The organism is Marinifilum flexuosum, assembly GCF_003610555.1.
Taxonomy (GTDB): Bacteria; Bacteroidota; Bacteroidia; order Bacteroidales; family Marinifilaceae; genus Marinifilum; species Marinifilum flexuosum.
On record NZ_RAPQ01000010.1, the window covers coordinates 230,685 to 346,027 of the forward strand.

91 protein-coding genes, 2 tRNA genes and 3 rRNA genes (2 of these 96 cut by a window edge) are annotated in these 115,343 nt (G+C 36.2%); 34 read left to right on the plus strand and 62 right to left on the minus strand.

Annotated features, from left to right (window positions below):
- The 3 genes from bcp to BXY64_RS14240 all read left to right on the plus strand — a co-directional run.
- A protein-coding gene (bcp, locus tag BXY64_RS14230; RefSeq protein ID WP_120240670.1) for a thioredoxin-dependent thiol peroxidase crosses the window boundary here: on the plus strand, positions 1 to 277 show its 3' portion. It extends 191 nt beyond the left edge of the window; 277 of the gene's 468 nt are visible here — the last part of the coding sequence; the start codon falls outside the window, past its left edge; its stop codon occupies positions 275 to 277.
- A gap of 54 nt (positions 278 to 331) precedes the next feature.
- Positions 332 to 1,348 (plus strand): recombinase RecA, encoded by a 1,017-nt coding sequence (gene recA, locus BXY64_RS14235; RefSeq protein ID WP_120240671.1) that lies wholly within the window; start codon positions 332 to 334, stop codon positions 1,346 to 1,348.
- Between the two features lie 300 nt (positions 1,349 to 1,648).
- Complete coding sequence (locus tag BXY64_RS14240; protein ID WP_120240672.1) at positions 1,649 to 3,742, plus strand: S9 family peptidase; 2,094 nt, start codon at positions 1,649 to 1,651, stop codon at positions 3,740 to 3,742.
- Positions 3,743 to 4,117: 375 nt separating this feature from the next.
- Here BXY64_RS14240 and BXY64_RS14245 read toward each other — a convergent pair whose 3' ends face one another.
- Both BXY64_RS14245 and BXY64_RS14250 read right to left on the minus strand, forming a co-directional pair.
- Positions 4,118 to 4,558 carry a DUF4844 domain-containing protein gene (locus BXY64_RS14245; RefSeq protein WP_120241025.1) on the minus strand — a complete coding sequence of 147 codons (441 nt, stop codon included), beginning with the start codon at positions 4,556 to 4,558 and terminating at the stop codon, positions 4,118 to 4,120.
- A gap of 159 nt (positions 4,559 to 4,717) precedes the next feature.
- A complete protein-coding gene (locus BXY64_RS14250; protein WP_120240673.1) occupies positions 4,718 to 5,461 on the minus strand; it encodes a DUF6261 family protein in 744 nt (247 codons plus the stop codon).
- Between the two features lie 262 nt (positions 5,462 to 5,723).
- On the opposite strand from BXY64_RS14250, the gene BXY64_RS14255 reads away from it, so the two are divergent.
- Positions 5,724 to 6,626, plus strand: coding sequence for a DMT family transporter (locus tag BXY64_RS14255; RefSeq protein ID WP_120240674.1), 903 nt, complete (start codon positions 5,724 to 5,726; stop codon positions 6,624 to 6,626).
- 247 nt (positions 6,627 to 6,873) lie between these two features.
- On the opposite strand, the gene BXY64_RS14260 is transcribed toward BXY64_RS14255, so the two are convergent.
- The 5 genes from BXY64_RS14260 to BXY64_RS14280 form a co-directional block, all read right to left on the minus strand.
- Positions 6,874 to 8,127, minus strand: a complete 1,254-nt coding sequence (locus BXY64_RS14260) for a cation:proton antiporter (RefSeq protein WP_120240675.1) — start codon at positions 8,125 to 8,127, stop codon at positions 6,874 to 6,876.
- Between the two features lie 663 nt (positions 8,128 to 8,790).
- Positions 8,791 to 11,910, minus strand: a complete 3,120-nt coding sequence (locus tag BXY64_RS14265) for an ATP-binding cassette domain-containing protein (RefSeq protein WP_120240676.1) — start codon at positions 11,908 to 11,910, stop codon at positions 8,791 to 8,793.
- 153 nt (positions 11,911 to 12,063) lie between these two features.
- Positions 12,064 to 12,891: a hypothetical protein gene (locus BXY64_RS14270; protein ID WP_120240677.1), complete on the minus strand. Its 828-nt coding sequence runs from the start codon at positions 12,889 to 12,891 to the stop codon at positions 12,064 to 12,066.
- 225 nt (positions 12,892 to 13,116) lie between these two features.
- Positions 13,117 to 13,821: a LytR/AlgR family response regulator transcription factor gene (locus tag BXY64_RS14275; RefSeq protein WP_211334507.1), complete on the minus strand. Its 705-nt coding sequence runs from the start codon at positions 13,819 to 13,821 to the stop codon at positions 13,117 to 13,119.
- Between the two features lie 36 nt (positions 13,822 to 13,857).
- Positions 13,858 to 14,934, minus strand: a complete 1,077-nt coding sequence (locus tag BXY64_RS14280; protein ID WP_120240678.1) for a sensor histidine kinase — start codon at positions 14,932 to 14,934, stop codon at positions 13,858 to 13,860.
- 243 nt (positions 14,935 to 15,177) lie between these two features.
- Between BXY64_RS14280 and BXY64_RS14285 the strand changes: the two genes are divergently transcribed.
- A complete protein-coding gene (locus BXY64_RS14285) occupies positions 15,178 to 15,762 on the plus strand; it encodes a cysteine hydrolase family protein (RefSeq protein ID WP_170150671.1) in 585 nt (194 codons plus the stop codon).
- A gap of 1 nt (position 15,763) precedes the next feature.
- Here the strand turns inward: BXY64_RS14285 and miaA are convergent, their stop codons facing one another.
- Positions 15,764 to 16,678: a tRNA (adenosine(37)-N6)-dimethylallyltransferase MiaA gene (gene miaA, locus BXY64_RS14290; protein ID WP_120241027.1), complete on the minus strand. Its 915-nt coding sequence runs from the start codon at positions 16,676 to 16,678 to the stop codon at positions 15,764 to 15,766.
- Positions 16,679 to 16,889: 211 nt separating this feature from the next.
- Here miaA and BXY64_RS14295 point away from each other — a divergent pair, with 211 nt between their 5' ends.
- The 3 genes from BXY64_RS14295 to smpB all read left to right on the plus strand — a co-directional run bounded on the left by BXY64_RS14295 (position 16,890) and on the right by smpB (position 18,629).
- Entirely contained in the window at positions 16,890 to 17,465 is a 576-nt protein-coding gene (locus BXY64_RS14295) for a Yip1 family protein (protein WP_120240680.1), read from the plus strand.
- 93 nt (positions 17,466 to 17,558) lie between these two features.
- Positions 17,559 to 18,149, plus strand: a complete 591-nt coding sequence (locus tag BXY64_RS14300) for a hypothetical protein (protein ID WP_120240681.1) — start codon at positions 17,559 to 17,561, stop codon at positions 18,147 to 18,149.
- Between the two features lie 33 nt (positions 18,150 to 18,182).
- The gene (gene smpB, locus BXY64_RS14305; RefSeq protein ID WP_110363129.1) at positions 18,183 to 18,629 is read left to right on the plus strand and encodes an SsrA-binding protein; all 447 of its coding nucleotides are present in this window, start codon (positions 18,183 to 18,185) and stop codon (positions 18,627 to 18,629) included.
- A 295-nt stretch (positions 18,630 to 18,924) separates the two neighbouring features.
- Here smpB and BXY64_RS14310 read toward each other — a convergent pair whose 3' ends face one another.
- The 3 genes from BXY64_RS14310 to BXY64_RS14320 all read right to left on the minus strand — a co-directional run bounded on the left by BXY64_RS14310 (position 18,925) and on the right by BXY64_RS14320 (position 24,627).
- Complete coding sequence (locus BXY64_RS14310) at positions 18,925 to 20,592, minus strand: nucleoside kinase (protein WP_120240682.1); 1,668 nt, start codon at positions 20,590 to 20,592, stop codon at positions 18,925 to 18,927.
- A gap of 150 nt (positions 20,593 to 20,742) precedes the next feature.
- Entirely contained in the window at positions 20,743 to 23,604 is a 2,862-nt protein-coding gene (gene uvrA / locus BXY64_RS14315) for an excinuclease ABC subunit UvrA (RefSeq protein ID WP_120240683.1), read from the minus strand.
- A gap of 30 nt (positions 23,605 to 23,634) precedes the next feature.
- Entirely contained in the window at positions 23,635 to 24,627 is a 993-nt protein-coding gene (locus BXY64_RS14320; RefSeq protein ID WP_245996670.1) for a lytic transglycosylase domain-containing protein, read from the minus strand.
- Positions 24,628 to 24,915: 288 nt separating this feature from the next.
- On the opposite strand from BXY64_RS14320, the gene BXY64_RS14325 reads away from it, so the two are divergent.
- A complete protein-coding gene (locus tag BXY64_RS14325; RefSeq protein WP_120240684.1) occupies positions 24,916 to 25,659 on the plus strand; it encodes a hypothetical protein in 744 nt (247 codons plus the stop codon).
- 277 nt (positions 25,660 to 25,936) lie between these two features.
- Here BXY64_RS14325 and BXY64_RS14330 read toward each other — a convergent pair whose 3' ends face one another.
- Entirely contained in the window at positions 25,937 to 27,040 is a 1,104-nt protein-coding gene (locus tag BXY64_RS14330) for a pyridoxal phosphate-dependent aminotransferase (RefSeq protein ID WP_120240685.1), read from the minus strand.
- A 115-nt stretch (positions 27,041 to 27,155) separates the two neighbouring features.
- On the opposite strand from BXY64_RS14330, the gene BXY64_RS14335 reads away from it, so the two are divergent.
- On the plus strand, positions 27,156 to 28,337 hold the full coding sequence (locus BXY64_RS14335; RefSeq protein WP_120240686.1) for a MalY/PatB family protein: 1,182 nt from the start codon (positions 27,156 to 27,158) through the stop codon (positions 28,335 to 28,337).
- Positions 28,338 to 28,577: 240 nt separating this feature from the next.
- Positions 28,578 to 29,450, plus strand: a complete 873-nt coding sequence (locus BXY64_RS14340; RefSeq protein WP_120240687.1) for a DMT family transporter — start codon at positions 28,578 to 28,580, stop codon at positions 29,448 to 29,450.
- Here the strand turns inward: BXY64_RS14340 and BXY64_RS14345 are convergent, their stop codons facing one another.
- On the minus strand, positions 29,451 to 30,803 hold the full coding sequence (locus BXY64_RS14345) for a carboxypeptidase-like regulatory domain-containing protein (RefSeq protein ID WP_120240688.1): 1,353 nt from the start codon (positions 30,801 to 30,803) through the stop codon (positions 29,451 to 29,453).
- Entirely contained in the window at positions 30,793 to 31,383 is a 591-nt protein-coding gene (locus BXY64_RS14350) for an RNA polymerase sigma factor (RefSeq protein WP_120240689.1), read from the minus strand. Before BXY64_RS14350 ends, BXY64_RS14345 begins: the two co-directional genes overlap by 11 nt.
- 141 nt (positions 31,384 to 31,524) lie before the next feature.
- On the opposite strand from BXY64_RS14350, the gene BXY64_RS14355 reads away from it, so the two are divergent.
- Positions 31,525 to 33,375, plus strand: coding sequence for a vWA domain-containing protein (locus BXY64_RS14355; protein WP_120241029.1), 1,851 nt, complete (start codon positions 31,525 to 31,527; stop codon positions 33,373 to 33,375).
- A gap of 51 nt (positions 33,376 to 33,426) precedes the next feature.
- Complete coding sequence (locus tag BXY64_RS14360) at positions 33,427 to 34,044, plus strand: DEAD/DEAH box helicase (RefSeq protein ID WP_120240690.1); 618 nt, start codon at positions 33,427 to 33,429, stop codon at positions 34,042 to 34,044.
- A gap of 52 nt (positions 34,045 to 34,096) precedes the next feature.
- Here BXY64_RS14360 and BXY64_RS14365 read toward each other — a convergent pair whose 3' ends face one another.
- Positions 34,097 to 34,576 carry a Dps family protein gene (locus BXY64_RS14365; RefSeq protein WP_120240691.1) on the minus strand — a complete coding sequence of 160 codons (480 nt, stop codon included), beginning with the start codon at positions 34,574 to 34,576 and terminating at the stop codon, positions 34,097 to 34,099.
- A gap of 276 nt (positions 34,577 to 34,852) precedes the next feature.
- Between BXY64_RS14365 and BXY64_RS14370 the strand changes: the two genes are divergently transcribed.
- Positions 34,853 to 35,311: a hypothetical protein gene (locus BXY64_RS14370; RefSeq protein ID WP_120240692.1), complete on the plus strand. Its 459-nt coding sequence runs from the start codon at positions 34,853 to 34,855 to the stop codon at positions 35,309 to 35,311.
- A 385-nt stretch (positions 35,312 to 35,696) separates the two neighbouring features.
- Here the strand turns inward: BXY64_RS14370 and BXY64_RS14375 are convergent, their stop codons facing one another.
- The 8 genes from BXY64_RS14375 to BXY64_RS14410 form a co-directional block, all read right to left on the minus strand.
- Positions 35,697 to 37,085, minus strand: coding sequence for a C1 family peptidase (locus BXY64_RS14375; protein WP_120240693.1), 1,389 nt, complete (start codon positions 37,083 to 37,085; stop codon positions 35,697 to 35,699).
- Positions 37,086 to 37,279: 194 nt separating this feature from the next.
- Entirely contained in the window at positions 37,280 to 38,674 is a 1,395-nt protein-coding gene (lpdA, locus tag BXY64_RS14380; protein WP_120240694.1) for a dihydrolipoyl dehydrogenase, read from the minus strand.
- Positions 38,675 to 38,769: 95 nt separating this feature from the next.
- Positions 38,770 to 39,618 (minus strand): metal ABC transporter permease, encoded by an 849-nt coding sequence (locus BXY64_RS14385; RefSeq protein ID WP_120240695.1) that lies wholly within the window; start codon positions 39,616 to 39,618, stop codon positions 38,770 to 38,772.
- A gap of 4 nt (positions 39,619 to 39,622) precedes the next feature.
- A complete protein-coding gene (locus tag BXY64_RS14390) occupies positions 39,623 to 40,351 on the minus strand; it encodes a metal ABC transporter ATP-binding protein (RefSeq protein ID WP_120240696.1) in 729 nt (242 codons plus the stop codon).
- Between the two features lie 13 nt (positions 40,352 to 40,364).
- The gene (locus BXY64_RS14395) at positions 40,365 to 41,237 is read right to left on the minus strand and encodes a metal ABC transporter solute-binding protein, Zn/Mn family (RefSeq protein ID WP_120240697.1); all 873 of its coding nucleotides are present in this window, start codon (positions 41,235 to 41,237) and stop codon (positions 40,365 to 40,367) included.
- 210 nt (positions 41,238 to 41,447) lie between these two features.
- A complete protein-coding gene (locus tag BXY64_RS14400; RefSeq protein WP_120240698.1) occupies positions 41,448 to 42,542 on the minus strand; it encodes a TlpA disulfide reductase family protein in 1,095 nt (364 codons plus the stop codon).
- 92 nt (positions 42,543 to 42,634) lie between these two features.
- A complete protein-coding gene (meaB, locus tag BXY64_RS14405) occupies positions 42,635 to 43,765 on the minus strand; it encodes a methylmalonyl Co-A mutase-associated GTPase MeaB (protein WP_120240699.1) in 1,131 nt (376 codons plus the stop codon).
- Between the two features lie 160 nt (positions 43,766 to 43,925).
- Complete coding sequence (locus tag BXY64_RS14410; protein WP_120240700.1) at positions 43,926 to 45,023, minus strand: DUF1573 domain-containing protein; 1,098 nt, start codon at positions 45,021 to 45,023, stop codon at positions 43,926 to 43,928.
- Positions 45,024 to 45,331: 308 nt separating this feature from the next.
- Here BXY64_RS14410 and BXY64_RS14415 point away from each other — a divergent pair, with 308 nt between their 5' ends.
- A complete protein-coding gene (locus BXY64_RS14415) occupies positions 45,332 to 46,513 on the plus strand; it encodes a M20 metallopeptidase family protein (RefSeq protein WP_120240701.1) in 1,182 nt (393 codons plus the stop codon).
- A gap of 189 nt (positions 46,514 to 46,702) precedes the next feature.
- Positions 46,703 to 46,873: a DUF362 domain-containing protein gene (locus BXY64_RS14420; protein WP_083464674.1), complete on the plus strand. Its 171-nt coding sequence runs from the start codon at positions 46,703 to 46,705 to the stop codon at positions 46,871 to 46,873.
- Positions 46,874 to 46,946: 73 nt separating this feature from the next.
- Here the strand turns inward: BXY64_RS14420 and BXY64_RS14425 are convergent, their stop codons facing one another.
- The 3 genes from BXY64_RS14425 to gldB are packed head-to-tail and all read right to left on the minus strand — an operon-like array spanning position 46,947 to position 49,300.
- Positions 46,947 to 47,495, minus strand: coding sequence for a 5-formyltetrahydrofolate cyclo-ligase (locus BXY64_RS14425; RefSeq protein WP_120240702.1), 549 nt, complete (start codon positions 47,493 to 47,495; stop codon positions 46,947 to 46,949).
- Positions 47,496 to 47,504: 9 nt separating this feature from the next.
- On the minus strand, positions 47,505 to 48,278 hold the full coding sequence (locus BXY64_RS14430) for a nitrilase-related carbon-nitrogen hydrolase (RefSeq protein WP_120240703.1): 774 nt from the start codon (positions 48,276 to 48,278) through the stop codon (positions 47,505 to 47,507).
- A 23-nt stretch (positions 48,279 to 48,301) separates the two neighbouring features.
- Positions 48,302 to 49,300: a gliding motility lipoprotein GldB gene (gene gldB, locus BXY64_RS14435; RefSeq protein ID WP_120240704.1), complete on the minus strand. Its 999-nt coding sequence runs from the start codon at positions 49,298 to 49,300 to the stop codon at positions 48,302 to 48,304.
- Positions 49,301 to 49,495: 195 nt separating this feature from the next.
- On the opposite strand from gldB, the gene BXY64_RS14440 reads away from it, so the two are divergent.
- Together BXY64_RS14440 and BXY64_RS14445 are read left to right on the plus strand one after the other, a co-directional pair.
- Positions 49,496 to 51,145, plus strand: coding sequence for an NAD+ synthase (locus tag BXY64_RS14440; protein WP_120240705.1), 1,650 nt, complete (start codon positions 49,496 to 49,498; stop codon positions 51,143 to 51,145).
- Positions 51,146 to 51,300: 155 nt separating this feature from the next.
- Positions 51,301 to 52,017 carry a Crp/Fnr family transcriptional regulator gene (locus tag BXY64_RS14445; protein WP_110363179.1) on the plus strand — a complete coding sequence of 239 codons (717 nt, stop codon included), beginning with the start codon at positions 51,301 to 51,303 and terminating at the stop codon, positions 52,015 to 52,017.
- An 865-nt stretch (positions 52,018 to 52,882) separates the two neighbouring features.
- On the opposite strand, the gene BXY64_RS14450 is transcribed toward BXY64_RS14445, so the two are convergent.
- Together BXY64_RS14450 and BXY64_RS14455 are read right to left on the minus strand one after the other, a co-directional pair.
- Positions 52,883 to 55,354, minus strand: a complete 2,472-nt coding sequence (locus BXY64_RS14450; RefSeq protein ID WP_120240706.1) for a bifunctional UDP-N-acetylmuramoyl-tripeptide:D-alanyl-D-alanine ligase/alanine racemase — start codon at positions 55,352 to 55,354, stop codon at positions 52,883 to 52,885.
- 40 nt (positions 55,355 to 55,394) lie between these two features.
- Positions 55,395 to 55,985, minus strand: a complete 591-nt coding sequence (locus BXY64_RS14455; protein ID WP_120240707.1) for a thymidine kinase — start codon at positions 55,983 to 55,985, stop codon at positions 55,395 to 55,397.
- Between the two features lie 227 nt (positions 55,986 to 56,212).
- On the opposite strand from BXY64_RS14455, the gene BXY64_RS14460 reads away from it, so the two are divergent.
- Both BXY64_RS14460 and rsmI read left to right on the plus strand, forming a co-directional pair.
- Positions 56,213 to 56,899 (plus strand): hypothetical protein, encoded by a 687-nt coding sequence (locus BXY64_RS14460; RefSeq protein WP_120240708.1) that lies wholly within the window; start codon positions 56,213 to 56,215, stop codon positions 56,897 to 56,899.
- Between the two features lie 3 nt (positions 56,900 to 56,902).
- Positions 56,903 to 57,616 carry a 16S rRNA (cytidine(1402)-2'-O)-methyltransferase gene (rsmI, locus tag BXY64_RS14465; RefSeq protein WP_120240709.1) on the plus strand — a complete coding sequence of 238 codons (714 nt, stop codon included), beginning with the start codon at positions 56,903 to 56,905 and terminating at the stop codon, positions 57,614 to 57,616.
- Positions 57,617 to 57,763: 147 nt separating this feature from the next.
- Here rsmI and BXY64_RS14470 read toward each other — a convergent pair whose 3' ends face one another.
- The 12 genes from BXY64_RS14470 to BXY64_RS14525 all read right to left on the minus strand — a co-directional run bounded on the left by BXY64_RS14470 (position 57,764) and on the right by BXY64_RS14525 (position 76,079).
- Entirely contained in the window at positions 57,764 to 58,828 is a 1,065-nt protein-coding gene (locus BXY64_RS14470; protein WP_120240710.1) for a PorP/SprF family type IX secretion system membrane protein, read from the minus strand.
- A gap of 208 nt (positions 58,829 to 59,036) precedes the next feature.
- Positions 59,037 to 61,613, minus strand: a complete 2,577-nt coding sequence (locus tag BXY64_RS14475; protein ID WP_120240711.1) for a T9SS type B sorting domain-containing protein — start codon at positions 61,611 to 61,613, stop codon at positions 59,037 to 59,039.
- A 13-nt stretch (positions 61,614 to 61,626) separates the two neighbouring features.
- Complete coding sequence (locus tag BXY64_RS14480; protein ID WP_120240712.1) at positions 61,627 to 62,385, minus strand: hypothetical protein; 759 nt, start codon at positions 62,383 to 62,385, stop codon at positions 61,627 to 61,629.
- A 21-nt stretch (positions 62,386 to 62,406) separates the two neighbouring features.
- Positions 62,407 to 63,201 (minus strand): hypothetical protein, encoded by a 795-nt coding sequence (locus tag BXY64_RS14485; protein ID WP_120240713.1) that lies wholly within the window; start codon positions 63,199 to 63,201, stop codon positions 62,407 to 62,409.
- 20 nt (positions 63,202 to 63,221) lie between these two features.
- Positions 63,222 to 63,947, minus strand: coding sequence for a hypothetical protein (locus BXY64_RS14490; RefSeq protein WP_147376000.1), 726 nt, complete (start codon positions 63,945 to 63,947; stop codon positions 63,222 to 63,224).
- A 100-nt stretch (positions 63,948 to 64,047) separates the two neighbouring features.
- The gene (locus tag BXY64_RS14495; RefSeq protein ID WP_147376001.1) at positions 64,048 to 65,076 is read right to left on the minus strand and encodes a hypothetical protein; all 1,029 of its coding nucleotides are present in this window, start codon (positions 65,074 to 65,076) and stop codon (positions 64,048 to 64,050) included.
- A 36-nt stretch (positions 65,077 to 65,112) separates the two neighbouring features.
- On the minus strand, positions 65,113 to 66,012 hold the full coding sequence (locus tag BXY64_RS14500; RefSeq protein WP_147376002.1) for a hypothetical protein: 900 nt from the start codon (positions 66,010 to 66,012) through the stop codon (positions 65,113 to 65,115).
- Positions 66,013 to 66,033: 21 nt separating this feature from the next.
- Positions 66,034 to 66,741 (minus strand): hypothetical protein, encoded by a 708-nt coding sequence (locus tag BXY64_RS14505; RefSeq protein ID WP_120240717.1) that lies wholly within the window; start codon positions 66,739 to 66,741, stop codon positions 66,034 to 66,036.
- Between the two features lie 27 nt (positions 66,742 to 66,768).
- Positions 66,769 to 70,551, minus strand: coding sequence for an HYR domain-containing protein (locus BXY64_RS14510; RefSeq protein WP_147376003.1), 3,783 nt, complete (start codon positions 70,549 to 70,551; stop codon positions 66,769 to 66,771).
- Positions 70,552 to 71,331: 780 nt separating this feature from the next.
- Positions 71,332 to 71,820: a hypothetical protein gene (locus tag BXY64_RS14515; protein WP_110363211.1), complete on the minus strand. Its 489-nt coding sequence runs from the start codon at positions 71,818 to 71,820 to the stop codon at positions 71,332 to 71,334.
- Positions 71,821 to 72,132: 312 nt separating this feature from the next.
- Positions 72,133 to 73,047 carry a hypothetical protein gene (locus BXY64_RS14520; protein WP_120240719.1) on the minus strand — a complete coding sequence of 305 codons (915 nt, stop codon included), beginning with the start codon at positions 73,045 to 73,047 and terminating at the stop codon, positions 72,133 to 72,135.
- A gap of 134 nt (positions 73,048 to 73,181) precedes the next feature.
- Positions 73,182 to 76,079 carry an Ig-like domain-containing protein gene (locus BXY64_RS14525; protein WP_120240720.1) on the minus strand — a complete coding sequence of 966 codons (2,898 nt, stop codon included), beginning with the start codon at positions 76,077 to 76,079 and terminating at the stop codon, positions 73,182 to 73,184.
- A 132-nt stretch (positions 76,080 to 76,211) separates the two neighbouring features.
- Between BXY64_RS14525 and BXY64_RS14530 the strand changes: the two genes are divergently transcribed.
- The gene (locus BXY64_RS14530; protein ID WP_120240721.1) at positions 76,212 to 76,907 is read left to right on the plus strand and encodes a YjjG family noncanonical pyrimidine nucleotidase; all 696 of its coding nucleotides are present in this window, start codon (positions 76,212 to 76,214) and stop codon (positions 76,905 to 76,907) included.
- Positions 76,908 to 77,329: 422 nt separating this feature from the next.
- On the opposite strand, the gene BXY64_RS14535 is transcribed toward BXY64_RS14530, so the two are convergent.
- From BXY64_RS14535 to dnaB, 3 genes are all read right to left on the minus strand, one after another.
- Positions 77,330 to 77,710 carry a GxxExxY protein gene (locus BXY64_RS14535; RefSeq protein ID WP_120240722.1) on the minus strand — a complete coding sequence of 127 codons (381 nt, stop codon included), beginning with the start codon at positions 77,708 to 77,710 and terminating at the stop codon, positions 77,330 to 77,332.
- Positions 77,711 to 77,832: 122 nt separating this feature from the next.
- On the minus strand, positions 77,833 to 79,101 hold the full coding sequence (locus BXY64_RS14540) for an asparagine synthetase B (protein ID WP_120240723.1): 1,269 nt from the start codon (positions 79,099 to 79,101) through the stop codon (positions 77,833 to 77,835).
- A gap of 307 nt (positions 79,102 to 79,408) precedes the next feature.
- Entirely contained in the window at positions 79,409 to 80,944 is a 1,536-nt protein-coding gene (gene dnaB, locus BXY64_RS14545; protein WP_120240724.1) for a replicative DNA helicase, read from the minus strand.
- Positions 80,945 to 81,126: 182 nt separating this feature from the next.
- Here dnaB and ispE point away from each other — a divergent pair, with 182 nt between their 5' ends.
- Positions 81,127 to 81,942 (plus strand): 4-(cytidine 5'-diphospho)-2-C-methyl-D-erythritol kinase, encoded by an 816-nt coding sequence (ispE, locus tag BXY64_RS14550; protein ID WP_120240725.1) that lies wholly within the window; start codon positions 81,127 to 81,129, stop codon positions 81,940 to 81,942.
- A 57-nt stretch (positions 81,943 to 81,999) separates the two neighbouring features.
- Here ispE and BXY64_RS14555 read toward each other — a convergent pair whose 3' ends face one another.
- The 4 genes from BXY64_RS14555 to tgt form a co-directional block, all read right to left on the minus strand.
- A complete protein-coding gene (locus BXY64_RS14555; protein ID WP_120240726.1) occupies positions 82,000 to 82,308 on the minus strand; it encodes a biotin/lipoyl-containing protein in 309 nt (102 codons plus the stop codon).
- Positions 82,309 to 82,320: 12 nt separating this feature from the next.
- Positions 82,321 to 83,865, minus strand: coding sequence for an acyl-CoA carboxylase subunit beta (locus BXY64_RS14560; RefSeq protein ID WP_120240727.1), 1,545 nt, complete (start codon positions 83,863 to 83,865; stop codon positions 82,321 to 82,323).
- Positions 83,866 to 84,065: 200 nt separating this feature from the next.
- Complete coding sequence (locus tag BXY64_RS14565) at positions 84,066 to 85,142, minus strand: LptF/LptG family permease (protein WP_120240728.1); 1,077 nt, start codon at positions 85,140 to 85,142, stop codon at positions 84,066 to 84,068.
- Positions 85,143 to 85,261: 119 nt separating this feature from the next.
- Entirely contained in the window at positions 85,262 to 86,392 is a 1,131-nt protein-coding gene (gene tgt, locus BXY64_RS14570; protein ID WP_120240729.1) for a tRNA guanosine(34) transglycosylase Tgt, read from the minus strand.
- Between the two features lie 207 nt (positions 86,393 to 86,599).
- Between tgt and BXY64_RS14575 the strand changes: the two genes are divergently transcribed.
- The 7 genes from BXY64_RS14575 (at position 86,600) to BXY64_RS14605 (ending at position 92,463) form a co-directional block, all read left to right on the plus strand.
- Entirely contained in the window at positions 86,600 to 87,724 is a 1,125-nt protein-coding gene (locus BXY64_RS14575; protein ID WP_170150672.1) for a glycosyltransferase, read from the plus strand.
- A complete protein-coding gene (locus BXY64_RS14580; RefSeq protein ID WP_120240731.1) occupies positions 87,724 to 88,338 on the plus strand; it encodes an RNA polymerase sigma factor in 615 nt (204 codons plus the stop codon). Before BXY64_RS14575 ends, BXY64_RS14580 begins: the two co-directional genes overlap by 1 nt.
- Positions 88,339 to 88,403: 65 nt before the next feature.
- The gene (gene rsmG, locus BXY64_RS14585; protein ID WP_120240732.1) at positions 88,404 to 89,024 is read left to right on the plus strand and encodes a 16S rRNA (guanine(527)-N(7))-methyltransferase RsmG; all 621 of its coding nucleotides are present in this window, start codon (positions 88,404 to 88,406) and stop codon (positions 89,022 to 89,024) included.
- 103 nt (positions 89,025 to 89,127) lie between these two features.
- Positions 89,128 to 89,286 (plus strand): 50S ribosomal protein L34, encoded by a 159-nt coding sequence (rpmH, locus tag BXY64_RS14590; RefSeq protein ID WP_110363239.1) that lies wholly within the window; start codon positions 89,128 to 89,130, stop codon positions 89,284 to 89,286.
- A gap of 288 nt (positions 89,287 to 89,574) precedes the next feature.
- Positions 89,575 to 90,402 (plus strand): PASTA domain-containing protein, encoded by an 828-nt coding sequence (locus BXY64_RS14595; protein WP_120240733.1) that lies wholly within the window; start codon positions 89,575 to 89,577, stop codon positions 90,400 to 90,402.
- A 15-nt stretch (positions 90,403 to 90,417) separates the two neighbouring features.
- On the plus strand, positions 90,418 to 91,473 hold the full coding sequence (locus tag BXY64_RS14600; RefSeq protein WP_120240734.1) for an RluA family pseudouridine synthase: 1,056 nt from the start codon (positions 90,418 to 90,420) through the stop codon (positions 91,471 to 91,473).
- Between the two features lie 18 nt (positions 91,474 to 91,491).
- Entirely contained in the window at positions 91,492 to 92,463 is a 972-nt protein-coding gene (locus BXY64_RS14605; RefSeq protein WP_120240735.1) for a D-alanine--D-alanine ligase, read from the plus strand.
- Positions 92,464 to 92,854: 391 nt separating this feature from the next.
- Here BXY64_RS14605 and gcvP read toward each other — a convergent pair whose 3' ends face one another.
- From gcvP to thpR, 3 genes are all read right to left on the minus strand, one after another.
- The gene (gene gcvP, locus BXY64_RS14610; RefSeq protein ID WP_120240736.1) at positions 92,855 to 95,743 is read right to left on the minus strand and encodes an aminomethyl-transferring glycine dehydrogenase; all 2,889 of its coding nucleotides are present in this window, start codon (positions 95,741 to 95,743) and stop codon (positions 92,855 to 92,857) included.
- Between the two features lie 299 nt (positions 95,744 to 96,042).
- A complete protein-coding gene (locus tag BXY64_RS14615; RefSeq protein ID WP_120240737.1) occupies positions 96,043 to 96,690 on the minus strand; it encodes an MBL fold metallo-hydrolase in 648 nt (215 codons plus the stop codon).
- Between the two features lie 69 nt (positions 96,691 to 96,759).
- The gene (gene thpR, locus BXY64_RS14620) at positions 96,760 to 97,338 is read right to left on the minus strand and encodes an RNA 2',3'-cyclic phosphodiesterase (RefSeq protein ID WP_170150673.1); all 579 of its coding nucleotides are present in this window, start codon (positions 97,336 to 97,338) and stop codon (positions 96,760 to 96,762) included.
- 86 nt (positions 97,339 to 97,424) lie between these two features.
- Here thpR and elbB point away from each other — a divergent pair, with 86 nt between their 5' ends.
- Both elbB and BXY64_RS14630 read left to right on the plus strand, forming a co-directional pair.
- Positions 97,425 to 98,078 carry an isoprenoid biosynthesis glyoxalase ElbB gene (gene elbB / locus BXY64_RS14625; protein WP_120240739.1) on the plus strand — a complete coding sequence of 218 codons (654 nt, stop codon included), beginning with the start codon at positions 97,425 to 97,427 and terminating at the stop codon, positions 98,076 to 98,078.
- A gap of 82 nt (positions 98,079 to 98,160) precedes the next feature.
- On the plus strand, positions 98,161 to 98,706 hold the full coding sequence (locus BXY64_RS14630) for a hypothetical protein (RefSeq protein WP_120240740.1): 546 nt from the start codon (positions 98,161 to 98,163) through the stop codon (positions 98,704 to 98,706).
- 358 nt (positions 98,707 to 99,064) lie between these two features.
- Here the strand turns inward: BXY64_RS14630 and BXY64_RS14640 are convergent, their stop codons facing one another.
- Positions 99,065 to 99,742, minus strand: a complete 678-nt coding sequence (locus tag BXY64_RS14640; protein WP_120240742.1) for a DUF4294 domain-containing protein — start codon at positions 99,740 to 99,742, stop codon at positions 99,065 to 99,067.
- 54 nt (positions 99,743 to 99,796) lie between these two features.
- Here BXY64_RS14640 and ggt point away from each other — a divergent pair, with 54 nt between their 5' ends.
- The 3 genes from ggt to BXY64_RS14655 all read left to right on the plus strand — a co-directional run bounded on the left by ggt (position 99,797) and on the right by BXY64_RS14655 (position 103,612).
- A complete protein-coding gene (gene ggt, locus BXY64_RS14645; protein ID WP_120240743.1) occupies positions 99,797 to 101,485 on the plus strand; it encodes a gamma-glutamyltransferase in 1,689 nt (562 codons plus the stop codon).
- A gap of 213 nt (positions 101,486 to 101,698) precedes the next feature.
- Positions 101,699 to 102,988 carry an arginine deiminase gene (locus BXY64_RS14650; protein ID WP_120240744.1) on the plus strand — a complete coding sequence of 430 codons (1,290 nt, stop codon included), beginning with the start codon at positions 101,699 to 101,701 and terminating at the stop codon, positions 102,986 to 102,988.
- 87 nt (positions 102,989 to 103,075) lie between these two features.
- Entirely contained in the window at positions 103,076 to 103,612 is a 537-nt protein-coding gene (locus BXY64_RS14655) for an RNA methyltransferase (protein ID WP_120240745.1), read from the plus strand.
- A 1-nt stretch (position 103,613) separates the two neighbouring features.
- On the opposite strand, the gene BXY64_RS14660 is transcribed toward BXY64_RS14655, so the two are convergent.
- The 11 genes from BXY64_RS14660 to BXY64_RS14710 all read right to left on the minus strand — a co-directional run.
- Positions 103,614 to 104,405, minus strand: a complete 792-nt coding sequence (locus BXY64_RS14660) for a hypothetical protein (RefSeq protein WP_120240746.1) — start codon at positions 104,403 to 104,405, stop codon at positions 103,614 to 103,616.
- Positions 104,406 to 104,534: 129 nt separating this feature from the next.
- Positions 104,535 to 106,259 (minus strand): tetratricopeptide repeat protein, encoded by a 1,725-nt coding sequence (locus tag BXY64_RS14665; protein ID WP_120240747.1) that lies wholly within the window; start codon positions 106,257 to 106,259, stop codon positions 104,535 to 104,537.
- Between the two features lie 115 nt (positions 106,260 to 106,374).
- A complete protein-coding gene (locus tag BXY64_RS14670; protein ID WP_120240748.1) occupies positions 106,375 to 107,010 on the minus strand; it encodes a deoxynucleoside kinase in 636 nt (211 codons plus the stop codon).
- A 155-nt stretch (positions 107,011 to 107,165) separates the two neighbouring features.
- Entirely contained in the window at positions 107,166 to 107,654 is a 489-nt protein-coding gene (locus tag BXY64_RS14675; RefSeq protein ID WP_120240749.1) for a hypothetical protein, read from the minus strand.
- A gap of 96 nt (positions 107,655 to 107,750) precedes the next feature.
- Positions 107,751 to 109,895 (minus strand): polyribonucleotide nucleotidyltransferase, encoded by a 2,145-nt coding sequence (pnp, locus tag BXY64_RS14680; RefSeq protein WP_120240750.1) that lies wholly within the window; start codon positions 109,893 to 109,895, stop codon positions 107,751 to 107,753.
- Between the two features lie 99 nt (positions 109,896 to 109,994).
- A complete protein-coding gene (gene rpsO, locus BXY64_RS14685) occupies positions 109,995 to 110,264 on the minus strand; it encodes a 30S ribosomal protein S15 (protein WP_110363274.1) in 270 nt (89 codons plus the stop codon).
- Between the two features lie 340 nt (positions 110,265 to 110,604).
- Positions 110,605 to 110,715 (minus strand): 5S ribosomal RNA (gene rrf / locus BXY64_RS14690).
- A gap of 94 nt (positions 110,716 to 110,809) precedes the next feature.
- Positions 110,810 to 113,680 (minus strand): 23S ribosomal RNA (locus tag BXY64_RS14695).
- Positions 113,681 to 113,800: 120 nt separating this feature from the next.
- Positions 113,801 to 113,874, minus strand: a tRNA-Ala gene (locus BXY64_RS14700).
- 13 nt (positions 113,875 to 113,887) lie between these two features.
- Positions 113,888 to 113,961: transfer RNA gene (locus tag BXY64_RS14705), tRNA-Ile, on the minus strand.
- 147 nt (positions 113,962 to 114,108) lie between these two features.
- Positions 114,109 to 115,343 (minus strand): 16S ribosomal RNA (locus tag BXY64_RS14710); it runs 289 nt beyond the window's last position.
- Together the 16S, 23S and 5S rRNA genes with 2 tRNA genes alongside form the textbook arrangement of a ribosomal RNA operon.

Sequence of the window (115,343 nt, forward strand, 5' to 3'; positions counted from 1 at the left end):
TTTTGAAGTTGTTGGTGTTAGCCCCGACAAAATTGCATCACATCAAAAATTCATTGCAAAACACAATTTGGCATTTAATTTAATTGCTGATACCGAAAAAGAAATTTTGGAAGCATATGGTGCCTGGGGGATGAAAAAACTTTACGGAAGAGAATACATGGGAGTAATTAGAACTACTTTTGTGATTTCTGAAGAAGGTGTAATCGAAAAAATCTTTAAGAAAGTAAAGACCAAAGACCACACCAATCAGATTCTTTCTGAAATGAACCTACAATAGCTTGAAGCTTGAGACTTGAAGCTTTAAAATAGAAAATATTAAAAAACACATATTATGAGCAAAGACATTGCAGAAATTAACAAGGAAAAGCTGAAAGCCCTTCAGCTAACCATGGAAAAAATTGACAAGACCTATGGAAAAGGTGCTATCATGAAAATGGGTGATGAAGCCATTGAGGATGTACCTGCTATTTCGTCTGGTTCAATTTCTTTGAATATGGCATTAGGAATTGGTGGATTTCCTAAAGGTAGAATCGTTGAAATTTACGGACCTGAATCATCAGGTAAAACCACTCTGGCAATTCATGCAATTGCTGAAGCTCAAAAAGCTGGTGGTATTTGTGCAATTATCGATGCTGAACACGCTTTCGATCGTTTTTATGCTGAAAAATTAGGTGTAGATACTGAAAATCTATTGATTTCTCAACCAGACAATGGTGAACAAGCTCTTGAAATTGCTGATCAGTTAATCCGCTCATCAGCTATTGACCTGGTAGTAGTTGACTCGGTTGCTGCTTTAACACCAAAAGCTGAGATTGAAGGTGAAATGGGAGATTCGAAAATGGGTCTTCAGGCTCGTTTGATGTCACAAGCATTGCGTAAGCTAACTGCAAACATCAACAAAACGAATACAACTTGTATTTTCATTAACCAGTTGCGTGAAAAAATTGGCGTAATGTTCGGAAATCCTGAAACAACAACCGGTGGTAACGCACTAAAATTCTATGCTTCGGTTCGTTTGGATATCAGAAGAATTGGTCAAATTAAAGATGGAGATGAAGTAAAAGGGAACCACACTCGTGTGAAAGTAATTAAAAACAAAGTTGCACCTCCGTTCCGTAAAGCTGAATTCGATATCATGTACGGAGAAGGTATTTCTAAAACTGGTGAAATCATCGACTTGGGTGTTGACTACAACATCATCAAGAAGTCTGGTTCATGGTTCTCGTATGGTGATACCAAATTGGGTCAAGGTCGTGAGGCTGTTAAAAACTTAATCAACGATAACCCAGAATTGGCTGAAGAATTGGAAAACAAGATTATTGAAGCCATCAATGCTCCTGCAGAATAAATTCTGATACCTAATTATATATGGAAAGGCTCTCGCAATGCGGGGGCCTTTCTTATTTCTTCAGGAACATCCCCCTTACTCCCCTTTGAAAGGGGGAATTTAGACAGTGAAATCTTGCAAGTAATGAATCCCCTCTTGAGAGGGGAATAAAAGGGGAGTGTTTTTGAATTCCCAATTAAAGTCATAGATAATGCATGCATCTCTACTGTTTTATAAATTGATAATTCTTAATTGATAATTGTTCATTGTTCACTACATTTACGGTGCTGAAAATTATACAAACAACAAATATCTACAATCATGACAAACAAGTACTTTTTGTTAGGGTTGGCTTTTGTAGCAGGATTAACTTCTTGTGAGCAGAAAGCTGAAGAATCAAAAAACGATTCATCCTACAAAACTCCTGAAACCAAACTGGCTTCAGACGTTATGACTCCGGAGGTTTTATGGTCTTTCGGACGATTGGGTGGAGAAAGTATCTCGCCTGACGAAAAAACCGTTCTTTACGGAGTAACTTACTTCAACAAAGAAGAAGACAAATCGTACCGCGATTTATACACAGTGCCTGTAGCTGGTGGTGAGGCAACTCAAATTACCAACACTGCTGCCAAAGAGTGGGGCGAGCGTTGGACCAAAGATGGTAAAATTGCTTTCCTTTCTGCAGAAAGTGGAGCGGTTCAGGTATGGGAAATGAATGCCGACGGAACAGATCGCAAACAGTTAACCAATGTTGAAGGTGGAATTAACGATTTTAAATTCTCGCCAGACGAGTCGAAAATTGTTTACTCGAAAGAGGTTAAGCTAAGAAAAGATGTACACGACAAGCATCCTGATTTGAAAAAAACAAACGGTAGGGTAATTACCGATGAGTTTTATCGCCATTGGGATCATTGGGTAGAAACTTACACTCACCTTTTTGTTGCCGATTTTAATCGCGCAAGCATGTTAAAAGGTGGTAAAGATATTATGGAAGGTGAACAATGGGAAGCTCCTGTGCGCCCTTGGGGTGGAATGGAACAGGTAGGCTGGACCGTTGATGGCAAAAACATTGCTTATTCTTCTCGCAAAAAGTTTGGTGTTGAATATTCTCTTTCAACAAACACCGATATCTATTTCTACAATGTAGAGTCAGGCGAAACCAAGAATATGACCAAAGGCATGATGGGTTACGATCAGAACATCGCCTTCTCGCCTGACGGAAAATATATGGCTTGGGAAAGCATGGAGCGTGATGGATACGAAGCCGATCAGATTCGTTTGTTCCTGATGGATCTTGCAACTGGCGAGAAAAAATACATGACCAAAGGTTTCGATCAGAACGTGGGTCACCTTGCATGGACAAAAGACAGCAAGTCGATTTATTTCATTTCCGACTGGCATGCTACCGACGAGATTTACCGCATGGACATTGCCGACGGAAAGATTCACAAAATCACCGAAGGGGTTCACAACTACCAAACTGTTCATCCGGTAGGCGATAAGTTGATTGCCAAGCGTGTATCGATGAGCAAGCCTGCAGAAATTTATAATGTTGATGCCAAAACTGGCGAAGCAAAAGAGATTTCATTCGTAAACAAGCACATTTTGGATCAGTTAACCCTTGCTACTGTTGAAAAACGTTGGGTAAAAACTACCGATAACAAGCAGATGTTGGTATGGGTAATCAAACCTCCACACTTCGACGAGAACAAGAAATATCCTGCAGTTCTTTATTGCCAGGGTGGTCCTCAAGGAACAGTTTCTCAGTTCTGGAGCTACCGTTGGAATTTCCAAATGATGTCGGCCAATGGTTATGTGATTGTTGCTCCTAACCGTAGAGGTTTACCTGGTTTTGGACAGGAATGGAACGAGCAGATTTCTGGAGATTATGGCGGACAAAACATGAAGGATTACCTATCGGCAATCGATAATGTAAAAGCTGAAAAGTATGTTGATGAAGATCGTTTGGCTTGCGTTGGTGCATCCTACGGTGGATTCTCAACTTTCTGGATGGCTGGTCACCACAACAAGCGCTTTAAGGCATTTATTGCACACGACGGAATGTTCAACCTTGAGGCTCAGTACCTGGAAACTGAAGAAATGTGGTTTGTAAACTGGGATCTTGGTGGTGCATACTGGGACAAAAAGAACAAAATTGCTCAACGTTCTTACGCGAACTCTCCTCACAAATTTGTTGACAAGTGGGATACTCCAATCATGGTGATTCACGGAGAAAAAGATTACCGTATTGTTGCTTCGCAGGGTATGCAAGCATTTAATGCTGCACGCCTGAGAGGAATTCCTGCTAAATACCTTTACTTCCCGGAAGAAAATCACTGGGTACTTGGTGTTCAGAATGGTATTCTTTGGCAACGCGAATTTGCAAGCTGGTTAGACAAGTGGCTGAAAGAATAAGCGAAAGCTAAAAGCTATATAATATTAAATCCCTGCCTGATGGCGGGGATTTTTTTTGATGCTCTCACTTTAAGTTGAGAGTATCAATAGAATTAATTGAGAGCCTCACTGAAAGTGAGAATCTCAAAGGCGATAATTATATGAGTTATCCCCTTTCAGGGAATTTTTTAACATACAGCCCATACCGTCCATTGTATGGACGGTTATTCAAATTTAGCCTCTTCGAGGCATAACATACTTGGCAATTGGGATTGTCCCGAAGGGATTGAACATGAATAACCACCCATGAAGTGGGTGGATAAACCATCAGAAATTCATTTTCTCCGAAGGAGGTAAACCAATAAACTAAATCCATACAAGTAAAAGAAAGGATCTTTATTGACTTACAACCTCATCTGGTTGAAATCCATACATAAAATCATTAAGCTGACCATTCGAACTTTTTAAACCTACAATATCCATCAACTCTTCAACGTAAAGACAAATTCTTTCTCTATCTTCAGTATCCACACTAAGGTAAACATCAGAAAATCTTTTCAAGCCAACACCTATGGCATCCTGATATTTCTTTTTGGATGGCTTATCAGAACTAGCAATTTTCTTGAAATCATTAGCTATTGCATTTATTTTGCTTGATAAGATTGGTCTCATGGATTCATCACCAATTCCTGGATAATGCAAAAAACTATCTTCTACAAACTTTTGCTTTTCTTTAAATGCCTCTATTTTCTTAATAGTTCCTTCTTTTGTTTTCAATGTTCTTGTTGTGCATGAAATGAATGTGATCACACATCCTAATATTAAGAGAATCTTCATTTTGAAATTGAATTTCATATGTTATTTAATTACTTCCGTTCTATAAAGAACCAATTTAAGCATGGATTTTTTGTACTCTCACTTAAAACTGATAGTATCAATGACATCCATTGAGAGCCTCACTTCGAGTGAGAATCTCAAAGGCAATAATGCAATAAATTATAAGCCTTTCGCTTCCTCTCTTCTCTTCGCCCACATGGTTCTGCGTGCCCTTATCTTCTTATTGGTTTCTTTCAGTTCCAGATCGGCAATTCGTGCCAATTTACCGTAATTATCCGGATCAAGTTTACAAAGGGTAAATAGCATGGGTAAGATTTCCTCATTCAACAATCGGTACACCTTATGAGCCTGAGCCGTAGTCTGTACATTTTGTTTGCGAATAATCAGCTCATCAATTCTTAATCGGTAATAATTATTCAAACGACCAACCGCTTCCTTCAAAGCAAGAACATAAGCATCTACTTCTGGCAGATCATCCGTTTCTTTCTTCAGTTCTCCTAACATACGGTCCGTTAAGGTCCCCATTCCAGATATCTTTTTCTCCAAACTTTGCTTGTGTCTGTCTACCCCAACTGCCACAATTTGATTCCAAACCTTTTTAGCACTTGCTTTTATTTCCGCATTAGGATGATGTAAATAAGCTTTAACCAGATACTTTAAGCCAACAAACAAATTAGCAATTTCCTTATTTGCCTTTATTTTATCGCCAGTATAAGCTCCTTTACGCAGATTCCCAAATGACGATTGCAAGCTTTTATTCTGAACCCCCAGCTCCTCTAAATTCTTTTGCAAAGCCTGATTCAACTCAAAAGAATGTTCTTTCCAATGAGCAAGAATGGCATTTGCCACCACTGCCACATCTATTGCCTTGGCATGAGTCAGTAATTTCTGATTTTTATTCATCTTCTCTTGTAAATAACTTCTGATCTATAAGATAACATATTTTTTACATTTTATTATTTTATAAACGTATTGATATTTTAATTTTTACGTTTTATTTTTTAATTTTTCTTATCGACTTATTAATTTCTACTTTGTATTATTTACATTTTCTTATCGATTTTACTTTTTCTACAAGTACATCCAATCTTTTAAGCATTAAAACACAGTTTTCCTGATCAATCAGCTAAAAATCCCTAAGTTTGCAGAAAATTTTTAATCACCTATGAAGAAGTTCTTCCTTTCAACCACTGTATTAGCCATTTTCGCCTGTCTGTTGTGGGCCACACCATTTACAGCCATTAAAATCGGATTAAAATACACCACTCCCTTGCAATTTGCAGGCCTGAGATTCTTTATCTCCGGCTTATTCATTTTGCCTTTTATAAAAGATTTAAAATTCAAGATTCTTGAATCGAAACGTCGATGGAAATTTGTACTGTGGGTAGCCCTTTTGCAAACCACTTTCCTTTACGGATTGTTTTACATGGGAATAAGCTATGTGCCCGGTGCGCTTGGCGCGATGTTGATTGGGGCACAACCGCTGTTTGCTGCCATCATGGCTCACCTACTGCTTAGCAACGATAAGATGAGCTGGCAAAAAGTTTTGGCCATTATCATTGGGATGACGGGGGTTTGCATCATTAGTCTGGGCCGATCGGATTTTGTTTTTTCCACCACCATACCACTTGGCGTGGGGATTTTGATTCTGAATAACATTGTGGGTAGCACCGGAAATGTTATCGTTTCGCGCGATGCCAAGGACATGCCACCACGTGTGCTGGCTTCCTTCTCCATGATTATTGGTGGTCTGGCTTTAATGCTGGTTTCCATCCCCATAGAAAATCCATCGTGGAATTTTAATTTGCCTGGCGAATATTGGATTTCACTTGGCTGGCTGGCCATGGTATCGGCCTTTGCCATTACCATTTGGTTCGGACTGCTTCAACGTCCAAACGTAAAAGTATCGAACCTAAACACCTGGAAATTTATCATCCCCATTTTTGGTGCTTTCCTAAGCTGGATGATTCTTCCCGACGAACATCCCGACACCATTTCTCTGATCGGGATGATGGTAATTGCCTGTAGTTTGCTTTTTGTGAATTATTTGAATCGAAAATCGGTTTGAGGAAATTGTAATTAATTGTCTTCACCCCTCTCCCTATCGGGATCTCCCCTAAAAAGGGGAGAACTTTGATTGATTGCTTGGCTATTTGGTTCCCCTCTTGAGAGGGGATAAAGGGGAGTGTTTTGAACAAAGGAAAACATGCTTAGCATTTCGTCCTCGATCTGAATCTATATAATGGAAAGCTAGTGCCATTGTAAGGAAAAATTCACACGACCTGTCTATCAAATTAATACTTTAGAAAGTGTATTTATTCTTTTGACAGGTTTACCAAATCCAGTTTTTTCACAAGCTTTCCTATGGTTAAACCTTGTATGATAATAGAAAACAGTGCTACCGAATACATTAAAAACACGAACAAATCGCCAAAATGATCGGTAGGTATGGACAAGGCCAGAGCAATTCCCAGAGCACCTCTTAGTCCTCCCCAGGTGAGTATCAAAATCGTTTTTCTATTTACCTTTCTGTTTGAATGTTTTATCAACTGGAAGGGTACTAAAACAGCAATGTATCTTGCCACCAACACAATTACAATCGTAATGATTGCCAAAGGAATATTTACTGCTTCCGGCTTTATGAGAGTAACAAAGAAGCCCAACAATACAAACAGAACCCCATTCAAAATCTCATCTAAAACATCCCAAAAGGTTACCAATTGATTCAAATTCTCCTTGGAGTACTCATTGCTATGAATCTTTTTACCAAGATATAATCCGCCGGCAACCATAGCCAATGCTGGTGATACATGAATATTTTCGGCCAGTGCATATCCTCCGGAAGCCATTGAGATGGTCAACATCAAATGGGTTTTTGCATTATTTTCTGTTCGCTTCAAAATTTCAAATCCTACAAATGCAATGAGCAGACCAAAACCTATTCCTCCGACTGCTTCACGCAGAAATAAAAGCACTACCTCATCGATACCAACATTCTGATACCCTCGGTTAATAACCTGTAGTATGACTACAAAAAGCACCATGCCTACCCCATCATTAAAAAGAGATTCTCCCTCAATATTCATTTGCAAATCCTTTCGAACACTGTAATTTTTAAGAATACTTAGAACTGCTATGGGGTCGGTTGGAGAAATTAAGGCGCCGAATAAAAGTGAATAGATGAATGGAATATTTATGGACAGCATTTGTGCTGCAAAGTAAGTTAAGGTCCCCACCAGAAAGGTAGATATGATGGTTCCGAAGATGGCAAACACAAATACGGCTTTACGCTGCCTTTGTAACTCTTGAATATTGATGTGCATTGCCCCTGCAAACAGCAGAAAACTCAGAATGATCTCCAGCAAAAACTCCCGAAAATGAATATCCCTCTCAAATGTTGGAATATATTGATATAAACCAGGAGCAAATTCTTTAACAAATAAAATAATGACTGACATCATCAGGGCAAGAATCATCATCCCTATTGTTGAACTAAGCTTTAAATATTTGGTATTAATCAGACTAAAAATAGCTGAGAAAACCAAAACCACGATAAACGAATCAAACATCTTGTTTAATTTAATTAGAAATTAGAATTCTTTTAACTACACGAGAATTAATCCTATTATCAATAGCGCAAGCACTTTAACATCACACAAATACTTGCATCAAGAATACAAAAATATCATACCACACATGCACCAAATCTTTTCTTTCAGAATCCGGGAGATACCAAAAGAAAATTGCATTAAGCTCAATGCTGCTACCATTAGTATTAGCTCATCGACCTTTTGTGTACATAATAGGAGTTGTTCCTTAAAATGAAACGATCATATTCAATCTTCAAATTAAAAAACAGTTCATTCTGGTTTAAGGAAAATCAAGAAGGAAGTTGTAGCGTTAGGGCGCCTTTTGTCTTAAGAGTGAAGCATGACATCAGCTTAAGGATTTCTCAATTTTGTCATGATTCATTCAGTAAATTAAATTACTTGAATCTCGATTTCTAATTGGGTGGCGAAATTATAAAAAACATATCTATGAACAAAAGATATATCCAAAAATGATTTTCCCAAACGCAACAGCTCTAAGTTAAATCAATGGTTTGGCTTTTTAATTCCCCTTTTGAAAGGAGATAAAGGGAGTGTTTGGAATAAATAAAAAGACGTAGCAGTGCTACGTCTCTAAAATATCAATCATAAACGCTTTCGCGTTTTCTTAACTCGTAATTGATTCTATTTTCTTTTTTTCTCTCTGCGAACCAGTTTAATGCTCTCAAAGTAGTTCATCATCCTGCGTAATACATCAGCCCAAAGCGTAAAGAACAGCAGTACTGTGCCCAACCAAACTACTGCAAGATTGAACCAATAGGTATCGATATAAAAGTTTCCAATTCGCTTTACTGCGGAATAGAAATGTGAACGACCAAATCTAGAAGTAGGCGACATAAATACAGGATCTTTCTTTTGAATCAGCTCATAATTCACCTCAATCATCTTGTTCACTTCGTTCCTGTTTAAAACTAAATCGGCTAAAGCCTGGTTGTAATAGTTTTGTTTGAACTCATACACTCCATCGCGTCCCAAAGAATCTACCAATCGTGAATACTCATAATCTTTCTTGTACCCCGATTCACTACTCATTCCCATATAATAGAGCTCAACCTGATCTAAAAAGCTCTTGGTTTGCTCAACTACATTCAAATTAAAATCTTTAAGATTTAACTGGCTTACTTCAGGAAAAACTGCCAATCCTGAGTTATCAGCCAATTGCTTAATTTCATCGCGCAGCATTTTAAAATGAGCTTGTGTTTCTGTTGTATCCTTTTCAAACTCCACACTTCGCTCACAATCCAAAAGAATCGATTCCAGTTTAGGAATTAGGAATGAACTATTAAACGAAGCATCGCTAATGCCTTTTTCATGATCGAAAAAATGCTTTTCGAATTCGTTATCCTTAAACTGAGTAACCGCAAGTGCCTCGTAAGTCCAACGCGTAGTCATCATATCGCCCACAATTGGCACATATACTTTATCGGTAACACCATAATGAAGATCATCAAACTTAATCATTGCTCCACCAAGCAAAAGCTGTGGAACCAATATCAACGGAATCAAAATGTAAATGGTAATTACTGAATTTAATCCTGCAGAGATATTTAACCCCACCAAATTCGAGAAACAGGCCGTGGTAAACAAAACCAGCCAATAGGCAAAAGTCATCCCTTCAATTTCCAATATGAAATTTCCCAACAGTACAAAAGAAATGGACTGAATGGCCGATAATACAAACAAAAACATGATTTTGGATGTGAGATAACTAATTCGGCACAAATTCAGGAACTTTTCGCGCTGCAATATTTTCTTATCCCTAATAATTTCTTCGGCACTTACCGTGAGCCCTAAAAACATGGAAACCACAACGGCCATAAATAAGAAAACAGGAAAATTTTTGTTCTCGCCAAACACATAAGCCCCATTTGTGGTGTATTTGGTAAAGTAACCCAGAATAACAGCAAGTAATGGTGCCTCAAACAAGTTAATAATTAGGTATTGCTTATTGGTAAGCTTCGACAAAACATTTCTGATCCAGAAAATGGAAAATTGTTTCACCTTTCCTGGTATCTTAAAATCACTTTGCGGCAACTTCTTCTCTGCCCTTAATGGCAAATGATTTGTCTCTATATTGTCCTGATATTTTTCGTACCATTTCTCAGGCGAAATCCTTCTATCACGTGTTGGTTTCCCTTGATCATCTATCAACTTGGTCTCTACAATTTGTAAAATCTGATCAGGATTTACATTCCCACAAGTTACACACTCACTTTCCGAAGCATTTACCTGCGAATTCTGTGTCTTAAAATAAACGATGGCATCAATAGGATTACCCGTATAAATTGGGTAACCACCTTTATCAAGAATCCATAGTTTATCGAACATTTTAAAGATATCCGAGGATGGTTGGTGAATATTGGCAATTACCAATTTCCCCTTTAAAGTCTGCTGCTTTAGCAGTTTCATTACCATTTCCGAATCGGTAGACGAAAGCCCTGATGTAGGCTCATCAACCAAAAGGATAGCAGGTTCACGCATCAACTCCAAACCAATATTCAGGCGTTTACGCTGCCCTCCACTAATAAACTTGTTTAGCGGGTTTCCAACTTTCAAATCTCTGGCTTCATACAAAGCCAAATCCTGAAGCATTTTTAAAACTGTTTTCAGGATTTGAATCTCAGTAAAATCTTTAAAACAAAGCTTGGCATTATAGTATAAATTCTGAAAAACAGTAAGCTCTTCAATCAACAAGTCATCTTGAGGCACAAAACCAATTAAACCTTGAATGGCAAGCTTATTTCGGTGAATATCAAAATCGTTAATTCTAATTTCACCATTATTAAGAGTAAGATTACCGTTCAAAACATTCAGCAAAGTTGATTTTCCAACTCCACTACCCCCCATTATTCCAATTAACTGACCACTTTCTTCGGACAAATTAAATTTCTGGATTCCGTTGTTCGAATTTCTAAATTTGAACTCAATGTCCTTGGCAGAAAAAATGATTTTCTCTTGCGATTCTTCCTTTAAAAACTTCGCTGCAATATCTGAGTAGTATATTGATTGAATATTTGGTCCTTTTATAATTGAACCATTCCCCAATTGATAGGTTTTTTCGGAAATAATCTTGTTCCCTTCAAGGTAAAGGTTTAGCTCTCCCTCATATTTAAATACCAACAAGTTCACACTTTCGATATACATTACGATAATTCGTCCATACAAATTTTCGCAGTACATGTGCTTGGTTTCATTCTCACTTTTCTTGGCTTCCTTTTTCATGAACCAAGACAAATTATCCGACCATTCGGTAACTTTATTATCGATAATCAGAAACTTGCTTTTGTCGAAATCATCAACCGTATCGCCCCAAACAAATGCAAGACAATTGATGAATTCTGATCGTGGAATTTTGAAATTCTCAGCCACAATACTAATGAACTCAAACTCTCCTTCGCTTACCATTTTATCTTCGTAAACGAATTCCATCAAGCGAAGTAAGACAATTAACCTTTCGTCCTGTACCAATTCCGCTTTTACCTTACTGCAAACTTTAGAAGCCTCGGTTAATGATAGAATATCCGCCTGACGAGCATGAGTTATTGCTTGATACTCCATTTCACGGCGATAAAATTCCGAATAGTTCTCAAACAATCGCAAGTATTCATCCTGAATATCAGAATTCACATAACGACTTAAAAAGCTTTCTACAATAATTCTTCCTTTACCAGAAACACCTTCTTGTTTTGTGTTAGCAACAATTGCAAACAGGTGCATTAGAGCATTTAGTATCGATTCCCCCATGTACAAATATGAATTATGGTTTTTTGGCAGATCTGCACTGTTTCTAAAATTACAATTTATTTCTTTACAAAAGATTGCAATTTCAGCTTAATTGACACAAAAAAACTGCCTCCCAAATTGGAAGGCAGTTTTAATATCTTTAATGGAATATGATTACTCCACAATACTGTTTCTTAATTTTGCAACGCTAGCAATAATTTCATTCAATTGTGCTTCAGTCATTTTTCCTTCTACAACTTTGTCGTAGCTAGCTTTTAATCCTGTAAATTCAGCAATTAAAGCTGCAACATTAGGATCTTTCTTTTCTGGTTCAAGAACCTGCAATAATTTCTCTAAAGAAGCTTTCTGATCGAAAATTACTTTTACAATTTCAGGGTTTGCATAAGTATTCTCTGAAATATGAGTTGCAATGTACAATCCTTCGATAAAGCTACCACTTACAACCAATAGAGATAGGTTCGCTTTTCCATTCTTATTCAAAAACTCATAAGTATCATAGAAAGAGTTAGTAATTACTTTAACCAACTGATCTTTATCATCAAGGTTTTTTTCTACATCATCAACCAAAGTTTTGTTGTATGCACTAGTAATTTCAAGGTTATCGATTAATGTTTTAGATGCTTTAAGGAACAACATTGTTTCCTGCTTGCGATTGTAAGTACTTGCATAACTTAAATCAGCACCGTAAACACCAAGGTTAAGAGCTCTTGCTTTTTCTGTAAAATATTTATCAGCGTTGTCTGTAGAATTTGATAAACCTAGAATATAGTCAGCTCCAATACGATTCAACATAGAAGTCAGTTCGAAAGTAGTTGGTAAGGGATAAACAACATCTTTAACTTCACTTTCAATAGCTTTCTTCAATAATGGTTTTACTGTTTGTTCTCCACTTTTCTTTTTATCAACTGGCTTACAAGCTACAACACTTAAAGCCAAAGCAAAAAGAATAAAGGTATAACGAGAAATAGCACGTCTGTTCATAGTCTTTTAAATTTAATATTGATCGGATTCAATTTATCAAAGCCTAAATTTAACAAATAGCAGCTAATTCCTAGCATAATTGAGCATTATATTTGACTTCTTTTTTAGTTCATACACCTAAAAAATGCGTTCTCCCCTGATTCAATCTCTTTTTCACCACAAAAAAAAGAGCCGATGCTGAAAATCGACTCTTTTACTTACTCAAACAGACTTGATTATAAAAAATTACACGGGATGAATCCTTTGGAAGAATCCCTGCTTGTAATTATTTCCTATTGGTATGGTACCTTTATCCATATGTACCATATTTCCCTCTATCGATTTTATTTTTGCCAAAGCCACAATATATGACTTGTGAATGCGATAAAACTTTGCAGATGGCAACAATCTTTCAATTCCTTTCAAAGATTGATAAGTAACAACATGTCCTTCATTGGTAAAGATCTTAACGTAATCCCCCAAAGCTTCAACATATTGAATAGAATCCAGGTTGATATTGATTGTTTTTTTATTTGCTTTTACAAAAATATACTCCAATTCATCCTTGGTGGTTTCCTGAGGTTCGGCAAGGGCTTTCACCTTTTCTTCGGCCTTCTGTACTGCTTGTAAAAAACGCTCAAACGAGAATGGTTTTTTCAAATAATCCAACACATTCAACTCATAGCTTTCCAATGCATATTCTGTATATGCCGTGGTAATAATAACCATTGGTGGATTTTTATAGGACTTTAAAAAGTTTATTCCACTCAATCTTGGCATATTAATATCTAAAAAAATCAGATCCACCGGTTCTTGCTGAAGAACCTCCATAGCTTCAATGGCATCGCTACACTTGCCTTTTAACTCCAGACTCGAGAGTTCTGAAACATACTTTTCCAGTACTCTTTGTGCCAATGGCTCATCATCTATAATTAAACACTTCAACTTCATGCGTTTTGTTTTTTTGTCAGAGTTTTAAATGTTACTCTAAGCATTTTGCTCCGATAAATCAATTTGTAAGTTCACTTTGAACAGATCATCTTGTTTTGAAATGTTCAAATCATGTTTATCTGGATACAATAATTCTAATCTACGAGTAACATTCTTGATTCCAATCCCTTTTGCTTTTCGCTCCTCATCTTGCCATTTGTCATCAAATCGATTTTCAATTGACAATTCCATTCTATCCTTTTCTTCAAAGTTAAATAGAATATTCACAAATCCATTATTATTCTTGCCATATGATCCATGCTTGAATGCATTTTCAATTAATGGCTCGAACAATAAAGGCGCAATTTTATTTTGAGAGGCACTTCCTTTTACATTTATACTTACAGGAATGGTATCATCTAATCTGATTTTTTGCAGATCAAGGTAATTTTTAATAAAGTCCAACTCTTTATCTACAAATACATATCTATCATTACATTCATATAAAATATACCTCATCATATCAGACAATTTCAATACCAAATTTGGTGCTTTATCAGATTTATCTAAAGTAAGTGAGTAAAGGTTATTAAGGGTATTAAATAGAAAATGAGGATTTATCTGAGCTTTCAGAGCTTTTAATTCTGCTTCCAACTTCTCTCTCTCAATATCCTGAAAATTAGCAGTAACTTTTTGCAAAATAATTAACTCACGTGTCATTGATAAAACTGAAGTAATCCCAACATAAATTAAGGTGAAAATTGCAAAGTTTACCCAAACCACAAAGGTTAACTCCTCAAAATACTGTTCCCCTTGAACAAAGCTATTCAAAGGATATACCAACAAAAAATCTATTACAAAAGCTGCAATAGATATCATTGCAAATACCGAAACAACGTAAAGAAAAAAGCGCTGTCTTTTAAATAAAAATGGTATTAAAATCAAAAGATTAACATATACAGCTGCCGCAAAACAAAGATTAAAAACCAATGTCATCAACACAGGTTCTATCTTTAGTATATTTTTAAAATTGCTGGCAACAAACATGGTTAGCAACCAAAATACTGTCGCAACCACCCAAAAAAGTATATGATAAATTATCCTACTACGGGATATGGTTCTTATGTTGTTCATTTAATGTGTTTGTGTCGATTTTCAAAATTTAAATTAGAAAAGTTCGTCACTACATTAAAATATATTCGTTATCGACTGCAAAATCCATGACAAAAAGCCCTAATTTTCCGATATCTTTAGATTAATTGATCGTATCTATTTTGAATAGGATGGAATCGGTTGTATTTTTATAAAAAAGAAAGACTTACAAATATGTTTACAAAAGATATCTTGTTTTGGAATGTTGACACACAAATCGACTTTATGAGTAAGAACGGAAAACTTTATGCTCAAAACGCTGAAGAAATTCAACCTACTCTTGCTGCAATTACAAAATTGGCAGAATTTAACAACATTCAGGTAATTAACACAGCAGATTATCATTACAGCAATTCTGCCGAACTATCTTCAAACCCTGATTTTGTAAATACTTTTCCGGAACATTGTATGGCAAATTCTTTAGGAGCTGAATATATATCAGAAACCAAGCCAAAAGAAAATTGCCCGGAAATTCTTTGGAATAAAATCTATAATGAAACGGAATTAAGCGAAGCTGCTAAACACAGAAATATCATTATCAGAAAAGATGCTTTTGATGTATTTGAAGGAAACCCAAACACATACGGTTTGCTAAAACAAATCAATCCAACCACTGTTTTTGTATATGGCGTTACCACAAATGTGTGCGTTGATTGCGCAGCTGTTGGCCTTGCAGAAAGAGGACTTAAAGTTTATGTAATTGAGGATGCCATTAAAGAACTTCCGAACATCCCACTTCCTTTTGAAAAATGGGATGAACTTGGCATTACACGCATTTCATACGATAAAGTTGTTGAATATCTGGCTTAGCTTAAGCATTAAACAACTCTTTTACCTTGGCAATTTTTTCATCAAGTGGCATGTAACCATCCAACCAATGAATATTGCTGCCACTTCGTTCCATTTTTCGGAACCAAGTCATCTGTCGCTTGGCAAATTGGTGAATTGCTATCTCTAATCCCGAGAACATTTCATCGTATGTAATTTGTCCTGTTACATACTGGGTAAGAAACTTATACTCCAAGCCATAGTAAATTAAATCTTCTGCAGATACACCAGATTTTAACAAACCTTCAACCTCTTCCACCATTCCTGACTTTAGGCGCTCTTTTAATCTTAGGCTAATTCTATCGCGTCTGCTTTCTCTATCGAATTTTATTCCAACCAACAATGGTTTCATTTCTGGATATTCCATGTCAATTTGAGGGTTTGCAGCATAGTATCTTTCAATTTCAATGGCTCTGATTGCTCTTTTCTTTGTTTCTAAATCGCTGTTATTGTGTAAATCTTTATATGATCGAAGTATTACCTCAAGCTCTTCAAGCGATTTACTTTCCAACTCATCTCTAAAAAATTGATCTTTAGGAACTGCTATTAATTTATAACCTTTCAGAACTGCTTCAAGATACATTCCCGTACCTCCACATACAACTGGCAGTCTTTTCCTGGATGAAATATCCTCGAATGCTTTAACGAAATCTTGTTGAAATTCAAACACATTGTATTTGTATCCTGCATCGGCGACATCAATTAAATGGTATGGTATTTCAACTCCATCCACAACATACTCCTCAATATCCTTTCCTGTACCCAAATCCATACCACGATAAATCTGACGAGAATCAGCACTAATAATTTCACCATTGAAATCTTTAGCCAAATTAACCGCCAAACTTGTCTTGCCCGTTGCAGTTGCACCTAAAACTACCAATAAATTGTAACGCATCTTCATTAAATTTTAATCGAAATAACAATCCGATTTTTCATATGTTTAAATTTTCTTTTAGTTATCACATGAAACTCACCGTGAATTAAATAATTATTTAATAATGGACGTTTCATTCTCAGGATAATGCCTATCTTAAATAGGTCGAAAATTTAGAATTCGGCAACAAAATTACTTTAAGTTTTTTGATTTCACTAACCAGACAATCAATATGACAATTCTTGCAACCTACAAACACACTTTTCGATTGTTAATTTCTCCCGAAAAGGAATGGATTTCAATTCTAGATCATGTAAATATCAAAAGCTCGAAACTTCTGTTTATACTGATTATTCCTTTAGCATTAATCATGTCTGCATGTAACTTTTTAGGCTTTGTTATTTTCGAAAAAGATTCAACAGATCATATTGATATGTTTTTGTTTTCTTCCATAACTACATTTGTTCTATCAATTGCATCTATCTACATCTCTTCCATAGTAGTTAGACCTTTTGCTGTTCTTCCTACAAAAAAGGAAAGGTTCGAAAGAGCATATATTTTGGTTGCATTTTCCTATACTCCAGGCTTCATTTTTAATTCTATTGCATTCCTGTTCCCTATCATTAACTACCTCACTATTTTCGGATTATACAGCTTCTATATTTTATACAAAGGAATTACCCCAATTTTAAATGTTCCCGACAGAAGAAGATCTGGTTATTTTACATTTATTCTAATCGGTCTACTTTCCATTTATGCAGTGTTGGGTGCGCTATTTATAGGTACAGCTAACTTTTTAGGCTTTTAAATCGTAGTATAAATCAATTCTAAAAAATCATAATTTCTTCACTTTTTTAAAAACTTGTTTAATTTTGACAGTATCAAACAAGACGATTCAAAAATGGAATACAATTCAAAAGGTGTTTTAAATTCGCTCTTTCGAACACGTAACCTACTACTTACACCCAAAAGAGAATGGGAAAGAATTGCTCCGGAAAACTCAACAACTAAAGAGTTATTTCGAAACTTCTCCTTTCCTGTGATTGCTCTATGCGCAATTATTGCCGCAGGAGGCTCCTATATTCATACAAAGGATGTTTTAATTGCTGGCTCAAAATTATTTGTTGATTTTTTAGCACTTAATTTAGGATTATACTGTGCAGCTAAACTGATTATTTTACTTGCACCAAATTTCCAGCTCCAAATCGATGAAGTTGTGATTTTTAAGCTCGTAATTTACAGTGCTTCAACATTCTGTATTTTTCACGGATTAGCACAGCTATTTACCCCATTTTCATTCTTAAACCAGATATGTCTACTGTTGGAACTATACTTCATTAGAATATTGTGGCTGGGAATAAGTTCAATTTTACCAATAGCCAGCAATAAGCGCCCAGGCTTTACTGTTATGGCAAGTCTATTGATTCTTGTTCTTCCTTTAATATTTGAAAGGATGTTTTCAATTCTCTTCAGGCTTCCATTAACAATTTAAATACTAAATTTGCATGGAATTTAAGATATAAGGATGCAGAATATTAACATCAGAAATAAAAGAGCCAGTTTCGAATACGAATTCATTGAGAAATTTGTAGCCGGAATTCAACTTTTTGGAACCGAAATCAAATCAATTCGTGCTGGAAAAGCCAGTTTGGTTGATTCATACTGCTATTTTACTCGCAACGAATTGTATGTTGTAGGAATGCACATTTCGGAGTACAAATTTGGCTCCTACTACAATCACGAAGAAAAACGAGAAAGAAAACTCCTTCTCAACCGAAAAGAATTAAATAAGCTGGACAGAAAAACAAAAGAGTCGGGCCTTACCATAGTTCCAGTTCGCCTTTTTATTAACGAAAGAGGTTTTGCAAAGATGGAAATTGCACTTTGCAGAGGTAAGAAACACTACGACAAACGCGAAAGCTTAAAACAAAAAGATCACAAACGTGAGATAGATCGCATGATGAAGAGATAGTTAGCTATTTTTTTGATTTTTTCTCAAAAAAATCTCACTCATACCTTACAAACGAAAGATATTTTCTTCTATATTTGCAGCCCGTTTCTCAAGATTCGGGCTTTTCTATTTACCTTAGCTTATTAACACGAAATTAACAAGTTATCAACATTGTTGGCAATTTGTTAATAAACTTCACACACCCTAATTCTACTAACGTACAGTTGTTAATAACTAAAAAATCCTGTCTCTGCCGAATGGGATATTAACAGCAAAAACAGGACTGATATAAACAGGTAAAAAAGTTATCAACAACCTAATAGTCGAATGTACTTCCTCCTAAAAACTCTCTCATCAAAGATGTTGGTGGAATCTCTTCCTCTGAAATTGGTAAAAAGTAACTAAAAAACTTCAGAAGTCGGTTTGCTTCGGAATATTCGGGTTGATTTGGCTGCACTTCTTTTAGAATTGGCTCAGCAAACCTCTTTAACACACCTAACTCGTACGACAATGCCGAATTGAACATTACATCTGCTTCTTCCTGAAAAGGAAATATATTTCGCATTTCGCCTCTTCTTACACTTGGCCATCTGCTAATGGTATCCGATGCACTATAATTTCGATACTTGTAATCACGAACAATTCTTCTTATTAGTCGATTATCGGTAGAAGGAATCCTGTTATGACCATCAATGGAAATTGAGGTAAGAGCAGAAATGTATATTCTATACTTTGCCTCATCAGCAATCAGTGGAGTAAGTCCTGGATTCAGTGCATGAATCCCTTCAACCACCAGTACTTGCTTATCGTTGATTTTTAATTTCTCTCCATCGTAGTATCTCTGACCGGTTTCAAAGGAGAATTTTGGCAGTTCAATTTCTTTTCCTTCCATTAAATCCACCAAATTTTGATTAAACAAATCAACATCCAATGCTTCAAGAACCTCAAAATCATAATCACCATTCTCGTCTTTTGGCGTAAGTTCTCTGTTCACAAAATAATTGTCCATAGAAAGATTTACAGGACTTAAGCCTGCAACCTTAAGCTGTATTGCCAATCGTTTCCCAAATGTTGTTTTCCCCGATGATGATGGGCCAGATATTAAAATTAGCTTAACTCTTTTTCTATGTTTTCTAATTTTATCAGCAATCTGAGAAATCTTCTTTTCATGTAAAGCCTCCGAAATTTTAATCATCTCAGAAATATTATCCTCAGCTACGTATCGATTCAAATCGCCAATATTCGAAATATTCAATACTTTTCCCCATCGCTTGTACTCGCTAAACACTTTTAGCATTTTCTCTTGCTCAATTCGTTCCTCAACAACAGTTGGCTCTTCTCTTTTAGGACTCATTAAAAGCATTCCACGATAAAAATGTTGCAAATCGAAAACTTTTAACACACCCGTTGAAGGGACAAGAAATCCATAGAAATAATCAGCACAATTACTTAAATGATATACCGAAGTATACAAATTTCCTCTTGTTCGAAACAATCCGGTTTTCTCTTTCAAACCTTGATTTTCAAAAATTTCAATCGCTTTCTCCGTTTCTATTTCCTCTCGTACAAAAGGCATATCAGCAGCAATAATCTCTTTCATTCTGCTCTTTATTTTATCAATATCTGCAGGGGTTAATACGATATTTTTATCTGTCAATCTACAATACAAACCATTCGAAATAGAATGCTCCAACCTAAAACCTGTTCCCGGGTACAGATCCCTTACCGCTTTGTACAAAACAAAACACAAAGAGCGTATGTACATTCTTCTTCCTGCAGGATGTGCAAGATCAATAAAGCGAATATTTTTAGGTTTGTATATTTCGTAGGTAAGTTCTTTCACCTTATTATTTACCATTGCACCCAATACCGGACCATTCAATTTTATATCAATATCTGATAAAATGGTTTGCAGGTCGGTTCCAACGGCATAAGATCTTTTTTCATCAAGATCTTCGAAGTAGATATCTATTAATTTCCCCATGAGCTGTAGATTTAATGGCTATCCTATACATTAAGGACAGTTGTATAAAGATAATAATTATGCTATATCAGTCTTCTTCGAAAATCTTAAATTTTCTTAATCATGAAAAATTAGGGTAAAAAAAATCCCCTTGCGGGGATTTGATATATTTTATTGTAGCTCTTCTTTTAGAAATCTAGCCGTAAATGATTCCTTACATTCTGCCAATTCTTCCGGCGTTCCTTCGAACAGTATCTCACCTCCATTTCGACCACCTTCTTTTCCGATATCAATAACATGATCGGCAACTTTGATCACATCCATATTGTGCTCAATTACAATCACGGTATTGCCTTTATCAACCAATCTATTTAAAACGTCCAACAACACCCTAATATCCTCAAAGTGCAGACCCGTTGTTGGCTCATCCAGAATATACATGGTCTTTCCGGTATCTCTTTTGGCCAATTCCGTTGCCAGTTTTACTCGTTGTGATTCACCACCCGACAAAGTTGTTGATGGCTGCCCAAGGGTTACGTATCCTAAGCCGACATCCTGCAAAACTTTCAATTTTATTAGAATTGCAGGTATATTTTCAAAGAAATCTACAGCCTGGTTAATGGTCATATCAAGCACATCGCCAATTGATTTTCCCTTGTAACGCACCTCAAGAGTTTCTCGATTGTATCGCTTTCCATTACACTCATCGCAATGCACATAAACATCTGGCAAGAAATTCATTTCAATAGAACGAACTCCAGCTCCCTGGCAGGTTTCACATCTTCCTCCTTTTACATTGAAAGAAAATCTACCCGCTTTGTAACCTCTAATTTGCGATTCAGGCAATTTCTCATACAACTTTCTAATATCACCAAAAACGTTGGTATAGGTAGCGGGATTCGAACGAGGAGTTTTACCCAATGGAGCTTGGTTTACTTCCACTACCTTATCGATATTCTTAATTCCATCCAAATCTTCGTAAGGAAGAGGATCTTTAACTGATCGGTAAAAATGTTGCGACAAAATAGGCTGCAAAGTACCATTAATCAAACTCGACTTTCCACTTCCCGAAACTCCAGTTACACAAATGAACTTTCCAAGCGGAAAACTAACATCAACATTCTTTAGGTTATTACCGGTACAACCTCTTAAATCGACACTCTTCCCTTTTCCTTTTCTTCGCTCTGTTGGCACTTCAATTTTTCGATCGCCATTCAGGTATTGAGCTGTTAAACTATCTCCCTTTTCAATATCATCAGGATTACCTGCAACAACAATTTCACCTCCATGCTTTCCTGCAAAAGGTCCCATGTCCACTACATAATCGGCAGATTTTATCATGTCCTTATCGTGCTCAACAACAATTACCGAATTTCCAGAATCTCTTAATTGCTGTAAAGATTGAATCAATCTTTCATTATCACGCTGATGCAGGCCAATACTTGGTTCATCCAAAATGTACAACACATTAACCAGTTGCGAACCAATTTGCGTTGCCAAACGAATCCGTTGCGATTCTCCACCTGAAAGAGTTACTGAACTCCTATTTAATGAAAGGTATTCAAGTCCTACATCCAAAAGAAATCCCAAACGAGATCTGATTTCCTTTAAAACTTCAATGGCAATTTTTTTCTGTTTATCGCTTAAGTGCTGCTCCAAATCCTGAAACCACTCACCCAATAAACCAAGATCCATTTCGGCTAGTTCAGCAATATTTTTATCATGAATTCTAAAGTGCAATGCTTCTTTCTTCAATCGCTTTCCATCACAAGCAGAACAAGCATCTGTTTTCACAAACTGTTCAGCCCATTTCTTGGCTTTCTTTGAAGTTCCATTGCTTTCCTGGTTTGTGATATACTTTATCACACCATCAAAACTCAAAAAGTAATTTGACGATGTGCCCAATGGCGTATTTTCAAGTTTGAATGTTTCGCTTGAACCATCCAGAATTACACTTAGAGCTTCCTCAGGAATTTCTTCAATTGGGGTATTCATATCAAAACCATACTTTCGCCCAATGGCCTCCATCTGCCAAAAAATCAAACTATTCTTGTATTTACCCAAAGGCACAATTCCACCTTCACGAATGCTTAAGGCCTGATCTGGAATAATTTTCTCTAAATCAATTGCATTTACACGGCCAAGCCCTTTACATTTTGGGCAAGCTCCATGAGGAGAGTTAAAAGAAAAACTATGTGGTGCTGGAGTATTGTATGATATCCCGGTAGATGGACACATTAACAGACGACTGTAATATTTTACCTCATCGGTATCCTTATCCAGAATCATGGTAATCCCTTTACCATGTTTCATAGCTGTTTGCACAGATTCTTTTAGGCGCTTATCTCCAACTTCTTCAACAACCAGTTTATCAACTAGTATTTCTATATCGTGATTTTTATAACGATCGACCTTAAAACCATGCAACAATTCAACAATTTCTCCATCTACCCTGGCATACAAGAATCCTTTTCTGCGAATTTGCTCGAACAGTTCCTTATAGTGTCCTTTACGTCCTTTCACAACAGGTGCTAGTATATAAATTCTCTTCTCGCTAAATTTTTCGTGAATCAAGCTAATAATCTGCTCATCAGTATACTTCACCATTTTCTCACCCGTCTCATACGAATAAGCAACACCGGCTCTTGCATACAACAATCGAAGAAAGTCATACAGCTCAGTTATGGTTCCTACCGTAGAGCGTGGGTTTTTGTTGGTGGTTTTCTGCTCAATAGAAATTACCGGACTTAAGCCTGTAATCTTATCCACATCGGGACGTTCCATCCCGCCAAGAAATTGTCTGGCATAAGCAGAAAATGTTTCGATATACCTACGCTGACCTTCAGCATAAATTGTATCGAATGCCAATGATGATTTTCCACTACCACTTAATCCGGTAATCACCGAAAGTTGGTTACGAGGAATACTTACATCTATGTTTTTAAGGTTATGAACGCGTGCCCCAAACACATCAACACTACCAGTTTCGAGCTGTTCTACACCGTTTACTTCTTTATTACTTTTGGAACTCAAATCTAAATCTCCTTTTGCAAATCCAACAATCTATTTCTCTGACACTGAACCATCAGGGTTTTTATAATCAGAAAATGCAAAATTAATATATCCTTTGGCAGGAAGCGTAATTTCGTACTCTTTTTTGTATTTATTTGTAAGGTATGCTCTTCGCAACCATGGATTAAAGTACTTTAAAACCTTATAATTTACCCCATTTTCCTTAGCAAACACAGCAAAATCCTTTATCGGAGTTTTAATTTTTACTTTTCGGGTTGGAATTTCTGGATACAAATCCGACTCGCGGTATTTAAAACCATATGCCGAAGGATTCTCCATAATCATTTTAATTGCCAAAATCCTGAATACATATCGTCCTGTTTCTTCTCCCAAAAGCAAATCGTAGTAATCACCTGCATCCTGCAACTTTAATTGCTTATCAACAAATCTTCTTCCTGCATTATACGAAGCAGCCACCAAAGTCCAGCTTCCGTATTTTTTATATGAATCCTTAAGGTATTTACAAGCCGCAATAGTTGCTTTTTCAATATTGTATCGTTCATCAACTTCTGATGATACTTCCAAACCATAGTCTTTAGCCGTTCCACTCATAAACTGCCAAACCCCAACAGCTCCAGCTGGTGATTTAATAGTAGGCACAAACCCACTTTCGATTAAAGCCAAATATTTGAAATCCCCAGGAACACCCTGTTCTTTTAAAATGGGTTCAATAATTGGAAAATAACGATTAGCTCGCTTTAAGAACAATAATGTTTGAGATTGCCAATAGGTATTTACCAATAGTTCCCTATCAAGCGATTCCTTTACATCCCATCTGTTCATTGGAACAATTTCATCGCCAAAAGTTAATTTATCGGGTGTTTTTAATGCATATACATTATAGCGACTCATGTATTCACTATTTTCAGGATCTTTATCTCGGTCGGTTATGGTTGAATAGTTAAATAACTGGGCAGTAAGGTAAACTGCGCCCGAAACAGCAATTAAAGCTAAAATATTTTTTAAAGGTCGATATATATTCACGGTTGTTGATTTTTAAGAATGTCAAATGTAAAATATTCTACTCGATTAAGAGAAGAAATGTTTTCTTTTAACAAATCTTTACACCAATAAATTTGAACTGTTCGTCAAGTTCGGATTTAATTTTTTCTAAACATTTCAAAATTTGCTCTTTACTTACTCATCAGAAGGTTGTAACTTGAAACAACAAAATGAAAGATGTTTCGTTGATTAAATAATGTCGGGTTATTTATTCAACATCAACCCAACATCAACATTTTATGACCTAACCAGTCTCCTAATTTTAATCATATGAAAAACCGCATGCTGTCTATATTGCTATTCGGAGTATACCTTTTGTATGCATGTGACAGTGAGACTACTGAAATTTTCCCCACGCAAATCATTCAAAATTCTCGAGTATCAGATTCTATTTTTGAAATTTTATTAGATGATGCAAAGCTGATTTGCATGGACTTTTATACCAATCAAGAAATGGAAGAGTTATCGGAAATAGAATTAAAAGAATACCATTTTGCGCCAATTTTAGCGGCACTTCAAATCGTTTACCTTGATTCAATTTTAACAGCATCTTCGGATCTAAGAAAATACGATGTACACGCCTTATGTCCTGAACAACTTCACAAAACAAGTATCACAATAGACACCACTAATAAGAATTTTAATTCCTGGAAGACTTATGGTTTCACCAATAATTTAAAGTTGGATTTGCTAATTGATGAATATGATTTACAATTGGATTCTATCAGTGAAGAACAATATTTAGTTCATACTGAGATAGGAATCAATCAGGAATCCTTAGCCAGAATATTGGTAAAATTTCCATTTATTAAGAAAGGAAAAGCTGCAAATTGCATTGGTGATGGCTCTCATATCGAGATTGTTTTTTTTAATCCCGATTTCATTCAGCTGATATATAGCTACGGCTGGGGCAACTGTCCATCGGGTTGTATCAACCGTCACTACTGGGAACTTGGAATTTATGGATCAGGCGTTATTGAATTGCTTTCTGAATCTGGCAAAGAACTTCCATAAAGTAAATCTGCTTGAAATAAAAATTATTTCAATTCCCTTCTTCTATAAAATCATTCATTCTTCCTACTTACACATTCCTTTTAACTACTTTCGGTTAAAAGAAGCTATTAATTTTCTTAAGCTAAGCTTCTCCATGAGACCTTCCTGATTCATGGGTAAACAAAAAGAGTTGCAATACTTAATTTACTACAATTAAACATTACAACTCTTCTATATCATTCAGTTCTTATAAGTGGAGTATTTTTACTCGAAATCAGATCACTAGCTTATTCGACATTTACAATCTCTCGAAATAAGTTTTGAATTTTTCGTGTGGAACAGAAACACAAATTCTTGCAAACCGAGATGCATATTCTTTCTTATCCCTTGTAAAGTAACTTAATGATACACTCCCTATTCTAGCCTCAAGAAGTTCCTCTTCCGATTTGTTAACAATCACGAATATTCCAATAGGTTCAGAATCCTTATAAAACTCTTTTGTCAACAAGCCTTTGCTTTCCAAAAATTCTATATTCTTCTTTATTCCTTCGCAAGTGCGCTCTTTAAAACTTTTCATTACAGCTTGTCCATTCTCGGAGCTTAACAATTTGGCAACCATCAATTGAGAAAAAGCATTTATTCCATTTGTAGCATACATCAAACGAATTCCCAATTCATTCACAAACTCTTTGTTTGTACTATGCACAAAACCCAATCGTTGCCCACTTAAGCCTACCGATTTGCTAAAACTTTCAACAATGATTACATTTTCCAATTGACTTAAGTTCTGGAAAAACAAGTCTTCTTTCCCACAAAAAATTCTTCTGTACGGACAATCTATAATCACAATTGCGCCATGATCGCTTAATGCTTTGGCGGTCATAAAAATATTTTCGTCAGCTTGCTTGTTTCCAATGGGATTATTTGGGTCGCAAATGATTACTGCACTGTTCTTATAATAATCTAAATTTTCATTTACACTATTAAAATCGACATAAGTTTCAGACTCCATACCACGCACAGTCATTACCTGAACGTATGAACCCCAATAGTAATCAGGCAAACACACTTTGTCCACATTTATGGTTTGGAATACCAAATCGAGTGCCGACATTCCACCTCCGGTTATGGCAATGTTATCAACCGAAGATTGATTGCCAAAATAATGCTGATTAATGGCTTTTCTCAACTCAGACCTCCCCTGCGATGGAGGGTAAACCTGCATTTCGTTCGAATTAAAATCCAATTCATCAATCACGGAGTTTAAATCGATGTTACAAACCGAATTTACTCCCCGGTTTAATAGCAAAAATTCATTCCCCGTTTCTTGACTCATTTTTCTGATTCGTTCGCCAATTCCAACAATCGCCGAATATTTAGCTCCACTCTTTCTGATCTTCATGTCTTAAAAGTTTTCTACGAATTAAATCAACCCAAACATTATTCGCAAATTTTAAAAGCTGCTTTAAAGACTCTATAAAATTTTATACTTTAACTCTTCCTAAAAATCAATAATAATGAAATACAATTTTGATAAAATTATAGATCGCAAAAATACCAACTCGGTAAAATACGATAAGCTTGAACAATATTTTGGAAAAGATGATTTGCTTCCTTTTTGGGTAGCAGATACCGATTTTAATGTTCCGGACTGCATCTCAGATTCCATAATAAAAAGAGCTGAACATGCAATTTACGGATATTCATTTCGAGGTAAAGATTGTATTTTAAGTGTACAAAACTGGCTTAAAAACCGTCACAGTTGGGAAGTAAAAGAAGAATGGATTTCTTCCAGTCCTGGAGTAGTTACTGCTCTATCCTTGTTGTTAATGAGTCTTACCGAAAAGGGAGATAAAATTGCTGTTCAACCACCGGTATATCATCCATTTTTTCATGTGATAAATGATACCGAACGCAGTTTGGTTCACAATCCGTTGATTAGAACAGAAGATTCTTACCAAATGGATTTTGAACATTTAGAACAACTTGCCAAAGATGGTTTAAAAGCCATAATCATTAGCAATCCTCATAATCCGGTAGGAAGAGTATGGACAAAAAATGAGCTCCTTCGACTAGGAGAAATAGCAAAAAAATATGATTTCCTTATTATCTCCGATGAAATTCATCAGGACTTAATTTACAAGAATCACAAACACATAGCTCTAGCTTCTTTATCGCAGGATTTGGCCCAAAGAACAATTACCTGCATTGCTCCTTCGAAAACTTTTAATGTAGCTGGTTTAGCAAGTTCGATTATTATTATTCCTAACCAGAAATTGAAAAAAACATACGAAAAACTACTATGTGCCATGCATTTGGATTCTGGCAATTTGTTTGGTCATATTGCCATGCAAGCAGGATATGAACATGGAGCAGATTGGTTAGATCAACTTATGGAGTATTTACAATCTAATGTAGATTACGTTCGAGAATTTCTTGAAGAAAATATTCCAGAAATTAAATTGGTTACCCCTGAAGCAACTTATTTGTTATGGTTAGATTGTAGAGATCTGAATATTAGTTCAGAAAAATTAAATCAGATTCTGATTAATGAAGCTGGTTTAGCTTTAAATAAGGGGACTACTTTTGGTAAAGAAGGAAATGGCTATATGAGATTAAATATAGGCTGTCCAAAATCTATGTTAACAAAAGGCTTAAGCATTTTACAACAAACCGTAAATCAATTAAAAAAACTTTAATTAGCAGGGTTACCTTTTCTGTTTTTGAGGAATAAATATATAAACGATTAAACAGGATCGAAAATCACCCTAATGATTATCAATTGAAGTTGATTTTCTGCAAACAACAACAACAGTCTGTTATACACACAAGGCCCCCGGCATTACTATTCCCGGGGGTTTATTTTTTAATTACCCGTTCACTTTTTGGTTGCTTAGATTTTTATTTTCCAGTACATTCGCATTCAAAACACACTTAATATGCACTGGAAAAAACCTTGGTTTCAACTTACTATTCTTATTCTTTTGGCATTTGTATGGGGAAGTTCATTTATATTAATGAAAATAGGCTTAAAAAGTTTTAGCAGCGAGCAAGCTGCTGGAATTCGAATGTTATTGGCTTCACTTGTGCTACTTCCTTATTCAATTAAGAACTTAAAGTTTCTAAAGAGAAAAGATTTACCAAGTTTACTTGTAGCTGGATTTATAGGTAGTTTCATTCCAGCCTTTTTATTTACCAAGGCACAAACTCAAATTGATAGTGCATTGGCCGGAATGCTAAATTCACTAACTCCACTTTTTACTCTTTTGGTTGGAATTCTGTTTTTTAAAACCAAATTTAAATGGCTGCAAACTATTGGATTGATAGTGGGATTGGTTGGTGCTTTGGGTTTGATCACATCAGGAAAAGAATTAAACTTTGGAAGTATAAATAGTTACGCCTTACTCATTGTATTGGCTACAACATTTTATGGTATCAACATCAATACAATTAAGGCCAAACTTTCCCATTTATCGGGAGTTCAAATTACATCTCTTTCATTTTTCTTTACGGGGCCAGCAGCTTTAATATATCTTTTAACTACCGATTTTCAACCAGTGTTTGCTGTTCCTAATTGGCCACTTCATTTTCTTGCTTTAGCTGCATTGGGAATAATTGGTACTGCACTGGCCATGCTATTAATGAATAGCTTAATCAGACATATTTCTGCTGTATACGCTTCTTCTGTTACATATATCATTCCCATATTTGCAATTTTCTGGGGAGTAGTAGATGGAGAGAACATTACACTTCTACATCTTGCATGTATGACTGGAATTTTGTTGGGAGTTTACCTAATCAACAAAAAGTAATTAGTCAAAGTTTAGGCGAAGCGTAAATCGAACTTTTGAATCTGTAGGAGCATTATTGGATTCTGAAGGAATCCATTTTTCTCCAGTAGTAATAAACTCTTTTACTTTCTCGGATAACTCCAGACTCTTGCCCCCTTTAATCGTGATATCACTTACAGTTCCTGAACTGTGAACCATAAATGACACTTTAATTTTATATTTTCCAGTTAGATTATCTCTAAATTCTGATTGTAAAGCAGCAATTAATTTCTTCTTGTAATCCGATGTATTTCTCGATTGAGAAGGCAATGCTTTATTCCAAGATTTAATTGGCTTATCCATTTCTACTTCTGTAACTGAACCTGTTTCGAAAGCCTTCTTCTTTTCAGATCCATAGGCTGTAACAACAACTTCATTCATCTCTACAGCATCCTGCTCCAAAACAACGAGCAATGAATCTGCAATGTCTACTTGTTTGGTTTCAAAACCAACAAAAGAAGCTGTCAGTTTATAGTTGGAATTGGTATCCGCAAGGCTCATCGCAAACTTCCCATCCAAATCAGTAAATGTTCCTTTATTGGTTCCATTTACTACAATCATTACTCCAGGCATCGGAGTTTTTTCTTTATCAACTACAAGGCCTGAAATTTTTCTTGCATTTTCATCATTACCAATTGTTGCAAACCCTCTGATTCTAATTCCTGTATCCCTTTTATTAGTAGCAACACCCGCTACTCTACCAGATAGTGCTTTTTCAACTTTTCTACTAACAATTTTTGAAGGTTGATTTTCTTTAACTTTTATAGCTTTAAGAATTGGCTCACTCTTTTCTATCTCCTTATCTTTTATTTCCTCCGCAAATTGTAACTCGTCATCCTCCTCTACAATTTGAACTCCGTTATTGGCATCATCAATTACTTTCTCTTCTACAAGCTCAACTTCTTTTAAGTTTTCTATTTTCTGATCTTTCTTAACTTTCAAACTATCTTCTTTTGTTATCGGAATACTTTCATACTTCTTTTTCGGTTTAGCTTGTTCAATATCCTGGCTAACAAATTCATTTACGCTTGGAGTCTGGTCAATGTAATACAAAACAAAACTTAAACCCATAATGACTGCGATACTAGCAGCATAAGGCAACCAAGTCAACCTCTTCTTTTGTTTCGATTTTACCCTACTTGCCAAACCAAGCTTCAATTCTTTCAAGTCTTGCTCGATCTCCATTGAACTTAGTTTCGACAAACCATCATAAGCATCACTTTCAAATTCATCCATCATTACAGATTTTTCAAAAGCATGCTTCTCCTTTCCGGTCATTCTACTACCGAAATAGGCTAAAAATCGTTCATATGTCAATCTCAACTTAGACTTCATTTTGTTTGGCAAATTCTTCCATACATATCTTCAAGTTCCTTTTCCCGTTTTGTATATAACTTTTTACTTTTTTAACCGGATACTCCAATTGATCCGATATCTCTTGATAACAAAGCTCATCATAGTAAAACAACAAAATACACATTTGCTGCTCTTCCTTTAACCTCTCAATGCACCTTTTCAGATTTTGTTCCAAATTCAAATCTGGTGTCTCATCAATAGGATGCAAATATGGAGTAGATTCCACAAAATGAGATTGTAAAAATTTGTCTGCCTGATTTTTCTGAGATTTTTGTTTTCTCAATTGCATCAGGCAATAGTTCTTACAAACCACATACAGCCACGGTTTAAAGTTATTTATCTCAAATTTAGGGATTTCTGATATCAAGTGCTCAAAAATGGCGTTTACTGCATCCTTTGCTTTTTCTCTGTCATGCAGATATTTTAAACACACACCATAAACCAAATGCATATATCGAGAATAAAGCGCGCCTAATTCTTCCAAATCACCAGAATCAATATATGATTCCAACAACTCTTGATCAGAAAGTTTATCAGGATTTCTTTTAGTCCGAAACATTAAATTTTCTGGATTTATTATCAGGTTTAATTCTTATGCTAGTTAAACATTTCAGAAAAAAGATGAAAATTTTTTATGGAATTTATTCTCGCCTTGCATCCTAATGACAAAGACGAACAAAAATCATTAAAAAATAGAATTATGAGAGCGATAACATTATTATTAGGATTGCTAGGAATACTAATTTCTACATCCCTTTCAGCAAAAACAATAAATGGTGTTGTTACAGATGAATCAAATCTTGCAATACCTGGAGTAAGTATTGTAATTAAAGGTACAACCAATGGAACTTCCACCAATATTGATGGAAAGTATACAATTGAAGTGAACAAAGGTGATATTTTAATTTATTCTTTTGTGGGTATGATAACTCAGGAAATTGAAGTAAAAGATCAATCTATTATGAATATTAGCATGCAAGCAGAACAAATTGGCGTTGATGAAGTAATTGTTGTTGGATATGGTAAAAAGACACAGAAAAGCTTCTCTGGCAGTGTGGCTGGTATTCGAATTCGAGGCAAAAGTTCAAGAAGAGGTAAAAGAAATGCGATGACCTTCTGTAATTATGAAATGATGCCAGATAGGTATTACAATACTGAAGGTTATTCCACTATTAATGAAAACAACTACAAAAATGCAGTAGAAAGTCCAGTTTCAACTTTTTCTATTGATGTTGATGCTGCATCTTATAGCAATGTTCGTAGATTTTTAACCAATGGAGAAAAGCCTCCAATCGATGCCGTACGAATTGAGGAAATGATTAATTACTTCAATTACAATTACGAGCAACCAAATGGTGAACATCCTTTTGCCATTCATCACGAAATTGCTAAATGTCCGTGGAACAAGGAAAACCTTTTGTTACACATTGGACTGCAAGGAAAAAAAATTGAAACAGAAAATCTTCCAGCATCAAACCTGGTATTCTTGCTAGATGTATCCGGATCGATGAATTCACAAAACAAACTGCCATTACTAAAGAAAGCTTTTAAACTCTTGGTAAACCAATTGCGCCCCGAAGATAAAGTTGCCATCGTGATTTATGCAGGAAGTTCCGGTTTGGTTTTACCATCCACCAATGGAACCGAAAAAGAAGAAATCTTAAATGCTTTAAATAAATTAAATGCAGGAGGTTCAACTGCGGGAGCCTCTGGATTAAAATTAGCTTACCAAACTGCTCGTGAAAATTTTATCGATGGTGGAAACAATAGAATTATACTTGCTACCGATGGAGATTTTAATGTAGGAATTTCGAGTAATGCCGAAATGGAAAGACTAATTGAAAAAGAACGCAACAATGGTGTATTTATCTCGGTATTGGGATTTGGGATGGGCAATTACAAAGACGATAAAATGGAAATTATTGCTGACAAAGGAAATGGCAATTATTCCTATATCGACAACATATTGGAAGCCAAAAAAGTTTTGGTAAACGAGTTTGGAGGAACTCTTCACACCATTGCAAAAGATGTAAAAATTCAGATTGAGTTTAACCCGGCAATTGTAGAAGAGTACCGATTGATTGGATACGAAAACAGAATGTTGAACAAAGAAGATTTTGATGATGACCAGAAGGATGCAGGAGAACTTGGTTCAGGGCACAATGCAACTGCACTTTACGAGATCAAACTGGCAAAAAGGAAAAAGAAGGATCAGAATTTGAAGTATCAGGATACAAAATTAAATGCCAAAGCTCTTTCTAAAAATGAAATTGCAAGTGTGAAGTTCAGATATAAAAATCCCAAAGGAAGAAAAAGCATCTTAATTACTGAAGAAATTCCTATGGATGTAAGTTCTGCACAAACTATTTCTGAAAACTTTCAGTTCTCTGCTGCAGTTGCAGGCTTTGGTTTACTTCTTCGCCAATCAAAACACAAAGGAAATTGCAATTATAAAATGTTAATTGATTTGGCTCAAAATTCAAAAGGCCAAGACATGGAAGGATACAGAAGTGAATTTATTCGATTGATGAAACTTGCCAAACATTTATAACAATGAGTATTATTTGTACATTTGCGGCTAAGAATTTTAAAGAAAAAAACGATGTTCCTGAAAAAATTAGATCAACACTTACTAGATGCATTAGAAGAATTTGGTTTTGAAACACCTACCAAAGTTCAAAAACAGAGTATTTCAAAAATAAAGAGTGGTGTTGATTTAATGATTCGTGGCGATGAAAAAAGCGGAAGGTCATCAACTATCGTTATCAGCGTAATTCAGCAACTAAAAAATGAATTTGAAGATGTTCCAAGAGCTTTAATTATTGTGTCGAGCAGAGAGAAATCTATCGAAATGAAAGAGCTTTTTCAGGAATTGGGACAAAACACTGATTTAAGAGTTTTTTGTGAAGGCGATGCTGGAAACCTGCACGATTTAAGAGATAAAATCTATGCTGGTTCTGATGTGGTGATTGCAACAGCAAAAAAAATAAATGAGTTATATTCTTTTAGCGGAATTAATCTGAACAATTTAAAAATGTTCATTATCGACGATGGAGAATTGATTATGAGAGATCAGATTTTATCGGAAATCAACAGGTTAGCTCCTTACATTCCAAAATCGCAAAGAATTGTTTTCTGTGAAAGATTCACGGTTCAAATGGATAAATTTATGGATGAGAACATGAACTTTCCAACAATATTAGATATCAAAAGTGAATAAAATACAAAAGCCTCCAAGTTTTGGAGGCTTTCTCATTCCCAATAAATTCGAATTACTTTAAATAAGCTTTTAACATCCAGTTAATTTTCTCCAAATACGAAATGTAAGCTGGTAATATATCCAAAGTTCCCTCATCATCATTCTCATTTGCTTCAGCAATTACACTTCTAACTTTTTCAATCAACACTTCGTGTGAATCAACAACTTGCTGAACCATTTCCTCTCCACTTGTATTAGAGTTTGCCTCCTGAATTGTTGAAATTGCTACATAATCAGAATAGTTTCCTAATGGGTGACCATCCAAGGTTAAGATACGCTCAGCAATTTCATCAACTTTGTCACTTGCATCGGTATACAACTCTTCAAATTTTGCATGCAATTCGAAGAAAGCTCGTCCTCTTACATTCCAGTGAAAATTTCTTAGGTTTTGATAATACAACTGGTAATTCGCCAATAAAATTTGCAATTGCTCTACTTCTCTTTCGTTTGCTGTTAACTCAACTTTTACTTGATTCTCTTTTAAATTTTTCATGATTCTTATTTTTTAATTATTGATTTGTCATTTTCTTTGATACAAATATCTATAACTTGAAATAAGAGAATCTTATAGTCCCATAAGTTTAATTTATCAATTGCTCTTTTCAATTGTGGCACCATTATTGCAAAATCATCTCCTCAATAAATAATTTTGCTTATCTGAACAAAAAGTTTTGTTTAATTAACATGATTTTAAAAACTATTTTTTAGTTTAGAAGCTCTTTATTAAAAACCTACTTATAATTATAAACCAGTAAATTATTTTCCAAACATGAAAAAATTATTATTACTCTTCATTATTGCCTGTGGGCTTTTTATCGACGCTAACGCTCAATCATATGAGTATAAAGTAATCACTACAGTAGAATCTATCGTTCCAATGGGTATCGGTCGTTCTAGAATTATCGAAGAAAAGTCTCCAATTGATGCTAACGCATTTACTACAGAAAGAACCGATGGTAAAAAAAGTAAGCAGAAAGATGTAAAAAGATCTGATGCTAAAGTAAGTTTGTTTGCAGAAACAAAACTATTGAACTTCTACAGTATTGCAGGTATCAATTTCCAAAATATTGCTTCTAACGATGCATTAATTTCATCAAAAATCAACAGTTTGATTGAACAAGGTTATGAATTGGCTTTCGTTACCAGTGGTGTAGAAAGTGATAGCGGTAAAGGCGATGGAAAAGGTATCTTTATTACTCGTTTTATATTCAAGAAATTAAAGCAATAATTTCAAAGATATATTTACAGAAAAGCCTCGAATGTTCGGGGCTTTTCTTTTTTGGGAAAACGATCTGCTGAATCAATTCAGGAACCTCTTTTTTGGGAAAATGACATCCTGAATCAATTCAGGAACTTCTTTTTTGAAAAAATGACTCGCTGAACCAATTCAGGAACTTCTTTTTTGGGAAAATGACATCCTGAATCAATTCAGAAACTTCTTTCTTGAAAAAATGACTCGCTGAACCAATTCAGGTGCTTCTTCTTTGGGAAAATGACCTGCTGAACCAATTCAGGTGTTCATATCCTATGAATTCAAATTACGATACTTGATACAGCACAAAAAAGGATGCTTTCCATGAAAGCATCCTTATCAAATATCTTACAGCTAAGATTTAGAACATATAATCCCAAACTGGCAATTGTACTGGTTTGCTTTCTGAAGCCTTTTTAGCTTTATCATCTAAATACTTCTTGTTGATTACAACACGGAACATGTAAGCATCAAACCATGCGTCAGTGAAAGTGATGTAACCATTATGACCAGAACCTGATCCCCATGAGTTTTCGAACTCCCATTTTACCGGCTTTTCGTTTGCATCAACATCAACACCAACTAAAGCCATAGCGTGTGAAGATCCAGACTGACGAGTTAAGACTCTAGCTTTTTTGTCCATATCGAACTCAACTCCCAACAAGGAAGCATAGTCGTAAGTATTAACATCCATTACACCAGTCTTACGATTGTGTTGCTTACCCACATCACATGATGCATACATTGCCTCGTTATTCTTGATAGAAGCCAATGCAAACTTCTTGATATCTTCATTTGGCAAGTTCAAGTATGTCCAGTTAACACCTTCTGAAACGTTTCTGTAATTCTTTATTTCATAAACTTTATAATACTCACGAGTAGGATCGTTCATGATCATTACCATTTCGATATCAGCATATCCAGGAGCAACCTCTTCTAAAAATTGTAGTGGAGTGTATGTTTTGCTTTCGCTGATATTGCCTTTCGAATCCTTAAATCTCCATTCAAATTCTACTGGTGGTTCACCTAAACCTAAAGCAAGCATTCTGTAAATTGATTTTAACGCTTCTACTTTAGCAGCTTCCAATTTCTTTGCTGAAGCCTTTTCAGCAGCCAACATTCTTAGCTTGTAACCTTCTCCTCTTAGTTTCTCATTCAACAAGCTACCAATTTCACGTGTTTTGTTACTCACTTTTGTTTCAGGCATCACCTCAGCAGGAACAACTCCATACTTTTTAGCCACATTGTAGAATGAGTTCCATACTCCACCATCACCAACAGGCGACTTAAAGTAAGTTACTACTTCACGATCATCCATATCACGATCGGCAGTTGCAATAATATTTTCAAGGAACAAGTTCGATTTCTCAAACATATCCCAGAAATAGTTGTAGTTGTGAGAAAAATCGAATGCATTTAAATTGAATTTCTTCATCGCATTTGGACGAATGGTATTCATAGAAGTAAACATCCAACATCTTCCTGAACTTTCCTGATCGGTAATCCCTTTTACATCCACTCTGTATTTAAAGTAATGATCGGTATTACCAATTTTTGATCTGTTTAAAGATAATTCTCTAATGCTTTCAGTATTTGTAATCGCGTTTTGGATTGCTTGTGTATTTGCATCTAACTTAAAGCTTGAACGAATCTCTTCAAGTGTTTTTGCATCTACAGTTCCTGATTTCTGAGCTTGTGATACTCCTGTTAATGCCAATAGCATTGCAGGAACCAATAATAACTTTCTCATCTGTACTGTTTGTTTTAGTAGGTTGTATAAATTGTCCACGCAAACTTAAAAATTTAATTAGGAAACAAGAACGTTATAGAGCAGGTAAGTCTTCTAAAATTCATTTTTTTTCAAACAAAAAACCCGAGGCAAAACCTCGGGCTATATTATTTTAAACTTCAAGTCTCTGTAACTTGATGCTTGTTTCTTGTAGTTTAAATATGAATCACCTCATCGTAAGCAGCAGCTGCAGCTTCCATTACCGCCTCTGACATGGTTGGGTGAGGGTGAATTGCTTTGATCAATTCGTGACCTGTAGTTTCTAATTTACGAGCAACGATCAACTCTGCAATCATTTCGGTTACGTTAGCACCCACCATATGAGCACCTAGTAACTCGCCATATTTTGCATCGAATACCAACTTCACGAAACCTTCGTTAGCACCTGCAGCACTTGCCTTACCTGAAGCTGAGAATGGGAATTTACCAATCTTCACTTCATGACCAGCATCCTTTGCAGCTTGCTCGGTCATACCCATTGAAGCTACTTCAGGCACTGTGTAAGTACATCCTGGAATGGTAGTATAGTCGATAGGTTCAACCTTCATACCTGCAATTTTCTCAACACAAGTAATTCCTTCAGCCGAAGCAACGTGTGCCAAAGCAGGCCCCTTCACGATATCACCAATCGCGTAAACACCTTCAACATTTGTGCGGTAGAAATCATCAACAATAACACGTCCGTTTTCGGTTGCTACACCTACTTCTTCAAGACCAATGCCTTCAGTATTTGGAGCAATACCTACAGCCGAAAGAACGATTTCGCACTCGTGTACTTCCATCTCACCTTTCTTGTTCTTGATATTCACCTTAAGGTTTCCTTCCTCACCTTCTACCGATTCTACAGTAGATTTGGTCATCACCTTAATTTTGTTCTTTTTGAAAGAACGTCCCATTTGCTTCGATACTTCTTCATCTTCAATAGGAAGGATATTTGGCATGAACTCTACCAAAGTTACCTTAGTTCCCATAGTTGAATAGAAGTAAGCAAACTCAGATCCGATAGCTCCAGATCCAACAACAATCATCGACTTAGGTAATTTCTCAAGCGTTAATGCTTTTCTGTAACCGATGATTCTTTTTCCATCTTGTGGAAGGTTTGGCAACTCACGAGAACGAGCTCCTGTAGCCAAAATAATATGCTTTGCTTCGTAAGTAGTTTTGCTTCCATCTTCAGCCGAAACTTCAACTTGTTTGTTGCCAACTAGCTTCCCGAAACCATTCAAAACTTCAATTTTATTCTTTTTGAAAAGATACTGAATACCACCGCTCATCTTTTCAGCCACACCGCGGCTACGAGCAACAACCTTTTCAAAATCAGCTTTTACTTCACCATCAACAGCCAAACCGTAATCTCCGGCATGCTTCATGTATTCAAATACTTGTGCTGATTTCAACAAAGATTTGGTAGGGATACAACCCCAGTTCAAACAAATACCACCTAATTCAGCACGTTCTACAACTGCTACTTTCATTCCCAATTGCGAAGCACGAATGGCAGCCACGTATCCTCCAGGACCACTTCCTACTACTATTAAATCGTAACTCATTTTTATTTTGTTGTTTATGTTAGTACAAATTTCGCTCTGCTAATTTAATACAGATACTTTATATATTAATTCATTGATAGAAAAATTCTTCTATCCTATTTTGCTTCTTTTACTCCTTCTCTTCTTCTAACAGCAATTAGTGATAATTGAACCAATTTGGCAATCACAAACAGCATTACAAAAGAGAATATAATGGTTGCTCCCGAAGGCGCATTAATTTTATACGACACCAGCAAACCAATGAAAGAACCTAATAAACCAAAACCGATTGAACCAAAAATCATTCTCTTAAAATCCTTGGTAAACATGTTGGCAATGGTTTGTGGTATGGTTAAAAATGAAATCACGAGTATGATTCCTACCACACGAATGTTCAACACAATTGCCAGAGCAACCAGTGCAATCATCAGGTAACTGATAAACTGAACGGGAATACGCTGTGTTTTAGCAAATTCTTCATCAAAGGCTACATACAAAATAGGCTTAAAAAACATTGCAAAAACAAGAATGGTTAAAATGCTTAAGCCTAACAGAAGGAACAGATCCAAACTGCTAACAGTAAGTATATTCCCAAACAGAAAACTCATTAAATTGGGTGCATATCCAGGAGTCATGTAAATAAAAATAATTCCTAATGCCATTCCCAATGCCCATAATATCCCTATAACAGAGTCTTGTCTTACATCTGTTTTTTTCGATAACCATTCAATCCCAAAAGCGGATAGAACACCAAATAATGCAGCTCCCAAAATTGGGTTCAATCCCATATACCAGGCAATTCCTATTCCTCCAAAAGACGCGTGGGTAATTCCACCACTAATAAATACAATGCGACGTGCAACGATGTATGAGCCAATAATTCCGCAAGTAATGCTAGCCATTATTGCAGCAAACACTGCATTGTTAAAAAATTGATATTGAAACAATTCAAATATAGAGTTCATATTACTAATGATGCTTTAGTACGCGATGTGGAACTTCTCCGTGAGTGATTAAATCGATAGGACAATTGTATGCTTTTAACTGCTCTTGCGATATGATATTGGAATCGTGGTAACACAATGTTTGATTTACACAAGCAATGGTTTTTACGTGTGAACAAATGGTTCCAACATCGTGAGATACAATTACTATTGCAATGTGATCATTCAATTGATCCAAAATATCATACAATTCTCCTTCAAAATTACTGTCGACATAGGTATCTGGTTCATCTAAAATCAAGAGTTGTGGATCAGAAATAATTGCTCTGCATAAGAATACTCTTTGCAACTGCCCTCCCGAAAGCTCGCCAATGTTCTTATTTTTCAAATGAAGAATGCCCATTTGATCCATCAATTCATTCGCACGCTTCCTATTCTCCGGACTATATCTTCCAAATAATTTCTTCACCCCCATCAAACCAGATAAAACCACATCTCGAACAGAAATCGGAAATTTTTTATCAACTTGATTGATTTGAGGCAAATAACCAATCGTGCTTCCATTCACGTGGATTTCTCCACTTATCGGTTTCAAAATACCGAGAATCACTTTCAATAAGGTAGTTTTACCTCCTCCATTTGGCCCAATGATTCCAACAAAATCATTTTCCTTTACCACAAGATCGACATCTTTCAATACCAACGTGTCATCATAGGCAGCATTTATGGATTTCAATTCCAGAAGTTTGTTCATCTTTGTTTTGAGTTTAAGCCTCTCCTTTTAAGTGATTGATAATGCTTTTCATTTCAGCCATCCAATCTTCATTCAAAGGATCAATTTGAATTACCTCAGCCTTAATCTCCTTTGCAATGGCTTCAGCATTTTCCTTATTGAATTGCTTTTGAATGAAAACAACTTTAATATCATGTTTTTCAGCCTCACCAATTAAATGCTGCATATGAGCTGGTGATGGCTCTTTTCCGTGCAACTCAATTGGAATCTGATTTAAACCATAATCGCGAGCCAAATATGTTAATGCAGGATGGAAAATCATAAATGATTTGTGCTCTGCTCCAGTAAAAACTTCTGCTGATTTTTGATCCAACATTTCCAGCTCTGCTATAAAAGCATCTAAATTTTTCTTGTAGGTTTCCTTTTTCTCAGGAGCCAATTCTACCAAACTATTGTATAGGTTATTGGCAATCTGAATAACAGCTTTTGGCGAAGACCAAGTATGCGGATCAATACCTCCCTCATGAAAATGGTCGCCATGCTGAACTTCAGGACCACGAACCAATTCAATGCCTTTGGATAGATTGTAAACCTTTATTTCTCCTGCTGCTTCAATCATATTATTCATCCAGGTATTTTCAAAAGGAATATGTCCTATTTTAAAATAGGCAACCGATTTAGCTACTTGCTCCATTTGCATTGGAGTAGGTTCATAAGTTGCTGGACTCCCTCCCAGAGGAATCAAAATATTTATCTGAAAGTCATTTCCAGCAATTCGTTCTACAAAATATTTTTGAGGTAGAATACTTACCGAAATCTGGTTCTCTACTTTTTTACCTTGCTTTGGTTGACAAGAATATATTCCGAATATTAATACGGAAACAATAAGAATGTTAACAAATCTCATTTGTCTATAGAATTAATTTATTTAGATCTGATTTAAATAACAAAAGTAAATATTTTTTCGAATCAACAGTTGAAATCTTCCTTAAAAATGACTTAAAGAGCAGCTGTTTCATTGCATAATTCAGAATAATGAATTTAGTCAAATTCCTATTACAAACAAAAAGCCCGACAGAAAGAATCTGTCGGGCTAATCTTAATATCTTAAAATAAACTACTGAAGCAATTTTTCAATTTCTACTTTCAATTCAGCACTTCTTAAATTTTTAGCTACGATTACACCATTTTGGTCTACAAGTACGGTAGCAGGAATACTATTAATTCCATATTTTTTACCAGCTTTTGAATTCCAACCTTGAAGATCAGATACATGTTTCCAAACCAAACCGTCATCATCAATAGCTTTCAACCATTTTTCTTTATTTTCATCTAAAGAAACTCCTAAGAATTCCACTCCTCTTTCGTTAACTTCCTTATACAGCTCAACCATATGTGGATTTTCTCTTCTACAAGGACCACACCATGATGCCCAAAAGTCAATAACAACTACTTTTCCTTTCAATGAAGAAAGGCTAAAAGGAGTTTCTTCAGGAGTATTCAAAGTAAAATCAGGAGCAGTTTTACCAACAGCTACACTATTTAACAAGTCAATTTTATCTTTAATTTTAACACCATAAATAGAAGCTTTTACATTTTCAGGCATCGCATTGTACATTTCTTCCATCTTAGCAAGCTCCATTCCACCTGTCATTCTGTATTTAATAAAACCAGAAACAACAGAAGTTGAATTGTTTTTTAAGAATTCATCGGTTACTGCTTCTACTTCTTCTTGCATTTTCATTGCAACGTCGCGAATAGAATCCATTTTCACCTGGTCTTGAGCATTTCTGGCTGCCATATACTCTTTACGCAGGGTCATGTTTTTTTCATTAAAAACTTTTTGTGATTCTTTGTATGCTGCGTACACATCTTGTTCTGCAGAACCTACCACTTTAGCTTCAGCCATTTTCTCAACATCAGCATTAATTTCAATATTTGAGTTTTCTACAAAAAATTGAATTGCTTCTTTTTTACCATCCAATTGAATAAAATATCTCTGAGGAGAAGCAACAGTTCCAACAAGTTCAAAAACGCCTTCCTTTAATTCTGCCGAATCAATTTTTACCAATTCATTATCCTGAACTTTTGAAAGATATACTTTACCTTCTGTTTGTCCTGATATATTTCCTGTTAGCTTAAATTGTTCACCTTGATTACAAGAAGTAAAAAATAAACCAATCGCTGATATGGCGATAAATAACTTTTTCATGTGTACGGTATTTTGTGTGTTAATAATTATGAATTCCTAAATCTACCAAAAATAAACGCGTAATCGAAACGATTTTCGACATACATATCGATTTACTCTTTATTCTTGATATCCTGAAAATAAGCATCCAATAATTTAAATGCAGCAACAAAAGAGCTCATCTCATCATTTAAAACTTTATTTTCAAATTCAGGAATCTGTTCTTTAATCAACTGTTTCTGATAAAAACCATCTTTTAATTGCTCATTAATGGTTTCATACATCCAGTATTTGGCTTGCTCACTTCTTCTTTGCTCAAAATAGCCGTTTTGCTGTGTATGACTACAATAATCCATAATGGCATCCCAAATATTATCAATACCTGTTTTTTCGATTGCTGAACAGGTTAAAACTTTTGGTGTCCATCCTGAAGGCGATTGTGGAAACAAGTGAAGCGCATTCTCGAATTGAACTCTTGCCAATTGTGCTTTATGCACATTATTTCCATCAGCTTTATTAATCGAAATTAAATCTGCCATTTCCATAATACCTCGCTTGATTCCTTGCAACTCATCTCCAGCACCTGCAATTTTTATCAAAAGGAAGAAATCTACCATAGAATGAACTGCAGTTTCCGATTGTCCAACACCAACAGTTTCAATAAGAATAGTATCAAATCCTGCAGCTTCACACAAAATTAAACTTTCGCGGGTTTTACGAGCAACACCTCCCAAGGATCCTGCCGATGGAGAAGGACGAATGTAAGCATTTTGATCTACAGAAAGCTCTTCCATTCTGGTTTTATCTCCCAGGATACTACCTTTACTCCTTTCACTACTTGGGTCGATAGCCAATACAGCCAACTTGTGTCCATGACCAGTTACATGCTTCCCGAAGGCTTCGATAAAAGTACTCTTTCCTGCACCTGGAACACCAGTAATTCCAATTCGAACCGATTTTCCTGAATAAGGCAAACACTTTTCAATGATTTCCTGGGCAATTTTCTGATGTTCAAATTTAGAACTCTCAATTAATGTAATTGCCTGGCTCAATATCCCTCTATCGCCATCTAAAATTCCTTTTACGAAATCGTCAACAGAATATTTTTTGCGCTTGTTTTTCTTTAAACGCTCAGCTATTCGAGGATTGATTGAAGGTGGTTGACTTATTCCTGAATTTACTTGTAATCCCTTATATGAAGGATCATTCTCAATATGATCCTGTTTTTTATTTTTATCTGACATGACTCATTGATCTAATTGTTCTGTATGCGAAGTTATAAATTTAGTAACTAAGCTGTCTGCAAACATCAAGAAAAGTGCATATGTTTGTTAGCAACTCTAAATTCAGAGCATAAAAAAAGCCTTTCAAAAACTGAAAGGCTTCTTTTATGAAATATTTTTCCTAGCTCTTTGGCATAATAACATTACCTCTCACTCGTAATTGAACTGCTGAATGAACAGGATCATTAGTAATTACAGTAATCAATTTATTTTGACGACCTCTCTTTCCTCTTGAATTAAAGACAACTTTAATTTCTGTTTCCTCACCTGCTTTAATAATTTTTGCTTGAGGCGCAATGGCAGTGCAACCACACGAAGCTTTTGTTTTACGTATAATTAGATCAGATGCACCATTGTTTTTCATGGTAAAAACATGCTCAGCATTCTGTCCTTGAGTTAGTTCTCCAAAATCAAAGACCCTTTCAGTAAACTCAACCTTTGGAGCAACTTGCTTCTCTGCTTCTGTCAATCTTTCAAAATCTTCGACAATATTTGCACTTACAATAATTCGTTGACCAGGCTTATGCTTTTGATTTACGACTAAATCCATATAATCTGTAACAAATCCCCAATCATTTTTCTTTGCTCCATCGTATAAAGCCACAATTTTACCTTTTTGTTTAGGAGCCAATTTTTCAGGAACCATTTTTAACTGTAGATGTGCTGGCATTCTTTTAAAAGCAATACTAATATCTTCGTTGCTATCATTGTATACCTCTAATGTACCCTCTTTAATCTCTGTGTTTTTAACTTTAGTCAGCGATAAATGATTATTCTTTAATCGCAAACCTTCCATTAATCTCGGGTAAAGATCAGCTACAGTTTTAACCCTAGGTGTTACCTTCCCTTTAATTCTTAGTATGGTAATTGAAGGATTCGTATTCGCAGTTATCGTAATAGATTTATTAAAGGGCCCTGGACGGTTTTTAGGATCAAAAGTAGCCTTAATAAAACCTTTTTGTCCTGGAGCAACTGGCTTCTTGGTCCAATCAGGAGAAGTGCAACCGCAAGAAGAACGAACCTGATTGATAATAATAGGCTGTTTTCCTTCATTTACAAATTCAAAAGAGTAAACTTGTTTCCCCAACTCTTCTTTAAAAGTTCCAAAATCGTGTGTTTTAGAAGCGAATTTCATTACTGGCTTCGTATTTTGTGCATTAGCAAATGATACAAATCCACAAAGAATTACTGCCAACAAGAAAATTATTTTTCTATTCATAACTTACTAATATTTTTTATCAACTTTTGTTTAATACGATAAAGTCTCTAAAGGGTTTATTTTTTTTCTGAAAAATTCAGAAATCATACAAAATTAAACATTTTTAATCGATTACCATGCGAAATATAGTTAAATACTTGTTAAGCACACTCTACTCTCGCAAACGCTCACAACCATTCAATAACCATACCAGTTCCAGTAATATTTGTAGCAAATTATAAAGTATTGTTAGCTTTGTATGAAAGTAATAAGCTGAGCTCAATTAAAATGTTTATTTTCGAAATAAAATACATTCATTAACCACAACTATGACCAATTTAAAAAATCAGATACAGGAATTTGCACAATCAATCGAAGCTGAGATTATAAACATTCGTGCTCATTTGCATCAAAATCCCGAATTATCTTTCGAAGAATTTAAAACTTCAGAATACATACAGGTAAAGCTTGATGAATATGGAATTCCATATACCAAAGGGTTCGTAAAAACTGGTATTGTAGGTAAGATTGAAGGAAAAAATCCATCGAAAAAGGTAATTGCATTGCGTTCTGATATGGATGCATTACCAATTGGTGAAAATCCTGAAAATAAATATTGTTCTAAAAATAATGGAGTAATGCATGCCTGTGGTCATGATATGCACATGGCAAGTTTGTTAGGTACTGCAAAAATCTTAAACCAATTTAAATCTGAATGGGAAGGCACAATCCTATTGATTTTTCAACCTGGGGAAGAATTATTGCCAGGCGGAGCCAGACTAATGATGGAAGAAGGGGCCTTACAACCCGAACCTGAGTGGATTCTGGGAGCCCACGTTTTGCCAGATATGCCCGCAGGAACCATAGGATTCAGGTCTGGAATGTACATGGCTTCTGGTGATGAAATTTACCTTACAGTAAAAGGCAAAGGAGGACATGCAGCCATGCCTCATCGCTGTACCGACAATGTATTAATTGCCTCACATATTATTGTAGCTCTTCAACAAATTGTTAGCCGACATTGCGATGCCAGAATTCCAACCGTGTTGTCATTTGGGAAAATTGAAGCCAATGGAGCAACTAATATTATACCAGGAGAAGTAAAAATTGCTGGTACATTCAGAACCATGAATGAAGAGTGGAGAGCTAAGGCCAAACAGTTAATTACTGATATTGCACAATGTACAGCAAAAGGAATGGGAGCTGAATGTGAAGTTGATATCAAACACGGTTATCCATTTTTGGTAAATCACGAAAAATACACCGATCAAGCAAAAGCTGATGCTATTTCTCTAATTGGCGAAGATAAAGTTGTAAATATGGATATTAGAATGACTACTGAAGATTTTGGCTTTTATTCTCAAAAATATCCGGTTACTTTTTATCGATTTGGCGTTAAATCCGATAAAGAAGGATCATTGCATACACCAAATTTTGAAGCAAACGATAAAGCCTTACAAACTTCAATGAGCGTAATGGCCTGGATGGCAATATCCTATTTAAACAAATAGCTTATTTTTCTGATTTAATCGTAAAAATAAAAGACCCAATCATCTTTAATACTGTAAATTAGATTTGATATTTTGTTATTGTTCATTATTTAATCTGTTTCAAAATAAAGCAATTCCTGAAAAAATTGTTTCTCCATTAAAAATATGATATTACATTTGCATTAGTATTAACACTAAAATTAAAATAAAATGGCTTACGTAATTAACGACGACTGTATTTCATGCGGTTCTTGTGAAGGAGAATGTCCTGTTGAAGCTATCTCTATGGGTGATGAGCGCTATGTAATCGACGCAGATCTTTGTACTGATTGTGGTACTTGTGTTGACGCTTGTCCAGTAGAAGCTATTCACGCTGAATAATCGCAGAATAACCGATATTTAAAAGCCAGTGATCAGATCACTGGCTTTTTTATTTCTAATAACCTGAGTTCTGTTAATATACGATACAATTCATTTTTATATCATGCTCATCGATTGGGACATGGTCCAAAACTTGAAAATCGAAACAGATTCCAACCTTAAATGCACTTAACGACTGAAGAAGACGATCGTAATATGCTTTTCCTCTTCCCATTCTATTATTTTCCTTATCGAAAGCAACACCAGGAATCAGAATTAAATCAATCTCATCTTCATTCATAAACACCGGACCATCTGGTTCTGGAATTCCATAATTCTCCCCTTCTACCAAGTATTCAATTCCTTTAAATACTTTTAAATCCAGTGTTTCCCCTTTTACACAAGGTAAAATTACTTTCTTTTTACTGGCCCATTTACAAACAAAATCGTGTGAAAATACTTCATCATTCATCGACCAATAGAGCATCACTGTTTTTGCCTCTTTAAACTCAGGTAATTTCTCCAATTTATCAAGAATAGGAGTCGACATTTCCTTTCGCTGTTTTGGAGAGTAATCCTGCTTCATCAGTTTTATCTCTTTCCTGATTCTTCTTTTTTGATCGTCAATGTTTGTTGTGTCCATGTATTTGTATTATTCGTAAATGTCCGTTCTTCTGTCCTTAAATGCATCATTTAAGGGAGTAACCATTTTGTCTTCTGCCTTTTTAGGGTCAATTTCAACCATAAGAATTTCTTCTGAAAGTCCTGCTGTTGCCATCACCTCTCCTTTTGTGCCTGTAATAATCGATTGTCCAGTAAAGGTAAGCTCTTTCTCCGTTCCTATTCTATTGGCAGTAGCGATAAATACTCTATTTACCAATGAGTAGGAAGGAATTACCGATTGTGCATATGGCAAAACCAAGTTGGATGGATGCAGAATCAATTCGGCTCCTAACAATGCCAATTTCCTCCAGGCTTCAGGGAACATCCAGTCGAAACATACCAGCATTCCCAATTTTATTCCTTTGTAATCTATTACCGATAAATCTATATTTCCTGGCTCAAAAATATTTTTCTCATTCATGAAAAGGTGCAACTTTCTGTAAACAGATTTTACTCCAGTTTCATCAATTAACACCGAGGAGTTGTATAACTTTTCTCCCTCTTTTTCAGAAAAACCTGTTGCCACAGCAAATTGATATTCCTTACAGGTATCTTTTAAAAATGTTAGAAAAACACTCTCATTAATTGTCTCGGATAAATTGAAAGCCTGTTCTCTAGAATCAAAATTATACCCTGTATTTGCCAACTCTGGCAAAACAATTAAATCCGCTTTTTTTGCCTTTTTCAGCAGCAATTTTAACTTCTCGATTGTTTGAAGTACATCCCCAAACTCAGGTTCAAACTGAATGATTGCAAGTTTCATATCAAATAAGGTAAATTCGTTTTTTATGGCTGATAAGATGAATTACGCAAAATCATTCCATAATCGTTTTCCTGCATCAAATCACTTAAAGTATATTCCTTATTCTTCTCCATAAACTCTTTTACAATTTGCAAACCAACCCAAATTCCAGTTTTCGATGGGGAGTCTTGTGGCATACCGGGAGTAAAAGGACCATCGTTAATATACTTTATAATGGTACGATATTCTGTATTAAACAAGTGCTTTTGTTCTATAATGTATCCCCAAATCAGGTCCTCGCTTTCTTTACACCAATCCAATTGCTCTTGTGTATATTTCATAGCATCCGCTTCCGATTTTTCCGGCATCAACTGCATTAGGAAATATCTGATTTTTCCTTGATAGATCATATTACTAATTAGATCATCTGATTTAGGTTTAAATGGAAACTCGGTTAATCCATAAGCCAAAATAACATCTTGAGAAACTCGTTCGGGAACCATATTTTTCCTTGCATACATTGGAGTTGCCAACAAAGAATAAAACTCACAATCTTCACCAAGATACTTGTCCAAACTGATTCCTATTAAATCTTCAGCAACTACAACCGATTGGTTAAATCCAGATATTTGTGCATAAACATCCGGCACTTTTCTTTTCGGAAAATAATATTTCAAATATTTAAATGCCTGTTCCAACTCCTTCTCATCTTTCGAAAGATCTGGAAATACTTCAGCCACTTTTTGGGCTACTACATTCATGGTTGAATCTTCCAAAAATTTGTTCAAGTAATCCATATAGTTGGGATCGTCAGGATTTCCCAAACCAATTACTTTGTAACTAAACAGGGAAAGAAAATCAGAATATTCGGTTTTAAACTGAGCAAAATCTTGCGTTTCCTTTAATACAAATAAGTCTTTGTCGAATCTTTTAATTTTAAGATCTACAGAAATATGTGATACGTTGGGTACTTTTTTCGAATTACAAGAGAATAAAATCATCATACACAATAATAGTGTTGATATTCTTTGTATGTGTTGCATATATTTTATCAGTTTAAGGAATTTTACATTTATAGATTCTCAAAAATAAACAAAGCATAATTCAAAGAAAAAGATTTCTTCAGTTTTGAGGTATGGATATCTTAATTTTCAATGGAATCATTCCCTTTTTATAACTAAATTTGCCATTGCCTCAATCAGGCAACAAAAAGTTTATTCGAGACAATATATATACACATGAAAATAGCATTAGCCCAATTAAACTACCATATCGGTAATTTCGAAAGCAATACCGAGAAAATTATCTCTGCAATCGAGAAATCAAAAAAAGAGAATGTTGATTTGGTAGTATTTTCGGAGTTAGCAATCTGCGGATATCCTCCAAAAGATTTATTAGAAAGAAAAGATTTTATTGAAAGAACACAAGATGCTTTGCAAAAAGTAGCTGAAGCTTGTACTGATATTGCGGCAGTAGTGGGTGGTCCTTCAATCAATCCAAATACCAAGGGCAAGAATTTGTACAATTCGGCTTTCTTTATCTCAAACGGAAAAGTAGAAAGCATTCACAATAAAACCCTGTTGCCAAACTACGATATCTTCGATGAATACAGATATTTCGAGCCAAATACAGAATTCTCGTTGGTAGAATACAAAGGCAAGAAAATTGCAATTACCGTATGTGAAGATTTGTGGGAAAAACAGCCTACCGATAACAACTTCGCAAAATCGGAGCTTTACACCATTTCTCCTATGGAGGAACTAAACAAGCTGAATCCTGATTTTGTTGTAAACATTGCAGCTTCGCCATTTTCATACAACCAACAAGATTTAAGAACCAACATTCTAAAATCAAATATCGAACGATACAATTTGCCTGTGGTCTATGTGAACCAAATTGGAGCTCACACCGAATTGATTTTCGATGGAGATTCGATGGTTTTGAACTCGAAAGGTGATGTGGCTTGCAGACTTAAATATTTCGAAGAAGATTATAAGGTTGTGGATATGAATGAGATAGAAGACAATGCAATTGAAATTGCAGAAGTCGACTATATCGAAAAAATTCATGATGCATTGGTTCTTGGTTTGAAAGATTATTTTGGCAAAATGGGCTTTAAACAAGCAACATTGGGTCTTTCTGGCGGTATCGATTCTGCAGTAACCGTAGTGCTTGCCGAAAGAGCTTTGGGAAAAGAAAATGTACGTGTATTATTGATGCCTTCTGAGTTTTCTTCGGACCATTCGATTAAAGATGCAGTCGATTTGGCGGAAAATTTAGGTATTGAGTACGAAATTGTAAACATTCAGGAAATTTTCTCAGAATTTCAGAAAGCACTAAAACCTAGCTTTGGCGATTTACCATTTAATGTTGCCGAAGAAAACATACAAGCCAGAATTCGCGGTACTTTGGTAATGGGATTATCCAATAAGTTTGGACATATTTTATTAAATACATCAAATAAAAGTGAAGCAGCTGTAGGATATGGAACTCTTTATGGAGATATGAACGGAGGCTTATCAGTTTTGGGTGATGTGTACAAAACAGACGTTTTTAAAATGGCTTGGTTTATGAATAAAGACAAGGAAATTATTCCGGTAAATACAATTGTTAAACCACCATCAGCAGAATTGCGTCCTGATCAGAAAGATTCTGATTCATTGCCAGATTACGATGTTTTGGACGGTATTTTGTACCGATATATAGAAAAAAATATGTCATCGAAAGAAATAATTGCAGATGGTTTTGAAAAACAAATAGTTGAAAAAACAATTCGATTGGTAAACATGAATGAATATAAACGTTTTCAAACGCCACCTATATTGCGTGTTTCATCTAAAGCTTTCGGCTTTGGTCGTAAAATTCCATTGGTAGCAAAGCACAGTTAAATGGGTAGAAACACCTACAAAAACGTATGCTGTCGAACATCGTCTAAATAAGGATATTTTTCTCTATTCGTTTTCCCATTTAAATTCATTTATATACATTTGAACTGTTTTACAACATGCAAGTATATTTTTTATAACCATATCCGATTATTGTAATGATTGAGAATGAAAGAAAGTCAAGAGAGACGATTTGTGGAGAAGTAATTAATAACCCTAACTCTGTATTTAATGTTCTTGCTCCGTCCGAGAAAGAAGAACTAAAGTCCAATATGACTTGCTCTTTTTTCAAGAAAGGCGAATACATTTACAAAGAAGGTGAAAGACCTATTGGGTTAATTTGTTTATCGGAAGGGAAAGTTAAAATTTTTAAAGAAGGTGTTGGCGGACGTGAACAAATCGTTCGTATGGCTAAACCAATTGGTTTTATTGGATACCGAGCTTTATTTGCCGAAGAGAACAACATTGCATCGGCAGTTGCTATCGAGGATTCAATTACCTGCACAGTTAGCTACGACTTAATTCTAAAACTACTTCGTTCGAATGCTGAATTGGCATTAAGTATTATTCGTTCGTTGTCAACCGAGCTTGGATTCTCGAACAACAGAACCATAACACTTACCCAAAAGCACATTCGAGGTAGATTGGCTGAATCGTTATTGTTCCTTCGTGACACATACGGATTTGAGGAAGACGAAGCAACCATTAAGGTTTACTTATCGAGAGAAGATATTGCAAACCTATCGAACATGACAACTTCGAATGCAATTCGTACATTATCGACATTTGCCAGCGAAGGCGTTATTGCTATTGACGGAAGAAAAATTAAAATACTAGACAAGGTGCGCCTTGATAGAATCAGTAAATTAGGTTAACATTTAAGAACAATATTGGGGAGGCGTTGGAAACAGCGCCTCTTTTTTTGTGGAAAGTTTTAGACTCAGATTTTTATGAAGCTTATGATTTTCGCTGAATTCTGATTTTGTGGAATCGTTTTTTGCCTCACCATTTATAGATATCCCACCTAGTTTTATTCCTAATTATTCCTATAATATATCGCTCCGACTACATTTTAACATTCCCTACCAACTGGTTATTTACATGAGGTAACTGCTTATGATTTTCCGGTGAAAGATTATGCCATTCCGCTATCTGCTTGTAATATTCCGATCATCGGTTGTGCACTTCCGCTAGTCGGTTGAAATTTTCCATCGAAAGGTTACAATTTTCCATTGCTCGGTTGAAGTATTCCACTGCTCGGTTGTAATCTTCCGCCACTCGGTTGAAGCTTTCCGCCGCTCGGTTGTAATCTTCCGCTGCTCGGTTAAAGCTTTCCGTTGTAGCTACATAATAAAATATAAAATCACAACAACATATACATACCGCTAAATTTCAACATCTTATCAATAGATTACTTTTAGAAACATTTCTTCTTTAAGCGATCAGCGGAAATGTATAACTGGTTGACAAAGAAAGTCAAGCAGAAAGGTATATTATCTAACAGAATGGCAGAACTTGATTGATTTGCATAGCAAATTATCAAATAGTGGCGATGATATTGCAGCTGTGTTAGGGATAGCAGCGGAAAGCCCACAGCGAAGCGAGGACTTGTAGCGGATAGCCCGACCCGAAGGGGAACCCCCTCAAATAAGTTGATTTTGATATTCTCGCTCCAAGTGAGATTATCAATGGGATAGTATATTATTACTGATAATCCCACTTGAGCGGGAATATCAGGAGTTACTCCTGAAGATATATGCGTTTCACACGGCGCGAAACGGTGGTAAGTATTTCGTAAGGAATAGTATCGAGCTGCTCGGCCATTTGGCTTACCGGATAATCGTCGCCGAAAATGGTAACCGTATCGCCTTCCTTGGCTTCCACACCGCTAAGGTCTATCATACTCATGTCCATGCACACATTACCCACCACAGGACAAAGCTTGCCGTTTACCAACACCTTGCCATGGCCATTGCTTAGCTTGCGGCTGAAACCATCGGCATAACCAATTGGAATAACGCCTATGCGGGTATCTTTTTCGAGCACGCCCTTGCGCCCGTATCCAATGGTATTTTCTTTCGATACGGTTTTAATTTGCGAGATGGTGGTTTTAAGTGTGCTTACATTCATCAGCTTATGCTGATGCACTGCACTTACGCCATACAAACCAATGCCCAGTCGCACCATTTCGAATTGCGCATCGGCAAAACGTTCAATTCCTGCCGAGTTTAGCACATGACGATCGATGGCATAGTGAAAATGCTGGCGTATTTTATCGCTCCATTGCCTGAACAATTGTATTTGATGACTGGTATAATCGTCGTGTTGCTCCTCGTCGGCACCAGCCAAATGCGAGAATACTGATCGGATATAGAAATGATCGTTGCTGCGAATTTGTTCAATTAAATCGTCGAGCTCCACCTCCATAAAACCCATGCGATGCATTCCGGTATCGAGCTTTATGTGTATGGGATAATTTTTGACCACATTTTTACGCAAAGCCTGCTGGAATTCGTGCAATATTTTAAGGTTATAGATTTCGGGTTCCAGATTGTACTCAATCATGGTTTCGAAACTATGCGGCTCGGGATTCATCACAATAATTGGGATGTTGATTCCTGCATTGCGCAGCTCCACTCCCTCGTCGGCAATGGCAACTGCCAGATAATCGACCCTATGATATTGCAACAGATTGGCAATTTCTACCGATCCACTACCGTATGAGAATGCCTTTACCATTACAGTAAGCTTGGTTTGGGGTTTAAGCAGCGATCTGAAATAATTCAGGTTATGCACCATGGCATTTAAATCGACCTCGAGAACGGTTCGGTGTGCCTTAAATTGCAAGGCTTTCGATATTCGTTCGAAGTGAAAATTTCTGGCTCCTTTTATCAGGATTACCTCATCGTGAAACTTGCTTCGATTAAATTGTAACAAAAACAAATTGGTATCCTGGTAGAATATTGCATTATCGCCAAACAAATCGGCTTGCATGGATATGCGCTCGCCTATACCAATGATGCGATCGATTTTTTGCTTGGCAACCAATTTTGCCACCGCCCTGTACAATCGCTTATCGGTGTATCCCGATTGGTAAATATCCGATAGGATGATGCATTTTTTCTTATCGATTTGCTGTCGGTTCATTAAATCGATAGCAATCTCTAGCGATCCCAAATCGGAATTGTAATAGTCGTTGATTAAAGTGCAATTGCCAAAACCTTCTTTAATTTCCAATCGCATGGCAACTGGCTCGAGCTTTAGCATTTCCTGTTTCAAATCCAATGCGTCAATGCCCAGCACCAATGCTGTAACATAGGTAGTAATGGCATTATCTACAGATGCACGATCGGTAAAAGGAATTGTAAACTCGCTGGTGTTTTTCCCAACCTGAATGGTGATATTGGTTCGGTTGCCTTTTTGTTGCTCCTTTACAATTCTGCAATAGGCATGCTTGTTTCTGGCCCATGTATATTGCTTCTGATTTGGCTCAAGATTTACCACAAAAGAATTCACCACCAAAGCATCATCGGAACAGTACACCACTTTTTTGCAAGTTGTAAACAACTTTAACTTTTCGGATAATAAATGCTGTTTGTCCTCAAAATTTTCGCGATGTGCTTGGCCAAGGTGTGTAAATACCCCGATGCTTGGTTGAATAATTTCAGCCAATTGTTGCATTTCTTCGGGTTGAGAAATTCCCGCTTCGAAAATCCCCAAATTCGCATTGGAATTCAAATTCCAAACCGATAATGGTACTCCAACCTGTGAATTGTAACTTTTGGGACTACGAACCACCCGGCAACTATTTTGCAAAACCTGATTCAACCACTCCTTTACAATGGTTTTTCCATTGCTTCCGGTTATACCGATAACGGGAGAATTGAAATGCTCACGATGCCTGGCTGTAAGTGTCTGAAGTGCTTTTAATGTATCCTCGACACGAACAAAAGAAGCATTTGTATATTTTTTTAGGCTTACATCATCCTTACTAATTACAAAAGCCCGAACGCCTTTCTGGTATAAGTCCGAGATGTATTTGTGCCCGTCGTGGCGATCGCCTACAATGGCAAAAAATACAGCTTCCTCAGGCAGATATAAAGATCTGCTGTCAATTGATATGGACTGAATTTCATAATCGGCATTGCCAATTAGTTCCCCACCAACAATTTGGGCTATCAATCCTATGGAGTACAATTGCTCAGATCTCATTTAATAAGGCTTTGAATAAATGTCTTAATGATTTAAAATTCTATTTTGCTTCTGAATGATTAATGGCTTTGGTATAGCACTCACGACAAAGCGGTTCGTACTCGTCCCTCTCACCCAATAAAACCAATTTTTCGGCTTCTGATAATCTGTGAGAGTAATTGGCCAGATTTCCGCAACGCATACAAATTGCATGCACTTTGGTTACATATTCAGCACAAGCCATTAAGCTTGGTATTGGTCCAAATGGTTTTCCTTTAAAGTCCATATCCAAACCAGCTACAATTACTCTTACACCTTGGTTTGCCAATTCATTACAAACATCGGATAAGCCTTCATCGAAAAATTGTGCTTCATCAATTCCAACAACATCAACATTGCTGGCCAATAGTAAAATATTAGCAGAAGTTTCTACAGGAGTTGATCGAATAGAGTTTGAGTTGTGCGATACCACCTCATCTTCGGAATAACGAACATCGATATGAGGTTTAAAAATTTCTACGTTCTGTTGCGCAATCTTAGCACGATTCAAGCGACGGATTAATTCTTCTGTCTTACCAGAAAACATCGAACCTACAATCACCTCAATCCATCCCTGTCGACCTGCTCTGTTTATATCATTTTCAAGAAACATCTATTATAGTTTAGGTAGTTTTATGCCACTTATCATTGAATTCCAATCCACATGGAAAGCATTCAATGCGTAAACGACATTGTAATGTGATTATTTAAAAATTCAAATGGTTGTTACATCGATATACAAAAATAGGAAAAGAATCTTAGCAGAGAGAAAACAATCAAATCAAAAAAATCTCGTTTCTTTGTATAGATTTAATTTAAATCAATAACAAGCTCATTAACATGGATCATAAATTATTACTTCAACTGCTCCAAAATAAAACAGAGGAAATTCAAAACCTTTTGGGTCATTTCAAGAACAATCCTAATGATTTAAATAAAGGTTTGAATCTTTTGGCAGATCGAATTGAAAGCCTTTCCAAAGAATTTGAATTTATGAAGGATGGTTTTTCAAAAGTAAATTCTTCTGTTCCAAAAGAGGAAAATTTAGATTTGTCAAATGCTGAAAGTAGCGAAGCCAAAGTGATTCATCATGAAGAAAAAAAAGAGCCAATTACAGAGGTAACCAAAGAAACTGTGAAGATAAAAACTGAAACAGTATCAGAAAATTCAACAGAAGAAAAAGTGGAATCCATTGTAATTAGCTCAGAAAAACCAAAAGAAGAAAAAACTGATACTGACGAAATATTAAATGACCAACTGCAAAAGAAATCAACAGAGGTAATTGGTGAAAAATTAATCAATAACAAGCTTAGCGATATTCAAACTGCAATTGGTATTAACGATCGTTTTTTATTTATTCGCGAGCTGTTTGAAAACAATCTGGAAGCTTACAATTCCAGTATCAAATTCATTAACGAAACTGGCAATATTAGTGTTATTGAGGAACACTTTAAAAACAACACCAACTGGGATTTCGAAAATCCTACGGTAATTCAGTTTATGGAACTTACTAAAAGAAAATTCTAAGAAATGTCAAAATTATACCTTATTCCTACTCCAATCGGAAATTTGGAGGATATGACCATACGATCTATTAATACTTTAAAAAGTGTCGATTTAATTTTGGCAGAAGATACCAGAACTTCTGGTTTTCTTTTAAAACACTACGAAATTAGCAAACCTCTTTTGTCTCATCATAAATTTAACGAACACAAAACCTCCGAAAATATTGCCAACAGAATTTTGGCTGGCGAATCGGTTGCCCTGATTTCTGATGCTGGTACTCCTGCAATATCTGATCCAGGTTATTTTCTGGTAAAACATTGTGTTGAGCAAGGTATTGAAGTGGAGTGTTTGCCTGGTGCAACAGCTTTTGTTCCTGCTTTGGTAAACTCTGGATTGCCTAACGACAGGTTTTGCTTCGAAGGATTTCTTCCTCAAAAAAAAGGAAGACAAAGCAAACTAAATGAGCTGGCAGAGGAAAGCAGAACCATGATTTTTTACGAATCACCTCATCGATTGGTAAAAACTCTACAGCAATTCGCCGAAGCATTTGGTGAAGAAAGAAAAGCTTCTGTTTCGAGAGAGTTGACCAAACTTCACGAAGAAAATGCAAGAGGAACACTTGCCGAATTAATTGCTCACTTCAGCTCCAAAACAGTAAAAGGCGAAATTGTTATCGTACTTGAAGGAAAAACTGTCGTAAAGAAAAAGAAAGAATACATTAAGAAAGACAGGGTATAGTCAATTAACAATGTTCAATTAAGAATTAATAATATTCTTTTAGCTAAAGCATTCAAGCTATCAAGTTAAAAAATGACAAACAATTAAATTGGGGTTTACAATTTTATCCCAATTATTCATTAATCATTATTAATTGCCAATTGATTTTTAGTCTTCGTGAGAAAACTTAGGACAAGAGATGGCCTTATCGCCTAGTTTTTTCACTTTTTGGCGACGTTTTAGCTTTCGAATTTCTCTTGGATTTGAGTAGTTGTAGTTGTAGGTTAAGGACACCTCTAAACCTCCTCTACTAGATGATGCTACCTGTAAGTCTGATACATTGATATCATAGGTTAGCATGATTTTTAATCGCTTTCTCTCATAACCAAATGCAGGAATAATATCTTGAGTAAATCGATACCACAAGCCATAATGAAAAATTGTACCCCTATTACCGAAAAGAGTCATAAAGTTTGCCCCAGCAATCCACTCATTGGCATTTTTTTCAGTAGTATACATGATTTCAGGTTTGAAATACATTCTTGGACTAATCCTACTTTCAGCACCTGCATGCAATGCAAATCGTCTTTTAAGATTATTGGTGCTATAGTTGATATCCTGACTTTCGTATCGATAAAATGATTCCTTTGGTTCGTTGATATGACTTACTGAGGTTCCCATGAAATACTTCGTCTTGCCACGGAAATAAGTTACCTGCATACCCAGTGAAAAATCCATGTAAAATAGTGATTGAGAAATAAAGTCCTCTCCGGTCTCACCACCTTCCAATTGCTCACCAAATGTTAGCTTACTTAAGTCAACTGATTTATTAATCATTTCAACTCCAACACCACCATGTAAAAAGAGTGTATTTCCCGCATTCAAACTCTTGTTAAGAGAAGATGCGAACATTACCTGGGTGGTTTTTAATCCCCCATCACCGGCTTTGTCATTAAATATCATACCACCAACTCCAATCCACGACGAACTTAGCAATTGGGTTGACAATTTACCATCAACAAAAACCGACTGAGAAACAAAAGGAATTGTAACACTATTCCACTGGTTACGATAATTTATACCTCCACGAAGATTATAATCCGAATTACCAGTAAGCGCAGGATTTAACAATAATGGAATAGAATAGAACTGAGAAGAGTGTACACGCTGAGCGGAGAGTTTAGAAACTCCCAAAATTATACTCAACAGTAAAATAAGAATACTCTTTCTCATAAACACTCATTTGGGTTTGCCATCTACCCCTATTAACTACCATAATATTGGCATAAAACCCCAAAAACAAAATATGAAAATGGGTAATATTTCCTTATTACCCAGGTTTTTTAACATCTAATTTGACAAAATATCTATCATTTTTGTCGCTCCAAATATAACTAATCAAATTTTAAAACTATCATTAATAAAAATCGATTGGTCAAATCTATCTTAATATCGTAATGTTACCTGAATCCTGAATTTGACTTCCATCTTTAAAAGTAACTTTCAAGAAATACACATAAGCATCCATATCCACATTTTGTCCTTTATAGGTGCCATCCCATCCAGCACCTGTGCCACGATGCATATGAACAGATTGGAATACTGTATGACCAAGACGATTTACAATAAGTAAACTCATGCTTTGCACCTCTTCCACATCACCTGCAAGTTCTAACCTATCATTCTTACCATCGCCATTAGGTGAGAATGCTGTTGGTAAATACACATTAAATTGACTTCCATTAGTAGATACATTAATTGTATCTCTACCAATACAACCAAACTCATTAGTTACCTCAACACGATATTCTCCAGCTTGACTCACTTGAATGACCTGATCAATTTCGCTTGGCTTAATTTCAACACCTGAATTAACATACCACATGTATGATACAAAATCTTCACCAGCATCTAAGTTAACCACCTGACCGTTTGTCAATACAATATCATCACCTAAATCTACTTCTGGAGTTGGATTGAAGGTAACCTCAATACAATCTTCCTCAGTATTTCCGTTCTGATCGGTCACATAAACACAATATTTACTACTCTTTTCAACATATATTCCTTCCTCTGTTGATTCCGAAGGAGTCCAACGATAAGTTGGAGTAAAGTCTGCATTATTGGTCTTTATTTCAGGTGTCAAGTAGATTCTCTCTCCCAGACAAACATTATCGATATCAGCACCTAAATCAACGGCAAATTTACCTTCGCGCTTGGTAACATTTATTTCATCTGCTCCAATACAGCCTTGAGCACTAGTTACTCGAACAGAATACACATTTTCATCTGTTACGGTAATGGTTTGGGTAGTTTCACCGTTTGGCAACCACTCATATGATCCACCTACACCACCATCACCAGCATCAAGCGTTGCACTTTCATCATCAAACAGAACGATATCATCGCCCAGATCAACAATTGGTAATGCATGAACAGTAATCGTAACTTGATCTGTTTGTTCATTTCCAGCATCATCGCGAACTGTTACCGTATAAAGTCCAGATTCGTTAACTGTTAATGTGGAAGTTATCGCACCATTTGACCATAAATAGGTATAGTTCTGAGAAATCGATGGATTAGGATTCAAAACAATCTCTTCGCCCACACAAATATCCTGATCATCACCTAATTCAATTGCAAATACATCATTCACACTTGTAATAATAATCTCATCTGAAGCCGAACAGCCATTAGCATTTGTAACGGTTACACCATAAGTATTACTTGTGTTTACCTGAATGGTTTGACTCGTTTCTCCAGTAGACCATAGGTAATTTGCACCGGCATTTCCAGCATCAAGTGTTAAGACCTCTGCATCGGCCAATTGATAATCAGGTCCCAAATCGACTGTTGGAGCTTTCCAAACGGTTACATTAACAAATGCCGACGATTGTTTGCCTGTTTTGGTATCAGTAACTGTAACAGAGTAAACACCTGTTTCATTCACCTCCAATGTGTTATTAACCGATCCATCGGACCATAAATAAGTGTAGGTTCCATCAAAATCAATTTCTGGTGTTAACACCCTGCTTTCACCCTCACAGAAACTTAAATCTGCTCCTAATCCAACTGAGAAGGATTCAACAACTGTAACATTCGCATAAACGGTATCACCGGCACAATCAAATGCACTTCTTTCTATCAGTTTCACCTGATAATCTCCTGGAGTTACTGCCCATTGAACATCGAAGTTCAATTGACTATGGAAGTTGTCGCTTAAACGACTTGTACTTTCGTTGAGTACTGTTGCTCCAGCCGGAACAAAAATCTCATATTTTTCACTCTTCTCTATGGTTGCTGTATATGCATGAATGGTTCCAGACTGAATTACTGGTTCGTAATCGCCAAACACAGTATTTGGCAAGGCCATTACATCAACCTCCAGTGTTTGATTCGCCAAATCTTCCTCGACTGGTATTCCGCTCAATGTTTTTGCTTCAACAAGCAATATTTCTGCCCTGTGCGTTTTACCGGTTGTATTCGGAATCTCCAAATCAAAAGTAAATGAATTGGTATAAATTTCATTTGCCCCTTCTGGCAATTCTGCCGAAGCCCTATCAATAGAATACTTAAAAGTCCAAGGTTTTGGTCCAGTATAATTAACCGTTACGCTAAGCTTCCCATTTGTGTCCCCACCATTGTTTTTAGCACAAACATATGGCACCTCAAGATCTTCAAATACTGCTGTTGGAGTTGCATCGTCTACCACAACAAGCATAGTAAGTGCTTCTCCGAAACAGTGTGTGCCTAAATCTTCAGGATAAACTTTTACTTCGTAAGTACCTGGATCGCTAAACTGATAGTCTCCCGATTCGAATGTCGTCGAAGCCAAATAAGCAACTGATCCATTCGAGGTATTGGTTACCGACCAATGATACTTGTATGAAGTATTTTCATCAACTTTAAAATTAAGCTTTGTTCCCTTTACTACATACTGCTGCGCCACAGCCGCTAATCCTCCCATGAGGATCAGCAGTGCGGTAAACAGTGTTTTATGTAGTAAGGTTTTAAACATTAACTTCTAAATATTAATTCAACACAATTGTTCCATTAATAACTGGTAATGGATGAACTGTAATAGTTTTAGTACTTGCACCTTTAGGCATTGTTTCATGACTATCAGCAACAGACACTGCTTTAATTAACTCAACAGTCCAATCTTGATCTGTTGCCTCTGTATTAATAAAGAAGTTGTCTATATCAATACTGATAGTACCTGTTCCAGTAGTAAACTCCTTATCAACTCCACCTTCTTGAACAACCAAATTATCTTTTACAACACCATCCTTATCGGTAATTCTATAATACAATTTCCAAGGTTTAACACCTTCATAGGTAACATCAAATGTTTTAGTCTCTGCAGCTCCGTTAAACGAACATACTTTAATATCAGTAGCATCTGCAAACATGAAATTACCATCAGCAGGAAGAATTATTACTTCTTGAGATACGGCCTCACTGATACAATTATTTCCATCTTCCAAAGTAGCTTTTATTACGTATGTTTTCCCAACAGTTCCATCCCAAGTTATTTCAACGATATGATGATCTGCATTTGTTGTAGCCTCATCTGGATAAGCTAAAGCAATTCCAGGATCTAAAGCGGATGCATCTTTAGTTTCAACGGTCCAGTGAATCATTGTAACACCTCCTGGAGCTGTTACTTTTGTTAGATCAATTGAATATTGTCTTGCCACTCCATTCGTCACCTCTTGTTGAGCAGAAAGAGAGAAACTCATTCCTACCAAACAGGTCAAAAAGAATAAAAGTCGTTTTATTGATTTCATAGTATATTAGTTTAGCCAATTTTATTTAATTGTTATAGGCGAAATAACTGGTAATCCCTGAGCTGTATAAGTATAAGTCTGAGCAACAGGCAAGGTAATTTCCGTACCCGCACCATCTTTCAACTTAGATACTGTAATAGAGAATACGCCATCAGCATTTAAATTACCTCCATCAAGGAATAATTCAGCTTTAGGTATTGTAATTGTATAATTGCCAGCACCTGTCGCTGCTGTAGTATTTACATTTAAATATTTACCAGCTACATCTGTTCCATTTGTTGTAGTAATAGCATAGAATACTTGCGCTGGACGAGCAGTTTCATGAACCAAACTAGCTCCACTAAGAGTAACATTGATCTCCAAATCAACACCTCCCGATAAGTTACCAGCACAATCCTCTGAAGATGCAGGTGTATCTGTATAAGCAAAATTCATATCTGTTGGATCTGCTACTACCACAGTAATTGTTTTAAGATTATAACATGAATGAGCACCTGTTTGCTTAATTCTTAAATAATAAGTTCCTATAGCATCCCAAGTTACATCAACTTCATTAGTTATTGCAGTTCCAGCACCAATTGTGTAACCTGCAACAGCAGGAGTAGTACAGTTAGCATCAGAAAACACTTCCCATAAATAGGCGTCATCTTCCATTGTACCATCACCCTTATCGTGTTGTACCAAAAGGACACTGTAATCATAATTAGATCCAGTATAAACATTTTGTGATCCTGCATCTTCCCCTGGACCAGTAATTTGAGCAAACGCATTTGCAATACTAAATACTGCTGCTATTAATACTATTAGCTTTTTCATATTGTTCGATTTTAGTTTTTTTATTTTATTGTCACTGGACTAATTTCTGGTATTCCGTATAATGTTCTTGTATGAACATTTTCGCCACCAGTTGATTTAACCTTGATATCTCCTCCATACTTGTCCTTAGCAGAGGTGATGGTAATTATTTGATTTTTGTCTGAATATTCTGGTATAATGGCAAGATCATTAAACTTCATCATCTTGCTTTCGGTTACAGTTATTGGGGTTGTTACTGGTGTACCATCAATACTGTAGTATACTTGAATAGGATAAAACTTACTATCAACAATCCCACTTGTTTCAAGTATTAATTCCGTTTCGAATGTATTTCCTACATTCGAACAATCATTTGATGCCAATTCTTTAAATTCGATCGTGGCACTTCCGATCACTTCAATTGCAAATGCTCTTCTGGAAGAACATTCTCCAATTACTCCGTTGAATTCTTCAACGATTAGATAATACTTTCCTGGTGTATTCCAGGTAATATCGACCTCTGCTTTTTGATACTCTCCATCTTTAAACGAGAAATCTTCTGCAAGGGCCAGATTTTCATCCTTCTGATCTGCAAAATCAGCTACTTTGTAAATTTTCCATTCACATTCATTACCCGGATGTAAGGCTAAATTTGCCTTATGGGTACTCCCAACCAAAAACACAGCATCCTGTGCACTCGCAGATGCAAGCACAAACACCCCCAAAACGAGTGTAAGCAGAATTCTATGGATGAGAGATTTTTTCAATTAATTGTATTTAAAATTTTACTCTTTACTAATAGTTGGGCTTTTGAATACCTTCCCGGCCTTGCCGGGAAGGTTTTGTTTTTAGCCTTATGATATTTTCTTATTCAACTGTGAAAACAGAAGTAGCTGGCGAAGCTTTTATCACATAATTCGTTGCCTCACTATTATTACCATTATTAGCTGTTGGCTCGAATTGTTTTGAACCATCAACATCAGCAACCGTTCTAATAAATGGAGTATCAGTAGTTACACCTAAATTCATAGTAACATCTGCATCCGCAGGTGTTCCTAAAACGTTATCAATTGTAACCTTTAAGTATGCAACTGGATGTCCGGCATTTACACTAATACTGGTTCCTGTTACAGATCCAATAGTAGTAGACGAAGATGTTGATTCAACAACTTTTACTTCTAGGCCAGCATCGTTTGCCTTTGTCCAAGTATAATCAAATCCCCACTGTCCATTCCATGGCTGAGCATCTGTATTCATACTTATTTTATAGAAGAATGTAGATGTTCCAAGATCTGTTGTAGCCGGTGGGTTTGCTAAAATTCCACCAGAGAATGAATTACACTTTGACATTGCTTCTGCCTTTATAGTAGGAACATCTGCAGGATCTACACCTGTTAAATCAATTGCTGCAAAAGAAGTTGCATTCAATGCTTCTAACACAAAATCGATCTGTCCAGCTGATACTGAAATAAAGTATCTTCTTTTTGTAGAACATGCTCCACTTGCTCCATTGTATTCTGCTACTTCAACAGCATAAACTTTGCCTGTAGTGTTAACGTCTAACCACTGAATCCCAACTTTATGAAAGTCTTCTCCCTCATAGGTATCAACTCCAAGACCTGTATACTTTTCAGTAATATCAGTTTTCGTAGGATCGTAGGTATAAAACTTGTATTTATCAGTTGCTGCTATTCCTACAGCATCAAATGTTCCACTTGCATCTACTTCAAACACATTCCATTCATAATGATTTCCTGTATGTAAAGCTACTTGAAATCCGTGAAAACTACCTACAGAGTGAGATGCTGCATTATCAGGAGTTCCTCCCTGTGCAAAAACACCATAAGATCCTAAAACGAATATTAAGGCTAAGCTTAGTTTTAATAGTTTTTTCATAAGGCTTATATTTTTATTTGATTGATTCATTTTTTATTAATCAGTTGTAATACCTGTTGTTGCAGGAACAGCTCTAACTAAATATTTCACTTCATTTTTAGAATCTGCTTTACCATCTGCATCTTCAGTTCCTAACGCATCTGCTCCTGAAGTAATGGTTAATATCAAATCTAGGTCTTCATCTTGTCTATTGCTGTTGGTTGTATAGGATACTGAGATATTACTCTCTGCTGTTCCTTCGGCAATATCAATTTTAGATCCTGAAGTTTTTGCCACACCATCAACAGTAATATTTAATACGATACCTTCATCTGTAGTTGTTCCTGTTTTTTTATCTACCAATGTAAATGTATAGTTCCAAGCCACAGTCTTCGCTGTAACAGCATTCGTTGCCAAGTTATGAGCTTTTACGACATAATTTCTTGCTGTTAAGCCAAAGTTATCATCTGAATTATCTCCAACTGTTCCTTTATCTTCAACTGGATTATCTACGGTAGCACAAGCATCTTCTGTTCCAGTAAGCTCAGCATAAATATCAAATGTATTTGCAACAACAGTTACTTGTAGCAATCTATTAGTTGTACAGTGATCATTCGATTCTCCAATAGATACATAATAACTCTCTGCACCTGTGTTTGCAACCAACCATTTAATATAAATTTTAGCTTCCGTATTAGCAGGAGTAGTTGGTGTTGCTCCACCTAATGTTGCTCCACTTGCATCTGTAAAAACAAAATGAGTTCCTAATGTTGCCTCTGCTGTTTTGTTATCTAAAAAGACTTTCCAATCATAGGTATTGGTTCCAACACGAGTTCCTCCATTTACCTGATAGTAGTGATAAGAGCCTTCATAAGGCATAGTACCTGTATTGGTTTGAGCAAACATCATACTAGATGTTCCCAATATCATTATTAAAGCTATAATTAAACGTTTCATATTATATTGTTTTCTTATTTATTAATCATGCTGAATAGTTGTAGTTGCAGGATTCTGGTTCACAACCAAAGTGACAGTAATATCTCCATCAGTTCCAAAATCATGGTTACTTGGCTTAACACCATAACTATCTCTAGCCCCAGTAATAGTCACCTTATAAACTTGAGCAGCACCTCCTGGTGTATTCGTAAATTCTTTACTAAATAGATTCGATGTACCTACATTCACGTTAGTATAATCGGTTTCTGTACCATCAGTTTCTGTAATTGTATAATCAACAAACCAAGGAGCTTTTCCTCCAGTAAAAGAAAGTGTTTGAGAAAGTGTAGTTTTTGGATCTGTTGTAGCACAAGTAGGATCAACCGATGCGAACGTAATAGTTGAATTATTTGCTATTACTTTAACTTCAAAGGTATTAGTAGTAGAACATAAATCTGGAGTTGTCTCCACTACAGTTACTGTAAAGGTACCTTCCGTTGTCCAGGTCACAGTTGCCTGATCAAAACCTCCCGAACTCCCATTATCAGCCAATGTTCCTCCTCCTGAAATAGACCAAACATATGTATTTGTACCAACAACAGGTACACGATATTTATATTCAGATCCTACATATACTTCATTTCCTGCAGAAGTCTGACTATCATTTGTCCAAGTCTGAGCTGAAGCAACATTAATAGCCATTACACTTAATAATGTGAAAAGTAAATTTTTAACTAATCGCTTTTTCATAGTATGTATAGTTTAAGTTTATCTTTATTAATTATGCTGTATTAATTGAGGTGAAGGCAATGCATTCACTTTTATTTCAATTTTATTACTTGTCTTCTCACAAGAATTATTATCTATCACTTTTACAGTAATCTCGTCTCCGTTTGCAAAAGCACTTGATGTTAATTGATTGCCACTAATTGTATAGTTTGCATCACTTGTTAATTGCGTTCCGTTTAAATAAAACTCATAAGTATAAGCTGTCACACCTCCTGAAACTGTTGCTGTAACAACTACAGGTTCTCCCTCACAAATAGTATTATTGTCTGCTGCAATATTTACATCCAATACTGTTGGTTCATTAATTGTAATATTAGTTTGAGCCACACATCCATCTCCATCTTTCACATACAAAGTATGCGTTCCTGCAGGCAAACTGTATACATTAGTAGCAGCTTGATAATTTATATCATCCTTACTGTAGGTGTAAGATCCATCTCCTCCGCCAGCAGTAATTGTTACATCGGCATTACCTCCGTTACATAAAATCGGACTTGTTTCTGATAGACTAATGGTTACAGCTGGTAAAACGGTAACATTAAAGCTGCAGTTTGCAGTATTACCCGAACCATCAGTTGCTGTATAAGTAACAGGAGATGTTCCAACAGGGAAGATATCTCCTGGATTATGAGTGCTAGTTAAGGTGACTGTACAATTATCTGTTGCAGTTGGAGCAACCCAATTTACATTGTTATTACATGCTCCTACTATTTTATCTGATGGACATCCCACTATGATTGGATCTTCCGTATCCACATCAGTACCTATAGTATGAGTCTCACTTACCGCACATCCATTTGTTGTAGTAACCGTAACATCATAGCTACCTGCGGTAACATCACTTAAATCTTGAGTTGTGGCAGTAAAACTTGTATCACCTTGCTTGGTCCAACTGTATTGATAGATTGGTGCACCTGTAGTCCAAGAAACACCACTGGCAATATTACCATCATGTGCAAAACTTCCCACTCCTGAAATGGTAGTTCCACTTCCTTCATTTAAAGGGTAAGCTCCCAACAAACCAGACTCATTTCCATCCATAATTTGAGTCATTCCATTAAAAATCTGACTCTGTGAACGAGCAGTGTTCCAGAATCGCACATGCGAAATCTCTCCATCAAAAGGATCGTTAGTGCCTCCATCAAAAACACCAGTCCCAATACGCAGGTAATCCGAAGGGTCTCCTCCAAAGTAATCGTTAATAGGAATAGAAACCGATAAACTTTCCACTTCCTGTCCATCAATATATAATACTAATTGACTTCTATTTCCAGAAAAAGCTACATGATGAAATTCATCATCATCTAGGTTATTAACAACAGGATAATGAACAGAGTAATTTTGCCCTAACCTTGTATGAACCCAACCGTGAAGATTTCCTCCATCAATTCCGAACTCTATGGTATTGTTCTGTCCAAAAAAGCTATACTGTCCTGAAGTGTAATTATTCCCCGATTTAAGTTTCACCCATCCTTCCACTGTGAATTCACTTGCATTGTAAAGCGGGCTCCAAGAATTGATCTGAACACCTCCTGTAGTCCCATCAAAATTCAAAGCATTGGCTTCTCCACCTGTAACATTTATATCAATTGCACCTGTAGCTGAACCTGAACAATCAACATCTGTTTTACTTATAAGAGAAAGATTTATTGGAGCAGGTTCATTAATTGTAATATTATCTTGAGCAATACATCCTTTTCCATCCTTCACATAAAGAGTATGCATTCCAGCTGTCAATTCAAACACATTCGTTCCTTGATAATTGGTTCCATCCTTACTATAGGTATAGGATCCATCTCCTCCACCTGCAGTTATTGTGACATCAGCACTACCTTTATTACACAGAATTGGATTTGTTTCAACTAAACTAATGGTAACTGCATTTAATACAGTAACATTAAAGCTAAAAGTAGTAGTATTGCCAACAGCATCAGTTGCGGTAAACGTAACACTTGTTGTTCCCACAGGAAATACATCACCCGAATCATGAGTGCTTGTTAGAGTTGCCGAACAGTTGTCAGTTGCAGTAACAACTGGCCAGGTTACATTATTAGAGCATGCGCCAACGATAATATCTCCTGTCGGTCCCCCTGATATTGTTGGTTTTATATCATCTATCGCAGTAATAGTCTGAGTTACATTAATACTGTTATTTGCATCATCAGTTACAGAATATATTCTTGTTACAATAAAAGGAGATGCTATTGTTCCTAAACCTCCATTATCAGAATCAGAAACCCAAGCAACAGTTGGTACAGCTGTACAATTATCTGCTTCGTCAGTTACAACAGTAATATCTGGACCTGGTACACCACCAATGCACTTTACTGCCAAAGGAGCAGGATTCGAAGCGGTAGGAGCTACATTATCACCCAACACATTCATCTCATACGTAGCTTCATTACCAGCTTCATCTGTAGCTGTAAGTATCACTTTTTCGCCTCCAAACACTTTTGTGCCTGCAGCAGGATTTTGAGTAATCACAAGATCTGCATCACAATTATCAATTGCATCAACGCCTACTGTATAATCTGGCAAGGTAAATTCGCAAGCACCTCCCAAATCGATTGTGTTTGCAGGAAGGGTAGCTTTGATAAATTGCGGAGGTTCTACATCTGAATTAACCGAATAAAATTGTATACCATCAATTAAATTCCCTGAACTAGATGATGGACTGACTGTTTTTATTTGAAAACGCACTTTACCTCCTGGCAATGAACTTGGAACTGTATAAGATCCTGAATGAACCACCCAAGCATCACCATGATTATTCTGTATAAGTGCAACATCAACTAAGCTTGTTGCATCTGGTCCAATTTGCAACATCACTTTTTCAGAGCTGCTATTTCTATATCTATAGGTAACAGCCCAAACCATCTCTGCTCCTGGATTTACATCAATATCCTGATACATGGTATTGGCCCCATTTGAATTCAATTCACAAAACTGGCCTCCATCTGGTGTATCAACACCTAAAAATCCCGATCTCCAGATCTCAATTCCATGAGGAGTGCTACTCCATCCATTTACTGTTGAATAAACTTTCCAATCTTGTGTTAATACAGGTTCATTAAAGGTCCAATTCTCAATGGTAGTTTCACAAGGAGATACCACATAAATTGAAAATAAATTAGAATATTCACCATTTCCACAAGCACTTATCCCTCTAACTTTTAATTCTCCCGAAGTTGCGTCAGCAGCAAAGTTTACTATAATCTCATCACCATTATTTGTGATATCCGCACCTGTTCCTGAGTATACCCATTCATAACTTGTAGCATTTGCTACAGCAGGTATTCTGTAAATAACCCCAGTCTGTCCCGATTGAACAATTGCATCCCCTGTAATATCACTAGCATCTCCCGGTACACCATTTACAGTAACGGTAAGCTCATTTGTATTTCCTCCCTCACAATCGGTTATGCTTTTCTCTCTTATTCGAAGTTTAAATACACCTAGAGCTGTCCATTCTTTTGAAAAAGTAAATTTTTGATAATTACCACTATCAAATGTCACAGTACCTTGACTAACCATTTCATACTGTATTGGATTGTTATCAGCATCCAACAAAGGATTACCATCAACATCAAAAATATCCATGAACATCTTAGGGGAATCTACAAAACCATAGGCTGTATATTCAACCACATCTCCTTGACAAACAGACTGATTTGGCACAAACACAGGAACTACCTGCCCCAAGCCACTTGTAAGGCCAAGAATAGAGAAAAACAAAAAGGGTAGAATTATATGGCGTAAAAATCTTATCAAATGCTCTTGTTTAGTGTATAATTAAGTACTTACAGCGCTTAAAATAAGCTATTTTTTTCCAATTTATAAACATCTATACGGCAATTGTTAAAAAGTGTTTACTTATTTTTTGATTAATTTCATCTTAAAGGATTTTTTTATCCGTTATTGACAAATATTAACCATTCTTAAACAAGCATTCATAAAGTAATATCAACCCCTCATCAATAAGTCAAAACCATTCATCTATAAGTTAATATCACTAATCAACAAAAACCAAATATTGACACAATAAAAAATGACTCCATACGCAGAGTCATTTATTTAAGGGGTGGCAAATATACGCAACACAAGTAAAAAAAGAAGAGTAAATTATCTTAAATTTAGGAATACATTCCAGAATCTTACCAATCACATCTTGTTTTACACTAAAAAAACACAAAGCGTAAAATAGCAAGTTGAATAGCTGTAATAATAGCATTAACACCTGCTATTTGATAAATACTCCATCAAACTTTCATAATATCACATAAGCGTTTGATGGCTTTATTAAAACGTTCGTTTTTTCATTAAAGCCTTTCATGATTTTTTGAAAACTTTGGTTAATTCATTAAAGCCTTTGGTAATTTTATTAAAGCTTTGATAAAATTACCAAAGCATTGATGACCGGAACCAAAGGTTTGGTAAAAAAACGAAAGCTTTGCTAAAATTACCAAAGCGTTGGTTATTTCATCAACAAAAAGAGTGGCAAAAAACCTAAGTCTTTTGCCACTCGCAACATTTCACAACCCAAAGTTATAATTATTCTTCGTTATCTTTAGTTTTGTCCTTGCTATTTCCGGTTCCTGGGAAATAGTGCTTCAAGCCATCATACAAAGGCTTTGCTCCAGGAACTCCATCTTTTGATGCTTGCTTGATATAATTGTAAAAACTCAACATGGAAGAGTAAGCCTCACTACCACATAAAGTGGCCGTATCATTAAGCATACTCACCAATTGTTCAAGGTCTCGGGCTATGGAATGCAATAGCTTCCAAGCCTCCATATCCACCTTCACCTCGTCCATTTTAATGTATGAAGGTGCTAATGTTGGATTTTTCCCGACTCCTTCGTAGGAACGCTCCACAAAATCCATCATGTGTTCTCCCAACTTTGGCAGATCTTTTTTCTGTTTCGGCGACAGAGCGATTAATAAAGTACTTAACTCTGTTTTTAATCCCGTAAGATTGGTTTCAATGGCTTCTCGTTTGGGGTCATCTACTACCAGATTTATTCTATTTTCGATAGTCATAGTATAAATTTTATTTTTGGGTTGATCATTTCTGAGCAAATCAACTGTAGGATGATAATAAAATTACCAAAGGAACTAGTAAGCTTAGGTTATTTCGCTTAACATCTCAATTCCAATATTGTGGGCTACATTAAAGGTAATCATAAATAGTTCACACACTTTAACAAAAACCTAACAACTGGCACATTTTAGGTTAAACAACATTTAAAAGTTATTAAACAACAATATGCATTTGTCAAGTTTAATTTTTAATTGACAAAAAAAACCTGACGTAAGTACATCAGGATTTCTTCTTATTATTTAAATACTTAACTATTCGTGAAATATGCCTATGGGGCTTGGAGCATCAACCATATCAATAGTAACTATATTTGAGTAGGTAACACAACCTGCTCCTTTACTTGCTTGGCGAACAAAAAAAGTTGTTTGTGTAATTGAACCAATATTTGAAGTGTAATCCAAACTCTCTGCATTTTCAATTAAAGTCCAACTCATCAAGTCGGTTTTAGGATCAGAATTTAATTTTGTTGTGTAATACCATTGGTAGGTAAAACTGGTTTCATTGCCTGAGGTAGTTGCAGGACTAACATTTAAAAAAGGATCCAATTCGTTTCCTTCACAAACTTCCTGATCACTTGATATTTCACCTCCCGAAAAATTCTCTCCACAAATTGCCTGGTAAATTGGATTGGTCATCAAGTCTGTTTCACCTCCAAAATTACAGTTGTTCTGATAATCAGTCAAACCATCGTTACTGGCAGCTCCATCACATTGCAATACAGGATAAAGATTTGGATTCAAATGATTACCATCATCCGATCCATCAATTGATCCCAATATATATACATTGGAAGGGTCTGAACTTGTAAAACCTCCATGATTTGTATCGGAACCTGTATGTACAAAATCACCCAATACAATTAAAGTACCTCCAGCCTCAATCGTCATTTTATTTTCGGTAATCAAATCCCCCTCAACAATCAATACACCATCGGTTTGAATCACCACATCTGAGTTATTATCAACAACCAAGTTTCTTACCATTAATTTTCCTGTACTGGTAATGGTAAGTAAATTTTTATTCAAATTTAAATCTGGATTAGGATCTGAACGACGGTCATCCTCGGTAGAAATGGTTATTGGAGTCTGCCCTGGAGGTGGGACAACACCTGCTATATTAAAAAACGCTGTACTGATTAGAGTAATAATTACACAAATCTTTTTCATATCTCTAGGGGGTTTACAAAGTTACATCGTCTTAATTTAGTTAAATTAAATCACATATACGAAAAAGCGATAAATTTGCTTAAGAAGTACAAACTCATCGCTTTGACAATACCTTAGTTATTTATTAGCCTAGTTTAATTTGAGAAAAATATCCCTATGGGACTTGGTTGTGGGTTTACTGTAACAACTACAGGAACACGATTCGGGCTCAAACAAGTTGCTGATTCTCCTTCAGCCACATAATAGGTAGTAACTCCTGCTCTATCTGTTGGAGGAATAAAATTGATTAAAGGAGTATCGTCTGTTTCTGTCATGTAATAATACAATTCATACGAAGGATCACTAGGTGTAGCCCGAATAACATTTGCTGTAGCATCCTTACAATATGTCACATCGTTAACAGTTGGTATAGAACTAACATCTTTAACAGTGATTTTAAATGTATAATAACAAGTGGTATATCCTGGAGGAACAGCGTAATAAGTAGTAGTCCCAATATCTGCAAGAAATTCATTACTTATAGTAAATTCTTCCGTTACCCCTTCAACAATAGGATAATTGTCGTAAAAACGACTACCAGAAGGAAAATTACCGCTCACCTCAGTGATTGGAATAGAAGCTGATGGTCCCAAGTTACAGAAAAAGAATTCCTGATCACTGTTAATTTCTTCTACGGTACAATTAGCAGCTACATAATCTTCTGCATCAATTATAATTTTTACAGGAGTCATAATCGGCTCCCCAACACAGTCCCCATCTGTTTCGTATCCTTGAATAATGCTAAAACCAGAGATAGTTGTTCCCGAAGTTGCACCAGTACCAGTCGAACCACCACCTCCACCTACAGCTACAGATGGATCACAATTCGAATTCCCTAATATGGAACAATCCTCTGTAACTTTTACAGTATAGGTTAGTGTTCCCAGAATCTGATCCGGTCCTTCAGATGGAACCGGCAGATTTCCAATTTCCCACACAATAGAACCTGTAGCACCTTCTGCCACATCATAAGTTACAGCACCTACATTAACACTCGAACTAACATATTCAGTAGTATAAGGAATCGGTAACACCAAACGCGCATCGTTCACGACTTCTGTTCCACGATTACGAATTTCCATTTTATAGCTAATTGTTTTCCCCGGTTCAACTATTGTACCATCTACAATTTCTCCTGTAACACCTTCAATGTGGGTAATAATATTTGTAGCTTCTGCTTCCGGCACATAAGCATCCACAGCCATGGCCAAAGCAAAAATTGCATAAGTATCCTGATTAGTTCCATATCTGAATTTCGTAGTGGTTTGCGAATTAGCTATATTCACATTACCAGAATTCGGAACATCAAACATAGAAATATCAACTCCCGTATTATTTACCAGATTTGGATTCCTGGAATTACCTCCTGTTGAAATTGAACTATTAAAAAAGTTAGCTGTATTATTGTCATCATGATTTAACCTCGCCCAATTGGTTTGAGCCGCATTTTGTATTTCTATAAAATCGCCTGCAATATTAACGTCTCCTTCACTAGCCATCAGACCCAATTTAACATTTACATCTCCGCTCTGTACAGCCTTAAATCCTGAGATTGGCAATTCGTAAGAAGTACTTGCTCCACCTAAATGCTGAACATAGGCATATCCATCAAAAAGCGTTACATCACGCCATTTCATTTTAGAATTTTCATAAACAACAACTAAGCCCCAGCCTCCAGAGTAACCAGTTCCACCTCCGTCACCTTCCAATAAAGCCATATCTGCTACAAAATACTCACCAATACCATGTTCCTGTACATAGTCGGTCACCTCGGCATAGGCAGCAAAAATGGAAGATTCTAAATTTGTTGGATAATGAATATCATCAGCTCTGGCAGTTATTTTCTGGTAAGCGGATTCACCTGAATGTTTAATGTATATTTCTCTCTTGTTGTAGGTTTTGGTAACCACACCTGTTTCTACACTCGTAAAACCGCTAACATTTCCACTTACTTCTGATGTATTTCGATAATAGCTGGTACTTGAGTTGGGATTACTTCCTCTTTTCAACTCATTAATTGTGATTATTATATCTCCAGCTTCTGAATATATAGTTATGGGATTAAATGAGGCTGTCATTATTCCTGATACGGTATTTACATTCGCTGTCACTTCAATATAACTACCATTACCTACTCTATAATAAACTTCACCACTGCTATAAAACAAAAATACGACATCTGGATTTACATTAGTTTTAAAGGTATAGTAAACTAAATAATTCGTCCTATTTCTACCAACATCATACCGATTAACTGTAACCGAACAATCTGAGTAAGGAGCATAATCATTATGCTCTATAGTAAAATTTTCATCCACAGCCTGCAGAACAGTTCCCATCTTAGAAATGGTAAAAATATTGTTAGTTGTTGAAGAACGCCCGGTCCAGTACAAACCTGCATAAACGACATTAGAACATTGAGGCTTTGCATCATTTTCGGTAGAAAAATCGAGAGTTGCCGAAGAGGAGTTTAATGTATTAGGGTCTGAGTCAACATCAACATAAACCATATCACCAGAATTATTACCATTATTAGAATAATTTTCCAAGGTCAGATTGGTATTTCCAATCATGGTAAAATCCCCCTTTACACTATATATTTTTTGCGTAGGTGTATTTTGAGAAGTTCTTTGTTCAAAAGGTACAGTTACTGTTGTAGAAATCAAACTTACAGTTTTCGTTGTATAATCTCTCCAACCTCTATTCCTCCCCCAATCTTTATAGTATTGATAATAAATTGTATAAATCCCCACTCCAAGCCCCGTAAAATTATAAGGCGCATAATTTTCTGTATGAACCAAATTCCCGGCAGAATTATATAATCTAACTCTAAGTGTTCTGCCACCATAATTCCAATCCACATCAATTCTGCCATCAGAACAGCTTGCGCATGTTGGATTTGTTAATGTCTCAGAGTATGTTTGTGCAGAAACGAAACCACTCAACAATCCAAAAAATAAGAATAAAACTATCCTAGAGAAAAAAGTATCCATAATTACTGTTTAACAGTTAATGTTTTTTAAGGGGGGAACCAAATATAACTGATTTGTTAGAATTTAAATCAAATCATAAGTATTTTTTACATTAATCAAGTTATTTTTGCAACAATTCAAACATATTAGTAAATGAACAAATACAAACACATCTTCTTCGACCTTGACAGAACCTTATGGGATTTTAATGCGAACTCTGAAATTACCTTAAATCAATTGTATCGAGATTACCAATTGCAAAACATTTTCGGAAGCTTCCTGTTTTTTAAATCACGATTTGAATATCACAATGGTAAACTTTGGAATGCTTATTATCAAAACAGAATCAAGAAGGAAGATTTAATGTATAGAAGATTCTATCTATGTTTGAAAGAATCGGGAGCAGACGATTTAGATTTAGCGAAAGAAATTGCTCAGGATTTTATTGAAATAAGCCCTTTACAAACCAAAACCTTTCCCAAGGCACATGAAATGTTGCAACAACTAAAAGAAAAAGGGTATCAATTGCACATTATCACCAATGGATTTAACGAGGTTCAATACAAGAAACTCACAAACTGTGAACTCATATCCTATTTCACAGAAATTATAACATCTGAAGATGCCGGAGCAAACAAACCCTCACCTTTGATATTCGAATATGCATTACAAAACACCGGCGCCACAACAAACAATAGCATTATGGTTGGTGATGACTTGAAAACTGACATTGCAGGAGCAAGAAAATCAAATATAGACCAGATCTATTTCAATTCGAATAAAACCAAACACAGTGATGATGTAACTTACGAAGTCAATGAATTGATAGAAATCACAAAAATTCTGTAAAAAACGCTCAAACCTTACAATTTAAAATCACTTTTTAAGATATTTTAACAATTCATAAGCAAAAACTGCCGAAGAGCATGTTTTTTGCAATAAAACAAAACCTATATTTGCAGCGGTAATTGTGACGGACAGGCTTGGTAACCCTTCCGTTCTTTCAACATCATTAAGTTTGTATGTAACTTCCATAAAAATTCTAATGGGTTAGTAAAAGTTACAGGGTTAATAGATATACAAATGGTTAATAAAATATAGAGTAAACTATACAAACGATGTTGAACTTAAGGCTGTGTTTAGGGGACACAGCCTTCTTCTTTTTTATCTTATCCACGAATATTTTTTAAAATCCACGAATACACTCAAATACACACGAATATTTGCAGGGATTTATTTGTGTCTATCCTTGTTAATTTGTGGACTTTTATTTAAAGGATAATTCTTTTATACTGAAGTCGAGTTGTACCAAAATTAATGAGTAATGCTATTTTCTTTTTTGTGGCCTTCAAATAATTTAAAGTCTGAGCAATGTGTTCTGAGTGGATTGAATCTGTAGCTTTTAGTTCTACGATTACTTCATTAAAACACAAAAAATCAACAATGAATTTCTTTTGCAAAATATTACCTCTGAATGAAATTTCCAATATTTTTTCTTTTTCAAATAGGATGAGTTTTTCGTCAAGTAAAATTGCCAAAGCTTCTTGGTAAACAGCCTCAAGAAAACCACATCCTAATTCATTGTGGACTTCCATTGCTGCGCCAATAATTTGATAACATTCATCTTTGAAAGGGAATTCTTCAGAAATCATTTGAGTTTTTATTTGAGTTCATTTGTGGACTTTTTTTCACCCTTCATCTGTCTATACTAATCCACGGATAAGAACATCAGTAGGAATTATTTGAGTAATTTTGTGTCCATTCGTGGACAACATCAAGTTTTTCGCTTCTTTTTCTTTGCTGCAGGAAATAGCACATTATTCAGAATCAATCGATATCCTGCCGAATTCTTTTTCAAATTCAAATCGGTTGGTGGATCTCCTACCAAATGTTGATAATCTTCCGGGTCGTGCCCGCCGTAAAAAGTCCAAGTCCCTTTTCCAAATTTGCCATGTATATATCGAGCTTCTCCTGCGGATTTATTCTCTCCCATGATCAAAACTCCGGGCTTAATCAAATCCTTTTTAAAAGCTGTGGTCTGTCCCATGAATCCCTTAATCATGTTTTTATGATTTTGACACAACATTGTAGGAACAGGATCCCATTTGGCTGAAAAATCAAAAAGCATAAAATAATCCTCATCTCGATTTACCTTTCGAGTTAAGGTTACATCAATATCTGAAAACTCATACACATATGGATTGGTTTCCAACTTAAAATCAGTAAATGCAAATGTTTTATTATAATCTAACTTTTCCTGAGCGTGCTCATCAATGGGATCACCATCAAAAACATGATTGCAGATATCTGTTTTATCTGCAGCAAGGGTAATATCGAAAGTATCGGTAGCCGAACACATGGCAAACAAAAAGCCTCCATTCTCAACAAACTTTCGAATATTTTGCGAAACTGCCTTTTTTAAATCTGACACTTTTGAAAATCCATACTTTTGCGCTCTTGCCAAATTATCTTTCACCTCATCCTTATACCATTGCATATTTCGATAAGACGCGTAAAACTTACCGTGCTGCCCTGTAAAATCCTCATGATGCAAATGAAGCCAATCATAATCAGATAACTTATCATTTAAAACCTCATCGTCGTAGATAATGTCGTAGGTAATTTCTGCATAAGTTAGTGCTAAAGTTACCGCATCATCCCAAGGCTTTTTTCCTTTGGGAGTATAAACGGCAATCTTTGGAGGTTTCTCCAGTTTAATCGCATCCATATTGGCTTCGGGAGAAGAAATCTCATTCATGATCTGCGAAACATTGACATCGGAAATTACAGCATAACTAACGCCCCGAATTTTACATTCATCCTCAATATTTTTGCTTAATGGCAATAGAAAAGAACCTCCTCGATAATTCAACAACCAATGAATTTCATGATTGTTTTGTAAAGTCCAATAAGCAATTCCGTATGATTTTAAATGATTCTTTTGAGAATCATCCATAGGAATAAGTACACTTGCCGAGAAAGCCTGAATATAGGCTAAAAGGAAAAAAAATAGAATCAGAGGTATTCTTGAGAAACTCTTCATAGGTACAATCGAAAATTGATTTAATTCGAAAGTACAAAATCACAATCTAAAGGAAAAATCAATCCACTAATTAAGTTCTTAAAAGTAAGTCCACGAATACACACAAATAAGTATTTATTATAGATTAGATAGTATTTGTGAATAAATAAAATCCATCAAAATCAATTAAAGAATAACTTAAACAGGTCCACAAATGAATACGAACGAACACTCTCGAATTAACACAAATAAATGCTATTAATATTCGTGTACATTTGTGTCAATTTGTGGATAAAAAAATATTGATATGTGGAAATCTATGGAAACTTTAAAATGGTGCAGCATCTTCAAAATCACTACCGCCAACAAGTCCTGCATTAGGATCTTCTAATCCTCCTCCTGGATCCTGATTCATACTAGAACTAAAGGTTTTGACTTCTTCAGGACCTTCATCTCCAAATGGATTCAAACTCTCACCTTCCAAATCCATAAATCGAGCCAACTGATTACGGAATCTTAATTGAATTTCACCAACCGCACCATTACGGTGTTTTGCGATAATGATATCAGCAATACCAATTAATGAATTTCCTTCCGCATCTTCTGTTATTCCGTAACGTTCTGGTCGGTGAATAAATAGTACCATATCGGCATCCTGCTCAATCGCACCAGATTCACGAAGATCGGAAAGCATAGGTTTTTTGGCATCTCCGGTACGCTGTTCAACACCACGGTTCAACTGAGAAAGTGCAATTACCGGAATATTCAACTCTTTTGCAATGATCTTTAACTGACGTGAAATCAAAGATACCTCCTGCTCACGATTACCTCTCATGTCGGAACCTGCTGTCATCAGCTGCAAGTAGTCAATAATCACACAACCAATATCGTATTTGGCTTTTAATCGACGACATTTTGAGCGCAATTCATAAATTGACAAACCAGGAGTATCGTCTACATAAATTGGTGCATCAACCAAATCCTTAATCTTTACGTGCAATTGCTCCCACTCAAAATCTTCCAGCTTACCATTTCTCAACTTCTCTGAACCTAATTCTGTTTCACTGGAAATCATACGTTTTACCAACTGATCACCCCCCATCTCCAGCGAAAATATCGCAATTGGAGCTTTGTGTTCAACCGCCATATTTCTAGTCATGGAAAGTACAAAAGCTGTTTTCCCCATAGAAGGACGAGCAGCAATAATTACCAAGTCAGATTTCTGCCATCCAGAAGTGATTCTATCCAAAGCCGTAAATCCGGAAGGTACCCCACTTAATCCATCAGGACGTTTTCCAGCTTCTACAATTTGGTTGATTACCTCATCGGCCAAGGGACGAATATGTGCAGATTCCTTTTTGATATTCCCTTCAGCTATATCAAAAACTTCCTGCTGTGCTTTATCCAACAAATCGGCAACATCAATACTATCATCAAAAGCTTGATTTTGAATATCAGAAGAAACACGAATTAACTCACGTTGAATATGCTTTTGAGCAATAATTCGAGCATGAAACTCGATATGAGCGGCAGAAGCTACACGGTTTGTAAGCTGTGTAATATAGAAAGGCCCACCAACATCATCCAAGGTTCCCTCTCTTTTTAACTCTTCTGTTACTGTTAAAATATCAATAGGTTCCTCCTTGGTAGAAAGATTCATAATTGCCTTATAAATCTTCTGATGAGCATCTTTGTAAAACGAATCGGCTTTCAACAAGTCTCCAACCGAAATAATTGCATCTTTTTCCAACATTAAAGCACCAAGCACAGCTTCTTCAAGTTCTACCGCTTGTGGTGGTACTTTTCCGTATTCCAAATCAATTTTATTTTTCGATTGATTTTTATAATTGTTTGCTCCAGCCATATACTCTTAAATAATTAATTCAACAGATTTCAACACTTTCCCTCTCTCACTTAATCATTCAAATTTGTGTCGAAAAATTTGAGAATGCAAAGATAAAGATAGAAAATTAAAATGCCATAATTTGATTTTTTTTGCTCTTTAAAACGAGTATTTTTAAACCAAATTTATCAAGAACACAAAATATGCTTTGCTTTCCAAATGCCAAAATAAATTTGGGTCTTAACATTATTGAAAAAAGGCCTGATGGATTTCACAATATTGAAACAGTTTTTTATCCAATTCCTATTTGCGATGCATTGGAAATAGCTAAAAATGATTCTTTGAAACAATATGAATTTACATCATCTGGAATTCCTATTGATATCGATCCTTCAGAAAATATCGTGATAAAAGCTTTTAATTTAATTGCTTCAGAATACGAGATCCCTCCAACAGCAATTCATTTACACAAGAACATCCCATTTGGTGCTGGATTAGGTGGCGGTTCAGCTGATGCTGCATACATGATTAAAATGCTAAACGATTTTTACAAACTGAGAATGAACTTCCAACAAATGGAAGAGTATGCGGTTCAAATTGGTAGCGATTGCCCTGTATTCATTAAAAACCAACCAGTTTTCGCAGAAGGTAAAGGTGAAATTTTCTCGCCTATACAGCTCGATTTAAGCGGGTATCATATCGTTTTAATAAAACCAGAAATACACATCAGCACTCCTGAAGCTTATTCTGGAGTTTCTCCTAAAAAAACAGCTGAATCATTAAGAGAAATTATTAACCTTCCTCTTTCAGAATGGAAAGAAAATGTCTTTAATGATTTTGAAAAAAGCATATTCCCGAATCATCCAGAATTGAGAATTTTAAAAGAGGAGTTATACGAAACTGGTGCCATTTACGCTGCAATGTCGGGAAGTGGTTCTAGTATGTTTGGCATCTTTGAAAAAGAGCCAACGATTTTGGAGAACTGGAAAAAGTATTTTACCTGGAAAAGTAAACTATAAACAAATAAAAAGGGATTGTCATTACAACAATCCCTTAATATTTTCATATCAGAAAGATTACTCAATCTCTACCATTAACATTCTGTTAGGGACTTTTACTCCTTCTTCAACATGAATCTTTTTAATAACACCGTCGAAAGGCATTTCGATCAGATTCTTCATCTTCATCGCTTCAAGAATCATTAAGCTTTCTCCAGCCTTTACTTCCTGCCCTTCTTTTACGAAAATTTCAACAATTGTTCCTGGAATGAACGACAGAAGATTCTTAGGATTTGGTCTTTCCCAGGCTTTTCTGTTTTCAAACTTCTTGGTGGTTTGTGTTTTGTAAACCGTACCATCAACGTTGAATTCTTTTAAATTTTCCATAACGAATAATTTTTAGAATGGAGGAATACCGTGTTTTTTCGCAGGTCTTCTATCAACCTTATTGTTCGAAACCTCAATTGAGTGTAACAACATGTTACGAGTCTCTTCTGGCTCGATAACAGTATCAATATAACCTTTAGCCGCTGCAACATAAGGATTAGCAAACTTCTCTTTATATTCAGCAACTTTTTCTTTACGCATTGCTTCAGGATCTTCAGCATTCATAATCTCCTTACGGAAAATAATATTTGCAGCTCCTTCAGGTCCCATTACCGCAATTTCAGCAGTTGGCCATGCAAACATGAAATCTGCCTTCATATGGCGAGAGTTCATTGCAATATAACCTCCACCGTATGCTTTACGGATAATCACTGTAATCTTAGGCACTGTTGCTTCTGAGTACGCATAAAGAATTTTCGCACCATGACGAATAACACCCATGTGCTCCTGATCAACACCCGGTAAGTAACCTGGCATATCCTCAAGAGTTACAATTGGAATATTAAATGAATCACAGTAACGGATAAAACGAGCAGCTTTATCAGATGAATCACAATCTAATACACCTGCCAATACCATAGGCTGATTTGCTACAAAACCTACAGTTTCACCATTCATCCTACCGAAACCAATAACGATATTCTTTGCAAAATTCTCCATGATTTCAAAGAAATCAGAATCATCAGAAATTGCTTTGATTACGTTACGGATATCATATGGCTGAGTTGGATCAGCTGGTACAATTTCCTCAATTTTGTATTCTGGCTTTGGTGGCTTTGGTGGGAAAGCTTTAGCTTTTTTACCGTTGTGCCATGGAATGAAGGTTAGGAGCTTCTTAATTTGTTCGAAGCATTCGTACTCGCTTTGAGCATAGAAATGAGCATTACCTGTAATTTCGCTATGTACTCTAGCTCCACCAAGTTCTTCCATACTAATTTCTTCACCCAAAACAGTTTTAATTACCTCTGGACCGGTAATGAACATCTTTGAGATGTTTTCAACCACAAACACAAAGTCGGTAAGTGCAGGAGAATAAACAGCTCCACCAGCACAAGGACCAAGAATTACAGACAACTGAGGAATAACACCAGATGCTAAGGTGTTACGGAAGAAGATTTCTCCATATCCAGCAAGTGAATTAACACCCTCTTGAATACGAGCTCCCCCTGAGTCGTTAATACCAATCAATGGTACACGCATTTTTAACGCATGATCCATGATTTTAGTGATTTTTCTCGCATGCATAAGACCAAGAGAACCACCAGCTACAGTAAAATCCTGTGCAAAAATACAAACAGGCTCACCGTAAATAGTACCAGTTCCAATGATAACTCCATCACCATGAAGTTGTTTCTTCTCCATGCCAAAGTCGCGGGCTTCGTGCTCAACAAATAAATCGTATTCATGGAAAGAATCCTCATCCAAAATAGATGTTACCCTTTCTCTAGCAGTCAATTTCCCCATTGCAACTTGCTTCTGAATGGCTTTCTCACCACCACCTTGAAGCACTTTTTCTTTTCTCTTTCTAAGATCAAGAATGTTTCGTTTCAATGACATAATCTGTACATTTAGTTAGAAAATATATATTTCTATATATGTTGAATTCCGTGTAGCACACAAAATTCCAAGCTACAACGTTAGTAATTTTTACGCTAGAAAAAAATTCTGGCGTAAAATACCCATTCGCTCTAGCTATATAAAATAAACTCTTTACATTGATTATCAAAACTTTTCCTAAAAAACTATTTAGAATAGTTCTATTTAGGCGCAATTCGATATAAGTACAAAGCGACACATGTAAAAACAATATTTGGCAACCAAACGGCTAACATCGGGTTCATACTACCATTGGTAGCAAAAACAACCGAAATTTGTAAGAAAAGTATAAACGAGAAACTTAACAGCAAACCAATTCCCAAATGAAGCCCCATTCCTCCTCGAATTTTACGAGATGCAAGTGACGCACCAATTAAAGTAAGTATGAAGGTTGAAAATGGATTAGCCATTCTTTTATATTTCTCGATCTTATAAGCATTAATATTACTGTCTCCTCTCATGGTCTGCTGGTCGATATAATCGTTCAGCTCTGTATAGTTCATTGCCTCAACCAAATATTTTTTGCGCCCAAATTCCTTAGGACCAAAACTTAAGGTTGTATCTATTTTCTTACCGTGTTCAAAACTCTCTTTATCACCATCAATGTTCCTAATAAAGTAATCATTAATAGTCCACTTATTTTTTTCCTTATTCCATTTAATATTTCTAGCCGTAAGTTTCGATTTCAACTCTTTCCCTTCGAAATTCTCTAATGAAAATCGATAACCTGTATTACTTCCTGTATCCCAGTTATGCATATAAATAAATACACCTGGTTCTATCTGGCGATGAATATTTCTTTCCTTATTTCTATACTTCTTCTTTATGTATGTTTCGTTAAATTCAATTCTTTTTGCATTTGCCGGCGGAATAATAAAATTACTTAAGGCAAACGAAAACACACCAATAATTAATGCTGCAATAAAATAAGGAAACATCATTCTCCTAAAACTAATTCCGCTACTTAGTATGGCAATAATTTCGGTATTATAAGCCATTTTTGAAGTAAAGAATATTACTGCAATAAAGGTAAATAACGCACTAAATAAGTTAGCAAAGTAGGGTATGAAATTCAGGTAATAATCAAAAAGAATCGCTTTAAGCGGGGCCTCCTTGTCGATAAATTCATCGATATGCTCCGAAAAATCGAAAATAACTGAGATACTAATGATTAGAACAATCGCAAAAAAGAATGTACCCAAAAACTTTCGGATAATATATAGATCTAATTTCTTCAAAACCTGATTTTTATTTTCTGATACTCTCGGAAAACCCGAATTTAAATTTGCCGAATTAAAAGTAAAACTTATTCTTCAAATATCAATTACAACTGACTTATTGTAAGATTTTTTAACATTTATAAACGTGTAGCCAACTTTTTAACCATGATATCTTTCCATGCTGCAAAAGTTCCAGCATTAATTTGCTCTCTTGCCTCACGAACCAACCATAAGTAAAATGCTAAGTTGTGGATACTACAAATTTGAGATCCCAATAATTCGCCAGAATGTATCAAATGGCGCACATATGCTTTGGAATAAGCTGAATCAACAAAAGAAGTTCCATTTGGGTCGATTGGAGAAAAATCATCAGCCCATTTCTTATTTTTAATATTGATGATACCTTCACTAGTAAAGATCATACCATTCCTACCATTTCTGGTTGGCATAACACAATCAAACATATCTACTCCTCGTGAAATAGCTTCCAAAATATTTACAGGAGTTCCAACTCCCATTAAATATCGAGGCTTATCTTCTGGCAGAACATCATTCACCACTTCAATCATTGAATACATTTCCTCAACAGGCTCACCTACAGCCAAACCTCCAATGGCGTATCCTTCACGATTAAGCGAAGCAGCATGTTCAGCAGCTTTAATTCTTAAATCATCGTAAACACAACCTTGTACAATAGGAAACAATGTTTGTGAGTAACCATATTTAGGATCAGTTTCATCGAAACGTTTTACACATCTCTCCAACCAACGCTGGGTAAGTTCCAGGGAGTTTTTAGCATATTCATAGGTTGATGTTCCTGGAGGACATTCATCAAATGCCATAATAATATCGGCACCAATGGTTCTTTGAATATCCATTACATTTTCCGGCGTAAAGAAATGTTTCGATCCATCAATATGTGAGCGGAACATTGCTCCCTCTTCTGTCAATTTTCTATTGTCAGCCAAAGAAAACACCTGAAATCCTCCACTATCAGTCAATATAGGTCTTTCCCATCCATTAAACTTATGCAATCCTCCTGCTTTTTCAAGAATATCCAAACCAGGACGCAAATACAAGTGATAAGTATTTCCCAAAATAATTTCAGCATTGATATCATCACGAAGTTCACGCTGGTGTACTCCTTTTACCGAGCCAAGTGTTCCCACAGGCATAAATATCGGAGTTTGTATTTTTCCATGATCTGTTGTTAACTCTCCTGTTCTTGCAGAAGACTTTGGATCGGTTTTGTGTAATTTAAAATCCATATTGACTGTTTTAAAACTGCAAAATCCAAGAATCGGTTTTTGCAAAATCGGCAGCAAAGATACTAATAAATCTTAATCATGAATATAATAGGCGCTACAGACCAAAAACAACAATCTTTAAAACAGTTTTTTTCAATAAAAAATGCCTTCATAGGCTCTATTTATCATAGATTCGTTTAAATTTGGACTGCACAAAAAAATATAAAATTGGAAACATATTTTTATCACCCTCTCACACCAATTCAATGGTTTTTAATTATCGGATTGGTTCTTACATTTCTTATAGATTTAATCTATTCAATTTTCTATTGTAGAAAATTAAAAGTTAAGAACAATTCATACATTCATTCCGAAACAATTCCTGTTTCAATAATTATTTGTGCTAAAAATCAAGCACAATATTTAGAAAAGAATCTTCCCGGATTATTAACACAAGACTATCCTGAATATGAAATAATAGTTGTTGATAATGGAAGTGTTGACGATACTGAAGATGTATTGATTAGGTTGAAAAATATATATCCACACCTTAGATCAACACAAATTCCAATCGACGAAAAATTCAAACACAACAAAAAACTTGCTATAACAATTGGCGTAAAAGCAGCAAAATACGACCAAATTATACATCTAAATCCAAATGGTTTTACCAATAGAAAAACATGGTTACGAACTACTGTTGCACATGCACAAGGAAAGCTATACAATGCCTATAGCAATTTCGAATATCGAAAAGGATTCTTCTACAACTTCTTTAGATATGATATTATCAAACAAACCATTAAGATAGCTGCTTTTACAAATATAAATAAGTTGTACGCAGGCAATTCTTTTAACATGAGTTTTTTGAAGTCTGATTTTCTCGCAAACAAAGGATATGCAGGAAATGCACATTTCGAAGCAGGCTACGATCACATTTTATGCATGGATTTAGCTAAGAAGTCGGATTATACTTTCTCCACAAATCCTGATAGTAAAATCACTATTGATGCAAAAAACTACTGTAAAACCTGGAAAACAATTAACAAGCATTACTTCAAGAGTAGGAAATACATTCCATTTAAAAGAAAACTATTGCTGGATTTAGAACCAATAGCACATTTTCTGTTCGTAACTCTTCTTATTCTAGCTTTGATAAAAACACAACTATATTTTTCATTACTTGCAATATGCATAGTCAAAATTTTTATAAAAGGATACTGTTTTAAAATTTCCACAAGGCATTTGAGAGAAGAGAATTTATTTTTATCTTCGTATGTATATGTCTTATTAAGACCTCTGTATAAATTGCTATTTTATATACAAAGTTACATATACAGTAAACGATCATAATGGAAATAAATCCGAATCTCTCAGAAAAAGCCCAATACGACTATAGGCTGGTAAAAGCTTCAGTTAATGGCGATCAAAAAGCATATGAAGAGCTTTTTAAAAGATACAAGGACGCCATATTTTTCATGTTATTAAAAATGGTTAATAACAAAAACGACGCTGAAGATTTAACCTTTGAGGCTTTCGGTAAAGCTTTCCGTAATATCAAACAATACTCTCCCAAATATGCTTTCAGCACATGGTTATTCAAAATTGCGTCGAACAATTGTATTGATTTCCTAAGAAAAAAGAGAGGAAACACAATATCCATTGATGGAAAAGACGATGCTGAAAACGAAAGAACCATAACGCTTGAATCAAGTGGTCTTAATCCTGAACAAGAATTTGTTAAGAAACAGAAAGCAAAAATTATGCGGAATGAGGTTGGCAAGTTAAAAGAACGTTATCGCCGACTAATTGAACTTCGCTATTTTGAAGAATTTTCTTACGAAGAAATTGCTCAAGAGCTAAAGTTGCCAATAGGAACTGTAAAAGCTCAATTGTTTAGAGCTCGTGAATTGCTTTTCAACAACCTTAAAGATTCTGAAGTAAAAATCGAGAAGAAAAAGAAATAATTTTTTTGTTGGAAAACGATGAATGCGAATTAGTTCTATCTTTGCCAACCTAAAATAAAATTGGCATGGAAATCATCGAAAAATATTTTACAGATTTAACTGAGGAACAAAAAGATCGTTTTGCTCAGCTTAAAGATTTGTATACCCACTGGAACAATCAAATCAATGTCATTTCGCGTAAAGACATTGATTCTTTATACCTACATCATGTTTTGCATTCATTATCGATTGCCAAAGTAATGAAGTTTGAACCTGGAACAAAGATCATGGATGTTGGCTGCGGAGGAGGTTTTCCAGGAATTCCATTGGCTATTCTTTTTCCTGAATGCGATTTTTACATGGTAGATTCCATTGGAAAAAAGATAAAAGTAGTAAACGAAGTAGCTGCAGCCTTAAAATTAAAAAATGTAAAAGCAGAACACACTAGAGTTCAACAGGTAAAAGAAAAATTCGACTTTATTGTAAGTAGAGCCGTTACTGCATTTCCTAAATTTGTGAACATGGTTCGCAAAAATTCTTCACCAAAAGATAAAAATAGTTTGGCCAATGGTATTCTTTATATCAAAGGTGGAGATTTTCAGGAAGAAATAGCTGGATACGGCGATAAAGTGCAGCTTTTCGACTGTACCAACTTCTTCGAAGAGGAGTTCTTTGAGACTAAAAAAGTTGTACATCTTGAGCTTTAGGAAAAATATTTTGCATCATCCTTTTGTTAGATTAAAAAAAAACTTATTTTTGCAGTCCAAAATCAACGCATATAATAACTTTATTCGATAAAAATTTTTCGCGATGAAAAGAACATTTCAACCATCAAATAGAAAGAGAAGAAATAAGCACGGTTTCAGAGAGAGAATGTCTTCTGTAAGCGGAAGAGCAGTGCTATCTCGTAGAAGAGCTAAAGGCAGAAAGAAAGTTTCTGTTTCAAGCGAGCGCAGACACAAAGCTTAATTTTACAATTAAGTAACCGATATACAGAAAGTAAAGAATTCAAATTCTTTACTTTTTTGTATTTTAAGGTTTCAACCTTTCTAAAATTGATTGAGTTCCAAGGGAGCTCTTTTTTTTTGCCTTTTTTTGTAAGAATGAAGCTGCAATTCCAGTAGCTCATTTCTTAAATCTAAAAATCTCTGCTATTTTTGTAGAACGCAAAAACTACTGAAATAATAAGTATTTTTTGTCGTTAATGAACTATTGACTTTTAATGACGATAGCCAACCCAAAAGAAAACAGACTCGAATGAAATCAACTAATTTTTTTAAAAGCAGATTCTTTTTAATTCAGTTAGGCATTGCTTTACTAATAACAATTGCTATTGTATGGATTACTCTTTCAGGATTAAAATGGTATACACATCATGGCGAAAAATTAACCGTTCCAAATTTGTATGGAACAAGCCTCGAAGATGCTGCCAAAACAATAGATGAAGAAAATCTGCGACTCACTGTTTACGATTCAATTTACAATCCGAAATATGAGCCGGGAACTGTTTTGGATCAAAGACCTGTGGCCGGAGCTATTGTAAAACGAAATCGAAATCTGTTTTTAACCATTAATGCGCACCAACCAGAACAGGTACGTTTCCCAAATTTAGTTGACAATTCGTTCCGTCAGGCTTACGAGTTACTTATTACCAATGGATTTAAAATTGGTCGATTAGAATATGAAAAAAGTCAATTTTTCAACTTGGTACTTTACCCTAAATACAAAGGCGATTCAATTGGATCAGGAAGCATGATAGATAAAGGTGCAACCATTGATTTGGTATTGGGAAGAGGTAATACATTCGGAGTTTTGGCTCCCAATTTAATGGGAAAAAACAATACCCAAGCCAAGGAGAAAATAATCATGTCAAATTTAAATGTTGGCAAGATACAATTCGATGAATCAGTTAAAAGTCAAATTGATTCTATACAAGCAAAAGTATTCAAACAATATCCAGCTTACAACGAAAATCGAAAAATTCGTCCAGGGAACAATATTGATCTTTGGCTGACAAAAGATACTCTTAAGCTTCAACATGCAGATTCGCTGCTTCAACAAAGATTAGGCAAATTGCTTTATTAAAACACAGCAAAAGTAATGAAACAAGAACCAAAAGATAATATCAACCCGGAAGAGGAATTAGATAATAATCAGGAAGTATTCGAACATTTTCGTTTTGAAGTTGATCCTGGACAAAGCATGCTTAGGATCGACAAATATTTGGTAGACCGAATGCAGAATGCTTCACGAAATAAAATTCAGGAAGCTGCTGATGCCGGATGTATCAATGTTAACGACAAACCTGTTAAGCGTAACTACAAGGTAAAACCGAACGATGTTATCACCATTGTTTTGAGCTATCCTCCAAGAGAGATCGAAATCATACCTCAAGATATCCCACTAAACATTGTTTATGAAGATGACGCCTTTCTAATTGTAAATAAAAATCCAGGCATGGTAGTTCATCCATCTTACGGGCATTATTCTGGAACTTTAGTAAATGCTCTTGCGCACCACCTAAAAGCTTTACCACTTTTCAATTCGAAGGATCCTAGACCAGGTTTGGTACATCGTATCGATAAAGACACATCTGGTATTTTGGTAATTGCAAAAACCGAAGAAGCCAAAACCAAACTTGCATTACAATTCTTCAACAAAACCAGTGATAGAAAATATCGCGCTTTGGTTTGGGGAAATTTGGAAAACGACGAAGGAACAATTACTGGTCATATTGGAAGAAATTTAAAAAACAGAAAAGTTATGGATGTTTTTCCTGATGGAGAATATGGAAAGCATGCTGTAACTCACTATCGAGTACTGGAAAGATTGGGATATGTAAATTTAGTGGAGTGTATTTTGGAAACAGGACGAACTCACCAAATTCGCGCTCACTTCAAGCATATCGGCCATCCTCTTTTTAATGATTCTGATTATGGTGGAGATCAAATCTTAAAAGGAACTACCTTTACCAAGTACAAACAGTTTGTTCAAAATTGTTTTAAAATTTGTCCAAGACAAGCATTACACGCTAAAACTTTAGGTTTCGATCATCCTACAACTGGAGAATACATTTCTTTCAATTCGGAGATTCCTGAAGACATGAGCAGTGTAATTCAAAAATGGAGAGATTATACAGCTAGTCGAGAAGAATAACAAAGCACTATACAACCCATGAAAAGAAACATTGCAGTAATAGCAGGAGGAGACTCAGCCGAGATTGTAATTTCACTTCAAACGGCCGATCATATTTTCAATACTCTTGATAAAGATCTTTACAATCCATACTTAATTGAATTAAAAGAATTAGAATGGAATGTGAAAATTGAGAATGAATCCTACCCTATCGATAAAAATGATTTTAGTTTTACCAAGGATGGAATTAAAACAACATTCGATTTTGCATACATTGCAATTCATGGAACTCCTGGTGAAAATGGAATTCTTCAGGGATATTTGCAGTTATTAAGAATTCCTCATTCAACTTGTGATGTTTTAAGTAGTGCCCTAAGTTTTAACAAACATGCGTGCAATTCATACTTAAAAAGCTTAGGTTTCAATTTTGCAAAATCGGTTCTCCTAAAGAAAGATGAAGAATATTCTATTGAAGAAATTCATGCAAAATTAGGAATGCCTTGCTTTGTTAAACCAAATGCTGATGGTTCAAGCTTTGGAATTTCGAAGGTAAAACAAATTGAGGACTTAAATGAAGCCATTGAAAAAGCATTTAAGGAGGGAAAAGAGGTTATTATAGAAGAGTTTATTGATGGATTAGAATTCACTTGTGGTTTAGTAAAAACCAAGAAAGAGAGTATAGTGTTTCCAGTTACAGAAGTACTCCCTAAGAAAGAATTTTTCGATTTTGAAGCCAAATACGATCCAAATATGGCTGAGGAAATTACTCCTGCAAGGATTTCTAAAGAATTATCAGATAGAATTCAAAATATATCGTCCCAAGTTTACGATGCCCTAAAATGCAAAGGCATTGTTCGCGTAGATTATATGATCAAAGAAGATGAAATTTTTATTCTGGAAGCCAATACTGTCCCAGGTATGACCGCCAACAGTTTTATCCCTAAACAGGTTACTGCAATGAATCGCGAATTAAAGGATATCTTAACTTTAGTTATCGAAAATGAATTCTAAAAAGCTTTTTAAAATAGCTTAAACCACTGATTAGGAAAGTTTTAAATATTCATAGAAAAATAAAAAAAAATGTATTTTTTTTCATTTTTTTTTACTCTTACGAAAGGCCTTATTTTTAAGGATTCTTTCCATTCTTATGAAAATAACTACCTGAAAACTAAGCCAAAACTATTAAAACATCGCGAACTTTTTACAAACTTATACGTAATATGATATAGATTTTAATGGATTATTTTTCAATTCATTATTTCATAGTTAAATTTTAGGGTTAGTAATAGAACATTAACAAGGAGGCAGGGGCAGCCTCCTTGTTTCTTTTTACCCTTTTTCGAATAAAAAAATCCGATGAGAAACTCACCGGATTTATATCTAAATTTTTCTTATTGACTAATTAGTCTGCATCAACGTACTCTTCGTTGTATACTTCTAATGGTGCACATGTACACATTAGGTTACGATCACCGAAAGCATCATCTACACGACCAACTGTTGGCCAGAATTTGTTGTCAGCAACCCACTTCAACGGATACACTGCCTTCTGACGAGTATAAGTGTGATTCCACTCATCTGCAGTTAGTACTTTGTGTGTGTGAGGAGCATTTTTTAATACATTATCAACAGTGTCAGCAACACCATCTTCAATTTCCTTCATCTCTTCATTGATCTTAGCCAATGCTTCAATGAAACGATCTAATTCTTCTAATGGTTCACTTTCAGTTGGCTCAACCATTAATGTTCCGTGCACTGGGAATGACAAAGTTGGAGCATGGAATCCATAATCCATCAATCGCTTAGCGATATCAGTATCGGTAATTCCTACTGACTTGTTGAACTCACGACAATCGAAAATCATTTCGTGACCAACACGTCCGTTTTCACCCTTATATAAAATTTTAAATCCTAATTTTTCGAACGACGAAGCCAAATAATTGGCATTTAAAATTGCCATTTTAGTAGATTCGGTTAAACCTTCTGTACCCAACATTGCAATGTAACCGTAAGTAATTGGCAATACACTTGCAGAACCAAACGGAGCAGCAGCTACAGCTGTAATTGCATTTTCGCCACCAGTTTCCACACATTTATGAGATGGTAAGAATTGTACCAAATGTTCAGCAACACCAATTGGTCCAACACCAGGACCTCCACCACCGTGAGGAATTGAGAAGGTCTTATGTAAGTTCAAGTGACAAACATCAGCGCCAATCAATCCCGGGTTAGTTAAACCAACCTGAGCATTCATATTTGCACCATCCATGTACACCTGACCACCATTCTCATGAATAAGATTCATCATTTCCTTAATTCCGGTTTCGAATACACCATGAGTAGATGGGTAAGTAATCATGTAAGCACATAAATCTTCAGCATGCTTTTCAGCTTTTGCTTTCAAATCATCAAACTCAACATTACCATTTTCATCACATTTTACAATAACAGGTTTCATTCCTGCAACTGTTACTGAAGCCGGATTAGTTCCATGGGCCGAAGAAGGGATCAAAACTACATTTCTGTGTCCTTCTCCACGAGAGATGTGGTATTCACGAATAACCATCAAACCTGTGTACTCACCAGCAGCACCTGAGTTAGGCTGTAAAGTACATCCTGCAAAACCTGTAATTTCTGACAACCATTTTTCAAGTTCAGAAATCATATCAGTATAACCTTCTACCTGATTCATTGGTACAAATGGGTGAATTCCACCAAATTCAGGCCAGCTAATTGGCAACATAGAAACTGCAGAATTTAATTTCATCGTACAAGATCCCAATGAAATCATAGAAGTATTCAAACCGATATCTTTCTTCTCAAGGTTTTTCATGTAACGCATCATTGCAGTTTCTGAACGATAGCGGTTGAAAACATCAAGAGTTAAGAAATCACTTGTTCTTGAGAATTTACCATCAAAGTAAACTTTCTCTTCTACTTCTTTTGCCTCAACTTCTTTACCAGCAGCTTTAGCAAAAATATTTATAATGGTATTGATCTCTTCTTTACTGATTTTTTCATCAGAAGAGATACCAACTGTTTTTTCATCAATATAACGGAAGTTCATTTCAGCCTCTAAAGCTGCATTTCTGATATCTTCCATTACTACTCCTTCAGGAAGCACAACCTCAATTGTATCAAAGAAGTTTTCTATATTTTGTGTGTATCCTAAAGCTTTTACTCCTTCAGATAACTCAGCTGCTCCTGCATGGATGTGCTTAGCAATTCTGGTTAAGCCTTCAGCTCCATGGTAAGCTCCGTAGAAACCTGCCATAGTTGCCAACAAAGCCTGAGCAGTACAAATATTAGATGTAGCTTTTTCACGCTTAATGTGTTGCTCGCGAGTTTGCAATGCCATACGAACTGCATGATTTCCCTGAGCATCTTTGGTAACCCCAATAATACGACCTGGAACATTACGCTTGTACGCTTCGCGACATGCAAGGAAAGCAGCATGAGGTCCACCGTATCCCATTGGAATACCGAAACGTTGAGTTGTACCAACAACGATATCAGCTCCCCATTCACCTGGAGGGGTTAACAATACCAAACTCATTAAATCTGCAGCAACCGAAACCAAAGCTTCAGCAGCGTGAGCTTTCTCTACAAAATCAGCATAATCTTCGATACTACCATTTGCAGCAGGATACTGTACGATAGCACCAAAAACAGTTTCATCAAACTCGAATGATTTATAATCACCGACAATTAACTCAATTCCAAGAGGGTTTGCACGTGTATTTAATACATCAAGAGTTTGAGTATAGATGTTTTGATCTACAAAAACTTTATTGGCTCCGGCTTTTTTCTTAGCGCGAGAACGAAGTCCCATCATCATGTACATCGACTCACCAACAGCAGTAGCTTCATCCAAAAGAGAACAGTTAGCCAATTCCATTTTGGTCAAATCCAACACCATTGTCTGGAAGTTCAAAAGAGCTTCCAATCTACCTTGAGAAACCTCTGCCTGATATGGAGTATAAGGAGTATACCAACCTGGATTTTCTAAAATATTTCTTTGAATTACAGCAGGAGTAATTGTATCGTAGTAACCTTGTCCAATAAAAGTTCTGAACAATTTATTCTTAGCAGCAATTCCTTTAATCTTCGCAAAATATTCATACTCCGATAAAGCTTCTGGTAAATCCAGATCTTTTCCCAATCTAATATCCGAAGGGATAGTTTCTTCGATTAGGGCTTCCAATGATGGAGCACCTACAGTTTCCAACATGGTCTTAATATCGCCGTTGCGAGGACCAATGTGACGAGAAACAAACTTTTCGCTTGCCATATTGTTGTTTATTTAGTTGTTGTTGTTTATAAATAAATTTGATTGTAAAAGTAGCAAAAGATTTAAATTTTCAAGTAGTAAAATAATCTTTTAAAACGCTGTTTTTTAACATTCCTTCGCAAGTAGAACTATCAACTTAACCTTTTGTTTTTTAGATTAATACAAAGATGACTTTTGTCATATTTTAACCTGGGTTTTTAATCTCGAACATGTTAATAATTTTGTTTAGTCTATCAACAATCATTAAAAAAGAAAAAGCCCCTTCAAAAAGAAGAGGCTTTATATCTATGAAACTAAAATTATAATCCTTTCAGAAACACATTGTTGTTGCGTTCGTGACCAATTGTTGTCGATGGACCATGACCAGGATAAACCTCCACATCATCAGCAAGAACCAATAGTTTTTCCTTAATTCCTCCGATTAATTGTTCGTAATTTCCGTAAGGAAGATCTGTTCTACCAATACTTTCGCGAAATAAAACATCACCAGCAATCACAAATTTTTGTTCTTCGTTGTAAAACACAACATGTCCCGGCGAATGTCCTGGTACATGCAATACTTTTAATTCAGAATTTCCAAATTTGATTACATCACCATCTTTAATCGCTTCACCCATTGCAGGTGGTTCAACAACGTTCTCAAGTCCTAAACGCACCGCATAATTAGGAGCTTCTGCCAACAAAAATTCATCATCTTTATGAGCACAGGTTAGTAAATTAAACGTGTCTTTCATAAACTGATTACCCAAAACATGATCGATATGCAGGTGAGTATTTAATTGTTTTACCAACTTTAGCCCATTTTTTTCAACAAAATCGATTAATTTTTTTCCTTCGTCTTCGAAAAACACTCCGCAATCTATTAAAACTGCTTCTCCTGTTTCATCGTGTAATATGTATGTATTTTCTTGCCAGTGATTAAACACTAATGTTTCTATCGTAATCATATTTGTTATTTTTTTGTAGCCCAAATTTACATTTATTTCAACGAACTAGAAACATGTTGTGATGAAAATCTAATGAGGAGTAGATCCACTTAAAGCAAAGTGATCCATTACTTCATAAACTGGTCCCTGTTGAGTAAGTTTACTTTCCATTAAAACAAATTCTGAAATCAATAACTCATCATCTCTCCAACTTTCATGAGATTCCAGGATACATTTTACTTTATCAGGATTTTTAACACCATACTTTATTCTGCCAATGGTTAGATGTGGTGAAAATCTGGTATCAGGAAATTCAACTATATTTTGCAAATGCTTCAAAATTTCCTCGCGTAACTGATACATTAAATCATCAGTATTAACACCTATCCACAACACTCTTGCTCTGTTAATAGATGGGAATGCACCCAAAGAACTTAACTGTATTCGAAAAGGGGGAAATTTTGCTGCACAAATCCTCAATCGATTTTTTATCAATTCTATTTTTCTTACATCAGTTGCACCAATAAACCCAAGAGTAATATGTAAGCCTTTAAAATCAACCCACTTTATCCACTCATCCTTTAAATCTACCTGAACTTGTCGAAAAATCGCACGAATTTGATCGGTATTATTTATCTTTATTGCTATGAAAATACGTGTGGTTTCCACTTGAATCTATGAGTTTAATGATTTGTAGTTTCGAGTCCACAAATTATACAAAATAATCTGCATCTAAATATTTAAATCATATCAACATGAACTCAAAGAAAAAATTTGCTGTCGTATTAGCTGGTTCGGGCGTTTACGATGGGTCTGAAATTCACGAAGCTACTTTAGCATTATATGCCATTTCGAAAAATGGTGGCGAATACGAAATCTTTGCTCCTAATATCGATCAATATCATGTTATCAACCACATTACTGGCGAGGAAATGGCTGAAAAAAGAAATGTATTGGTTGAAGCTGCTCGTATTGCAAGAGGTAAAATTAAAGATTTAAAGGAGTTCGATGCCAACAATTACGATGCAATTCTTTTCCCTGGCGGATTTGGTGTTGCAAAAAACCTTTGCACATTTGCTTTTAAAGGTCCTGATTGTGATGTAAATCCAGATGTTGAGACTGCATTGAAAGCCATGCATGATGCAGGAAAACCAATTGGTGCATTGTGTATTGCTCCTGCTCTAATTGTAAAAGTACTTGGCAAAGTTGAAGTTACCATCGGACAAGATGCAGTAACTGCAGAGGCAATTACATCTTTAGGTGCAACACATATGAATACAGGTCATGGTGAAATTGTTTTCGATAAAGAAAATAAAATTGTAACCACACCATGTTATATGCTTGATGCTACCATTGCTCAAATTGGTGAAGGAGCTGAAAATGTTGTAAAAACATTAATGGATCTGTAATAATTGACACTAAAAAACTCAGAATATTAAAATGAAAGTACGCATAGTATAGAAATGCGTACTTTCTTTATTTATTGAAACAATGAAGAATAGAAACACCAAAGATCCCGGCGAAAACCATATTTACCCTTTTATTATTTCCAACATTTTAGTGTTTGTAGGGATATTTTTTAGCTTAAATTCAGCTCCCGAAGTAGCTATTATTTTATACTCCATGTCGCTTAATCTGTTTATTCACTGGCTTGGATTTTACAGTTCTACAAAAAAGAAAATTGCTCGTTTTTCTGAGTACTACAACAATTTAATGATTGGCATTTTCTGTGTTTCATCGGTAATTCCTGTTTTTATATTAATGGTATCACTGATATTGGAATTCCCCGTTTCTAATTGGACCTTTTTATTGGTTTCCCTACTATTGAGTTTTATTTTCAAGTTTGGCTTATACAAATACTTTGCATGGGAATCGGTAACCGAAAAACTGATGAATCAGTACAGAATGAGTATTGAACAAGAACGAGACGATAATTTTAAGATTGTAAAAGCACATTTTGATACCAATCCCGAAAAGTTTAAGGAATACATTGAGAAATCGCAGCTGTTCGATGATAAAATTGAAAAACTGTTCTGATTATTTCATAAAGTAAGCATTGCGCACACATAAAAAGAATCTCCGAATCAATAAACAACCTGTCCGCAACAAAAATCAGAAGCTTCGAACACCATAATTCCAATTGCGCACACTAAATTGATGGTTCTGCACGCGGATTGAGTATCTCCGAACTGTGCGGAATAAATTTCCCGGCGTGCGGAAGAATCACCTTACCGTTCGGAACAGATTTCTTCCCGTGCGGAAGGGTCACCTTGCCGTGCTGAACAAATAAAATTGCGTGCGGAAGCACTTCCCATATGTGCGGAAAGGGTACCTGAGCGTGCAAAACAAATTTTTTAGTGTGCGGAAGCATTACCTTAACGTGCAGAGAAGATATTTATGTGTGCGGAAGCATTTCTTTTGTGCTCGGAAACTTCCTTTTGGTGCGAAGTGGATAAGGCGGTGGCAACTCCCTGTTTTTAATCCGATCTAAAATTTCTTCTACCATCCAATCTTTTCCTAAAGGATCGTACTCTGCCTTTAACGAAGTACCAAACATTGCGGCAATTGATTGCCAAAACACGGCTGTTACCGATCCTTTTAACTCCTTCAAATGGTAATAACTACTATGCCCTGATTCTCGGTCAATCAGTTTCATTAATAGTTTCCCCTGCGAGATCTTCAGTTTCATTAATGGCTTTTTGTACTCTTTCATCAAGCCTTTGTATTCTTTCCTGATTAATTTCCTGCGTTCCTTTTTACTATGAACATTTTTCAATTGTTCATTCAAACGAATAATAGTATTGTTTGCTTCCTCGGCATATGGATACACGATTCTTACATTACGAACCGTACGCCAATATTTTCGGGTGCTGCGGTAATGTTTTCTTTTTCGTTTCTTGTATCTCTTAACATTGATTTCATCCAGATTTACATGCAAATTGGTATCTGCAAAAACCACAGTATCTAATAATAGATTGTATCGATCTTCAGCACGAGTTTTTGCATTTGATTCTGTACACAGCAAAATCAAGATACTTCCCATTATTAATATGCCTAATCCAACTAACCGCATCACAATTCAAAGTTAATCTTTCTATCTTTAAAGAAATTATCAAAACATACCATCATGCAAAAATTTATTCCCCTATTTCTATTGCTGATTCTTTCGATAAATAGTTTTGCTCAAGATCGAATAACTGGATTCAATTTCGCAACTCGATCAGAGGTAATTGCTAAAAATGGAATGGCTTGTACCAGTCAACCATTGGCAACACAAGTAGCACTCGACATTCTCAAATCGGGAGGAAATGCTGTTGATGCAGCCATAGCCGCCAATGCAACTCTCGGATTAATGGAACCCACCGGATGTGGAATTGGTGGTGATATTTTCGTGATTCTTTGGGATGCAAAAACCAAGAAATTGTACGGATTAAATGGAAGTGGACGTTCTCCAAAATCGCTTACGCTAGATTATTTAAAGCAAAATACCAATGGAAAAATACCGGCTTATGGCCCGCTACCTGTTTCGGTTCCAGGTTGTGTTGATGGCTGGTTTACCATTCACAAAAAGTTTGGTAAGTTGGATATGGAAAAAATTCTGCAACCTGCAATCACTTATGCAAAGGAAGGTTTTCCGGTAAGCGAATTAATTGCTTATTATATGAATGGCTCAGCCAAGAGGTTAAAAAAATATCCAGGCTTTGCAGAAACCTATATGCCAAATGGTAAAATGCCTCAAAAAGGAGAAATTTTTAAGAATCCATATCTGGCAAACACCTATGAAAAAATAGCCAAAGGTGGTCGGGATGCATTTTACAAAGGCGATATTGCCAAAAGCATTGCAAAGTACATTAAAGAACAAGGCGGATTTCTTTCTTACGAAGATTTAGCTACACACAAATCGGAATGGGTTGATCCTATATCAGTAAATTATAGAGGATACACGGTATGGGAATTGCCGCCAAACGGACAGGGAACTGCCGCCCTTCAAATTCTCAATATCTTAAAGTATTACGATATTGCCAAGATGGGATTTGGCTCAACGGATTACTTACACACTTTTATTGAAGCAAAAAAGTTGGCATTCGAAGATCGTGCAAAGTTTTACACCGACCCTGATTTTTCAGAAATACCAATAAAGGAATTGATATCTAATGAATATGCATTGGAGCGAAAAGAATTAATCGATCCTAATAAAGCTGCTAGAGAATATCCTGCTGGAGAATTGGAACAAGGCAATACCATTTATCTTACTGTTGCTGATAAAGAAGGCAATATGGTATCACTAATTCAAAGTAATTATCGAGGAATGGGATCGGGAATGACACCTGAAGGTCTTGGTTTTGTTCTTCAGGACAGAGGGGAACTTTTTAGTCTGGATGAAGGTCATGCGAACGTTTATGCTCCTGGGAAAAGACCATTTCATACCATCATTCCAGCCTTTATCACAAAAGATGAAAAACCATTTATCAGTTTTGGTTTAATGGGCGGTGCCATGCAACCACAAGGACATGCTCAGATAGTAGTTAACCTAATTGATTTCGGAATGAATCTGCAGGAAGCAGGTGATGCTCCTCGAATTCGTCACGAAGGTTCCTCGCAACCAACAGGCTCAAAAATGAAAGATGGTGGTTGGATAAACCTTGAATCGGGTATTACATACCAAAGCATAAGAGAATTAATGCAAAAGGGCCATAAAATAAAATATAGCACTGGTGGATTTGGTGGATATCAAGCCATAATGTTCGACGAAAAAAACGGCGTGTATTATGGTGCTTCTGAATCAAGAAAAGATGGTCAGGCTGCTGGTTACTAAAGCTTGATTAATTAACAATTATTTACATAAGTGATGTTTTTAACTAAATACACATAAATCCCCTATTTATCTAGATTAATAGGTATTTGTGTAGATTTTAAAAAACATGAAATTTACTTAAGACTATTTTTTGGGATGCACTTAATTTTTACTTCTTTTGCAAATCACAATATAGTACAACAAACAAGTTAAATAAGACATAACAGATCGGGCATGACTAAGTATGTAGAATTAAATGTTAGATCGGAGATTGGTGAATTAGAGGGAGTGATCCTTCATACTCCGGGTGCAGAAGTCGAAAATATGACTCCTGAGAATGCTGAACGTGCACTTTACAGTGATATTTTAAACCTTGACGTAGCAAGAGATGAATACAAACAGTTGAGCGGTGTACTGGGCAAAATAGCACAAACTTATCAGGTTAAAGATCTTTTGGCTAATGTCCTAAAGGATGAAAAAGCTAAAGAGGCTGTAATCGACAGAGTGTGTAAAATGGAACCTCACATTGCCATTAAAGGCAATACATATTGCATCAAGGATTACTTGCTGGATCAAGCACCTACAGAATTGGCAAGACTTTTAATTGAAGGTGTACCTTTAAAAGCAGATAACCTTACCAAGTTCTTAAGTAAAGAACGTTATGCAATGCGTCCGCTTCACAATTTCTTCTTTACTCGCGATGCTTCAATGTCGGTATTGAACGAAGTTTTGATTGGTAAAATGGCTAATGGCGTTCGTGATCGCGAATCATTAATCATGCAATCAATTTTCGATTATACTCCAGGTTTTAATACAAAAACTGTAAATCCAATCGATAATCCATCCGTAGATCCAAATTGTATGATCGAAGGTGGCGACGTTCTTATCGCTCGTGATGACATCTTAGTGATTGGTAATGGAACAAGAACAACAACTCAAGGTATTGATTTTATTCTTGCTCAGTTATTATCGCAAAAAGAGGAAAAACAACGTCACATTTTGGTACAGGAATTACCAAGTCAACCAGAATCTTTCATTCACCTTGACATGGTATTTACACTGTTAGATGTTGATAAATGTATGGTTTACGAACCATTAATCATGCGTCCAAACAAATATCAAACTGTACACATTACCATCCAAAATGGAAAAGTGCTTGATATTAGAAGAGAAAACAACCTTCTTGAAGCATTGAAAAAATTAGGTATGGATCTTAAGCCGATTTTCTGTGGTGGAAATGGTGATCCATGGAATCAGGAAAGAGAACAATGGCACAGTGGTGCGAACTTCTTTGCTGTAGGTCCTGGTAAAGTTATTGGTTATGGTAGAAATATCCACACGATGGAAGCAATGAACAAGAATGGATTTGAGATTCTTCGTGCGAAAGATATCATTCGCCATAAAGTTGAACTTTCAGATTACGAAAAATATGTAATTACCATTGAAGGTTCTGAACTACCTCGTGGTGGTGGTGGTGCACGATGCATGACAATGCCAGTTCGTCGTAAACCAGTTAATTGGTAAGAAATTACACAAAATACCATATAAAGGAATCCCATTCGGATTCCTTTTTTTATTTTTGTTCCGCAATAAAGAATACAGAACAATAGAATGAGAAAATTAAAGAATAGCGAATTAGATCGCAAAAGCATAGATGAATTTAAAGCATCAGATAAAACTCCAATTATTATTGTATTGGATAATGTAAGAAGCCTAAATAACATTGGTTCTGTATTTCGTACTTCGGATGCACTTTTAATTGAAGCTGTTTATTTATGTGGCATTACCGCAACTCCTCCACACAGAGAATTGCACAAAACAGCATTGGGGGCAGAAGATTCGGTACAGTGGGAATATTTTAAGAACACCGAAGATGCTGTTGCAAAATTAAAGGAAAATGGATTTGATATTTACTCAGTTGAGCAAGCTGAGAATAGCGTGTCTCTGGAAAATTTCGAAACCAATCCTAGTAAAAAATATGCTTTAATTTTCGGCAATGAAGTAAAAGGAGTACAACAAAAAATTGTTGATGCCTCTGACGGATGTATTGAAATCCCTCAATTTGGAACCAAACACTCCTTCAATATTTCGGTAAGTTGTGGTATTGTTCTTTGGGATTTATTCTCTAAAATGAACTATCAGAAATAGCCTAAAGATTAAATTCTAAAGTAATAATCGTTCCTGGAAAAGCCTTCTCATACTCTTTTGAGAAGGTTCGTTGTTTTACCTGTTTCCAAACTGCTGTTCCCGACAAGATTTGAATCTTTCCTTGGTTTTGTTGAACAAATTGCCTGATGGTAAACAAACCAATTCCTTTGTGATTCCTCTTAAACGTTGTGGTTCCATTTTGCACAGCCCATTCAACAGCTGCTATGGGATGATTACTTGAAGATATATCAACAAATGACTTTCCTTTGTTAACAATGGTAACAAACAACTTCTTGTTGTATACCGAAAAATAATGCGATATAAAAACCTCACGACATTTACTATGAACAAAGGCATTTCTGAAAACCTCGGCAACACAAAGCTCAATTGCCATTTTCAAGTGTTGATTTAAGCTAATATCTGGTCTTTCAGGAAATATTTTGGTTTCCAGATATTCCGATAATGCCCCTTCGTCTGGACTTGTAAAATTCTGACATTTGATTAAATGCTTCCATAAATTTTTTTTGGCAGCACCATTTACCAATTTCTTGGTATTAAATAAATTGTCAATTGATTCCTGAATACCGACTAAGCGAGGCTTGTTTTTTTTCTTTTCTAAGCTAGAAATCAAACAGCCTAAAATAGAGAACAAGTTAGATTCTATGACTTTTGTTTCCTCAAAATTGAATACTATTTCTTCACCATAGCATTTTTTTGTTTGATGATACAAATCGGTAAAAAATACTACACCCTGAAAGTTATTTGCAAGCTTCTGAGGAATTGTAATCTCCATCTTTTTATCCTTGTTTAATTCCTAAATAAGAATCGTCTAAGATAAAAAAATAGAATAAATATTTTAGGTATCTAAACAAAAAAAGCGATCCTAAAAAGGATCGCTTTTCATATATCTTGTAATTTTTAATTACTCAACGATAGCTTTGAATTTAGCATCTTCAAATACTTTAGCAAATTCCATATCAGACTTCGCTACTGATTTTAAAGAAGCATCTTTAGCTACTGCAGTTTCAAGGTTAGTGAAAACTAAGTTATTGTTATCAGTTCTCGCACCTACTACAGCTTTTAGGTAGTATACCATTGCAGCATCGCTAGTGTTAGCGTTTAATTTTTCAAGAGCAACATTGTTTTTACCAGCTAAAATGTTAGCTAAAGCAGCGTTTACTGAAGGACAATCACCGAAGTGCTTCACAGCAGTATCGTAATCAGCCTTCATGATAGCAACAATACCTTGGTTGTAGTTAACTTCTTTACCAGCACCAGTTGCAGCACCAAAAAGAACTTCTGCTTCAGCAACATTACCGTTTACTAACTCAACAGCACCTAAGTTGTTTTTCACAACTGGGTTGTTTGCAGAAAGCTTATCAGCTTTTTCGAAGTTAGATTTAGCGTCAGCTACTTTACCCATACCGAATAAGATCATACCTGCATCGTTATAACCTCTCCAGTCTTTAGAGAATTGCTTCTTAGCTGATTCGTAAATTTTCAATTTATCGTCAGCAGACTTCACTAAAGTAGCAGAATATAATAATTCTTCAACGTTTAGTTCAGATGGCTTGTTCATACCAAGATCTTTCAATTCAGCGTCAGATTTACCAATAAGATCAACGTTAACAGTGAATTTAGCTCTTCTTAATTTAGGAAGTACTTCTTTCTTAACATCGTCGAAAGCAGCAGAAATGTTTCTGATTTCTTTTTCACGTACTTCAGGATCTGAGTACATAGAAAGAACACGTAGAATCAATTCTTTATCTTGGATGTTAGAAGCTTTCATTAATTTTTGGAAACCTTCCCAGTCTTCTGGAGTAACTTTAGATTTGAAGAAATCTTCAGCTGCATACTCAGCCATTTTACCTCTCTTCATTTCTTTCTTGATGTACTTAGAAGAAGAAACTTCACGCTTACCAGCTAATTTCTCGTTCCAATCTTGCTTACCATCTGGAGATGCATAAGCAGAAACTTCAACTCCTTTGTATTCTTTCTTTTCGTCAGCTTTAACAGCGTCTAAGTATGCTTTAAGAGCTTTAACGTCTTCAGCTTTCATTTCTGACCAACGAACTTGTGAGCTGTTGATTAGGTAGTGAAGATCTGCCTCTTGTGTTTCTGGAATAATTCTTTGGAATGCATCTTTACCAACAATGTTCATTGGGTTATTTTGCACCAAAGTAGCAGTAGCAACTACACCATCAGCAATTTTGTAAGGATCGAATTCAACTGATTGCTCACCTTTGCTAGCAGTCATTCTAACTTCTAAGTCAGAAATTCTCATTGCTTGCTCGTAAGGAACTTTACCAGTGTAGGTAATAGTTTTTCCAGTTTCAAAAGGAACTACAGTATTGTTTCCTTGAACTTTCTCGCCTTGTAAAGTTTTTGATGGGAAAGCTTTTTCTCCATTTTCGAACTTCAATACAGGAGTTGCAACAAGAACGGCTTTTTTATTAAAATATCCGCCAGGAATGTTAACAACAACTTTTACATCAACCATATCAGCATGTGCTTCCAAAACTTCAGGAGTCACCTGATACTTGATATCACTTGCTTCTTTCTTCATCTTATTAAGACCAGCACAGCTTGTAAGTACCAATCCTGCTAAAGCCAAAGAAGCTAAGGAAATAACCTTTGATCTTTTCATAACAACTACTTAATTATTTTAACTTTTAAAATTATATTCTAGTTCAAAAACAAATTTAAGAAAATTTTATGCAAATTAAATTTATTCCGTCTTTTTATTTGGATTTTCAGGGCTTTCAGAGAATTATCCTATTTAAACCTTGCTTACATTCAGTTTCGAAAATTGCCTTGGTAATTTTCTCATAATCATCCTCTTGGTTAACAAAGTCGATGTCATTGGTATCAATCACCAAAAACTTATGATCTTGTTGTTGTTTAAAGAACTCAAAATAACTGTCTTGTATCTTTAATAGATATTCAGCAGTAATCTCTTGTTCATATTCTCTTCCTCTCTTTTTAATATTCGATAATAATTTCTCTACATTGGAATGCAGATAGACATACAAATCGGGTTTAGGCAAGGAATTATAAATGATATGAAAAAACTGACGATACAAAGTATATTCATCATCCTGAAGAGTCTGTTTTGAGAATATCAAGGATTTCATAAAATAGTAATCCGAAATGGTAAAAGATTTAAACAAATCACGTTCGCTTAATTCTTTCTTCAGCTGATTGTATCTATCTGCCAGAAACGACATTTCCAATGGAAAGGAGTATTTATCAGGATCTTTATAAAATTTTGGCAAAAAAGGATTTTCAGCAAACTGCTCTAGTATCAGTTTAGCATTCCGCTCCTCTGATATTTTATGTGAAAGAGTCGTTTTCCCGGCACCTATATTACCTTCAATTACGATAAAATTATAATCCATTAAAAATGTATTTGCGTTTTTGGAGTCATAAAAATAGAAAATGAAGGGCAAATATCAGGCTTTTTTAAAAAAAGAAAGAGCCAATTTTGATAAAAAAAATCAACACCAACTCCTTAATTCTATAGTCTGTTATTTTTGAGCAAGTTAGAAATCTCTTATAATTGCTTTCCTTTTCGTTTGCATTCCCGATCTTTTCTATTGCCTAAAATGTTACCCACAATCATCCCAACACCAGCACATAAGAAAAATATAGTCGGATTAAAATGGTAAAACATTCCATAAGTTAATAACAAGCCAAAAACAACTCCTACCAATGCAAATATGGCTGAGTAGGTATAAGTGAAATGATGGATTTGATATACTCCATGCTGATCTTTCAAGTGTTTTAAAAGCTTTTCTACACGCTTTTCATATTCACTTCTATTTACTCCCGATTTGTTGATCAGACGATCCAAATCATCAATGATATTTTCCAGCTCTGCCTTTGCATATTTACAATCCAAGCAAGATGTTTGACTATCCAAAAGTTTGGCAATACGTTTCAATTTCTCAATCTGATAAAATCGAAAATCTTTTATCGAAATAAAATCTTGTACTTGTCCATCTACTTTTTCAGATATCTGATCTACCCAATTGTTTTCCATCTTTTCCTTTTCATTTACATTGCTAAAATAGACAAAGCATATACAAAAAAAAATCCCGGGAATAATTTCCCGGGATTAAGAATAAAAATATTTCGATTATTTATTTTCTTCTTTTTTCTTTCTTTCAGGCTTTGGTAAAAGAACTTTTCTTGAAAGTTTTAATTTTCCTGATTTCGCATCAATATCAATCAACTTCACTTCTATTTCCTGACCTTCTTTCAATACTTCATCTACAGTTTGTAGTCTTCTGTGTTCAATTTCTGAAATATGAAGTAGACCATCCTTACCTGGAAGAACTTCAACAAATGCTCCAAATGTAACAATTGATTTTACCTTTCCTTTGTAGATCTCTCCAACTTCAGGAACGGCAACAATACCTTTAATACGAGCTAATGCAGCATCAATTGATTCTTTGTTGTCAGCTGAAATATCAACTACACCTTTGCCATCAACTTCCTCAATCACAATAACAGCTCCTGTTACTTCTTGAATCTCCTGAATGATTTTTCCACCAGGACCGATAACAGCACCAATCATATCCTTAGGAATATCTATAGAAACGATGCGTGGAGCATGTGGTTTCAAGTCTTCTCTTGGTTCCTCAATAGTTTCACCAATCTTATCTAAAATATGAAGACGACCTTGACGAGCTTGTTCTAGGGCCTGTGCTAATACTTCATATGGAAGACCATCAACTTTAATATCCATCTGAGTAGCTGTAATACCATCTCTGGTACCAGTTACTTTAAAGTCCATATCACCCAAGTGATCTTCATCACCTAAGATATCAGAAAGAACTGCATATTTTTCTGCCCCTGCAGTTGAGATTAATCCCATTGCAATACCGGTTACTGGCTTCTTAATCTGAATACCTGCATCCATCAAAGCCAATGTACCAGCACAAACTGTGGCCATAGATGATGAACCGTTTGATTCCAAGATATCAGAAACTACACGAATAGCATAAGGAGAATCAGCTGGAATCATACCTTTAAGAGCACGGAATGCAAGGTTACCATGACCAACTTCACGACGGCTAATACCACGTGTTGGACGAGCATCACCAGTTGAGAATGGAGGGAAGTTATAATGTAGAACAAACTTCTCTTTTCCCTGGTACAATACATCATCAACAATCTTCTCATCAAGTTTAGTTCCTAATGTTACAGAAGTTAATGATTGAGTTTCACCACGAGTAAATACTGCAGAACCATGAGCGCCAGGAAGGTAATCGATCTCAGACCAAATAGGACGAATCTCATCAGTTTGACGACCATCTAAACGCAATCTATCTTCTAACACCATATTTCTTACCGCTTCTTTTTCCACATCGTGGTAGTAACGGCCAATAAGTGTCATATTTATTTCTTCTTCCTCTTTTCCTTCTGAATATTCAGCAACAAACTCTTCTTTAACCGCTGCAAAATCTTCAGCACGTTGGTGTTTGTTTGCATTCTTACGACGAGCAACCTCTAATACTTTATCGTAAGTTTTGTCGATGATTAACTGACGTAATTCTTCGTCATTATTTTCATGACAATATTCTCTTTTTTCAGTTTTACCAACTTCCTCAGTTAATTCAATCTGAGCCTGGCACTGAACTTTAATAGCTTCGTGAGCAATTTTGATAGCTTCAAGCATTTCAGCTTCTGAAACTTCATCCATCTCACCTTCCACCATCATAATATTTTCCATAGTAGCAGCAACGATCATATCAAGATCTGCAGCTTCTAATTCTGTACGAGTTGGGTTAATCTTATATTCACCATCAACTCTTGCTACGCGTACTTCTGAAATTGGCTCCAAAAATGGGATATCAGAAACCGCAAGTGCAGCCGAAGCTGCTAAACCAGCCAAAGCATCAGGCATGGTATCTGCATCTGCCGAAATCAAATTGATAGATACAAAAGTATCAGCATGATAATCTTCCGGGAATAGTGGACGAAGAGCACGGTCCACAAGGCGAGAAACTAGAATTTCATAATCTGAAGGTCTTCCTTCACGTTTCATGAATCCACCAGGGAAACGTCCTAATGCACTAAATTTTTCTTTGTAATCAACAGACAAAGGCATAAAGTCAACATCAGGTTTTGCATCTTTAGCGGATACTACTGTTGCCAACAACATGGTCTTACCCATTTTTACTACTACAGATCCATCAGCTTGTTTTGCTAATTTCCCTGTTTCAATTGTGATGGACCTTCCATCACCTAATTCAATTATTTTTTCGATCACTTTCATCTTTTGTAGTTTATTTCAAACTTCTTTTTGGATAAGCAACAAGGTGTCGCCAATATATAAAAAGCAATCCCGATTGCTCGGGATTGCTTTAATATGATATTATTTACGAATATTTAAAGCTTTAATAATAGCTCTGTATCTTTCAATATCTTTTGCTTTTAGGTAATCAAGAAGATTTCTTCTTTTACCTACTAGCAATTGCAGTGCACGTTGGGTACTGTAATCTTTTCTATTGTTTTTCAAGTGCTCAGTTAAGTGAGCGATACGGTAAGAAAACAAGGCAATCTGAGATTCTGCAGTCCCAGTGTCTTTGTTAGACTTCCCGTACTTTTCGAAAAGCTCTTGCTTTTTCTCTGCTGATAAATACATAATTCTTTTTTTTAATTTATTTGTTACTAAAGATTGCTGTTCACAATCAATTTGCAAAATTAAGCAATATTTTCTACAAAGCAATTTCTAAGGAAAAAAACATCCAATGAATTATTGGAATTTTATTGAAAGTTAGTGTGATAAGTACGCCTTATCATATTTCTATAAAGAATTAGTTTAATTCCTACACTATTAAAATCTTGTTTGGTATTCCTTCAATTCAAATATCAATATTTTGTCTGAAAAGTTAGCCCTCTTATTATAAAAATTTGGCATTGACTTGTTGAGTTTACAGCAAAAAAAAAGAGTCTCACTCCTTAATGGAATAAGACTCTTTAAAGGTTGGCGTCGACCTACTCTCCCACATCTCTGCAGTACCATCGGCGCTAACGGGCTTAACTTCTCTGTTCGGAATGGGAAGAGGTGGAACCCCGTCGCTATAAACACCTAAAATCGTTTGTTGATCTCTCAACTAAATATCATAGACACATTGAAAAGTAAAATAAAAGAACCAAATCACGTAAGATTCAGCGATTGACCTCGCCACTCAGAAGCTTTCGGGTAATTAGTATTGCTCGACTTTGACGTTACCGCCTTTACATCTGCAACCTATCAACGTTATCGTCTCTAACGACCCTTAAAGGAAATCTCATCTTGAGGTAGGCTTCGTGCTTAGATGCTTTCAGCACTTATCCCTGCCCAACGTAGCTACTCTGCTATGCAGCTGGCGCCACAACAGATACACTAGAGGTTAGTCCAACCCGGTCCTCTCGTACTAGAGTCAGATCCTCGCAAATTTCCAACGCCCACAACAGATAGGGACCGAACTGTCTCACGACGTTCTGAACCCAGCTCGCGTGCCACTTTAATGGGCGAACAGCCCAACCCTTGGGACCTTCTCCAGCCCCAGGATGTGACGAGCCGACATCGAGGTGCCAAACCGCTCCGTCGATATGAGCTCTTGGGAGCGATCAGCCTGTTATCCCCGGAGTACCTTTTATCCTTTGAGCGATGGCCCTTCCATACGGAACCACCGGATCACTATGCTCTACTTTCGTACCTGCTCGACCTGTATGTCTCACAGTCAAGCACCCTTGTGCCATTGCACTCTTCAGACGATTACCAAACGTCTTGAGGGTACCTTTAGAAGCCTCCGTTACTCTTTTGGAGGCGACCACCCCAGTCAAACTACCCACCACACACTGTCCGTCGTTAGACGTTAGACTTCAGATAAGCAAAGGGACGTATTTCAAGGATGACTCCACGATACCTGGCGATACCGCTTCATAGTCTCCGTCCTATCCTACACATCACTTACCCAAAATCAATGTGAAGCTGCAGTAAAGGTTCACGGGGTCTTTCCGTCCCGTTGCGGGTAATCGGCATCTTCACCGATACTACAATTTCACCGAGCTCATGGCTGAGACAGTGCCCAGATCGTTACACCATTCGTGCAGGTCGGAACTTACCCGACAAGGAATTTCGCTACCTTAGGACCGTTATAGTTACGGCCGCCGTTTACTGGGGCTTCATTTCAGACCTTCGCTTACGCTAAGCCCTCCACTTAACCTTCCAGCACCGGGCAGGTGTCAGGCCTTATACTTCATCTTTCGATTTTGCAAAGCCATGTGTTTTTGGTAAACAGTCGCCTGGGCCATTTCACTGCGGCCTCCCGAAAGAGGCGTCCTTTCTCCCGAAGTTACAGGACCATTTTGCCGAGTTCCTTAGCCATGAATCACTCGAGCGCCTTAGTATTCTCTACTTGACTACGTGTGTCCGTTTGTGGTACGGGTCTCTATTACCTGAAGCTTAGAGGTTTTTCTTGGAAGTAAAATTACACGCACTATCAGCGCTGCCGTAGCATTGCTGTACTATCAGATTTCAGCTCAACTTGCGGATTTACCTACAAGTCTCATAGCATACGTCCTTCAACGAACTATTCCGTCAGTTCGCGGCGTTGTCATCTCTTCGTCACCCCATCGCAGTAATAGAAAGTACCGGAATATTAACCGGTTGTCCATCGAGTTCGCCCTTCGGCTACCCCTTAGGTCCCGACTTACCCTGATCCGATTAGCGTTGATCAGGAAACCTTAGTCTATTGGCGTGCGGGTTTCTCGCCCGCATTATCGTTACTTATGCCTACATTTGCTTTTCTAAAAGCTCCACAATACATTACCATACTGCTTCTGCGCCGTTAGAATGCTCCCCTACCAGTTAGAATAAATTCTAAATCCATAGCTTCGGTGGTATATTTATGCCCGATTATCATCCACGCAAGATCGCTCGACTAGTGAGCTGTTACGCACTCTTTAAATGAATGGCTGCTTCCAAGCCAACATCCTAGCTGTCTAAGCAATCTCACCTCGTTTGTTCAACTTAACATACACTTGGGGACCTTAGCTGATGGTCTGGGTTCTTTCCCTCTCGTCTGTGGACCTTAGCACCCACAGGCTCACTGCCAGATATAAGTTATAGCATTCGGAGTTTGTCTGGATTTGATAGGCGGCGAAGCCCTCGCATCCAATCAGTAGCTCTACCTCTATAACTCTCGACTCTGACGCTGCACCTAAATGCATTTCGGGGAGTACGAGCTATTTCTCAGTTTGATTGGCCTTTCACCCCTACCCACAGTTCATCCGAACACTTTTCAACGTGTGACGGTTGGGCCCTCCACTCTGGTTTAACAGAGCTTCAGCCTGACCATGGGTAGATCACCAAGTTTCGCGTCTACCCCCACTAACTTTACGCCCTATTCAGACTCGCTTTCGCTTCGACTACGCACCTGAAGTGCTTAATCTCGCTAGTGAGGAGTAACTCGTAGGCTCATTATGCAAAAGGCACGCAGTCACACCATATAGGTGCTCCTACCGCTTGTAGGCGTACGGTTTCAGGTACTCTTTCACTCCTCTGTTCGAGGTGCTTTTCACCTTTCCCTCACGGTACTTGTTCACTATCGGTCTCTCAGGAGTATTTAGCCTTACCAGATGGTCCTGGCAGATTCACACAGAATTCCTCGTGTTCCGCGCTACTCAGGATACTACTAGATTCACTTTGCTTACGTGTACGAGACTATCACTCTCTATGGTATGTCTTTCCAAACACTTCCACTTCACGCCGATCATCATATTATAGTCCTACAACCCCACCATTGCCGAAACAATAATGGTTTGGGCTAATCCCCGTTCGATCGCCACTACTAGGGGAATCACTTTTGTTTTCTTCTCCTCCGGTTACTTAGATGTTTCAGTTCTCCGGGTTTGCCTCCTTTCGGATACTCATTGCTGAGTGGGTTGCCCCATTCGGAAATCTACGGATTAATGGTTATTTGCACCTCACCGTAGCTTATCGCAGCTTATCACGTCCTTCATCGCCTCTGAGAGCCTAGGCATCCGCCATACGCCCTTAATTACTTCTTTTTGTGCCAATAAAAGTATAAACTTTCATCACGAAATCAATCGTTGTTTCTTTACTTTTTGGTTACTTCTACTTTACTACTTTCAACATGTCAAAGAACTTTAATACACCATCGTATTATGTGGAGAATATCGGAGTCGAACCGATGACCTCTTGCGTGCAAGGCAAGCGCTCTAGCCAGCTGAGCTAATCCCCCATAAGCATTATTGTAGTCCTGCGCAGATTTGAACTGCGGACCCCTACATTATCAGTGTAGTGCTCTAACCAACTGAGCTACAGGACTAAATTAATAATCCATATGCTAGCGGTCTTAAACACCCTAACGCTATGGGTTATGGTATATTAAATGAAAACAAGTAAAAAGTTAGGCAAAACAGTAATGAAACCTGTCTGTTACCATAAACCTATTGTCGATATTCTAAATCTCTAGAAAGGAGGTGTTCCAGCCACACCTTCCGGTACGGCTACCTTGTTACGACTTAGCCCCAGTTACCAATTTTACCCTAGGTCGCTCCTTGCGGTTACGAACTTCAGGTCCCCTCGGCTTCCATGGCTTGACGGGCGGTGTGTACAAGGCCCGGGAACGTATTCACCGTATCATTGCTGATATACGATTACTAGCGAATCCAACTTCACGGAGTCGAGTTGCAGACTCCGATCCGAACTGAGACTAGCTTTTGAGATTAGCATCCTGTCACCAGGTAGCTGCCCTTTGTACTAGCCATTGTAACACGTGTGTAGCCCTGGACGTAAGGGCCGTGCTGATTTGACGTCATCCCCACCTTCCTCTCACCTTACGGTGGCAGTCTCGCTAGAGTCCTCAGCATTACCTGCTAGCAACTAACGATAGGGGTTGCGCTCGTTATGGGACTTAACCCGACACCTCACGGCACGAGCTGACGACAACCATGCAGCACCTTGTAATTTGCTCCGAAGAGAAGATCCGTTTCCAGATCGGTCAAACTGCATTTAAGCCCAGGTAAGGTTCCTCGCGTATCATCGAATTAAACCACATGTTCCTCCGCTTGTGCGGGCCCCCGTCAATTCCTTTGAGTTTCATTGTTGCCAACGTACTCCCCAGGTGGATTACTTAATGCTTTCGCTCAGTCGCGCACTGTGTATCGCGCACAACGAGTAATCATCGTTTACGGCGTGGACTACCAGGGTATCTAATCCTGTTCGCTCCCCACGCTTTCGTCCATCAGCGTCAATAGTAGCTTAGTGAGCTGCCTTCGCAATCGGTGTTCTACGTTATATCTATGCATTTCACCGCTACATAACGTATTCCGCCCACCTCAACTAAATTCAAGACAACCAGTATCAATGGCAGTTTCACAGTTGAGCTGTGAGATTTCACCACTGACTTAATCGCCCGCCTACGGACCCTTTAAACCCAATAAATCCGGATAACGCTCGAATCCTCCGTATTACCGCGGCTGCTGGCACGGAGTTAGCCGATCCTTATTCATACGGTACCTTCAGTTCCCTACACGTAGAGAAGTTTATTCCCGTAAAAAAGCAGTTTACAACCCATAGGGCCGTCATCCTGCACGCGACATGGCTGGTTCAGGCTTTCGCCCATTGACCAATATTCCTCACTGCTGCCTCCCGTAGGAGTCTGGTCCGTGTCTCAGTACCAGTGTGGGGGACTATCCTCTCAGACCC

Coding starts and splice junctions, on each gene's coding strand:
- gcvP (WP_120240736.1), bottom strand. CDS start 95,743: ATGGCAAGCGAAAAGTTTGTTTCTCGTCACATTGGTCCTCGCAACGGC.
- BXY64_RS14440 (WP_120240705.1), top strand. CDS start 49,496: ATGAAAATAGCATTAGCCCAATTAAACTACCATATCGGTAATTTCGAA.
- rpsO (WP_110363274.1), bottom strand. CDS start 110,264: ATGTATTTATCAGCAGAGAAAAAGCAAGAGCTTTTCGAAAAGTACGGG.
- BXY64_RS14475 (WP_120240711.1), bottom strand. CDS start 61,613: ATGTTTAAAACCTTACTACATAAAACACTGTTTACCGCACTGCTGATC.
- BXY64_RS14400 (WP_120240698.1), bottom strand. CDS start 42,542: ATGAAAAAGTTATTTATCGCCATATCAGCGATTGGTTTATTTTTTACT.
- BXY64_RS14485 (WP_120240713.1), bottom strand. CDS start 63,201: ATGAAAAAGCTAATAGTATTAATAGCAGCAGTATTTAGTATTGCAAAT.
- BXY64_RS14495 (WP_147376001.1), bottom strand. CDS start 65,076: ATGAAAAAACTATTAAAACTAAGCTTAGCCTTAATATTCGTTTTAGGA.
- BXY64_RS14370 (WP_120240692.1), top strand. CDS start 34,853: ATGAAAAAATTATTATTACTCTTCATTATTGCCTGTGGGCTTTTTATC.
- BXY64_RS14395 (WP_120240697.1), bottom strand. CDS start 41,237: ATGAGATTTGTTAACATTCTTATTGTTTCCGTATTAATATTCGGAATA.
- BXY64_RS14425 (WP_120240702.1), bottom strand. CDS start 47,495: ATGGACACAACAAACATTGACGATCAAAAAAGAAGAATCAGGAAAGAG.
- BXY64_RS14540 (WP_120240723.1), bottom strand. CDS start 79,101: ATGAAGAGTTTCTCAAGAATACCTCTGATTCTATTTTTTTTCCTTTTA.
- BXY64_RS14640 (WP_120240742.1), bottom strand. CDS start 99,742: ATGCGGTTAGTTGGATTAGGCATATTAATAATGGGAAGTATCTTGATT.
- recA (WP_120240671.1), top strand. CDS start 332: ATGAGCAAAGACATTGCAGAAATTAACAAGGAAAAGCTGAAAGCCCTT.
- BXY64_RS14260 (WP_120240675.1), bottom strand. CDS start 8,127: ATGTTTGATTCGTTTATCGTGGTTTTGGTTTTCTCAGCTATTTTTAGT.
- BXY64_RS14270 (WP_120240677.1), bottom strand. CDS start 12,891: ATGAACAGACGTGCTATTTCTCGTTATACCTTTATTCTTTTTGCTTTG.
- smpB (WP_110363129.1), top strand. CDS start 18,183: ATGCAGAATATTAACATCAGAAATAAAAGAGCCAGTTTCGAATACGAA.
- BXY64_RS14355 (WP_120241029.1), top strand. CDS start 31,525: ATGAGAGCGATAACATTATTATTAGGATTGCTAGGAATACTAATTTCT.
- BXY64_RS14500 (WP_147376002.1), bottom strand. CDS start 66,012: ATGAAACGTTTAATTATAGCTTTAATAATGATATTGGGAACATCTAGT.
- BXY64_RS14530 (WP_120240721.1), top strand. CDS start 76,212: ATGAACAAATACAAACACATCTTCTTCGACCTTGACAGAACCTTATGG.
- BXY64_RS14240 (WP_120240672.1), top strand. CDS start 1,649: ATGACAAACAAGTACTTTTTGTTAGGGTTGGCTTTTGTAGCAGGATTA.
- pnp (WP_120240750.1), bottom strand. CDS start 109,895: ATGAAAGTGATCGAAAAAATAATTGAATTAGGTGATGGAAGGTCCATC.
- BXY64_RS14310 (WP_120240682.1), bottom strand. CDS start 20,592: ATGGGGAAATTAATAGATATCTACTTCGAAGATCTTGATGAAAAAAGA.
- BXY64_RS14455 (WP_120240707.1), bottom strand. CDS start 55,985: ATGTTTCTTGAAAATGATATAAACAGAGCAGGTCGACAGGGATGGATT.
- BXY64_RS14460 (WP_120240708.1), top strand. CDS start 56,213: ATGGATCATAAATTATTACTTCAACTGCTCCAAAATAAAACAGAGGAA.
- BXY64_RS14655 (WP_120240745.1), top strand. CDS start 103,076: ATGAGAAAATTAAAGAATAGCGAATTAGATCGCAAAAGCATAGATGAA.
- BXY64_RS14415 (WP_120240701.1), top strand. CDS start 45,332: ATGACCAATTTAAAAAATCAGATACAGGAATTTGCACAATCAATCGAA.
- BXY64_RS14265 (WP_120240676.1), bottom strand. CDS start 11,910: ATGGGGGAATCGATACTAAATGCTCTAATGCACCTGTTTGCAATTGTT.
- BXY64_RS14505 (WP_120240717.1), bottom strand. CDS start 66,741: ATGAAAAAGCGATTAGTTAAAAATTTACTTTTCACATTATTAAGTGTA.
- ggt (WP_120240743.1), top strand. CDS start 99,797: ATGCAAAAATTTATTCCCCTATTTCTATTGCTGATTCTTTCGATAAAT.
- dnaB (WP_120240724.1), bottom strand. CDS start 80,944: ATGGCTGGAGCAAACAATTATAAAAATCAATCGAAAAATAAAATTGAT.
- BXY64_RS14285 (WP_170150671.1), top strand. CDS start 15,178: ATGAGTAAGAACGGAAAACTTTATGCTCAAAACGCTGAAGAAATTCAA.
- BXY64_RS14675 (WP_120240749.1), bottom strand. CDS start 107,654: ATGGAAAACAATTGGGTAGATCAGATATCTGAAAAAGTAGATGGACAA.
- BXY64_RS14595 (WP_120240733.1), top strand. CDS start 89,575: ATGAAATCAACTAATTTTTTTAAAAGCAGATTCTTTTTAATTCAGTTA.
- BXY64_RS14245 (WP_120241025.1), bottom strand. CDS start 4,558: ATGAAGATTCTCTTAATATTAGGATGTGTGATCACATTCATTTCATGC.
- BXY64_RS14670 (WP_120240748.1), bottom strand. CDS start 107,010: ATGGATTATAATTTTATCGTAATTGAAGGTAATATAGGTGCCGGGAAA.
- BXY64_RS14630 (WP_120240740.1), top strand. CDS start 98,161: ATGAAGAATAGAAACACCAAAGATCCCGGCGAAAACCATATTTACCCT.
- BXY64_RS14605 (WP_120240735.1), top strand. CDS start 91,492: ATGAAAAGAAACATTGCAGTAATAGCAGGAGGAGACTCAGCCGAGATT.
- BXY64_RS14340 (WP_120240687.1), top strand. CDS start 28,578: ATGCACTGGAAAAAACCTTGGTTTCAACTTACTATTCTTATTCTTTTG.
- gldB (WP_120240704.1), bottom strand. CDS start 49,300: ATGCAACACATACAAAGAATATCAACACTATTATTGTGTATGATGATT.
- BXY64_RS14615 (WP_120240737.1), bottom strand. CDS start 96,690: ATGATTACGATAGAAACATTAGTGTTTAATCACTGGCAAGAAAATACA.
- rsmG (WP_120240732.1), top strand. CDS start 88,404: ATGGAAATCATCGAAAAATATTTTACAGATTTAACTGAGGAACAAAAA.
- BXY64_RS14665 (WP_120240747.1), bottom strand. CDS start 106,259: ATGAAAAGATCAAAGGTTATTTCCTTAGCTTCTTTGGCTTTAGCAGGA.
- BXY64_RS14335 (WP_120240686.1), top strand. CDS start 27,156: ATGAAATACAATTTTGATAAAATTATAGATCGCAAAAATACCAACTCG.
- BXY64_RS14325 (WP_120240684.1), top strand. CDS start 24,916: ATGAAAAACCGCATGCTGTCTATATTGCTATTCGGAGTATACCTTTTG.
- BXY64_RS14660 (WP_120240746.1), bottom strand. CDS start 104,405: ATGGAGATTACAATTCCTCAGAAGCTTGCAAATAACTTTCAGGGTGTA.
- BXY64_RS14470 (WP_120240710.1), bottom strand. CDS start 58,828: ATGAGAAAGAGTATTCTTATTTTACTGTTGAGTATAATTTTGGGAGTT.
- BXY64_RS14255 (WP_120240674.1), top strand. CDS start 5,724: ATGAAGAAGTTCTTCCTTTCAACCACTGTATTAGCCATTTTCGCCTGT.
- BXY64_RS14525 (WP_120240720.1), bottom strand. CDS start 76,079: ATGGATACTTTTTTCTCTAGGATAGTTTTATTCTTATTTTTTGGATTG.
- rsmI (WP_120240709.1), top strand. CDS start 56,903: ATGTCAAAATTATACCTTATTCCTACTCCAATCGGAAATTTGGAGGAT.
- BXY64_RS14375 (WP_120240693.1), bottom strand. CDS start 37,085: ATGAGAAAGTTATTATTGGTTCCTGCAATGCTATTGGCATTAACAGGA.
- BXY64_RS14650 (WP_120240744.1), top strand. CDS start 101,699: ATGACTAAGTATGTAGAATTAAATGTTAGATCGGAGATTGGTGAATTA.
- BXY64_RS14580 (WP_120240731.1), top strand. CDS start 87,724: ATGGAAATAAATCCGAATCTCTCAGAAAAAGCCCAATACGACTATAGG.
- BXY64_RS14280 (WP_120240678.1), bottom strand. CDS start 14,934: ATGAACAACATAAGAACCATATCCCGTAGTAGGATAATTTATCATATA.
- BXY64_RS14480 (WP_120240712.1), bottom strand. CDS start 62,385: ATGAAATCAATAAAACGACTTTTATTCTTTTTGACCTGTTTGGTAGGA.
- BXY64_RS14420 (WP_083464674.1), top strand. CDS start 46,703: ATGGCTTACGTAATTAACGACGACTGTATTTCATGCGGTTCTTGTGAA.
- BXY64_RS14535 (WP_120240722.1), bottom strand. CDS start 77,710: ATGATTTCTGAAGAATTCCCTTTCAAAGATGAATGTTATCAAATTATT.
- BXY64_RS14555 (WP_120240726.1), bottom strand. CDS start 82,308: ATGGAAAATTTAAAAGAATTCAACGTTGATGGTACGGTTTACAAAACA.
- BXY64_RS14520 (WP_120240719.1), bottom strand. CDS start 73,047: ATGAAAAAGATTTGTGTAATTATTACTCTAATCAGTACAGCGTTTTTT.
- BXY64_RS14250 (WP_120240673.1), bottom strand. CDS start 5,461: ATGAATAAAAATCAGAAATTACTGACTCATGCCAAGGCAATAGATGTG.
- BXY64_RS14445 (WP_110363179.1), top strand. CDS start 51,301: ATGATTGAGAATGAAAGAAAGTCAAGAGAGACGATTTGTGGAGAAGTA.
- BXY64_RS14515 (WP_110363211.1), bottom strand. CDS start 71,820: ATGACTATCGAAAATAGAATAAATCTGGTAGTAGATGACCCCAAACGA.
- ispE (WP_120240725.1), top strand. CDS start 81,127: ATGCTTTGCTTTCCAAATGCCAAAATAAATTTGGGTCTTAACATTATT.
- BXY64_RS14345 (WP_120240688.1), bottom strand. CDS start 30,803: ATGAAGTCTAAGTTGAGATTGACATATGAACGATTTTTAGCCTATTTC.
- BXY64_RS14410 (WP_120240700.1), bottom strand. CDS start 45,023: ATGAATAGAAAAATAATTTTCTTGTTGGCAGTAATTCTTTGTGGATTT.
- BXY64_RS14385 (WP_120240695.1), bottom strand. CDS start 39,618: ATGAACTCTATATTTGAATTGTTTCAATATCAATTTTTTAACAATGCA.
- meaB (WP_120240699.1), bottom strand. CDS start 43,765: ATGTCAGATAAAAATAAAAAACAGGATCATATTGAGAATGATCCTTCA.
- BXY64_RS14275 (WP_211334507.1), bottom strand. CDS start 13,821: ATGAAGTTGAAGTGTTTAATTATAGATGATGAGCCATTGGCACAAAGA.
- BXY64_RS14560 (WP_120240727.1), bottom strand. CDS start 83,865: ATGTCATTGAAACGAAACATTCTTGATCTTAGAAAGAGAAAAGAAAAA.
- miaA (WP_120241027.1), bottom strand. CDS start 16,678: ATGCGTTACAATTTATTGGTAGTTTTAGGTGCAACTGCAACGGGCAAG.
- BXY64_RS14350 (WP_120240689.1), bottom strand. CDS start 31,383: ATGTTTCGGACTAAAAGAAATCCTGATAAACTTTCTGATCAAGAGTTG.
- BXY64_RS14295 (WP_120240680.1), top strand. CDS start 16,890: ATGACAATTCTTGCAACCTACAAACACACTTTTCGATTGTTAATTTCT.
- tgt (WP_120240729.1), bottom strand. CDS start 86,392: ATGGATTTTAAATTACACAAAACCGATCCAAAGTCTTCTGCAAGAACA.
- BXY64_RS14390 (WP_120240696.1), bottom strand. CDS start 40,351: ATGAACAAACTTCTGGAATTGAAATCCATAAATGCTGCCTATGATGAC.
- rpmH (WP_110363239.1), top strand. CDS start 89,128: ATGAAAAGAACATTTCAACCATCAAATAGAAAGAGAAGAAATAAGCAC.
- lpdA (WP_120240694.1), bottom strand. CDS start 38,674: ATGAGTTACGATTTAATAGTAGTAGGAAGTGGTCCTGGAGGATACGTG.
- BXY64_RS14450 (WP_120240706.1), bottom strand. CDS start 55,354: ATGAGATCTGAGCAATTGTACTCCATAGGATTGATAGCCCAAATTGTT.
- BXY64_RS14600 (WP_120240734.1), top strand. CDS start 90,418: ATGAAACAAGAACCAAAAGATAATATCAACCCGGAAGAGGAATTAGAT.
- BXY64_RS14360 (WP_120240690.1), top strand. CDS start 33,427: ATGTTCCTGAAAAAATTAGATCAACACTTACTAGATGCATTAGAAGAA.
- BXY64_RS14330 (WP_120240685.1), bottom strand. CDS start 27,040: ATGAAGATCAGAAAGAGTGGAGCTAAATATTCGGCGATTGTTGGAATT.
- BXY64_RS14365 (WP_120240691.1), bottom strand. CDS start 34,576: ATGAAAAATTTAAAAGAGAATCAAGTAAAAGTTGAGTTAACAGCAAAC.
- BXY64_RS14300 (WP_120240681.1), top strand. CDS start 17,559: ATGGAATACAATTCAAAAGGTGTTTTAAATTCGCTCTTTCGAACACGT.
- elbB (WP_120240739.1), top strand. CDS start 97,425: ATGAACTCAAAGAAAAAATTTGCTGTCGTATTAGCTGGTTCGGGCGTT.
- BXY64_RS14430 (WP_120240703.1), bottom strand. CDS start 48,278: ATGAAACTTGCAATCATTCAGTTTGAACCTGAGTTTGGGGATGTACTT.